This is a genomic window from Ruegeria sp. BJ5 (assembly GCF_056537865.1).
On record NZ_JBQFSH010000002.1, the window covers coordinates 1 to 111,586 of the forward strand.

Annotated in this window: 116 protein-coding genes and 1 tRNA gene (1 of these 117 cut by a window edge); 48 read left to right on the plus strand and 69 right to left on the minus strand. The window is 60.4% G+C overall.

Annotated features, from left to right (window positions below; all coding sequences use genetic code 11):
• Positions 1 to 154: 154 nt before the first annotated feature.
• Positions 155 to 922, minus strand: coding sequence for a helix-turn-helix transcriptional regulator (locus ACR0NY_RS07465; RefSeq protein WP_093962973.1), 768 nt, complete (start codon positions 920 to 922; stop codon positions 155 to 157).
• A gap of 153 nt (positions 923 to 1,075) precedes the next feature.
• Here ACR0NY_RS07465 and ACR0NY_RS07470 point away from each other — a divergent pair, with 153 nt between their 5' ends.
• The 5 genes from ACR0NY_RS07470 to ACR0NY_RS07490 are packed head-to-tail and all read left to right on the plus strand — an operon-like array spanning position 1,076 to position 5,870.
• Positions 1,076 to 2,176 (plus strand): ABC transporter ATP-binding protein, encoded by a 1,101-nt coding sequence (locus ACR0NY_RS07470; protein WP_254432852.1) that lies wholly within the window; start codon positions 1,076 to 1,078, stop codon positions 2,174 to 2,176.
• Between the two features lie 34 nt (positions 2,177 to 2,210).
• The gene (locus tag ACR0NY_RS07475) at positions 2,211 to 3,374 is read left to right on the plus strand and encodes an ABC transporter substrate-binding protein (protein ID WP_170368212.1); all 1,164 of its coding nucleotides are present in this window, start codon (positions 2,211 to 2,213) and stop codon (positions 3,372 to 3,374) included.
• 38 nt (positions 3,375 to 3,412) lie between these two features.
• A complete protein-coding gene (locus tag ACR0NY_RS07480; RefSeq protein ID WP_093962199.1) occupies positions 3,413 to 4,264 on the plus strand; it encodes an ABC transporter permease in 852 nt (283 codons plus the stop codon).
• 7 nt (positions 4,265 to 4,271) lie between these two features.
• On the plus strand, positions 4,272 to 5,093 hold the full coding sequence (locus tag ACR0NY_RS07485) for an ABC transporter permease (RefSeq protein WP_170368211.1): 822 nt from the start codon (positions 4,272 to 4,274) through the stop codon (positions 5,091 to 5,093).
• Positions 5,094 to 5,111: 18 nt separating this feature from the next.
• Positions 5,112 to 5,870: an SDR family NAD(P)-dependent oxidoreductase gene (locus ACR0NY_RS07490; RefSeq protein ID WP_170343055.1), complete on the plus strand. Its 759-nt coding sequence runs from the start codon at positions 5,112 to 5,114 to the stop codon at positions 5,868 to 5,870.
• A 167-nt stretch (positions 5,871 to 6,037) separates the two neighbouring features.
• Here ACR0NY_RS07490 and ACR0NY_RS07495 read toward each other — a convergent pair whose 3' ends face one another.
• Positions 6,038 to 6,454, minus strand: coding sequence for a MerR family transcriptional regulator (locus tag ACR0NY_RS07495; protein WP_170343053.1), 417 nt, complete (start codon positions 6,452 to 6,454; stop codon positions 6,038 to 6,040).
• A 73-nt stretch (positions 6,455 to 6,527) separates the two neighbouring features.
• Between ACR0NY_RS07495 and ACR0NY_RS07500 the strand changes: the two genes are divergently transcribed.
• On the plus strand, positions 6,528 to 7,166 hold the full coding sequence (locus ACR0NY_RS07500) for a cation efflux transmembrane domain-containing protein (RefSeq protein WP_170343051.1): 639 nt from the start codon (positions 6,528 to 6,530) through the stop codon (positions 7,164 to 7,166).
• A 65-nt stretch (positions 7,167 to 7,231) separates the two neighbouring features.
• Positions 7,232 to 7,699, plus strand: a complete 468-nt coding sequence (locus ACR0NY_RS07505) for a DUF411 domain-containing protein (RefSeq protein ID WP_170343049.1) — start codon at positions 7,232 to 7,234, stop codon at positions 7,697 to 7,699.
• A gap of 104 nt (positions 7,700 to 7,803) precedes the next feature.
• On the opposite strand, the gene ACR0NY_RS07510 is transcribed toward ACR0NY_RS07505, so the two are convergent.
• Positions 7,804 to 8,511, minus strand: coding sequence for an IS6 family transposase (locus tag ACR0NY_RS07510; RefSeq protein ID WP_093964971.1), 708 nt, complete (start codon positions 8,509 to 8,511; stop codon positions 7,804 to 7,806).
• Positions 8,512 to 8,649: 138 nt separating this feature from the next.
• Here ACR0NY_RS07510 and ACR0NY_RS07515 point away from each other — a divergent pair, with 138 nt between their 5' ends.
• Entirely contained in the window at positions 8,650 to 9,159 is a 510-nt protein-coding gene (locus ACR0NY_RS07515) for a MaoC family dehydratase (RefSeq protein ID WP_217354834.1), read from the plus strand.
• A gap of 163 nt (positions 9,160 to 9,322) precedes the next feature.
• Here the strand turns inward: ACR0NY_RS07515 and ACR0NY_RS07520 are convergent, their stop codons facing one another.
• Positions 9,323 to 10,336: a LysR family transcriptional regulator gene (locus ACR0NY_RS07520; protein WP_217358614.1), complete on the minus strand. Its 1,014-nt coding sequence runs from the start codon at positions 10,334 to 10,336 to the stop codon at positions 9,323 to 9,325.
• 415 nt (positions 10,337 to 10,751) lie between these two features.
• A complete protein-coding gene (locus tag ACR0NY_RS07525; RefSeq protein WP_170368210.1) occupies positions 10,752 to 11,456 on the minus strand; it encodes an IS6 family transposase in 705 nt (234 codons plus the stop codon).
• 159 nt (positions 11,457 to 11,615) lie between these two features.
• On the opposite strand from ACR0NY_RS07525, the gene gltS reads away from it, so the two are divergent.
• A complete protein-coding gene (gltS, locus tag ACR0NY_RS07530; protein ID WP_170340515.1) occupies positions 11,616 to 12,845 on the plus strand; it encodes a sodium/glutamate symporter in 1,230 nt (409 codons plus the stop codon).
• A gap of 71 nt (positions 12,846 to 12,916) precedes the next feature.
• Here gltS and ACR0NY_RS07535 read toward each other — a convergent pair whose 3' ends face one another.
• The 9 genes from ACR0NY_RS07535 to ACR0NY_RS07575 form a co-directional block, all read right to left on the minus strand.
• Positions 12,917 to 14,584: a complex I subunit 5 family protein gene (locus tag ACR0NY_RS07535; protein ID WP_170368209.1), complete on the minus strand. Its 1,668-nt coding sequence runs from the start codon at positions 14,582 to 14,584 to the stop codon at positions 12,917 to 12,919.
• A gap of 28 nt (positions 14,585 to 14,612) precedes the next feature.
• Positions 14,613 to 16,085 (minus strand): complex I subunit 5 family protein, encoded by a 1,473-nt coding sequence (locus tag ACR0NY_RS07540; RefSeq protein ID WP_170340511.1) that lies wholly within the window; start codon positions 16,083 to 16,085, stop codon positions 14,613 to 14,615.
• 2 nt (positions 16,086 to 16,087) lie between these two features.
• Positions 16,088 to 16,408 carry an NADH-quinone oxidoreductase subunit K gene (locus ACR0NY_RS07545; RefSeq protein ID WP_217355050.1) on the minus strand — a complete coding sequence of 107 codons (321 nt, stop codon included), beginning with the start codon at positions 16,406 to 16,408 and terminating at the stop codon, positions 16,088 to 16,090.
• Positions 16,408 to 17,097 carry an MnhB domain-containing protein gene (locus ACR0NY_RS07550; RefSeq protein WP_170340508.1) on the minus strand — a complete coding sequence of 230 codons (690 nt, stop codon included), beginning with the start codon at positions 17,095 to 17,097 and terminating at the stop codon, positions 16,408 to 16,410. Before ACR0NY_RS07550 ends, ACR0NY_RS07545 begins: the two co-directional genes overlap by 1 nt.
• Positions 17,090 to 17,365, minus strand: coding sequence for a Na(+)/H(+) antiporter subunit B (locus tag ACR0NY_RS07555; protein ID WP_170340506.1), 276 nt, complete (start codon positions 17,363 to 17,365; stop codon positions 17,090 to 17,092). Before ACR0NY_RS07555 ends, ACR0NY_RS07550 begins: the two co-directional genes overlap by 8 nt.
• A complete protein-coding gene (gene mnhG / locus ACR0NY_RS07560) occupies positions 17,353 to 17,652 on the minus strand; it encodes a monovalent cation/H(+) antiporter subunit G (RefSeq protein ID WP_170340504.1) in 300 nt (99 codons plus the stop codon). Before mnhG ends, ACR0NY_RS07555 begins: the two co-directional genes overlap by 13 nt.
• Positions 17,642 to 17,914: an MrpF/PhaF family protein gene (locus ACR0NY_RS07565; RefSeq protein WP_170340502.1), complete on the minus strand. Its 273-nt coding sequence runs from the start codon at positions 17,912 to 17,914 to the stop codon at positions 17,642 to 17,644. Before ACR0NY_RS07565 ends, mnhG begins: the two co-directional genes overlap by 11 nt.
• Before the next feature lie 4 nt (positions 17,915 to 17,918).
• A complete protein-coding gene (locus ACR0NY_RS07570; RefSeq protein WP_170368208.1) occupies positions 17,919 to 18,437 on the minus strand; it encodes a Na+/H+ antiporter subunit E in 519 nt (172 codons plus the stop codon).
• A 298-nt stretch (positions 18,438 to 18,735) separates the two neighbouring features.
• Complete coding sequence (locus ACR0NY_RS07575) at positions 18,736 to 19,158, minus strand: ion channel (RefSeq protein WP_170340499.1); 423 nt, start codon at positions 19,156 to 19,158, stop codon at positions 18,736 to 18,738.
• Between the two features lie 399 nt (positions 19,159 to 19,557).
• Here ACR0NY_RS07575 and ACR0NY_RS07580 point away from each other — a divergent pair, with 399 nt between their 5' ends.
• The 13 genes from ACR0NY_RS07580 to ACR0NY_RS07640 all read left to right on the plus strand — a co-directional run bounded on the left by ACR0NY_RS07580 (position 19,558) and on the right by ACR0NY_RS07640 (position 31,944).
• The gene (locus tag ACR0NY_RS07580; RefSeq protein WP_170340497.1) at positions 19,558 to 20,916 is read left to right on the plus strand and encodes a Na(+)-translocating NADH-quinone reductase subunit A; all 1,359 of its coding nucleotides are present in this window, start codon (positions 19,558 to 19,560) and stop codon (positions 20,914 to 20,916) included.
• 5 nt (positions 20,917 to 20,921) lie between these two features.
• Positions 20,922 to 22,136 carry an RnfABCDGE type electron transport complex subunit D gene (locus tag ACR0NY_RS07585; RefSeq protein WP_170340495.1) on the plus strand — a complete coding sequence of 405 codons (1,215 nt, stop codon included), beginning with the start codon at positions 20,922 to 20,924 and terminating at the stop codon, positions 22,134 to 22,136.
• On the plus strand, positions 22,133 to 22,915 hold the full coding sequence (locus tag ACR0NY_RS07590; protein ID WP_170340493.1) for a Na(+)-translocating NADH-quinone reductase subunit C: 783 nt from the start codon (positions 22,133 to 22,135) through the stop codon (positions 22,913 to 22,915). The genes ACR0NY_RS07585 and ACR0NY_RS07590 overlap by 4 nt, the downstream gene beginning before the upstream one ends.
• Before the next feature lie 25 nt (positions 22,916 to 22,940).
• Complete coding sequence (locus ACR0NY_RS07595; RefSeq protein ID WP_170340491.1) at positions 22,941 to 23,621, plus strand: NADH:ubiquinone reductase (Na(+)-transporting) subunit D; 681 nt, start codon at positions 22,941 to 22,943, stop codon at positions 23,619 to 23,621.
• Positions 23,618 to 24,226: an NADH:ubiquinone reductase (Na(+)-transporting) subunit E gene (gene nqrE, locus ACR0NY_RS07600; protein WP_170340489.1), complete on the plus strand. Its 609-nt coding sequence runs from the start codon at positions 23,618 to 23,620 to the stop codon at positions 24,224 to 24,226. Before ACR0NY_RS07595 ends, nqrE begins: the two co-directional genes overlap by 4 nt.
• Before the next feature lies 1 nt (position 24,227).
• Positions 24,228 to 25,454 carry an NADH:ubiquinone reductase (Na(+)-transporting) subunit F gene (gene nqrF, locus ACR0NY_RS07605; RefSeq protein ID WP_170340487.1) on the plus strand — a complete coding sequence of 409 codons (1,227 nt, stop codon included), beginning with the start codon at positions 24,228 to 24,230 and terminating at the stop codon, positions 25,452 to 25,454.
• A gap of 4 nt (positions 25,455 to 25,458) precedes the next feature.
• On the plus strand, positions 25,459 to 25,641 hold the full coding sequence (locus ACR0NY_RS07610; protein ID WP_170340486.1) for a hypothetical protein: 183 nt from the start codon (positions 25,459 to 25,461) through the stop codon (positions 25,639 to 25,641).
• A 2-nt stretch (positions 25,642 to 25,643) separates the two neighbouring features.
• Complete coding sequence (locus ACR0NY_RS07615; RefSeq protein WP_170340485.1) at positions 25,644 to 26,039, plus strand: CBS domain-containing protein; 396 nt, start codon at positions 25,644 to 25,646, stop codon at positions 26,037 to 26,039.
• Positions 26,040 to 26,049: 10 nt separating this feature from the next.
• Positions 26,050 to 26,700, plus strand: coding sequence for a cytochrome c3 family protein (locus ACR0NY_RS07620; RefSeq protein ID WP_170340483.1), 651 nt, complete (start codon positions 26,050 to 26,052; stop codon positions 26,698 to 26,700).
• A 94-nt stretch (positions 26,701 to 26,794) separates the two neighbouring features.
• Positions 26,795 to 28,594: an ammonia-forming cytochrome c nitrite reductase subunit c552 gene (locus tag ACR0NY_RS07625; RefSeq protein WP_170340481.1), complete on the plus strand. Its 1,800-nt coding sequence runs from the start codon at positions 26,795 to 26,797 to the stop codon at positions 28,592 to 28,594.
• Positions 28,595 to 28,688: 94 nt separating this feature from the next.
• Complete coding sequence (locus ACR0NY_RS07630) at positions 28,689 to 30,017, plus strand: ethylbenzene dehydrogenase-related protein (protein WP_170368207.1); 1,329 nt, start codon at positions 28,689 to 28,691, stop codon at positions 30,015 to 30,017.
• A 43-nt stretch (positions 30,018 to 30,060) separates the two neighbouring features.
• A complete protein-coding gene (locus ACR0NY_RS07635) occupies positions 30,061 to 31,092 on the plus strand; it encodes an FAD:protein FMN transferase (RefSeq protein WP_170404250.1) in 1,032 nt (343 codons plus the stop codon).
• 405 nt (positions 31,093 to 31,497) lie between these two features.
• Positions 31,498 to 31,944, plus strand: a complete 447-nt coding sequence (locus ACR0NY_RS07640) for a hypothetical protein (RefSeq protein WP_170368205.1) — start codon at positions 31,498 to 31,500, stop codon at positions 31,942 to 31,944.
• A 103-nt stretch (positions 31,945 to 32,047) separates the two neighbouring features.
• Here ACR0NY_RS07640 and ACR0NY_RS07645 read toward each other — a convergent pair whose 3' ends face one another.
• Positions 32,048 to 32,908, minus strand: a complete 861-nt coding sequence (locus ACR0NY_RS07645; RefSeq protein WP_170340473.1) for an SDR family NAD(P)-dependent oxidoreductase — start codon at positions 32,906 to 32,908, stop codon at positions 32,048 to 32,050.
• A gap of 69 nt (positions 32,909 to 32,977) precedes the next feature.
• Positions 32,978 to 33,466 (minus strand): hypothetical protein, encoded by a 489-nt coding sequence (locus tag ACR0NY_RS07650; RefSeq protein WP_170368204.1) that lies wholly within the window; start codon positions 33,464 to 33,466, stop codon positions 32,978 to 32,980.
• A 489-nt stretch (positions 33,467 to 33,955) separates the two neighbouring features.
• Between ACR0NY_RS07650 and ACR0NY_RS07655 the strand changes: the two genes are divergently transcribed.
• The 3 genes from ACR0NY_RS07655 to ACR0NY_RS07665 all read left to right on the plus strand — a co-directional run bounded on the left by ACR0NY_RS07655 (position 33,956) and on the right by ACR0NY_RS07665 (position 38,338).
• Positions 33,956 to 35,725: a hypothetical protein gene (locus tag ACR0NY_RS07655; protein ID WP_170368203.1), complete on the plus strand. Its 1,770-nt coding sequence runs from the start codon at positions 33,956 to 33,958 to the stop codon at positions 35,723 to 35,725.
• A gap of 79 nt (positions 35,726 to 35,804) precedes the next feature.
• On the plus strand, positions 35,805 to 36,887 hold the full coding sequence (locus ACR0NY_RS07660; protein ID WP_170368202.1) for a patatin-like phospholipase family protein: 1,083 nt from the start codon (positions 35,805 to 35,807) through the stop codon (positions 36,885 to 36,887).
• Entirely contained in the window at positions 36,884 to 38,338 is a 1,455-nt protein-coding gene (locus tag ACR0NY_RS07665) for a GntP family permease (RefSeq protein ID WP_315901672.1), read from the plus strand. The genes ACR0NY_RS07660 and ACR0NY_RS07665 overlap by 4 nt, the downstream gene beginning before the upstream one ends.
• Before the next feature lies 1 nt (position 38,339).
• On the opposite strand, the gene ACR0NY_RS07670 is transcribed toward ACR0NY_RS07665, so the two are convergent.
• The 5 genes from ACR0NY_RS07670 to ACR0NY_RS07690 all read right to left on the minus strand — a co-directional run bounded on the left by ACR0NY_RS07670 (position 38,340) and on the right by ACR0NY_RS07690 (position 43,967).
• Positions 38,340 to 39,302: an SLC13 family permease gene (locus ACR0NY_RS07670; RefSeq protein WP_170340466.1), complete on the minus strand. Its 963-nt coding sequence runs from the start codon at positions 39,300 to 39,302 to the stop codon at positions 38,340 to 38,342.
• Positions 39,233 to 40,081, minus strand: a complete 849-nt coding sequence (locus ACR0NY_RS07675) for an SLC13 family permease (protein WP_480771284.1) — start codon at positions 40,079 to 40,081, stop codon at positions 39,233 to 39,235. Before ACR0NY_RS07675 ends, ACR0NY_RS07670 begins: the two co-directional genes overlap by 70 nt.
• Before the next feature lie 118 nt (positions 40,082 to 40,199).
• Entirely contained in the window at positions 40,200 to 41,333 is a 1,134-nt protein-coding gene (locus tag ACR0NY_RS07680; protein WP_170340462.1) for a patatin-like phospholipase family protein, read from the minus strand.
• A 40-nt stretch (positions 41,334 to 41,373) separates the two neighbouring features.
• A complete protein-coding gene (locus ACR0NY_RS07685) occupies positions 41,374 to 42,633 on the minus strand; it encodes an MFS transporter (protein WP_170368201.1) in 1,260 nt (419 codons plus the stop codon).
• A gap of 68 nt (positions 42,634 to 42,701) precedes the next feature.
• A complete protein-coding gene (locus tag ACR0NY_RS07690) occupies positions 42,702 to 43,967 on the minus strand; it encodes an adenylate/guanylate cyclase domain-containing protein (RefSeq protein WP_170368200.1) in 1,266 nt (421 codons plus the stop codon).
• Between the two features lie 441 nt (positions 43,968 to 44,408).
• On the opposite strand from ACR0NY_RS07690, the gene ACR0NY_RS07695 reads away from it, so the two are divergent.
• From ACR0NY_RS07695 to ACR0NY_RS07705, 3 genes are all read left to right on the plus strand, one after another.
• Complete coding sequence (locus ACR0NY_RS07695) at positions 44,409 to 45,668, plus strand: efflux RND transporter periplasmic adaptor subunit (protein WP_170368199.1); 1,260 nt, start codon at positions 44,409 to 44,411, stop codon at positions 45,666 to 45,668.
• 3 nt (positions 45,669 to 45,671) lie between these two features.
• Positions 45,672 to 48,722, plus strand: coding sequence for an efflux RND transporter permease subunit (locus tag ACR0NY_RS07700; RefSeq protein WP_170340456.1), 3,051 nt, complete (start codon positions 45,672 to 45,674; stop codon positions 48,720 to 48,722).
• Positions 48,723 to 48,797: 75 nt separating this feature from the next.
• Positions 48,798 to 49,043 (plus strand): HNH endonuclease, encoded by a 246-nt coding sequence (locus ACR0NY_RS07705; protein WP_480722460.1) that lies wholly within the window; start codon positions 48,798 to 48,800, stop codon positions 49,041 to 49,043.
• A 314-nt stretch (positions 49,044 to 49,357) separates the two neighbouring features.
• Here the strand turns inward: ACR0NY_RS07705 and terL are convergent, their stop codons facing one another.
• The 3 genes from terL to ACR0NY_RS07720 are packed head-to-tail and all read right to left on the minus strand — an operon-like array spanning position 49,358 to position 52,638.
• Positions 49,358 to 50,833: a phage terminase large subunit gene (gene terL, locus ACR0NY_RS07710; protein ID WP_170368198.1), complete on the minus strand. Its 1,476-nt coding sequence runs from the start codon at positions 50,831 to 50,833 to the stop codon at positions 49,358 to 49,360.
• Positions 50,820 to 51,251: a DUF5681 domain-containing protein gene (locus tag ACR0NY_RS07715; RefSeq protein WP_170368197.1), complete on the minus strand. Its 432-nt coding sequence runs from the start codon at positions 51,249 to 51,251 to the stop codon at positions 50,820 to 50,822. The genes terL and ACR0NY_RS07715 overlap by 14 nt, the downstream gene beginning before the upstream one ends.
• On the minus strand, positions 51,244 to 52,638 hold the full coding sequence (locus ACR0NY_RS07720; protein ID WP_254432850.1) for a site-specific DNA-methyltransferase: 1,395 nt from the start codon (positions 52,636 to 52,638) through the stop codon (positions 51,244 to 51,246). Before ACR0NY_RS07720 ends, ACR0NY_RS07715 begins: the two co-directional genes overlap by 8 nt.
• 398 nt (positions 52,639 to 53,036) lie before the next feature.
• Here ACR0NY_RS07720 and ACR0NY_RS07725 point away from each other — a divergent pair, with 398 nt between their 5' ends.
• The 3 genes from ACR0NY_RS07725 to ACR0NY_RS07735 are packed head-to-tail and all read left to right on the plus strand — an operon-like array spanning position 53,037 to position 55,356.
• The gene (locus ACR0NY_RS07725) at positions 53,037 to 53,267 is read left to right on the plus strand and encodes a DUF3489 domain-containing protein (protein WP_170368196.1); all 231 of its coding nucleotides are present in this window, start codon (positions 53,037 to 53,039) and stop codon (positions 53,265 to 53,267) included.
• Complete coding sequence (locus tag ACR0NY_RS07730; RefSeq protein WP_170340449.1) at positions 53,264 to 53,680, plus strand: DUF2924 domain-containing protein; 417 nt, start codon at positions 53,264 to 53,266, stop codon at positions 53,678 to 53,680. The genes ACR0NY_RS07725 and ACR0NY_RS07730 overlap by 4 nt, the downstream gene beginning before the upstream one ends.
• A complete protein-coding gene (locus ACR0NY_RS07735; protein ID WP_170368195.1) occupies positions 53,677 to 55,356 on the plus strand; it encodes a recombinase family protein in 1,680 nt (559 codons plus the stop codon). Before ACR0NY_RS07730 ends, ACR0NY_RS07735 begins: the two co-directional genes overlap by 4 nt.
• A 379-nt stretch (positions 55,357 to 55,735) precedes the next feature.
• Here ACR0NY_RS07735 and ACR0NY_RS07740 read toward each other — a convergent pair.
• Positions 55,736 to 55,825: transfer RNA gene (locus ACR0NY_RS07740), tRNA-Ser, on the minus strand.
• Between the two features lie 205 nt (positions 55,826 to 56,030).
• On the opposite strand from ACR0NY_RS07740, the gene ACR0NY_RS07745 reads away from it, so the two are divergent.
• The 8 genes from ACR0NY_RS07745 (at position 56,031) to ACR0NY_RS07780 (ending at position 63,485) form a co-directional block, all read left to right on the plus strand.
• Complete coding sequence (locus ACR0NY_RS07745; RefSeq protein WP_170368194.1) at positions 56,031 to 57,194, plus strand: SPOR domain-containing protein; 1,164 nt, start codon at positions 56,031 to 56,033, stop codon at positions 57,192 to 57,194.
• Between the two features lie 13 nt (positions 57,195 to 57,207).
• A complete protein-coding gene (locus tag ACR0NY_RS07750) occupies positions 57,208 to 58,374 on the plus strand; it encodes a D-alanyl-D-alanine carboxypeptidase family protein (protein ID WP_170368193.1) in 1,167 nt (388 codons plus the stop codon).
• Positions 58,371 to 58,997 (plus strand): dTMP kinase, encoded by a 627-nt coding sequence (tmk, locus tag ACR0NY_RS07755; RefSeq protein ID WP_170368192.1) that lies wholly within the window; start codon positions 58,371 to 58,373, stop codon positions 58,995 to 58,997. The genes ACR0NY_RS07750 and tmk overlap by 4 nt, the downstream gene beginning before the upstream one ends.
• A gap of 7 nt (positions 58,998 to 59,004) precedes the next feature.
• A complete protein-coding gene (locus ACR0NY_RS07760; RefSeq protein WP_170368191.1) occupies positions 59,005 to 60,126 on the plus strand; it encodes a DNA polymerase III subunit delta' in 1,122 nt (373 codons plus the stop codon).
• Positions 60,123 to 60,938, plus strand: a complete 816-nt coding sequence (locus ACR0NY_RS07765; RefSeq protein WP_170368190.1) for a TatD family hydrolase — start codon at positions 60,123 to 60,125, stop codon at positions 60,936 to 60,938. The genes ACR0NY_RS07760 and ACR0NY_RS07765 overlap by 4 nt, the downstream gene beginning before the upstream one ends.
• Entirely contained in the window at positions 60,935 to 61,732 is a 798-nt protein-coding gene (locus ACR0NY_RS07770) for an MBL fold metallo-hydrolase (protein ID WP_170340435.1), read from the plus strand. Before ACR0NY_RS07765 ends, ACR0NY_RS07770 begins: the two co-directional genes overlap by 4 nt.
• Positions 61,733 to 61,793: 61 nt before the next feature.
• Positions 61,794 to 62,726 carry an AEC family transporter gene (locus ACR0NY_RS07775; protein WP_170340433.1) on the plus strand — a complete coding sequence of 311 codons (933 nt, stop codon included), beginning with the start codon at positions 61,794 to 61,796 and terminating at the stop codon, positions 62,724 to 62,726.
• A gap of 63 nt (positions 62,727 to 62,789) precedes the next feature.
• A complete protein-coding gene (locus tag ACR0NY_RS07780) occupies positions 62,790 to 63,485 on the plus strand; it encodes a CbiX/SirB N-terminal domain-containing protein (RefSeq protein WP_170368189.1) in 696 nt (231 codons plus the stop codon).
• A 29-nt stretch (positions 63,486 to 63,514) separates the two neighbouring features.
• Here the strand turns inward: ACR0NY_RS07780 and ACR0NY_RS07785 are convergent, their stop codons facing one another.
• The 5 genes from ACR0NY_RS07785 to ACR0NY_RS07805 all read right to left on the minus strand — a co-directional run bounded on the left by ACR0NY_RS07785 (position 63,515) and on the right by ACR0NY_RS07805 (position 67,919).
• On the minus strand, positions 63,515 to 64,507 hold the full coding sequence (locus tag ACR0NY_RS07785; RefSeq protein ID WP_170368188.1) for a GGDEF domain-containing protein: 993 nt from the start codon (positions 64,505 to 64,507) through the stop codon (positions 63,515 to 63,517).
• Positions 64,507 to 65,091, minus strand: a complete 585-nt coding sequence (locus tag ACR0NY_RS07790; protein ID WP_170368187.1) for a heme NO-binding domain-containing protein — start codon at positions 65,089 to 65,091, stop codon at positions 64,507 to 64,509. Before ACR0NY_RS07790 ends, ACR0NY_RS07785 begins: the two co-directional genes overlap by 1 nt.
• A gap of 145 nt (positions 65,092 to 65,236) precedes the next feature.
• Complete coding sequence (locus tag ACR0NY_RS07795; RefSeq protein WP_170340426.1) at positions 65,237 to 66,796, minus strand: trimethylamine methyltransferase family protein; 1,560 nt, start codon at positions 66,794 to 66,796, stop codon at positions 65,237 to 65,239.
• Positions 66,797 to 66,915: 119 nt separating this feature from the next.
• Entirely contained in the window at positions 66,916 to 67,608 is a 693-nt protein-coding gene (locus ACR0NY_RS07800) for an HAD family hydrolase (RefSeq protein WP_170368186.1), read from the minus strand.
• A 26-nt stretch (positions 67,609 to 67,634) separates the two neighbouring features.
• Entirely contained in the window at positions 67,635 to 67,919 is a 285-nt protein-coding gene (locus ACR0NY_RS07805; protein WP_170368185.1) for a DUF3572 domain-containing protein, read from the minus strand.
• Between the two features lie 88 nt (positions 67,920 to 68,007).
• Here ACR0NY_RS07805 and ACR0NY_RS07810 point away from each other — a divergent pair, with 88 nt between their 5' ends.
• The gene (locus ACR0NY_RS07810) at positions 68,008 to 69,408 is read left to right on the plus strand and encodes a diguanylate cyclase (RefSeq protein WP_170368184.1); all 1,401 of its coding nucleotides are present in this window, start codon (positions 68,008 to 68,010) and stop codon (positions 69,406 to 69,408) included.
• 5 nt (positions 69,409 to 69,413) lie between these two features.
• Here the strand turns inward: ACR0NY_RS07810 and ACR0NY_RS07815 are convergent, their stop codons facing one another.
• From ACR0NY_RS07815 to ACR0NY_RS07830, 4 genes are read right to left on the minus strand one after another with little or no spacing between them, the layout of a single operon-like run.
• On the minus strand, positions 69,414 to 69,884 hold the full coding sequence (locus tag ACR0NY_RS07815) for a periplasmic heavy metal sensor (protein ID WP_170341035.1): 471 nt from the start codon (positions 69,882 to 69,884) through the stop codon (positions 69,414 to 69,416).
• The gene (locus ACR0NY_RS07820) at positions 69,881 to 70,240 is read right to left on the minus strand and encodes a hypothetical protein (RefSeq protein WP_170340415.1); all 360 of its coding nucleotides are present in this window, start codon (positions 70,238 to 70,240) and stop codon (positions 69,881 to 69,883) included. The genes ACR0NY_RS07815 and ACR0NY_RS07820 overlap by 4 nt, the downstream gene beginning before the upstream one ends.
• Positions 70,227 to 70,841, minus strand: coding sequence for an RNA polymerase sigma factor (locus ACR0NY_RS07825; RefSeq protein ID WP_093964927.1), 615 nt, complete (start codon positions 70,839 to 70,841; stop codon positions 70,227 to 70,229). Before ACR0NY_RS07825 ends, ACR0NY_RS07820 begins: the two co-directional genes overlap by 14 nt.
• Positions 70,842 to 70,847: 6 nt before the next feature.
• Positions 70,848 to 71,315, minus strand: coding sequence for an EF-hand domain-containing protein (locus ACR0NY_RS07830; RefSeq protein WP_170368183.1), 468 nt, complete (start codon positions 71,313 to 71,315; stop codon positions 70,848 to 70,850).
• Between the two features lie 218 nt (positions 71,316 to 71,533).
• On the opposite strand from ACR0NY_RS07830, the gene ACR0NY_RS07835 reads away from it, so the two are divergent.
• Both ACR0NY_RS07835 and ACR0NY_RS07840 read left to right on the plus strand, forming a co-directional pair.
• Positions 71,534 to 71,932: a DUF983 domain-containing protein gene (locus tag ACR0NY_RS07835; RefSeq protein WP_170368182.1), complete on the plus strand. Its 399-nt coding sequence runs from the start codon at positions 71,534 to 71,536 to the stop codon at positions 71,930 to 71,932.
• Positions 71,933 to 71,956: 24 nt separating this feature from the next.
• Positions 71,957 to 72,658: an NUDIX hydrolase gene (locus ACR0NY_RS07840; protein WP_170340412.1), complete on the plus strand. Its 702-nt coding sequence runs from the start codon at positions 71,957 to 71,959 to the stop codon at positions 72,656 to 72,658.
• Positions 72,659 to 72,664: 6 nt separating this feature from the next.
• Here the strand turns inward: ACR0NY_RS07840 and ACR0NY_RS07845 are convergent, their stop codons facing one another.
• The 31 genes from ACR0NY_RS07845 to ACR0NY_RS07995 form a co-directional block, all read right to left on the minus strand.
• Positions 72,665 to 74,332, minus strand: a complete 1,668-nt coding sequence (locus tag ACR0NY_RS07845) for a ribonuclease J (RefSeq protein WP_170368181.1) — start codon at positions 74,330 to 74,332, stop codon at positions 72,665 to 72,667.
• The gene (locus ACR0NY_RS07850) at positions 74,329 to 75,108 is read right to left on the minus strand and encodes a type III pantothenate kinase (protein ID WP_093964922.1); all 780 of its coding nucleotides are present in this window, start codon (positions 75,106 to 75,108) and stop codon (positions 74,329 to 74,331) included. The genes ACR0NY_RS07845 and ACR0NY_RS07850 overlap by 4 nt, the downstream gene beginning before the upstream one ends.
• An 11-nt stretch (positions 75,109 to 75,119) precedes the next feature.
• Positions 75,120 to 75,869 (minus strand): biotin--[acetyl-CoA-carboxylase] ligase, encoded by a 750-nt coding sequence (locus tag ACR0NY_RS07855; protein ID WP_170368180.1) that lies wholly within the window; start codon positions 75,867 to 75,869, stop codon positions 75,120 to 75,122.
• 54 nt (positions 75,870 to 75,923) lie between these two features.
• On the minus strand, positions 75,924 to 77,366 hold the full coding sequence (nuoN, locus tag ACR0NY_RS07860) for an NADH-quinone oxidoreductase subunit NuoN (protein WP_170368179.1): 1,443 nt from the start codon (positions 77,364 to 77,366) through the stop codon (positions 75,924 to 75,926).
• Positions 77,367 to 77,381: 15 nt separating this feature from the next.
• Positions 77,382 to 78,923: an NADH-quinone oxidoreductase subunit M gene (locus ACR0NY_RS07865; RefSeq protein ID WP_170340407.1), complete on the minus strand. Its 1,542-nt coding sequence runs from the start codon at positions 78,921 to 78,923 to the stop codon at positions 77,382 to 77,384.
• A complete protein-coding gene (nuoL, locus tag ACR0NY_RS07870) occupies positions 78,923 to 81,049 on the minus strand; it encodes an NADH-quinone oxidoreductase subunit L (RefSeq protein WP_170368178.1) in 2,127 nt (708 codons plus the stop codon). Before nuoL ends, ACR0NY_RS07865 begins: the two co-directional genes overlap by 1 nt.
• A 6-nt stretch (positions 81,050 to 81,055) precedes the next feature.
• Positions 81,056 to 81,361 (minus strand): NADH-quinone oxidoreductase subunit NuoK, encoded by a 306-nt coding sequence (gene nuoK / locus ACR0NY_RS07875; RefSeq protein WP_005984024.1) that lies wholly within the window; start codon positions 81,359 to 81,361, stop codon positions 81,056 to 81,058.
• 4 nt (positions 81,362 to 81,365) lie between these two features.
• The gene (locus tag ACR0NY_RS07880; protein ID WP_093964917.1) at positions 81,366 to 81,968 is read right to left on the minus strand and encodes an NADH-quinone oxidoreductase subunit J; all 603 of its coding nucleotides are present in this window, start codon (positions 81,966 to 81,968) and stop codon (positions 81,366 to 81,368) included.
• The gene (locus tag ACR0NY_RS07885) at positions 81,965 to 82,387 is read right to left on the minus strand and encodes a carboxymuconolactone decarboxylase family protein (protein WP_170340403.1); all 423 of its coding nucleotides are present in this window, start codon (positions 82,385 to 82,387) and stop codon (positions 81,965 to 81,967) included. The genes ACR0NY_RS07880 and ACR0NY_RS07885 overlap by 4 nt, the downstream gene beginning before the upstream one ends.
• Complete coding sequence (nuoI, locus tag ACR0NY_RS07890; RefSeq protein ID WP_093964915.1) at positions 82,384 to 82,878, minus strand: NADH-quinone oxidoreductase subunit NuoI; 495 nt, start codon at positions 82,876 to 82,878, stop codon at positions 82,384 to 82,386. Before nuoI ends, ACR0NY_RS07885 begins: the two co-directional genes overlap by 4 nt.
• A gap of 2 nt (positions 82,879 to 82,880) precedes the next feature.
• Positions 82,881 to 83,918: an NADH-quinone oxidoreductase subunit NuoH gene (nuoH, locus tag ACR0NY_RS07895; protein ID WP_170340401.1), complete on the minus strand. Its 1,038-nt coding sequence runs from the start codon at positions 83,916 to 83,918 to the stop codon at positions 82,881 to 82,883.
• Between the two features lie 240 nt (positions 83,919 to 84,158).
• Positions 84,159 to 86,141 (minus strand): NADH-quinone oxidoreductase subunit NuoG, encoded by a 1,983-nt coding sequence (gene nuoG, locus ACR0NY_RS07900; protein ID WP_170340400.1) that lies wholly within the window; start codon positions 86,139 to 86,141, stop codon positions 84,159 to 84,161.
• 3 nt (positions 86,142 to 86,144) lie between these two features.
• Positions 86,145 to 86,549 carry a DUF5333 domain-containing protein gene (locus tag ACR0NY_RS07905; RefSeq protein WP_093964912.1) on the minus strand — a complete coding sequence of 135 codons (405 nt, stop codon included), beginning with the start codon at positions 86,547 to 86,549 and terminating at the stop codon, positions 86,145 to 86,147.
• 98 nt (positions 86,550 to 86,647) lie between these two features.
• Positions 86,648 to 87,025, minus strand: a complete 378-nt coding sequence (locus ACR0NY_RS07910; protein WP_170340398.1) for a hypothetical protein — start codon at positions 87,023 to 87,025, stop codon at positions 86,648 to 86,650.
• The gene (locus tag ACR0NY_RS07915; RefSeq protein ID WP_170340397.1) at positions 87,025 to 87,441 is read right to left on the minus strand and encodes an MAPEG family protein; all 417 of its coding nucleotides are present in this window, start codon (positions 87,439 to 87,441) and stop codon (positions 87,025 to 87,027) included. The genes ACR0NY_RS07910 and ACR0NY_RS07915 overlap by 1 nt, the downstream gene beginning before the upstream one ends.
• A 5-nt stretch (positions 87,442 to 87,446) precedes the next feature.
• Complete coding sequence (gene nuoF, locus ACR0NY_RS07920) at positions 87,447 to 88,745, minus strand: NADH-quinone oxidoreductase subunit NuoF (RefSeq protein WP_170368177.1); 1,299 nt, start codon at positions 88,743 to 88,745, stop codon at positions 87,447 to 87,449.
• A gap of 12 nt (positions 88,746 to 88,757) precedes the next feature.
• The gene (locus ACR0NY_RS07925; RefSeq protein ID WP_093964908.1) at positions 88,758 to 88,979 is read right to left on the minus strand and encodes a DUF5337 domain-containing protein; all 222 of its coding nucleotides are present in this window, start codon (positions 88,977 to 88,979) and stop codon (positions 88,758 to 88,760) included.
• 32 nt (positions 88,980 to 89,011) lie between these two features.
• A complete protein-coding gene (locus ACR0NY_RS07930) occupies positions 89,012 to 90,160 on the minus strand; it encodes an NADH-quinone oxidoreductase subunit E (protein WP_170368176.1) in 1,149 nt (382 codons plus the stop codon).
• On the minus strand, positions 90,160 to 91,383 hold the full coding sequence (locus tag ACR0NY_RS07935; RefSeq protein WP_170340391.1) for an NADH-quinone oxidoreductase subunit D: 1,224 nt from the start codon (positions 91,381 to 91,383) through the stop codon (positions 90,160 to 90,162). Before ACR0NY_RS07935 ends, ACR0NY_RS07930 begins: the two co-directional genes overlap by 1 nt.
• Positions 91,383 to 91,508 carry a hypothetical protein gene (locus tag ACR0NY_RS07940; RefSeq protein WP_261391884.1) on the minus strand — a complete coding sequence of 42 codons (126 nt, stop codon included), beginning with the start codon at positions 91,506 to 91,508 and terminating at the stop codon, positions 91,383 to 91,385. Before ACR0NY_RS07940 ends, ACR0NY_RS07935 begins: the two co-directional genes overlap by 1 nt.
• Positions 91,509 to 91,515: 7 nt before the next feature.
• A complete protein-coding gene (locus ACR0NY_RS07945; protein ID WP_010442775.1) occupies positions 91,516 to 91,689 on the minus strand; it encodes a hypothetical protein in 174 nt (57 codons plus the stop codon).
• Positions 91,690 to 91,691: 2 nt separating this feature from the next.
• Positions 91,692 to 92,294, minus strand: a complete 603-nt coding sequence (locus ACR0NY_RS07950; protein ID WP_170340389.1) for an NADH-quinone oxidoreductase subunit C — start codon at positions 92,292 to 92,294, stop codon at positions 91,692 to 91,694.
• A 12-nt stretch (positions 92,295 to 92,306) separates the two neighbouring features.
• Positions 92,307 to 92,840 carry a NuoB/complex I 20 kDa subunit family protein gene (locus tag ACR0NY_RS07955; protein ID WP_093964904.1) on the minus strand — a complete coding sequence of 178 codons (534 nt, stop codon included), beginning with the start codon at positions 92,838 to 92,840 and terminating at the stop codon, positions 92,307 to 92,309.
• On the minus strand, positions 92,831 to 93,196 hold the full coding sequence (locus ACR0NY_RS07960) for an NADH-quinone oxidoreductase subunit A (protein ID WP_093964903.1): 366 nt from the start codon (positions 93,194 to 93,196) through the stop codon (positions 92,831 to 92,833). The genes ACR0NY_RS07955 and ACR0NY_RS07960 overlap by 10 nt, the downstream gene beginning before the upstream one ends.
• Positions 93,197 to 93,383: 187 nt before the next feature.
• Positions 93,384 to 94,172, minus strand: a complete 789-nt coding sequence (locus tag ACR0NY_RS07965; protein WP_170368175.1) for a crotonase/enoyl-CoA hydratase family protein — start codon at positions 94,170 to 94,172, stop codon at positions 93,384 to 93,386.
• A 9-nt stretch (positions 94,173 to 94,181) separates the two neighbouring features.
• Positions 94,182 to 95,036, minus strand: a complete 855-nt coding sequence (locus ACR0NY_RS07970; RefSeq protein ID WP_170368174.1) for a hydroxymethylglutaryl-CoA lyase — start codon at positions 95,034 to 95,036, stop codon at positions 94,182 to 94,184.
• Positions 95,037 to 95,093: 57 nt separating this feature from the next.
• Complete coding sequence (locus ACR0NY_RS07975) at positions 95,094 to 97,025, minus strand: acetyl/propionyl/methylcrotonyl-CoA carboxylase subunit alpha (RefSeq protein WP_170368173.1); 1,932 nt, start codon at positions 97,023 to 97,025, stop codon at positions 95,094 to 95,096.
• A 5-nt stretch (positions 97,026 to 97,030) separates the two neighbouring features.
• Positions 97,031 to 97,447: an ASCH domain-containing protein gene (locus ACR0NY_RS07980; protein WP_170368172.1), complete on the minus strand. Its 417-nt coding sequence runs from the start codon at positions 97,445 to 97,447 to the stop codon at positions 97,031 to 97,033.
• A 13-nt stretch (positions 97,448 to 97,460) separates the two neighbouring features.
• On the minus strand, positions 97,461 to 99,065 hold the full coding sequence (locus tag ACR0NY_RS07985; protein WP_170368171.1) for a carboxyl transferase domain-containing protein: 1,605 nt from the start codon (positions 99,063 to 99,065) through the stop codon (positions 97,461 to 97,463).
• Positions 99,062 to 99,862 carry a hypothetical protein gene (locus ACR0NY_RS07990; RefSeq protein ID WP_170340378.1) on the minus strand — a complete coding sequence of 267 codons (801 nt, stop codon included), beginning with the start codon at positions 99,860 to 99,862 and terminating at the stop codon, positions 99,062 to 99,064. The genes ACR0NY_RS07985 and ACR0NY_RS07990 overlap by 4 nt, the downstream gene beginning before the upstream one ends.
• On the minus strand, positions 99,852 to 101,384 hold the full coding sequence (locus ACR0NY_RS07995) for an AMP-binding protein (RefSeq protein WP_170340376.1): 1,533 nt from the start codon (positions 101,382 to 101,384) through the stop codon (positions 99,852 to 99,854). The genes ACR0NY_RS07990 and ACR0NY_RS07995 overlap by 11 nt, the downstream gene beginning before the upstream one ends.
• A gap of 136 nt (positions 101,385 to 101,520) precedes the next feature.
• Here ACR0NY_RS07995 and ACR0NY_RS08000 point away from each other — a divergent pair, with 136 nt between their 5' ends.
• Positions 101,521 to 102,126, plus strand: coding sequence for an OmpW/AlkL family protein (locus tag ACR0NY_RS08000; protein WP_170368170.1), 606 nt, complete (start codon positions 101,521 to 101,523; stop codon positions 102,124 to 102,126).
• Positions 102,127 to 102,177: 51 nt separating this feature from the next.
• Here ACR0NY_RS08000 and ACR0NY_RS08005 read toward each other — a convergent pair whose 3' ends face one another.
• The 3 genes from ACR0NY_RS08005 to ACR0NY_RS08015 all read right to left on the minus strand — a co-directional run bounded on the left by ACR0NY_RS08005 (position 102,178) and on the right by ACR0NY_RS08015 (position 105,401).
• Positions 102,178 to 103,341 (minus strand): isovaleryl-CoA dehydrogenase, encoded by a 1,164-nt coding sequence (locus ACR0NY_RS08005; protein ID WP_093964895.1) that lies wholly within the window; start codon positions 103,339 to 103,341, stop codon positions 102,178 to 102,180.
• A gap of 157 nt (positions 103,342 to 103,498) precedes the next feature.
• Positions 103,499 to 104,689, minus strand: a complete 1,191-nt coding sequence (locus ACR0NY_RS08010; protein WP_170368169.1) for a DegT/DnrJ/EryC1/StrS family aminotransferase — start codon at positions 104,687 to 104,689, stop codon at positions 103,499 to 103,501.
• 40 nt (positions 104,690 to 104,729) lie between these two features.
• Positions 104,730 to 105,401 carry an HAD-IA family hydrolase gene (locus tag ACR0NY_RS08015; RefSeq protein WP_170340370.1) on the minus strand — a complete coding sequence of 224 codons (672 nt, stop codon included), beginning with the start codon at positions 105,399 to 105,401 and terminating at the stop codon, positions 104,730 to 104,732.
• Positions 105,402 to 105,534: 133 nt separating this feature from the next.
• Here ACR0NY_RS08015 and glmU point away from each other — a divergent pair, with 133 nt between their 5' ends.
• From glmU to ACR0NY_RS08030, 3 genes are read left to right on the plus strand one after another with little or no spacing between them, the layout of a single operon-like run.
• Positions 105,535 to 106,887, plus strand: coding sequence for a bifunctional UDP-N-acetylglucosamine diphosphorylase/glucosamine-1-phosphate N-acetyltransferase GlmU (gene glmU, locus ACR0NY_RS08020; RefSeq protein WP_170368168.1), 1,353 nt, complete (start codon positions 105,535 to 105,537; stop codon positions 106,885 to 106,887).
• A 4-nt stretch (positions 106,888 to 106,891) separates the two neighbouring features.
• A complete protein-coding gene (gene glmS, locus ACR0NY_RS08025; protein WP_170368167.1) occupies positions 106,892 to 108,715 on the plus strand; it encodes a glutamine--fructose-6-phosphate transaminase (isomerizing) in 1,824 nt (607 codons plus the stop codon).
• Positions 108,716 to 108,721: 6 nt separating this feature from the next.
• A complete protein-coding gene (locus ACR0NY_RS08030; protein ID WP_170368166.1) occupies positions 108,722 to 109,408 on the plus strand; it encodes a DNA alkylation repair protein in 687 nt (228 codons plus the stop codon).
• Here the strand turns inward: ACR0NY_RS08030 and ACR0NY_RS08035 are convergent.
• A complete protein-coding gene (locus tag ACR0NY_RS08035; protein ID WP_170368165.1) occupies positions 109,396 to 109,800 on the minus strand; it encodes a hypothetical protein in 405 nt (134 codons plus the stop codon). The genes ACR0NY_RS08030 and ACR0NY_RS08035 overlap by 13 nt on opposite strands.
• 91 nt (positions 109,801 to 109,891) lie before the next feature.
• Here ACR0NY_RS08035 and moaA point away from each other — a divergent pair, with 91 nt between their 5' ends.
• Positions 109,892 to 110,899, plus strand: coding sequence for a GTP 3',8-cyclase MoaA (moaA, locus tag ACR0NY_RS08040; protein ID WP_093964889.1), 1,008 nt, complete (start codon positions 109,892 to 109,894; stop codon positions 110,897 to 110,899).
• 1 nt (position 110,900) lies between these two features.
• Positions 110,901 to 111,586, plus strand: partial view of a 3-deoxy-D-manno-octulosonic acid transferase gene (locus ACR0NY_RS08045; RefSeq protein WP_170340362.1) — the 5' portion only. It continues 625 nt past the right edge of the window; only the first 686 of its 1,311 coding nucleotides appear in the window; its start codon is at positions 110,901 to 110,903; its stop codon lies beyond the right edge, outside the window.

Genomic DNA, 111,586 nt, shown 5'->3' on the forward strand with positions numbered 1-111,586 from the left:
CTCGGGACTGGTTTTGAAGTACTTGAAAGAGGCAGGTTTGGTCATGGGCAAAAGCTACGCAACCGTCCTGCCTGCCTCAAGACAAGTTCTTCTGACAAGACCCACAAGGTAGCAAGGTCGGCAAAACGGATAAAGTGGGTGTTCAAGGAACCTTTTAAAGCGCCTTTTCAATGAACTTTGAAAAAAGCTCACCCTGCGAGTTGATCCTAAGTTTCGCGTAAATGTTGCGTCTGTGGATGCGGACTGTGCCTGGAGAGATGCCGAGAATTGTGCCAACAGCTTCTGCCGAATGGCCCTTCAATGTGAACTCAACGACTTCTCGTTCTCGTGGCGTCAGAACGCCATCGCCAAATGCCTGGAATGCTAGATCAACGCGACGACTAACGCCATTCGCTGCGGCGCCGCGGGCCATCGTTGGAAAGTCACTCCAATGTTTGCAACAGGCTGCCCGAACGAGCGGCCATAGAGCGTGCAAATGACGAATTTCCTTGGCGGAAAAAGGCTTCTCTGCTCGCATGAGCGAGACCACAACCATCCCAGCGCCTGGGATATCGATAAAGTAGCCAATCTCCTCTGCTAACCCAGTCCTTTTGTAATAGCTGCGATAGTATTCGCCCTGATAGAACCTGTCCGGTGCGATATCGCGCATGCGGTACAGACCCGGCGTTATTGGTTTTGTCGCGGCCAAAAAAAATGGATCAAGTACGTAGGGCCCGGCTTGGTAATCCTCAACAAAAATACGCCGTTTGCTTTTGGGGAAATCGTCGTGAAGGTCTATTGGTGCTTCGGTTCCAACATGGCCAAACACCACCGTAAAATCAAATGGTGCGACCTGCCGTAAGCCATCTGCCAAAGCACATGGAAATTCTGGGGTTCCGATCTTCTCCACGACCCTGCCGGCCTCTTCCATCCAATCGTACACACGCCGCTCCAGATTTTCGAAAAGCACCTCTGTACCCCAATTGTGGTATATACAGTTATTCCGAGTTATTGTTACTTTTTCCTTGTTTGAGTGGTATGCCAACAAATGCCAAAAAATCAAGCAAAAGGAAAACGGCAGTATATGAGCTTTGACATGAGCGTCACCATGCAGACGATTGCGGAACTCCGAGGAGTGACCAAGACCTTCGGGAATGTGGTCGCCGCCAAAGACCTGAATCTTTCCATTGGGAAAGGAGAGTTCCTGTCGTTCTTAGGCCCATCTGGTTGCGGCAAAACCACTGCGCTTAGAATGTTGGCAGGTTTCGAGAAGCCAACCGAAGGTCAGGTGTTGCTCGATGGAGAAGTCGTCAACGACTTGGATGCGCACCATCGCCCAGTCAACATGGTGTTTCAGCACTATGCTCTTTTTCCTCACCTAAGCGTGTTCGACAACATCGCGTACGGCCTGCGCCAACAACGACCACGCGTAGACAAACAAACAATCGCGACAAAGGTTGAGCAAGCGCTGGAAACTGTCCGTCTTGGTGGGTTTGGCCCACGTCGCATCTGGGAGATGTCTGGTGGTCAGCAGCAACGCGTCGCTTTGGCGCGTGCGATCGTAAACGAGCCCAAGCTTTTGCTGCTTGATGAACCAATGGCTGCTCTGGATCGAAAGCTTCGAAAAGAAATGCAGTTTGAACTGCAGAACCTGCAACGACAACTAGGGATAACTTTTGTCCTCGTCACGCACGACCAAGAAGAAGCGCTTTCAATGTCCGACCGAATTTGTGTGATGGAAGGCGGCAGTATTGTGCAGGTTGGCAGCCCACGCGAACTCTATGACATGCCCCGCAGCCGCTACGTGGCTGGATTTGTAGGCACCTCAAATTTCTTTGATGCAACTGTGACTGACTCAGCAACCGACCAAATCACTGTGCGTTTAGCGAGTGGCCAAAAGGTGCACGGAACTCCGGAGATTCCAATAGATGCAGGGCAGGAAGTGTGCGTTAGTATCCGTCCTGAACAGATCACGCTGACCCGCGCGCTACCCACAGCTGAAATCGCTCTGCCAGTTACCATTCAAAATCGGATCTTCCTTGGGGAGCACACAGAATACCTTGCGCGCAACGAAGCACTGGGTGATTTCCATGTACTTGTGCCAAGGCAAGCGGAATTGAACGAGGGGACGTTCAATGCAGGAGAGCAGGCCTTTGTTTCATGGGGCGAAGGCGCACTGCTGATCCTGGAAAAATAACAAATCCCGCAATCCAACAACAGAGAGGTTCACAATGACCAAGGATAATGGGACTATTTCCAAGCAAAAGTTCATGGAAGAGCTTCGCCGGTACCAAAAGGGTTCGGTTACACGGCGACATTTCTTAGGCGTGACAGGTCTTGGGATGGCAACGGCCGTTCTGGGCACGGCCATTCCTGGGTTGCGTCCACGCCCGGCATTTGCTGCCGGGGACATTGGCGACCGAGTGATCCTCGCCACATGGCCGAACTACCATGACGAGATGAACTTCGAAGCCTTCACGGAAGCCACTGGCGCCCATGTTCAGGTCAATGTTTTTGGCTCGAATGAAGAGATGTTGGCAAAACTACAGGCTGGAGGGTCTGGCTGGGACGTTTTCGTTCCAACCAACTACACGATCACTACGTATGTGGGTGAAGATCTGATCATCCCGCTCGATACGTCCAAACTGCCAAACTACGACGCAGGTTCATTCGAACAGCGCTTTTCCGATGCCGGTTCTGTCGATGGCCAGCTTTACGCGGTCCCAAAAAACTGGGGCACGACTGGCTTTGCAGTGAACACCAGCAAGCTTGACGGCGCTCCGACTCCAACCACATGGAAAGAGTTCTGGGACCTTACTATGGAAGGTTACTCAGGCCGGACAATGGTGCATGATTACCAACTCACCACCATCGGTAATGCCCTGAAATACTTCGGCTACTCCTTCAACTCGGTCGATGAGAAGGAACTGGCGGATGCCGAGAAATTGTTACTGGATGCCAAACCGCATCTGTTTGCAATCTCGTCGGATTATCAGCCACCGATGCGTAACGGTGACGCCTGGATGACGATGTGCTGGACAGGTGACGGCAAGCAGATGAATGTCGACATCCCTGAAATCGCCTACGTTCTGGGAACTGAGGGCGGTGAACTCTGGTCCGACTACTACGCTATTCCTAAGGGCGCACCCCATATGGATGCCGCTTATGCCTTGATCGACTTCCTGCTGAACCCGGAAGTTAATGCGAAAGAAGTCCTCGCCCACGGCTATCCATCGGCTGATGCTCGCACCAATGCGTTGCTGCCGAAGGAACTACTGGAAGATCCGATCCTTTATCCGGCAGCTGACCTTCTGAATGCACTCGAGTTCGGCGCGGCGGCTACACTAACCGATCCAAACCGTGCCGAGTTGCTCGCCCGCTTCAAGTCGGCCTAAGCGGCAAGGCCGCCAATATCGGAAAAGACGAGGACAAAATGACCGAACGAGGCAGAAAAGCACTGTTGCTGGCTCCAGCAGGAATATGGCTTTTGGTAATGCTAGCCCTTCCTCTGCTGGTCGTCTTCGTCTTTTCCTTTGGCGAACGGGGTGCCGCCGGAGGCTACGTTCCAGCGTTCACGTTGGAACAATATGCCAACCTTCCTGCGCGATGGACGGCGTTTAAGAACACTTTGATCCTTGCACCTCTGGGGACTATCGCTGCGTTGGTAATTGCCTACCCGCTCGCCTACTTTCTTGCAGTGCGTTGTTCACCAAAGTGGAGAACTTCGCTGTTGATCCTAGTGATCGTGCCGTTCTGGACATCGATCCTGATCCGGTCATACGCTTGGATTTTCATCCTTGGGGGGCGTGGCTTGCCCGCTTTACTGGAGTCGATCGGCATCGATGATATCCGCCTGATAAATACGCCGTTCGCTGTGCTTGTCGGGATTGTCTATGGGTATCTACCTCTGATGGTTTTCCCGATTTTTGTAAGCTTAGACAAACTGGATAAACGCCTTCTGGAAGCATCGGCTGATCTCGGCTCTACCCCATGGCGTACGTTCCGTCAGGTGACACTTCCTTTGTCGGTACCTGGTATCGCAACTGGCTGCATGCTGGTCTTCATCTTGCTGATGGGCGAGTTTCTGATCCCAGCGATCTTGGGCGGCGGAAAGGTCTTTTTCGTCGGAAATGCGCTGGTGGACCTGTTCCTGCAGTCTCGGAACTGGGCGTACGGATCGGCGGTCGCAATGACTCTGGTTGTCGTAATGCTTGTCACTGTCTCAATTTACATGAAATTCATCTCGCGCCTGGGTGGCCAGCGCGAAGATGTCTCGCTGATGTGAGGGTCCGATGCGCTTATACGCGATTTGCGTCTACCTTTTTCTCTATATTCCAATCGGCATCATCGCGCTTTTCAGCTTTAATGCCGGACGACACGCAAGCCAGTTCATGGGGTTCTCGACCCAATGGTATGGTAGAGCGCTGAACAACCCATTTGTAATGGACGCGCTCGAGACCAGTCTGCTTGCGGCATTAATAACTGCTTGCCTCGCATCCACTCTCGGAACCATGGCGGCCATCGCTTTACAAGGGGTTAAGGGATGGCTCCGAACTTTGTTTGATGCGATGATTTATATTGCGATAATGATACCCGGTATCGTCATCGGCATCGCGACACTCATTGCCCTGGTCACCGTATTCGGCTGGCTAAACCCGCTTCTTGCAAGCCTATGGCCCGATGGAGCAAATCCCCCGCAACTTTCCATGGGGATGCCCACGCTTGTCGCCGCCCACACCATGTTCACAATGGCGCTGGTCATAATCATCGTACGTGCAAGGCTATCGGGTATGGACCGCGCGCTCATGGAAGCTTCGGCTGACCTCTTTGCGACGCCCTGGGGCACCTTTCGACAGGTGACCCTGCCGTTGATAGCACCGGCAATTTTGGCAGGCTTCCTGCTCAGCTTCACTTTCTCATTTGATGATTTCATCATCGCGTTCTTCGTAGCTGGCTCAGAAACAACCCTGCCAATCTACATATTCTCATCCATCCGGCGCGGCGTAACACCCGAGATCAATGCCATCGGCACTATGGTTATGGGCGCGTCGCTCTTGTTGCTCGTAGCAGCGCAGCTGCTTTTGCACCGAGGCGCCTCAAAATCGAAAAATTAAATAAAGGAGCCAAGTGACATGCGGCTTGCAGGTAAGGTCGCGCTCGTGACGGGCGCGGGATCAGGAATTGGTCGGGCGGGTTCAATGGCAATGGCACAAGAGGGTGCGCATGTTGTGGTAACCGATCGCGATGCAACACTTGCTGAAGCCACTGTGGCCGCGATCGTAGCGCAGGGAAATCAAGCATCTGCCATACAGCTTGATGTGACCGATGACGATGCCCTTACCAGAACCATAGACCAAGCAGTTAAAAACTTCGGTCGGCTTGACGTGTTGCACTCTCACGCCGGGTTGCAGATCGAAGGAACGCTGGAAGAAGTGGAACCAGATGGAATGGATGCTTCTTGGGCATTGAATGTCCGCGCTCACTTCATTGCCGCGCGTGCAGCCGTCGCCCATATGAAATCACAAGGTGGAGGCAGCGTGATCGTCACGGCCTCCAATTCTGGGGTTCAATATGACCGGGGTATGATCGCCTATGCGACTACAAAGCACGCTGCTGTTGCGATGGTTCGGCAGATGGCAGCCGACTACGCTGTCCATGCAATCCGTTTCAATGCCCTATGTCCAGGATTTGTAGACACCCCTTTCAATGCAGGCTTCGAAAAGCAGATGGGAGGCCGTGCCAAACTGGAAAGCTACATCGAGCAGGCGATCCCCATGAGTCGATGGGCGACAGTTGAAGAGATTGGCCATGGGATTGTCTATTTAGCTTCAGATGAATCCGCTTTTATGACGGGGCAAGCCCTGGTTATCGATGGCGGTGAATGCATTTAGTGATGGGTTAGACCGCTCAAGAGAATGTCTATCGCCGCAATTCATTTTGGCGAGCACATTTCAGTCCGCTTTGGGCTCGAGGCAGACGTTCGCTCACCTACGCTCAATGACTGCATTGCGGACGAAGCTGCCGATTATGATCACTTAATTGATGTCCGCTTTTGGGATCAGTGATCTTGATCACACAGGTCGTGGTCTGCAAGCGAAGCCAAGACATAACAGTCTTCTACTACGCCACGACCGTCGCATCCTTGAGCAATACGCTTCAGTTCATTCTCCAGCGCCTTTAGCCTTTTGATCTTCGCTCGCACTTCGGACAACTGACCTTCGGCAATCTTGGTGGCGGCTTCGCATGACCGGTCCGGATGATTTTGCAACTCGATCAGCGAAGAAATCGCTTCTATGGAGAAGCCAAGATCACGCGCATGACGGATGAAGCTCAGGCGTTCCAGACCCTCATTTGTGTAACGCCTCTGGTTGCCAGCTGTACGTTCCGGCTCTGCCAGCAGCCCCATTTCTTCGTAGTAGCGGATGGTCGGAACTTTGACTTTCGTGCGCTTTGAAAGCTCTCCGATGGAAAACATGAAAATACCTCTTGAACCTCTAGTCACTAGAGGCACTACACTATGATCAAGACAGATTCAAAAAGGCTTTCCAATGTCAGGATGTTGTGGGCATGACGCCAAGTTCGATGGCGTGTCAGATGATTACAAAAGGCGGCTATGGATCGTCATTGCGTTGAACGCGACGATGTTCGTAGTCGAGATGACCGCTGGTCACTACGCAAAGTCACAGGCGCTTCAGGCTGATGCTCTCGACTTCCTCGGCGACGCACTGACCTATGGTATCTCGCTCGCTGTGATCGGTGCCTCAGTTCGCGCCCGCACCAATGCAGCTTTGGCCAAAGGGGTGAGCTTGCTTTTGATGGGCCTTTGGGTATTCGGATCGACCGTATACCGCGTCTTCTATGTCGGCGTCCCTGAAGCTGAGATCATGGGCATAATCGGAGCTCTTGCACTGGCTACAAACCTTGCCAGTGTGTTGTTGCTTGTCAGCTACAAAGACGGCGATGCCAATGTCCGCTCTGTCTGGCTCTGTTCGCGGAACGATGCCATCGGCAATGTGGCCGTTATGTTTGCGGCCTTGGGCGTCTGGGGAACGGCAAGCGGTTGGCCAGATCTGATTGTCGCAGCGATCATGGCAACGCTGTTTCTTTCTTCTGCTTTCCAGATCGTGCGCCAAGCGCTCGCCGAGCGCCGGGAAGTTGGAGAACATCAGCATGCTTACCGGGGATGAAGACAACCTATCACGAATGATGCGAAATTTGCTCAATTGAGTCGCAAGTAAAGAGGACTCTCACTATGCACCTGAAACGCCGCCAAATACTGACTTACGCCGCAGGCTTCGCCAGCACAGCACCATTTGCCACGTTTGCGCAAAACACACCTTCCATCCATGTTCTCAAGGATCCGAATTGCGGCTGTTGCAGTGCTTGGATCGATATCCTTCGGCAGGAAGGCTTTCGCGTTACCGAGGAGCGCAGCTTTGGAACACTGCTCGTCCGCCACAAATTGGACAACGGCATTCCCGAAAAAATGATCTCCTGCCATACAGGCGAGATCGATGGCTACATGATCGAGGGGCACGTACCGGTTGCCGACATTCGTCGTCTGTTGGAGGAGCGACCTAGCGCCATTGGACTTGCTGTTCCTGGGATGCCTTTCGGTTCGCCTGGGATGGGGCCGGAAGATCGTCGTGAGGCTTACGATGTGTTTTTGTTCCGTCGGGACGGCGCTACCGAGGTATTCACGAGTTACGAAGCGGCCTGAGGCGACAGTCATCGAGCGGAAACAGTACGAAGGAGGAGAAGATGACACGGAGGTGCTGTCAGACGAATTCGAACCAGTCTCAGTTTGCCGCGGAAACCGCGAACCTATCCGGAACAAAGTTGACGCCACTCGCGTAGAGCGGCGGCGCGGGTCAGCTTGAAGGTGTCTCGACTGGCTAACGATCTTTCCTGGTTGAAGTGGTTGTAAACGGAGGAATGGACGGAGGCGAATTTCTGTAGACTTCGCATGCGCTTGAAACGCTGCATCGCGCGTTCGCGTCGTCGAAACGGCAGGTGCGAATTCTCAACACGGTTGTTGAGCCACCTGCCCGTCTGTTGTTTTTCGAGCGCGCCTATTTCTCTGAGCGCAGCCTTGTATGAAGCGAAGCGATCTGTGACGACCTCCTTGGCGCAACCGTGCCGCTTCATCAATTTCTTGAGAAATTTCAGTGCAGCAGCTTTGTTACGGCGCTTTGTTACAACTGCTTCCAGCACCTCGCCTTCGTCATCCACAGCGCGCCAAAGATAATGCCGTTTGCCATTCACTTTCACAAAGACCTCGTCCACGTGCCACTTCCATTTTGAAAAGGTTCGGAGTTGCTGCACACGCTTCCGTCGGATCTCAGCGGCGAACATCGGGCCGAACCTATTCCACCAATAGCGGACTGTCTCATGGCTTACATCGATCCCACGTTCATGCAGGAGATCTTCGACATTTCGAAGCGAGAGCGGGAAACGGATGTACAGCATCACCGCAAGGCGGATGACCTCGGGACTGGTTTTGAAGTACTTGAAAGAGGCAGGTTTGGTCATGGGCAAAAGCTACGCAACCGTCCTGCCTGCCTCAAGACAAGTTCTTCTGACAAGACCGTCGCCGCGGCATAGGTCAACGACCACTGACTTAGTTCTCCATTACGATCTTTGCCATGGTCGAAAGACAATGCGGCATTAGTGGCGGCCGAGCCTGGCTCCGCGTTGACGGTTGAGTCTGCATCAAACTATACTTTTGCCATGCCTAGCGGAAAATACATCGACGATTTGTCGGTTGGCGAAACCTTCGAAACCGGAGGCGTTACGCTGACCGAGGGAGCGATTATTGACTTCGCACTGGTTCATGACCCGCAGCCCTTCCACGTTAACAAAGTGGCTGCCGCAGAGTCGATTTTCGGCGGTCTCATCGCCAGTGGATTTCAGACAATAGCCCTTACTTTCAGGTTGTTCCGCGACACTGGTGTACTTACCGGCACCAATCTGGGTGGACATGGTATGGACGAGGTGCGGTGGCTGGCTCCTGTGTATTCCGGTGACACGATCAGCGTGCGCGTCACGGTTGAGGCAATTACACCATCACGTTCGAAGCCCGACCGGGGAACGGTCAAATTCCGATACCAGACATTTAACCAGAACGATGTTGAAGTTCTTAATCTGATCATGCACCACGTGATGGCATATCGGAGTTAAGGCAGTTTGCAGCGACTTGGGCGCGCCGATCAATTTGAACTCCCATTGTCATCTTCAAGAGTATCCTTGGGCCCGCTACATAAGGCTTCTATTCGCAATTGCGGTCGTGGCGTACATGCAAACTAGCTTGTTCGCGTGTTCTCAATCCTTTTTGCCTAAATAACTACTTGTAGATTGCCGCATAGCGAGGTGCGAAGAACTTAACGAAGGCTCTAACCTCTGGCCGACGATAGGCTTCCGGCGAAATGAGCATTAGGTGCGGCACCGCAAGTTCGGGGATTTCGTCGAAACATCGGATAAAAGACATATCTGTTTCCACCAGCTTGACGTTGCTGATTCCAAGGCCTTGCCCTGACCTGATCGCCGCATGCATTAGCTCGAGTTCAGTGAAAGACATAACGATCTGGTCCGGCTCCACGTGATTGGTCAACCATTCGTGGAATACATTTGGTACATCGTCCCGCTGAAAGGTAACAAACTGATGCCCGGCCAGATCATTCGTTGACCCCGGTAAGCCAAATTTGTCCGCGTAATTTCTGCTGCCGAACAAAGACCAGCGGGCCGTGCTGATCTTCCGGCAAATCAGGTCAGGATCGGGATCGGTTCTTGCAAGGCGCAAAGCAATGTCGGCCTCGCCCGCCATCAGGTCCAGCGCCCGAACGCTGGATAAAAACTCGAATGCGACATCCTGATTGTCGGCGGAAAACTCGTTTACGATTTCAATCATGCGTGCGGAGAAGTTTGCCGAATAAGCGGTGATACGGATGGGTTGTGTCGACGTCAATTCCTTCGCGCAATCGGCAAATTCGAGGACTGAAGCCTCGATTGCCTCGGCTAGGGGAGCGAGGCGAAGCGCTTCTCGGGTCGGCTTAAACCCGTGCGTACCGCGCTCAAACAGCGTCAACCCTGTTTCTCTTTCGAGAACATCAATGCGTCGGGCGACCGTTGGTTGGGAGACCGTTAGCTTTCTAGAGGCCGCAAGCGTCGATCCTTCTCTCAAGACAGAGAGGAACACACGAATATCCGACCAATTTCGGAACCCATTCTTCATTTTTGTAGAACAGCACAATTTTGTGCCGGATACCAGAAAAACAGGTGAACAGTTACCTTTGTTGCGACAGCGCAAGTAACTCGGAAAGGACCATGAGATGGCTTCCCATACAATGTCACCCAGCATCTGGACCGTATTTGGTGGACTGATCGGTTGGACCAAGAGAGCCTGCCCCGAAGCCCGGAAGCCGCGGCCTACAGCTGACGATTTTCACGCTGAACGCGACTATATTAATGACGTGATCTGGAGTAATCCCGATGCGTTTTCGAGTGAGCTTGACGTGCAGAACATGGTGAGTCTTTATCCAGGAAGGTTCTGACGACACTTGGTGACAATCGGCCGAATAAGGCGATTAGATCACGCCAAATGCAGCTGCAAGCTGGAAGTGGCAGCCACGCACCTGTGTTGTAGCCATTGAGTAAGTACCAATACGAGACTTTCATGAAGCCCGCGAAAGAACCCAGGCCGATTTACTTAGCTCAATCACCGGTGCTGTCAGACCAATTCGAACCAGTCTCTGCCAGGACAGGGTCACTGCCTCTTATCCAGCGCAGAGTCCGCGCCATTCGGCGAGAGCGGCGGCGCGGTTCAACTTGAACTGGGGTCTGCTGGAGAGGCTGCGCTCGTGATTGAAATGGTTTGTGACGGAGGCATGGACGGAGGCGAACTTCTGTAGACTTCGCATGCGCCGGAACCTGAGCATCGCTCGCTCCCGTCGTCGGAAAGGCAGGTGTGAGTTCTCCGCTCGGTTGTTGAGCCAGCGACCTGTCTCCTGCCGGTCGCCTGCTCCGAGTTCCTTCAGAGCGGCGCCATAGGACCGGAGCTTGTCCGTCACGATTGCCTCGGGACGACGGTGCTTGCGCATTGCTTTCTTGAGAAATTTGAGCGCCGCCTTCTTGTCTCGTGTCTTCGTCACGAAGCTTTCCAGCACCTCGCCCTCGTGATCAACAGCCCGCCAGAGGTAGTGACGCTCACCGTTGATCTTCACGAACATTTCGTCGAGGTGCCAGCGCCACCGGCTGGATTTTTTCCCTCCGATCCGGCGTTTTCGGATCTCCGAGGCGAACATCGGACCGAACCTGTGCCACCAATATCGGACCGTTTCGTGGCTCACATCGACACCCCTTTCATGAAGGAGATCTTCGACATTCCTGAGCGAGAGCGGAAAACGGACGTAGAGCATCACCGCCAAGCGGATGATCTCCGGGCTAGTTTTGAAGTACTTGAAGGGACGGGATCTGGTCATGCAGGGACGCTAGCCAGCGGCCTGCCCTGCCTCAAGATAAGTTCCTCTGACACTACCTGAATGTGCCCTTCCAACAATACCGTTGCAATGATCCAACCCGCGGCCCTACGGTGGCGGCAACTAATCCGTTCAGCAATTTCGTGCTCGGGGGCACAGCTCATGGTCGAACCGATCGAGGTACACAGTTTCATTGCCATGACGCTCGGCATAGTCGTCTACTTTCTTGGAGCACAGCTGTCCGACCGGTTTCCGATCCTGCGAAAGTACTCTATCCCCGAACCGGTATCTGGCGGATTGCTTGCTGCGATTCTGACGCTTGTCGTTGTGACTGCGACCGGGCGCGAGGTGATTTACGACCTGGATGCGCGTGACTCCTTGCTGGTCTACTTCTTTACCACCATCGGGCTGAACGCGAAGTTTTCGGATCTGGTCAAGGGCGGCCCGCTGCTCGGCATCATGCTTCTTCTGACGATTGGCTACATGGTCGTTCAAAATGGCATCGGCGTTTTGGGCGCGTCGATCTTTGGCCTGCACTCGCAGGCTGGTGTCATGATGGGAACGACATCACTGATAGGCGGCCATGGCACCGCGATCGCGTGGGGCCCAGTGGTAGAGCAGCAATACGCGGTGGCGGGCGCCGCCGAACTGGGCATCGCCGCCGCGACGGTCGGTTTGATTCTGGCAAGCCTGCTCGGCGGCCCCATCGCCAACTACCTGATCAGCCGCGACAAGCTGGAACCGAGCACCGAGGAGCGCGCCGCCGCAGCTGGAGAAGAAAGCGCGGCTGAAAACGCCAGCACTGCCTCCTTCGGTGGCCCTACGAACCCCGGCCTGATGAGAGCCATCCTTTGGTTGCACATCTCCATTGTGATCGGCTTTGTCGCGGATGAAGCGCTGGACGCGGCGGGTTTGAAGCTGCCGTTGTTTGTGCCCTGCCTTCTTTCCGGCATCGTCATCGCCAATCTCGCTCCAAAACTGTTGCCGCGCATCAAGACACCTACCGGAACCGCGTCGCTGCAGCTGTTGCAGGACTTTTCACTGGCTGTCTTCCTGTCCATGTCGCTGATGAGCATGCAACTCTGGACCCTGGCGGGCTCGGCCGGTGTTCTGGCCTTCACGATGCTTCTGCAGACTGCCGCCGCTGCCCTGTTCATCGTTTTCGTTGTCTACCGAATGATGGGACGGAACTACTTTGCCGGCGTCATCTCGGCCGGGTTTGCCGGCTTCGCCCTCGGCGCAACGCCGACGGCGATCGCGAACATGACGGCGGTCACGCAGAAGTATGGCCCCTCGCCTCTGGCCTTCATCGTGCTGCCGCTGGTGTCGGCCTTTTTTGTGGACGTCGCCAATGCCTTCATCATCCAGGGGTTCCTTTCGGTTCTACCCTGATCCTGCGCATCACCGGAACGGTGCAAGAACTGCGGCGGGCGGACTTGCGCGGCGGTATCTGCAAATGACGTTCAGAAAGCGGCGGGCACGTCCGAACGGAACGCCAAGGACAGAAAAAGCACGGCGATGGTCAGAAGAAACACAACCCCGGCAATGGGCCAGTCCCGCAGTCGCAGTTCGCCTTGATGCAGCACCCGGGCAAGCGCAGCGCCAGAGCACCACAGAAAGGTTTCGAACGCGCGCAGGATGTCGCGCGGCTGTCCTCCTTCCGGGGATGAAACGTGGCGCCACACAAGGTTCCAGAGTATCACCGACAAGAGCACGCCCAGAATGGGCGGCCAGACTGACGGCCATACCTTTCCAGGCGACAGCGTCTCGACTCTGGCTTCACCGGCCAGTGGCAACAGCCAGATCAGGGATCCCGCGGCCAATTGTAGAGCTACCCAAGGCACCCACAGCCCCGGCTTTGGGGTATGGTCTTTCTTCAAAGATACTTGCAGATTGACCAGATAGCGCGCCATCAGAACCGTTGTGCCCACTGCGGCAAGCGACATGAGCGGACCAAGCCAAACGTACCACGAGGACACTACAGCTGCCCCTTTGAGGGCCGTTTTTGCCACGGCACCACTGGTCAGGGGCAACCCCGACAAGGCCGCGGCGGGCAACAGCAAGGTCAGGAAAACCGGGCCACGCCATCTGCCGGCATGATGCGCCATGCCGACGCCCAGAAACAGGGTCCCTTTGGCAAGACCGTGGTGGACGGCATACAAAAGCGCCGCCACGATCGCCATCGGCGCAGCGTCCGGAACGGCCAGCGCGATACCGATAGGAATGGTGATCAGCCCCATCTGCGAAATGCTCGAATAGGCCAGAACGGCCTTGGGGTTGTCCTTGGTCGAACCGACCAGGGCGCCGTAGAACGCCGCGGCCAAACCGGCGATGACAACCGCAATCCCCCAGTGCGGCGCGGCAACCGCTCCGATCGGCAGGAACCGCAACCACCCCAGCAATCCCGCCTTGATCATCGCGCCGCTGAGAACGGCGCTGGCGGGTATCGGCGCCGCGGGATGTGCCAGCGGCAACCAGAAATGTAAGGGCAAGGCACCCGCCTTTATCCCGAAACTGACCAGCACAAGTGCGATCACAAGGTTCGAAGCCGCCGGATCGCGGTAAGGCAGTTCCGTGAAGCCGGCGCCCGTGATCTTGATGACCGCAACGAAAAGAAGGGTCTCGCCCAGAATGGCGAGCGCGATGTAGACCCGCGCGGCGCGCCGGGCCTCGGCGCTGCCATCGTGGACAACAAGCCCGAACGAGCTGACCCCCATCACCGCGAACAGGACAAAGAAGCTGGCTGGGTCCAGGCAGATGTTGAGGCCAAGGCTTCCAGACATCGCTGTCAGGTAGAAAGCTGCGAACCGCCCGCGCCGGGGATCGTCGGCCAGGTAACGTGATCCGAACAGGCCTGCCAACAGCCACAGCAAGCTGGTGAACAAAAGGAAGGTTTGGCTGGTCTGGTCCATGCCAAAACGTGCGCCATCGAGCAGCACGGGAACGCTGACGGTAGTGCCCAATGGCACCAGGAATGCCGAGGCAAGCGCCGGAAGCGCGGCCCAGGCGGCCAGTCTTAGGCAAAGCCCGCGACAGGCCGGCAGCGCAAGCCCGGCGGCAAGCAAAAGCGGCAGCAACGGCACAGCAAGCAGAATTGCAGAATGGACCGATACGGGGGCAAGCTGGGTCATCGGCTGCCCCCTGGTTGCCTGCGCCACCTCATGACCCAGCCCCCCCGAACAGCTGTGCGGACAGGTCTGGTCCTTCGCTCACCAAGGCAAGCGGAGCGTTGGGTGTAAGGCCCAGGAGGCAGGCGATCACCGCAAGGACCAGCGCAGACCACTCCAGCCGGCGCAGTGTCGGCGCAAAGCTACGGGCGGTCCCTGGTGCAAACGCACATGACACGACGCGATAGACGTAGACGCCCGCAAGCAGACCACCGATCAGGATCGTTGCAGTCAACCACCACAATCCGCTTTGCAGCGTCGCTTCAAGAAGCATCCACTTGGCAATGAACCCGCCACTGGGCGGCAGGCCCATCAAGCTGAGGCCGGACAGCCCGAAGGCAAGCATCGATACCGGCATGTGCGGTGCGATTTCACTCAGGTCGTCGATCCGGTCATGACCTGCCGCATGCAACATCGTGCCGGCGCTGAAGAACATCGCGGCCTTGGCGAACCCGTGCGACAGCGCAAAGTAAACCGCGCCGCCGTATCCAATGCCCTCTGTCGCGGTGACAAGCGGAAAGGCGACAAAAAGGTAACCGAGTTGGGCAACCGTCGAATAGGCGACAAGAAGCTTCAGCCTGCGCTGATAGCAGGCCAACAATGACCCCCACAGTATTGCGGCTGCCCCCAATGCACCAATCCAATGCAAGGCAGTGCCTGTCACCGCCGGCGCGAAGAGCTCGAACCACAATCGCAGCAGCAGGTAGAACGAAGCCTTGACCACCAAGGCTGACAGAATGGCACTGACCGGTGCGGGTGCATTGGCGTGCGCGGGTGGAAGCCAGAAGTGCAACGGGAAGACCGCCGCCTTCATGAGCAGTCCCGCCGTCATCAATGCTATGGCCAACCAGGTGATCGCGCCCGGTTCCATCACGCTGCCAAGCGCGACCAGGTCCAGCAGCTGGTGTTCGGCATAGAGAAGCGACACCCCAAGCAGGTAGAACAGCGAGCCCAGCAGGCTGACCAGCAGATAGCGCATCGCCGCGTTCAGCGCGGCCGCCGTGCCCGGCAATGACGCCAGCGCGACGGCGGCAAGGCCGACGATCTCTAGGGTGACGTACAAGTTGAACACGTCGGCAGACAGGAAAAGTGCGTTCAGCCCTCCCAGAAGCAGCAGCCAAAGGGGCCAGAAAAACCGTTGCTGCCTGCTTTCGGCGGGGAAATAGCCGGACGCATACACACTGACAGCCATCCCGACAGTTGCCGTCAGGATGAGCATCAGGCAAGCAAGCCCATCTGCCCTCAGTTCGATACCTAGTGGCGTTCCCCAACCGGCCACGTGATGCGTGACGGTCCCTCCGCCCCGGACCTGAACGACAAGCGTCACCGAGACGATGGCATTGATGAAGGCCGCGGAGAGACCGATTTTCGCCCCTAGGCGCCATGTCAAAAACGAGGCGGTTGCCGCTGCAAAGGGAAGCAGCATCACCCAAGCGATCCATGCAGGTTCGGTTGGTCCCGGCATTGCTATGTCCCGGCCTCGTCGTCCGTGCCGACCGACAGGCGCGTTTCACCCGTCACCTGATGCAGGCGGGTCGCCAAGGCAAGCGCCAGCGCCGTTGCACTGACCGCGACGACAACACCTGTAAGCACCATCGCGCGGGGAACCGGATCAGCGACGGAGGCGCTGCTTTCGCCGGATGATGCGATCAGCAGCAGGAACACGCCGGCATTGATGATGTTTAGGGCGATGATTTGCCGAAGCAGTTTGCGATCTGTGAAAAGACCGAAGAGGCCCAGACCCACAAGCATCGCGCCGGCGACGATGTAAGGTGCCAGGGTCGGCATCATTGCCCCTTGTCTCGCAATTTGTAGATTGGCGAGCCACCCAACGAGATCGCGGCCAACGAAAGCCCGATCGAGATGGTTGCAGCCAGTTCGATCGCAAGGATCACACCCTTCGCCAGTTCCGGGTTCAGAAACAGAAGGGTGCCCGAAGACAACAGGCTGATGGTCGCCAAGCAAAGGAACGCGCCGACCCCCATCGTCAACCCGACCTCGAGCCAGGGCCGCATCCGGGCACCGGGCTGCCACCCCATCAGCAGGGCCAGAACGCCACCTGCCGCAAGGATCGCCCCGGCTTGGAATGCCCCGCCGGGCGCTGTCGCGCCGACCCAGAGCAGGTAGCCCGCCGTCAACAGGCACATGGGCTGCAGGATCTTACCGGCCTCGCCCAGGACCGGGCCCGTGGAAACCAGCGTCGCGGGATCTGCACGCGCCGGACCAAGTGACCACATGCTGACAACGGCCAGAAACAAGACACAGGTTTCGAGGAAGGTATCGTAGCTCCGGAAGTTCAGCAGCACCGCCGTTACCGGATGGCTGGCACCGCTGTCGGGCAATCCTTCCATCACACGGTCCGCAAGCTCGCTGTTCCCCACGGGGAGACGCATCAGCGAAATCGCCAGTCCCCAAGAGATCGCGGCCGCCAACGCGCCGATCAACAGGCGCACCACGGGGGATGTGTCGTCATTCATTGTTCTGCCCCCCATCCTGCTGCGGCGGACTGCGCAGGCGCCGCCAGGCTGCAAGCAGAAGAACGCCCGTCAAACCGGCACTGATGGATGCCTCTGCCAAGGCAACGTCCGGTGCGTCGAGCCGCACCCATGCAAGTGCAACAAGCAGACCGAAGGCGATGAACAGCACGATAGCGGTGAACATCTCGTGGCTGGCAAGTGTTCTCCATGCCAACCAGATCAACGCCATCGCCAGAACGAGGTCGAAACTCAAGTTCAACGCTTCCATGGTTTCGCCCCCTTGCGAACCGCTGACTGGGCAATCAGATGGGCGGTCGTTGCTGCGCTCACCAGCACCAGGCCCCATATCAGCACCAGTTTCAGAGCAATCAGAAACTGCCCGGACATCACCGCCAGCCCCGCGACGATGAACCCCAATCCGACGTTGTCCGCTTTGGTCAGCGCGTGCAGCCGCGTGAAGATGTCCGGCAATCGAAGCATCCCCACCGTTCCGGCGAAAAAGAAACAGACCCCGATCAGAAGCAGGGGCAGCGCCAGCATCGAACTAGTTGTCATCGGTCGCTCCGCCGCTTGTCTCGCCGCGCACGAAGGCGATGGTGGTGATCGCAGCAAGCAGAGCCATGACCAGCGCGGCGTCTATCAAGGCGGGCAACCCGGTCGCGAAACTGGTCACCAGCAATACCGCAACCGCTGTCGTGCCGAACAGCTGCGCCGCCATCATCCGGTCTGCATCGCTCGGACCGCGAAACACCCGATACATTCCAGCAAGCAGGAACAGCAAAAGCAACAGGGCAATCAGCAGCAACAACGAACCCATTTCCTCACCCCGTCTCCTGCAGAAAAATGGCGGCTATCCGCCTTTCCAGTTCTCGAAGCTCCGAAGTGACCGGCATGCTGCCGTCCAGCACATGGATATGCAAAAGACGTCCGTTCAGATCCGCCGTCAGTGTCCCCGGAAGCAACCCTATCGTCCCGACGAACAATGCCGTCGCCCTCCCGGGGGGCAAGGTGGTCTGATACTCGACCATCGCGGGTTGGACTTCCCGTCCTCGAAACAGCACCAGCGTAGCGGTTGCAAGACCGCCGCGAAAAGACCCGATCAGAAAATAGGGAAGGAACCGAAGGACCCCGGACAAGCGCGCGCAACGGCCATTCAGCCGTCCAAGCCGATGGTTCGCGACCACAACGAACAGGACAAGCGGGGCACCTATCAGACATGAAGCCAGATCCCCACCTGCTAGCACCGACCAGATCGCCGCAAAGACCATGATCTGAGCCATGAACCCGCGCCACGCCGAAAAGCTCGCCTGTTGCATGCAGATCCCTTCATTCTTCGACATTGGCGCCATCTTGCCCGGACACTGTCGGTTTCGTTCTTCTGGCACCGATCAGCGCGGCAGTTCCGGGCCCTCGGAGGCCGATCGAATTGCGCCCACCCGCTTACTGCGAACTCGTGCGAACCATCCGCCAAGTCGCAAGAAGCCGGTAGCTTTGGCATGCCGATTTCCTTGTCTGCGGTCGGGCTGGCGATGATCCAGTGCGTGAAACGTATTTTTCAGCGAGAACACCGGTCAACTCGGAGGCGAGCCAAAATGGCTCATTAGCGGTTCCCGGACCGGCAATGCGGCGAAACGGCCGTCAGAGTTCGAGGTCCCTAACGTATCGCAAGGAGTCGGTCAAAGCCGCGGTCATCAGCCCGAACATCAGGAAGCCGTTTGCACCCGTCATCCCGCCTAACAGTCGGTATTCAGTCGGGACAAGCACATCGCCCAGTCCAAGCGTCGTGTATGCAATCAACGAATAGTAAAAGGCCTCTTCAAGCGTTCCAAACACGTCCGCCCAAGTGAATACGAAGGCCCAGAGCCATACGCCCAACGTGACCATCGTCATGGCCGAAAGAATGATCAACATGATGGCAAGCAATGGCTTGGCAGGAAAGGTCGGGCGCCTCAGCCATGGCTCCATCGCCGCTATCAGCCTGTCCATCGCCCACCAAACCAGGACACCACAGATCAGCGATGCAAGGGTGATGAAGGAACCAAGTATCAACTGGTAGATCATGTACTGCATCCTCCGGGACCGATGCCTGCCCCCTGCGACGAGATCCGCTCGGCGACCTGTGGGCACTCTCGCACCATCTAGGAAACGGGCGGCCTGGACTTGTCATGTTGAGTGAGCAAGAGCCCGATTCAGGGACGGCGGCCATAGCCGGCCAACCTGCTAGTCGTCGTTTTCGGACCCCATCCTTAACGTTCTTTCCTGCTGGACAAACACCCGAGCCAAATCGGCTCGCCCGCACATTGACCGGTATCGTCACCAAAAATACGCTTTTCAGGAACTCCGGCAGAAGACCGGAGCCATTTAATTGAACTGAAGAACAGCCTTGATGTATCGCGGCGTGACTACCCGCTGCATTGTCAGTTTTGCAGCCCGGCTTGAGTATCGGGCGCGGGGAGAAGAATGCTGCCACATCACGTGAAAAGCACGAAGGGCCTGGATTTGCCGATCGGCGGGGCGCCTCTGCAGTTGATCGAAGATGGGCCAGAAGTTCACTCGGTTGCCATTCTCGGGGCGGATTACAACGGTTTGGAGCCGAAAAAGCTGGTCTCGGAAGGAGATCGGGTCGTGTTGGGCCAACCGCTTTTCCAGCAGAAGAGAGACCCGTCGATCCAGTTCACCGCACCGGCGAGCGGTGTCGTTACCAACATCCACCGTGGTGAAAGGCGCGCCCTCAAATCCTTCGTCATCGCGGTCGACGGGGCCGGCGACCCGGGCGCCGACACCCGCAATGAAACCGGAAGCGATGCATCGCCCGACACGCTGCGGGCGCGGTTGCTGAAGACAGGTCTTTGGGTTGCGTTCCGCACCCGCCCGTTCAGCCGCATTCCCGCGTCCGACGCGGTGCCCCGGTCGATCTTCGTGACCGCCTGCGATACGCGCCCGCTGTCCGCAGACCCACAGGTCGTGGTTGCCGAACACGCTGGTGCTTTCGCGTTGGGGCTCGACCAGCTTGCCAAACTCGCCTCGGGAAACGTCTATCTTTGCACCGGTCCCGGATGGTCCGGTCCGACCGGGACCGCGGCGTCAGTTCGGCATGTCGTGTTCGACGGGCCGCACCCTTCCGGACTGCCGGGAACCCACATTCACAGTCTGGACCCGGTCGGCCCCGAACCCGAGGTCTGGCACATCGGATACCAGGATGTCATCGCGATCGGAAAGCTGATTGGCGAGGGCGTGATCTGGACCGAACGCGTGGTCGCGCTTGGCGGAACCGGCTTCAGCAGGCCCCGTTTGGTGCGCACCCGGCTTGGCGCGGACGTCATCGAGCTGACGGCAGCAGAGTTGGCCCCCGAAGACCCGGGCAACGATGCGGCCCGGCTCGTTTCCGGTTGCGTTCTGAGCGGCCGCCACGCACGCGGCGCCGAAGCCTACCTTGGAAGATACCACCTGCAGGTTTCGGCTGTTCCGCAGATGCGCCCCAGTCGCTGGCGGCCGTGGGCGGAACCGAGCAAGAACCGGTTCTCGTTCGGGAATTTCCTGTCCGGGTTCCTTTCCACCCCTCGGTTCACCACCGACCAGAATGGCCGCGCAACAGCCATGGTGCCCATCGACGCGTTTGAAAGAGTGATCCCCATGGATGTGCTGGTCGCGCCGCTTCTGAAGGCCCTGCTCATCCGGGATACTGACCAGGCGCAGTCTTTGGGCGCCTTGGAGATGGACGAAGAAGACCTGGCTCTGTGCTCCTTCATCTGCCCGGGCAAGAACGACTATGCCGCGGTGCTGCGCCACAACCTCGAAGCGATCGAAAGGGACGGTTGATCGGGATGGCGGAACCGAAATCAAACACAGGCGGCAACGCACGGGCCGGGTCAAGTCGGGAAACGGTCGACCTGATCGACGAGCTGCGCCTTCGGTTGGTGTGGCGTTGGACGATCCCTACGGTTTCGGCACCGCATGTGCGGGATGCCAACAGTATCGACCGACTGCTAAACCGCTTCATAATAGCCACGCTGCCCTGCTGGCTGATCGGAATGTGGAATCTCGGTGAACAAATCGCCGTGGGAATGCACATAGCCGGCATCGACAACTTGCCGGGGTGGCGGGCAGCACTGATCGAAGGGATCGGCCTGTCGATCGACCCCGAGAGCCTGGTGTCGAACTGGCTTCACGGGTTCCTCTATTTCCTTCCTGTATTCCTGACCGCCCTGATCGTCGGCGCGTTCTGGGAGATCGTGTTCGCAGCCCGCCGCGGGCGCCCGCTGGACGAAGGCGTCCTCTGCATCGCCTGGATATTTGCCCTGATTTTGCCTCCAACGGTCACATTCTTTCAGGTCGTCTACGGGATGACCGCCGCAATGATCGTCGGGAAGGCGGTTTTCGGCGGAACCGGGCGGTATCTTGTCAGCCCGGTGATCCTTGGGGTTTGCATCCTGTTTTTTTCCTACTCCAGCGTCCTGCACGGGCCAGATGTCTGGATTCCGCTTCCGGGCTACCAGGAACCGACGACCCTCGAACTGGCCATCCTCGAAGGCGGCGTGCCTGCCCTGACCGCGGTCGACTACAGCTGGTGGCTGTTGTTCGTGGGCAACCAGCCCGGACCGTTCGGCGTTACCTCCGTTCTGGGGTGCCTGCTTGGTGCCGTGTACCTCCTTGCAACCGGCTCGGCCTCGTGGCGGATCATGGCCGGATCGCTGGCCGGGCTGATCATTTCGGTTGTCCTTATCGCCTTGATCGCGCCCGCAGATCAGGCCGCATTGCAGACGCCGTGGTATTGGCACGTGGTTCTGGGCGGTTGGGCTTTTGGTACGGTGTTCCTTGCCACGGACCCGACCGCCGCGGCCACGACACGTCCGGGGCGGTGGGCCTTTGGTTTCCTGATGGGCGTCGTGACCATCATTGTCCGCCTGACCAACCCCGCCTACTTCGAGGGGGTCATTTTCGCCATCCTGCTTGCGAGCACTTTCGCCCCTCTGTGTGATCACTTTGTTGTCGAGCGCAACATCAAGCGGCGCCAGGCCCGGCTGGAGCGGGAACCATGAACCGCGATGCGTTGCGATCCCTTTTGGTCCTGGTCGGCGTCGCGCTGGTCTGTTCGATCCTCGTCAGCGTTTCGACGATCACGTTGCGCCCCATTCAGGAACGCAACGAGGCCGTGCAGAGGTACAGGAACGTTGTGTCGCTGACCGGGCTCGTGGCGCCCGGCGCAGATGACGACACGATCCTCGAGGTGGTTGCACAACTTGACGCGCGGGTGGTGGACTTGGATACGGGCGAGTTCGCTTCGGATTTGGAGCCCGGTGACATCGATGCGCGGTCCGCCGTGAACGATCCCGACCGCAGCACTGCCATTCCGGCCGAAGCAGACACCGCACGGTTGGGACGCCGCCCCAACCACGAGGTGGTCTATCTCGTCTGGCAGGATCAAACCCTGAGCCGGATCATCTTCCCGATCAGCGGTCAGGGGATGTGGTCCACCATTTATGGCTTCATCGCCTTGGAAGATGACCTGAACACCATTGCAGCAGTCAGCTTCTACGAACAGGCGGAGACCGCCGGGCTGGGTGACCAGATCGAGGACCCGGACTGGCAGGACCAATGGCAGGGCCGGAAGATGTACGGCCCGAACGGCGAGGTACGGTTCCGTGTGGCCGGTGGCGTCGTCAGCCCGTCTTCTGCGGCAGCAGCCTACGAAGTCGACGGCTTGACCGGTGCCACGATAACCGGGACCGGCGTGACGAATTTGGCCGATTACTGGTTTGGCCCGCACGGGTACGGGCCATTTCTGAAACAAATCGGCGTGGGCGCGCCAAAACGATGAAGCGTTCGATGTGGGAGATCAGAGAATGACGGTTCGGTCGACACTCTTGGACCCGGTCTTTGAAAACAATCCGGTTCTGCTTCAGGTTCTCGGTGTCTGCTCGGCCCTTGCGATCACCAACTCGCTCTACACGTCTCTGATCATGGGGGTGTCGCTGACGGCGGTTTGCACCTTCTCGAACGGTGTGATCTCGGCGCTGCGCCACTTCATCCCAAGCAACCTGAGGATCATCATTCAGATGACCGTCATCGCCACCGGGGTCGTCGTGGTGGATCAGGTATTGAAGGCCTACGCGCCGGATGCGGCCCGAACGCTTTCGGTCTTCATCGGCCTCATCGTCACCAACTGCATTGTCCTTGGCCGCGCCGAAGCCTTTGCCGCCAAGAACTCTGTCGGCATGAGCGTGCTTGACGGCATCGGCAACGGATTGGGCTACACCGCCGTGCTGGTCGTCGTGGGCACCATCCGCGAGCTGTTCGGTGCCGGCACACTGCTTGGGGTCACGATCTGGCCGGTGGCTGCAGATGGCGGCCTGTTCGTCCCCAACCAGCTCATGCTGTTGCCGCCAAGCGCCTTCTTCATCATCGGCTTCCTGATCTGGGGATTGCGGACGTGGAAACGCGAGCAAAGGGAAGCCCCGGAGTTCGACGAAACCAAGGTCCGGCCCGAGCAGCTTCCCGAACACGCGAGGAGGCACGTATCATGACCAACCTCTTCGACATCTTTCTTCGTGCGGTTCTGATCGAGAACCTTGCGCTTTCGTTCTTCTTAGGCATGTGCACTTTTCTGGCGGTATCCAAGGAAGTGCGCACGACCATCGGTCTCGGGATCGCCGTTGTCGTGGTCGAGACGATCAGCGTCCCCCTCAACAACCTCATCTACAGCCTGTTCCTGAAACCCGGTGCGCTGTCTTGGGCAGGGCTGCCCGAGCTGGACATGAGCTATCTGGGACTGATCAGCTACATAAGCGTCATCGCGGCCATGGTCCAGATCCTCGAGATGGTCCTGAAGAAGTTCGCGCCGCCCCTTTATGCGTCACTGGGGATTTTCCTGCCACTGCTGACGGTCAACTGCGCGATCCTGGGGGCATCGCTGTTCATGGTGCAGCGCGACTACACGTTCGTCGAAAGCACGGTCTACGGGTTCGGCGTCGGAACAGGCTGGGCGATCGCGATCGTCGCGCTTGCCGGGCTGCGCGAGAAGATGCGCTATAGCGAAGCGCCCGAAGGTCTTGAAGGATTGGGGCTGACCTTCATCACCGTTGGGATCATGTCGCTGGCGTTCCTGGGCATTTCAGGGATTGAGTTGTAAGATGGCCGGCACCGAAATCATCGTCTCCGTCCTGCTGTTCATGGTCATCGTGTCGAGCCTCGGGGTCCTTGTGCTCCTTGCCCGGTCGCGCCTTGTTCCCCAGGGCCAGATTACGGTGAACATCAACGACAGCCGTGACATCAAGATGGATCCGGGGGGCAAGCTGTTGGTCGCCCTGGGCGACAGCAACCTGTTTCTCGCGTCTGCATGCGGCGGCGGCGGCACGTGTGGCCAATGCAAGGTGCGGGTGCTCGAGGGCGGCGGCGAATTGCTGGCAACCGAAAAGTCCTTCATCAACAAGAAGGAGGCTGCAACCGGTTTGCGCCTCGCCTGTCAGGTCAGCGTCGACAACGACATGAAGATCGAGGTGCCCGACGACGTCTTTGGGGTGAACCGCTGGACCTGCACGGTTCGCTCGAACGAGAACCTGGCGACCTTCATCAAGGAGTTCGTCCTTGAACTGCCCAAAGGTGAGAAGATCGACTTCCGGGCCGGCGGTTACGTCCAGATCGAAACATCTCCCTACTCCCTTGATTTCAGGCAGATCGATATTCCGGGCGAATACAGGGAAGACTGGGAAAAATACAAGCTTCTCGACCTGAAATCGAATGTGACCGAGTCGACGCTGCGCGCCTATTCGATGGCGAACTACCCTGCCGAAGACGACATCATCATCCTGAACGTCCGCATCGCGACACCGCCGCCACAGGCGCCGGACGCGCCACCGGGAATCGTCTCGTCCTACATCTTCGGCTGCAAGCCCGGGGACAAGGTTGTCGTATCCGGCCCCTATGGCGAGTTCTTTGCAAAAGAGACGGACGCCGAGATGGTCTTCATCGGTGGTGGGGCGGGCATGGCGCCGATGCGGTCCCACATTCTGCACCAGTTGCGCACGCTGAAGACAAAGCGGAAGATCAGTTTCTGGTACGGCGCGCGCAGCCTGCGCGAGGCGTTCTACGTCGAAATGTTCGACAAGTTGGCCCGCGAACATGACAACTTCTCGTGGCATCTTGTGCTGTCCGAACCGCTGCCCGAGGACAACTGGACCGGGCTGACGGGGTTCGTCCACGAAGTGCTCTATCAGGAGTATCTGTCTAAGCATCCCGAGCCCGAGGACTGCGAGTACTACATGTGCGGCCCGCCGGTCATGAACGAAGCGGTGATCGACATGCTCGACTCGCAAGGCGTGGACGCCGAGAACATCATGCTGGACGATTTCGGAGGGTAATCGAATGGAAGTCCTGCTGGCCACATTCATCCTGTTCTTCATCAGCATGCTGATCTTGGTTGGCATCCAGGTGCTTCGAAACGGTGAGCTGCCAACCGGCTGCACCCCCGGCGGGTGCCAGCGTTGCCGCAAGGATTGTCCGAACAAGTCGGCGTCGGCTTCAGGAACCGACGAGGAAAGGGGCTGATCATGCGTGTGCGCGACTACATGACCCGGACCGTCATCTCGGTCAAACCGGACACAGAGATTTTGCGAGCTCTGCACCTAATGCACGCGCACGACATATCCAATGCGCCAGTAGTCGACGACAGGGGCGCGCTTACCGGCATCCTCAGCGACCGGGACTGCATAAGGGGCGTTCTGCAGGCCACCTACCATTCAGAACTTGCGGGGCTCGTCGGCGATTTTATGGCAAGCGATGTCAAGACCGTGGGCCCGGACGAAGGCCTGATCAGCGCCACCCGCAGCCTGCTTCACCTTCCGCACCGGCTTTATCCGGTCGTTGCCGGTGGCGATCTGGTCGGCGTGATCAGCCGGCGGGACATCATCGCCGCATTGACGGATCGCTGGCAGTGGTCGAGTTGATGGGTGACGCATGAAATTCTGGCGCAAAATCTCGAAATTCAACTCGGTCCGAAGCCCGATGGCGGCCGTGATGTTTGCGGTGGTCAGCATCCTTTCGGTGGGTGTCTGGCTGGACGGAACACAGGCTCAAAGCCTTCGGAACCTGCCGGAGGCAAAACACACCGACGGCGGGCCGGAGGCATGCCTGACCTGTCACGGCGGCCCGGAGATGACGCTTATGGCCGAGACACCGCACGGGGACGCGGACAATCCCCATGCGCCCTATGGTCAACAGGGGTGCGAGTCCTGCCACGGCCCGGGCAGCTTTCATGTTTCAAGTGCCCGGGGGGGTGTCGGGTTCCCGCCTCTCAACGATTTCAGCTATGCCGGGCGGCCCAAGGAGGGCCAGTTCGACACCTGCCTGGGTTGCCACGCCAACACGTCCGGGGGGCGCCTGGGCATAGGTTGGTTGGGCAGCTCTCATGATGTCAGCGGCATGACCTGCTCGACCTGTCACGAGGTTCACGCGACCGAGAACCCGTTGGCAGAGCTGGCAGGGCAAAGAGCCCTTTGTGCAAGTTGTCACGGGCTGACAAATTCGAAGCACGAAGACTTCGAAAACAACGGGATACAGATCGAAACGCTGCAATGCGCAACATGCCACGACCCGCATGATCTGTGATCAAGCGTCGGATATCCGCGCAAATGCCGGGTGTACGGAAGCCGTGGAAGAAAGCCACTGAATGCAGTTTTGCAGTTCAAAGGGAGGAGATTTGATGGATTGGAAGACGCCGAGACCAGATTTGATCGCCGCAGCCGGCATTGCCTCGGCGCTTTCCGCGGCGATTGTTTTTGCCTCACCCGATGGGGACGATCCCCGGATTGAAGCCTGGGCCGAGGAATGGCCGGACTACGTTGAAATGTACATGACCACCAAAGAGATGGACAATCCAACCCCCTTTGGCGGCAACTACCCGTACAGCAAGCTGATCCGCTATCCGGGCAAGCAGGCTCTTTGGGCAGGCTATGCCTTTGCCGTCGATTTCAACGAAGATCGCGGTCACTACTATACGCAGATCGACCAGATGGAGACCAAGCGCAACGACAAGGAATATCTCAATGCTCATGGTCTTCCCGCCTTCAACGGCCAGCCCGGCGCATGCATGAACTGCCACAGCGGCTGGTCCCCCATACTCACCGAAGAGATGGGTTGGGCCGAGTTCAACCGCACACCCTATTGGGATACGATCGAAAAACTTCGCGGTGAATACGGGCATGGTGTCGAGGGCGCTCAACTGGGCAGTTCCTGCAACGATTGCCACAACCCGTCTGACATGAGTCTGCGCGTGAACAGGCAGGCATTCATCGACGCCATGGTGATGCGCGGCTACGAAGAAGACCCGGCGAGCGGGCTCAAAGGTTCGCCGCGGGAGATGCGCGACTATGTGTGCGCGCAATGCCACGTCGAATACTACTTTCAGGGTCAGGACGCGATCCTGACCTATCCCTGGACCGAGTGGCCAAAGGATCAGCCCCTGCGCTTCGAGATGGTCGAGGAATACTATGACACCGCGCGCGAATCCGGCGTGTTTGCGCAGGACTGGACCCACGCGGTAACCAAGGCCCCGATGCTCAAGATGCAGCACCCGGAATTCGAAGTGGTGTCGAGCGGGGTTCATTCCAGCATGATCGGATGCGTCGACTGCCACATGCCGAAAACCGAGTGGAACGGGCGACAGGTGACCGATCACACGATGGGTTCACCGCTGAAGAAGATCGAAAACTGCCTGAGCTGCCACAACAGCATGACCGCCGACGAGATGTATCAGCGGGTCTATGACATTCAGGTGGACGTGATCGCGGCCTATCTGACGGCTGAAAAGGCGGTGCTTGCCCTGATCGAAGACGTCGCGACGGTTCGCGAAACCCTCGCCGGACTGGAACCCTTCTCGCAGATTGCGGACGCAGCCGAGCGCGAAGGCGCAATCAGCGAAGAACTGTCACTGGTGCTCGACTATCACCGGCGCGCCAGCATGCGTTGGGACTGGATCGGTGCGTCCAATTCGACAGGTGCACACAGCCCCGGAGAAGCCCTGCGCGTCCTCGATCAAGCTGTCGACATGGCCCAGGATGGTCAGGCGCTGTTGGTCGAAGTCGCGGCCCGGCACGGTATCGAGCTGGTCCCGACGATCAACCCGACCCTGCCGGACGCCCCTGCCCCGATCCGTGGCGACGACATTGTCGGCTCGCTGCCGCCGGCAATCGCCCATGCCGCCGACCGCAGGGTTCAGGACCGGCTGACCCGCGTGGCCGCGGCGGAAACCACGAGCAATGACGCCATGCCATCGGTTGACGGAAAGCAGGCCTTTATCGACGCAAACTGCAGCCAGTGTCATTCCGTCAGCAGCGAGGACATAACAGCGACGATGATGGGGCTAGAGATCGATGGCATCGGCGGCCGCCGCGATGCGGCCAACATCGAGGCCTATCTGCGCGCAGGGCCGCCTCATCCGCTTGCCTGGACTGGAAGCGACGCGGATCTGTCGGCGGTCGCGGAATGGCTGGCGTCAAAGTGATCTGCGCTGATGGCGGCGAACCGTTTGCGGCCATCACCCAACAAGCGACCCGCCCGATCGGGTGCGTCGGCAGAACGTGTCAGGGAGATGTTTCATGAGTAGAGTTACAGGAATTATCGGATCAGCCGTCTTGGCGGCAGGGAGCCTTGCCGTGCCGGCGTCGATATCTGCCGCCCCGCCGGACGATTGGTCGAACATACCCACCACGACGATTAAGCTGTTCTATCCCGGGGTTTCAAGCTCGCAATGGCTTCGCAGCGAAGAACACGGCGTCGGCGCCCTCATGGTGGCGCAGGGGCAGCCCTGCTCGGCTTGCCACACAGACGCCGAGGCGACACTTGGCGACGGCATCGTTGGCGGCGGACGGCTCGAGCCGAACCCCATCGACGGCAAGAACGGGGTGATCGACCTTGCCGTTCAGGCCGCCTATGACGCCGAAAACCTGTATTGGCGTTTTCAGTGGAAAACCAACGCGGATCGCCCCGGGCAGATGCATGACTACATGCGCTTCAACGGCGAGGCGTGGGAATTCTATGGCGGACCGCGTTCCAGCGACCGGGTGCGCAACGGCGACACCCCACCGCTCTACGAAGACCGGATCGCGATGATCATCGATGACGGAACGGTGCCGCTCTACCAGGAGCAGGGTTGCTGGCTGACCTGTCATCTTGGCCAGCGCGACATGCCGGAACGCCCAACAGCGGAACAGGTGCGCGGTCATGACCTGCTTGGCGCGGTTCTGAATGTCGGGGACGTAAGGAAGTACCTGCCCTCCAGCCGCACCGATGACGGTTCGAGCTGGGACCAGACCAAGTCGGCGGATGAAATCGCCCAAATCAAGGATGACGGCGGTTTTCTGGATCTGATGCAGTGGCGTGGTGCGCGAAGCAATGCGGTCGGCATGTCAGACGACGGGTATGTTCTGGAATACCGGTTGTTTGATGAAGGAAAAGGCCCGTTCAGCTGGAATGTCGACCGGTCGACAATGACCCCCATCTACATGTTCGATGAGGGGGTGACGGGTCTTCTGTCGCTGACGACGGACAGCGTGGGCGACCTGTCGAAACCCTTTGCGATCATTCGGGAAGAAAACGCCAAACCCTATGACGCAAGCCATGGTTGGATGACAGACGATGTCTTGCCGGGCCGGCTGCTCAGCCGCGAAGACGCCACCGGTTCAGCCGCCGACAACGCCCGCTCGGAAGGCGTTTGGAAAGACGGAGAATGGACCGTGACCTGGACGCGCCCGTTGGATACCGGCCACCCGCAGGACGACAAGATCCTGCGCGACGGAAACGCCTATACGATCAGTTTCGCAGTGCATGACGACAACGTGACGACGCGCTTTCACCATGTCTCGTTCCCGTTCAGCCTAGGCCTCGGCGTGGCAGCCGACATTCAGCCGGTGAAGCTTGAGCATTAGAATTGGCCCAGTTCGACCACACCAAAGCGGAGCACATAACATGATGAGCAGACGGACGTTTCTAGCAGGAACCGCCGGGGTTCTTTACGGCGTGACTCTCGGCTCCGCCTACCCGGCTTGGGCCAAGGAAGCCGGGTTGGACAGCTTGTCCGGCAGAGTGATGGGCACGTACTACCGGATCGTGTTTCCCCAAGGCCTCGGCTTCGACGACGGTCTTCAACTGAACGTGCTTGGAACCTTGGCCGAAGTCGACCGGCTTATGTCCACCTACAAAGCGAACTCCGAGGTTTCATTGTTCAACGACGCGGCGCCCAACTCGCCGGTGGCATTCTCGGACCTCACCTGCAAGGTCGTCGAAGAAGCACGACGTATCCGTGACCTTACCGAAGGCGCCTTCGATCCGACGATCGGCCCCTTGGTGAACCTTTGGGGTTTTGGCCCCCTTGGTGGATCACACAAGGTACCCAGTGCACGCCAGGTCTCGAAAACGGTGGGTGTCGTCGGCATGGATGGGCTGCACTTGAAGGACGGCAGCTGCTGGAAGACTACCGCCGATCTTGCCATCGACCTCAACGGTATTGCCAAGGGGTTTGCGGTGGACCGGCTTGCGACCATGCTGGATGCGCTGGAAGTTCCCGGCTATCTCATCGACATAGGTGGCGAGCTGCGGGCCAAGGGGCAGAAGCCTGACAAGTCCGGGTGGCGTGTCGGGATCGAACGCCCCGAGCCGGCGGAAAGAAAGGTTCACCGTGTGCTTCAGTTGCAGGATCAGGCGGTAGCGACATCTGGGGACTATCGCGACTTCTTCACGGTGGCGGAACGAAACTACAGCCACGTCATTGATCCCCGCACCGCGCGGCCAGTCGCGCATACTCTGGCCTCTGTCACCGTTGTCGATCGCCAAGCAATGACCGCGGATGCGCTTTCAACGGCCTTGATGGTAATGGGGCCGGACGAAGGGTTCGAGTTTGCACAACGAAATGGCATCGCGGCCAGTTTCATTCTCCGGACCGAGGGAGGATTGGCCGACAGGCACACGGACACCATCCTGCCGTGGCTGGAAAAGCAGTCCTGACCGTGTAGGCCATTCGGCACGACCGAACAAGGACAGGGGTTCGGAAATATCCATGGAATGCTGTCCCTGCATGCCTTTTGCAGTGATGTTCAACCAGCCATCGGCTGCGCGTCGGCAAGACTGACATCCGTCGGCCGCAGCAGATACCAGTATCGGGCCGGCATTGGGTCAACAACTGAACTGCTCTTGATCCTTACTCGCCACCTGCTGTCAAAGATGACAGCATGCAGCTGTCCAAGACTGGCCTGAGAGTGCCATGCGGGGGGCTTTCGTATTCGCATCTCACCAAAATTTCTCCTGCCGGCGCGCCGGCTTGATCCCCGAACTCGCTATGCCAGTTTGACATTTGATGTTTCGGCAATCACTTATTTGCGTATCGCTCTGCTTCAGCTTGGAATGCTCCGGATGGAACTTGACTACACCGACGACGAACGTGACCAGCTGCGCCTCTGGCGAAGGTGGAAAATCACGTTCGACTGGTTCAACTACCCCGAACCCCTGCAACGCGTTCACCAGGCCTTGTTGGTGCATCGTCAGCCATGGAGCACCCGGGCGCTGGCCACCTACACCAACATGCCCCAGACATCTGTCCGCCGTCAGCTGGACCTTCTGGACGCGGGAAACGCGATTGAGCGGACCGAGCACGGTGTGCAGATCAACCAGATGCAGGTTGCGTTCAACTCCAGCTTTCATCGGGCGATCGCCGATTACGTTCACGGCGGGGTCCACCTGAACAAGGAACTGCTCGAGGTGTTCAAACAAGGGTTCGGCCCCGAAGCGGCTAACTTCGAGATGTTGGAGAACCACGTGTGGTGGCCCGTCATCAAGAAAGCAGAGAACGGCATCTTTTGACGCCGCCGGTGTTTTCCGGGGCATGAGCAACCAAGACTGCCGCCCGCCCGCAGGTCCCGAAGCCGCAAGCTTGCTACGGGAGCGGAATCATCAATGCCGGTAGTCAGTCGGTGGTGCCTTCAGGGTCGCCCAACAAGAAGGCATCGCCGATGACCTTCTTCCCGTCCAGGCTGTGAACCTTGCCGCCGACGTAGAAGATGATTTCGCGGCTCGCGATCACCCGACCCGCATGCCTTCCCGTGCACAGCTCCAGCGCGCCTTCGGACATCACCTCGACCGGTTCCAGCATGTCGGGATTGGTCTTCGCGATCATCCGGGTAAAGCCGGCCCCCGAGGTCAGAACGATGGCCGTCGGGCGCATCGAATTGACGAAAATGCCATGTGGTTGAAGCTCGCGGGCAAGGGCCAAAGTCGCGCGGTCCAGCGCGGCCTTGGTCGTTCCGTAACCGCCCATGGAATACGTCGCCTCGATTGGAATGCCCGCCCGACCAGGAAGTTCATCGACCCGGGCCGAACCGCTTCCGATGTTCAGGATCCACCCCGCCCCCCGCTTCTTCATTTCCGGCAGACATTGCCGGGCAAGGTCCACCGGGGCGATGACGTTCAATTCGAACATGAAGGTCATCTCGCTGTTTTCGATCTCGGTGAGCGACTTCATGATTCCGTAGGCGGCGTTGTTCACCAGAATGTCGATGGGTCCGAAGAAGGCGCTTGCCCGATCCATCAACCCGGCACGCGCCTCGGGGTCCGCCAGGTCGCACGCAATCGCGGCCGCCTTGCCGCCCATTGCCTCGATATCCGCCACGGCGGATTCGAGCGTTCCCGGCAGGCCGTCTTCTTCCCCCATCACGGGTGCGTTCAAGACCACCGATGCCCCTTCCGAGGCCAGCCGCATGGCGATTGCCTTGCCGATCCCCCGGCTCGCGCCCGTTACAAAGGCCACCCGGCTATTACAGCGTCCCATTTTTCAAATCCTCCATGTTTTCCGTGCCGATCGAAAACTACCCGTGACCGACCTCACGTGGTTGCAGCCTCAACGTTCCGGTCCCGCGGGGTCAGGTCGCAGCCGTACGACCAACCATGGCAACAACCAGAAGCAAACTGCGCCGAATGCCAGATCCCTCAGGTAGATCAGATGCATGTCCTGCTCCAACAGGACTGGCGCCGTGCCGATGGTCAGGAAGGCGAAAAGCCCGAAATTGCAGACCAGCGGCAGCATGTCCTTGATCTTGCACGCAATGGCCAGAATGATTGCAATCAGCGGGACGATCACCGCGATATCGCCGAAAAGCGCAGGAAACTCCGCAATCGACCAGGAGATCAGAAGCCCAACCGCACCGCCGACGAAGATCCCGGGCGCCTGATCCAATTTCATGCCGGTGGCGCTCCAGACGGTGACCGCAACAAAGGCGATCCAGGGATTTTTGAGACCAAACAACGACGTGACAAAAAAATAGCTTCCGGCCGCGACCAAAACACCAAGCGTGATCAGAACCGCTTTCCAGAATGGTAGATCCTGCACTTTCCCCGCTCCTGAATGCGTCGTCCGAACCTAGGCGCCGATCGGGCCGTCAACCATGTGCGTGGCGTCTGTCCCAGCCGAGCCGGCGCATTGCACTCCGCCATCGGGAAAGTGCTCCACGGCCCCCTTCTGATCGTAGTTTGGCAATTGAACCACCTCTCAAGAACCCGGTGCACAGCACTGGTTTACTAAAAACTGTCGCCCTGATTTGACCTCGCACGCGCTTTGATAATGGGTGGTGGCTTTGATTTGTCCAAATCGAAGTGAGCCAAAATGGCCCAGGACTTTTGCGACAAGGTTTTGTCCCTTAGCAATACTTGCAGTTGAGGAAAGGTCTCTCTTCCAAGGCATGAGTTTTTTGACCCTAGAACCCGGTCGGAACCCGTTGAACCAGAGGACGTCGATAGCAGTGACAATCGGCTTTCAAACGATGTGCGATCCGTTCGACCCCGTCCTTCAAATGCACACACAACCAGGACAACTCCTATGTTGAAGCGCTGGATCTCGAACGTAGCACTTGTGGTCTTTGCCATCGGTGTCGCCGCGATCGCGAATGCCGATCCTCTAACCGACCGCGGGATCGATCCCAAGACACTGGAACTTATGGTTTCCGAATTGTCAACGGATCTGCGCTATACCCGGTTTGCCGAAATCGAGATCCGTACCGCGGAAGAAACCCTTAGCGATCGCGTGTTGATTGAATTCGATCCCAGAACCCCGTCGGGGATCGATCTGGTCCTGAAGTTCGACAAGCCGACCCCGACGACCGCCTCGACCCGCCGGTTTCGCAGTGTCCTGGAAGCCAGGATGCGGCTTCAGCACGAAATCAGATCGCTGGATCTGTCATACGACCCTGAAAGCGTCCGGCTGGAATCCTCCAACGGGTCAACCGCCGTCTACACGTTTCGCTACAGCCCGTTTGCGCTGGCGCAAGACATCGCGTGGATCCGCTTCCTACAGGGGCGGATCTGGGTGGATGGCGACCGCGTAACCCGGATTGTTCTGACGCTAGATGAAGGCCGCACCTTCCTGCACGACGGCACCCGCGTGTCAGACTACACGCTGGATGTCCGTTTCTCTCGGGCGAAGAACGAAACAGATGTTATCCAGGATTCGGTCAACGTGATCGTGGCAAGAGATTTGTTCCTCGGCCTGGTGCCAAATGGCGGGCAGTTTGTCACGACGGTTCGGACAACTGCGATCAGCTATGTCGATGAGGACGGAAACGACGTAACACCCAAAAGTGCCGCAGCTCTGAGACGCGTGGACCTCGCCTCGTTCAACAATCCGGTGCGGGTGAACATTGACCGGACATTCCCGATCTTCGGCAGGCAGGCCAGGGCGGCCGGCTACGAGTTTCCCAAGCCGTTCGGCGTCAGCGTGATGTACAACGACATCACAACAAGGTTCACTTTCTCAAGCTTTGAAATCAATGGGATACGCGAGCCGATCGAGGCAATCTTCAAGCCCAACGGGTCAGGCATCGACATCCACGCGAAATCACCCCAAGTCCGGATCGACTGGTTTCCGTTTCCATTCCTGAACCTAATGGGCCTTTTTGGCAAGCTGGAAGCCACCGGAAGCCTGAAGATCCGGACGACCGGTCTTGGTCAGCTGGTTGGGCTGCCTCCAATCATCGAAGAACAAATCGACATCAATTCCACTGTGGTCGGTGGCGGCGCAACGCTCGCGGGGGGCTGGCGCAACTACTTCGCCTCGGTCACCGGAACAGTGTTGACCACAACAACCGAAGAAGCCGGCACAAAAGCGACATCACACTTGATTGCGCCCCAGATCGGATACTATTTTCCGCGGCATCGCCTGCGCGTGATGATCGGTGCCGACTGGCTCAAGCTCGACAGCCAGATGGCCGGAACCATTCCCATTCCGGGTGGCCCCAACCTGAACTTCAACATCGGTATGGAGCATGAGGAATGGGCCGGTCGGTTTGGCATCTACAAGCAGATCGGAAACAACATGGAGTTTACCCTTACCGGCACCTATGGCGACACCAGAGAAGGTTTGACCGCGATGCTTGGTACCGTTTCTGAGGTAAGCGATCCCATAAAGCAAACCCGGTTCGGGCAAGTCCGAGGTTTTTCCCCGACAGCGGACTGGCCCTTGCCAGAGCGTTGCCAGATGCCGCGCTTTCGGGCATTCAAGCACTTTCCCGGCTGTTTTGGCGCCAGACTGCCAGGCCGCCAGATCTTTTTTTCATCCCATCCTGTAGCCTTGTCACCTATTCTACCCGTTCAATGAAAGCTCCAGGCACAGCAATCATCGCAACGATACTGGCGGCATTGCCGCGTCCACAGCGCAGAAATCAGAGATACAAACCATGGCAAGTGAACAAAGGGCTGCGGTGAAGGTAGACATCGCGTTGCAGGGCGGCGGTTCCCACGGGGCCTTTACCTGGGGCGTGCTGAGCAGGCTTCTGGAAGAGGACTGGCTTGACATCCAGGGCGTCTCGGGGACCAGCGCCGGGGCGATGAATGCCGTCGCTTTGGTTCAAGGGCTCCTCGAGGGTGGAAACCCGCGCGCGCAGGAACTGCTTGAGAAATACTGGATGGACGTAAGCCGGGCTGCACGGCTCAGCCCGATCCGACGCGGTCCGCTGGACAGGTTTTTGGGTCGCTGGTCGCTGGACTATTCTCCGACCTATCTTGCTTCCGAGATTTTCGGGCGGTTGCTTTCGCCCTATCAACTGAACCCGGCCAACGTGAACCCGCTGCGGGACATCGTGGCAAAGTGCTTTGACTTCGACCTAGTCAACGGATCCGAGGACATCAAGCTTTTCTTGTGCGCAACGAATGTGCGGACCGGGCGCCCCAAGATTTTTCGGCAACCGGACATCAGCGTCGACACGGTCATGGCATCGGCCTGCCTTCCAAAACTGTTCAAGGCTGTGGAGATCGACGGCGAAGCCTATTGGGATGGCGGATACATGGGCAACCCGCCGCTTTTTCCCCTCATTGACGAAACCACGGCCCGCGACGTCATTCTTGTCCAAATCAATCCGTTCGAGCGGGACGAGATTCCTACGACGGCCGCCGAGATTGACAACCGACTCAACGAAATCACGTTCAACAGCAGCCTTGTCAAAGAGCTGCGGGCGCTCGGTTTCCTATGGGAGATCATCCACCATGAGAACCTCGACCGCGAGGCCTACAGGGATTCGCGACTTCACGTCATCGGCGCCGAACGCGATCTCTGTGGCCTTGGCGCATCCAGCAAGCTGAACGCCGAGGAGGCGTTTCTGCGCCACCTGTTCGACATTGGGCACAAGGCTGCGTCGGATTGGCTGGACGAGAATGCCGCCCATATCGGCGTACAATCGACATGGACGCCACAGCCGCTGTGGGAAGAAAGCCTTGAACCGGCGCACCTTGAACCGGGGACCAAACGAAAGCTGCCGTTGTGAGTTACGAATTGCTGGGCATCCTGCTGCCCCTGATCCTTCTGATGTACCTTGCCTTCAAAGGCATCACGTTGCTCATCCTGGCGCCTTTGATGGCCTTGCTTGCGGCGATCCTGACCGGTGGGTTACCGCCCATCGCGGCCTATACCCAGGTTTTCATGATGAACGCGGCCGACTTCATCTTTGCCTTCTTTCCCCTGTTCTTTCTGGGGGCCATCTTCGGCAAGCTCATGGACGACAGCGGGTCCGCAAACGCGATTGCGCGATGGATCGTCGCAAAGCTTGGCAAGGGCAACGCGATCCTGTCCGTGGTCATCTGCTGTGCGGTTCTGACGTATGGCGGGGTGTCGCTTTTCGTGGTGGCCTTTGCCATCTTTCCCATCGCCGCAGCGTTGTTTCGTGATGCGGACGTGCCCAAACGGTTGATTCCAGGCGCGATCGCCTTGGGGGCATTCACTTTCACCATGTCAGCGATGCCGGGCACGCCCGCCATCCAGAATGCCATTCCGATGCCGTACTTCGGCACCACTGCCTTTGCCGCGCCCGGGTTGGGCATCTTCGCCGCGATCATCATGTTCGGCCTGGGTATTGCCTGGCTCAATTTCCGCGAGCGGTCGGCGAGAACAAGCGCAGAAGGATACGGCGCCCACGAGGACGCCGTGCCCGAGCCTGACAGCATCATGCGGGCGCAAACGTCAAACGAAGGGTTTGATGTAAACGAGATTGACCCCGCCGATCCTGACCTGACCCCACCGGGGATCATCCTCGCCACGGCGCCCATCGTGATCGTGGTGGCGGTGAACCTGCTCTTCGTGTCCTTTCTGCTTCCCCATCTCGACACCGACTATCTGGCCAAGCCACTTTTTGGGGAAACCTCGGTCGAAGCCGTGGGTGGTGTCTGGGCAATCGTGGTTGCGCTGACCACATCCATCCTGTTCTTGATTGCGGTGAACTGGCGGCAATACCGGGACCTGCGCGAAACGCTCAACAAGGGGGCGGATGCGTCAGTGCTGCCGATCTTTAACACGGCCAGCCTGGTGGGTTTCGGTGGTGTGGTCGCCGCCCTGCCCGCTTTCGCCCTGGTAACCGAAGCCCTGATGTCTGCCAGCGGGGGAAACCCGCTGGTTTCGGTTGCGATGTCGGTCACGACCCTGTCGGCCATGACGGGGTCCGCCTCGGGCGGGATGAGCATAGCGCTGGACGCGCTCGGCGACACTTTCCGTACCATGGCGGACAGCTCGGGCACCTCGTTGGAGGCCATGCACCGTGTGACTTCGGTCTCTTCCGGCGCCTTGGACGCGCTGCCCCATAACGGGGCCGTCATCACGGTTCTCGCGATCGCGAAACTGACTCACAAGGACAGCTACTTCGATATCTTTGTGACTGCGGTCGTCATTCCGTTCCTCGCGCTGGTCGCCATCATTCTTCTTGCCGGCGCGTTCGGAGGGTTCTGACCTACAGCGGGAAGAACACTGGTGTGATCGCGACAGCAATCACACCCACAAGAACGGTCAGCGGCAAACCGATTTTCAGGAAGTCGGCAAACCTGTAGCCGCCCGGTGCCACGACCAGTGTGATCACCGGCGTCGACACCGGGGTGGAAAAGGCCGAAGACGCTGCCAGCAGGACACATATGACGAATGGATACGGCGACACTCCCATGGTCTCGGCGGCGGTCACGGAAATCGGTGCGACCAGAACTGAGGTCGCGGTATTGGACAGGACCAGCCCCTGGGCCGCTGTCAGGAAGAACAGCATTCCCATCATTGCCCTTGGCGAACCGTCCCCCACGAAAGAAATCAGCGCGTCTGCAACAAGGTCCGCGCCACCGGTGACCTGCAAGGCATCGGCAAGGGGCAGCATGCCTGCGATCAGAACGATGCTGCTCCAGTGGATCGCCCCGTAGGCACGTTCGGGCGAAATGGTGCGAAACAGAACTGCTGCGATGGCCGCCAGCAAGACGGCCACAACCACCGGCACCAGGCCAGAGACGCTGAGGACAACCATCATGACCAGAATGGCCAGGGAACTCAGGTATTTGTCCGGGACCAGCGGGACATATTCGCGCTCGGTTGGCAAGTGCAACAGCACGAAATCATGGTTCAATTCGGCGAAGGCGTCGATGTTACTCACCGGTCCGGCGATCAGGATCCGGTCACCGGCCTTGAGTTCGGTACGAAACGGGTCGTCCAGACGGTCTTCGCCCCGAAGCACACCAATGACATCGACACCGTGGATATCGCGAAATGCGTATTCCGAGACCGTGCGCCCAATGATCCGGGCCTCCGGATGGACAAGCATGTCGGCCAATGCCACGCCTGTGCCCCATTCCGTGGTCTCTTCCTCGATCACGCCGACAACGCGAAATGCGGATTGATCCGACAGTATGGCAAGCTCTGCCGGTTCCCCGACAACCAACAGGCGTCCCTCGTCATCAGTTCCATTTCTGGAACGAAGGCGTCCGCCTTGCGTTTCGGCGGTCGCTTGCGCGCCAGAACGCGCGCGATTATCCCACTGAAGATCGAGCGGAGGTCGGATTGAGGTTTGTGAACCACCGAAACGAGGTAAAACTTGTCGAGTAGCGCGAAAGTCTCGAGCAGTTTCAGGGACGACGCCCGCCGTGACGCCGTGCCTTCGCTCGGTCGTTCAGCCTCGACCGCCGCGTCGTCTCCGGCCAGCATGGGCCGCGCAATCGTAAGGCTGTAAAGGATCGCGACCACTAGAACAAACAGCCCGATCGGGAAAAAGCTGAAGAAGCCGAGCGGCTCGTATCCACCCTCCTGCAAGGTATCACTGACGACGAGGTTGGGTGCCGTCGCGATCAAGGTCAGCATTCCACTGATCAAAGCTGCATATGACATCGGAAGCAGCAGGCGCGACTGATGGAGACCGGTTTTGGCGGCAATGCGCAGGATGATAGGGACGAAAATCGCCACGATGGCCGTAGAACTCATGACAGATCCCAGAATGCCGGCACCGACCATGAGGAAAACAAGCAATCGAGTCTCGCTGTTACCCCCGTAGCGCAGGATCAGGTTTCCGATGCTGTGCGCAATACCGGTGCGATCCAGCATTTCACCAATGATCAGAAGCGCGGCCACCATGATCACGACCGGGCTGCCAAATCCCGACATCGCCTGGCCAGACGCCAATATGCCGGAAAGGATAAGCGCGATCACGACGATCAGGGCGACCAGATCTTACCTGACCCGGTTGCTGGCCACCATCGCACCGGCAACCGCGATCAGAACGAAGACCAAGGTGGCTTCGGGATTCACGGTGCTTCGGCCCAACATTATCTAAGGTTCACTGGCGTCATCCAGGTGGCTTTCTGTTCCAAACCGTTCCAGACTTGAAACGCATGTAGCCATAGTCAAACAAGGCCTGCATGTATTCCGGATCGAAGGGTTCATTCAAAGGCGCGTTGAAATCCGGGCCGATCCACGTGGCATTGTACCTGACGCCCTGGCGCTGCCCGATGGCGTAGGCCACGCCCAGATCGACCGCGCCTTGATACTTGATGAGAGTGGCGAGCGAGCGTTTCGAGATATCGGCGATACCGGGCTTTGTGATCTCGGCCTCGGGATCAATCTTGCCGTTTCTGATTGCATACAAAGTGGTCCCTTCGGTAAACCGGCTTGGAATGCGCCATCCGGGAACAAACATGGATTGCGAAACTACGCCACCATCGACATGAAGCTCGTCACGAATTCCCAACGGTGTTTCGACATCGATCAATACCGGAGGAAACACGCCGGGCATCGCTGCGGATGCCATCAACGCATCCTGAAATACCTTCCGCGCGTTCGGAGCGCCACTGGCAGCAATTCGACCAAGATCCCATAGCACCGGGCGTTGGGCGTCCAGGCTGACCGTCTGGATCACCAAGCGGCGACCCCGGCGGTGCTGCACGGCGATTTTTTCCAGGAATTCGTCGGTGACATAGTCTTCCAGCAACCGACGGAGAGGTCCCGAGCTTTTTACGGACGCCTTCGAAAAAATCTGGGTGATCGGGCGGCGCTCAAAGATCTGTTCCGGCGGCAGGCCGCCGTAAAGTCGTTTGAGTTCGTCATCGTAGTCAGACCCCAAAAAGGCGAATGGGGCGGCCAGGGCGCCCGTAGACACCCCGGTCACGTTCATGAAAACCGGGCGGGTTCCGGATTCGCTCCACGCCGTCAGGATACCCGCAGCATAGGCGCCGTTTTCTGCCCCGCCGGACAGTGTAAGGTCGGCATGCCGGTCCGGCAGTCCGGCCGCTCGCGCTTGCTGCTGCCGTTCGGTCAGAAGCTCGTTGATGTTGGGTGGCGTGTCGTCGGCCCAGAAGCGGGCATTTTTGATACCTGGAACCTGCGGGGCTTCAAGCTCTCTGATGCTGACAGGATCTCGAGATATAGTGGTTCCGCACGCGGACAGTATCAGGGAAACAAGAACGATGACAAGAATTCTCATCTATGCCTCCGGTGGAGTTTCCGGGTTTCGGGGTGCATTCTCATCTCTTCTTTGACGGCACCATCTCGGTGCTCGACGGCACGAGATCGGTGTGGGAGGTCTGCTCGGCATGGGACACCGGTTCGGAGGACCGGATGTGGAACCCGAGGTAGACGACGAAACTGGACATGACCGCGAAGTTCACCCAGTGCATTGCATTGTCGCCAAAAAAACCCGTGAAGACGCTTGTGATTATGGGCCCCGCGATCGATCCCAAGGTCCAGACAAACAGCATGGTCACCGCCGCGGCCGAAACATAGACCGGGACCGTTCTGTCCATCGCGTGTGCTGTCAGCAGAGAATACATGGTCAAAAGGCTGCCACCGAGAAGAACCATCAGGATCATCAGAACAAGGTAGCCCGGCGAAAGATAGTCGAACTCGATTTCAACGGGCTGCGCGTCGGCCAGGAGAGCCATGGCCAACAGCACCGCTGCGCATATGGATGACGTGATGAAGATCACCACACGCCGGTCCACTTTGTCAGACAGGCTGCCAAGCGGGTACTGGAACAGGACCCTCCCCAGGTAGATCGCGCCGATAATGTAGGCAATGTCGTGGACATTGATGCCCAGTTGAGAGGCGCTGTAAGGCGCCACACTCAGGATCGTGGTGGACACCATTCCCATGGCGATCACCCCGAAGACAGCTGCAGGCGCGTCCTGTAACAGCCCTCTGACACGAACCTTGGCCTTGGATCCGGGGTCTGGCGGGTTCGTTCGGGTGGAGGCAATGACCACGGTCGAGAAGCAGTAGATCAAGGCCACGAGAACGAAGGCATCGTCGCTTTCTTCCGGGACGAGAATGACAACGGCCTGGCTGAGAACCGAAACAATGCCGACAACAATTGCGTAGATGGCCAGCACCCTGCCCCGCGAGGACTTCTCGGCCGTTTCGTTGATCCAGGCATCCCCGATGGAAAACAGGCCCGCCGTGGCGAGCCCCATCAGGAAACGCAGAAGAATGAGAAACGAAACACTGTCGACCTGCGAAAACAACAGGATAGCGGCGGTTGTTATCGCTGCGCCCGCCGCAAATGCGCGAATGTGCCCGATATCCGCGATCGACTTGGCGACGACAAAACACCCGACCAGAAAACCGGCCGAGTAGGCCGACGCGGCAAACGAAGCTGCTTCCTGCGACGCGCCGGACTGGGCAAAAGCAAGAGGCACAAGCGTGCCTGCGGCTGCCGTCGCCAGCTGAATGGACGCCATCGCGACAAAAACCGACCGCAGGGTCACAAGTTGTTTGTTCAGGGACATTTGCGCATCTTTTCTAGTCCTGTATTCGTCTACGGTAGCTTGCAGACTATGGCCATTCCGAAAGCCGATCAAATTTCGGGCCCGGACGCCTTTGCCCGATCCCGTTTCTGCATTTCTGCATTCGACAACCCAAAAAGCCTGATCGGCTCGCTTCGGCCTCGCAGCTTCTTCGGAGGAAACTCCACCCAGTCTGCGGCGTCCGCTCCTGCCGCAGACAAAACCGCATCTGACACGGCCACTTGCAGGTTTCGCTGCTTGGCAAAGGTCTCGATCCGTGAAGCCTCGTTCACGACGCTGCCAAAGACCCCGAACTCCAAGTAGTGCGCGTCGCCAATCGCGCCTGCGACAGCGGTTCCGGCATGAAGCGACATGACAACGTTGATCCTGGTTCGCCCGGCGCCTTCGCGTTCTTCCGACCATCGTGACACCGTGGCGGATATGCCTTCTGCGGCTTTCAACGCGTGTTGCGCTGCCCGCTCCATTGACTCGTTCAGGCCGAACACGATCATCGCGCCGTCGCCGATGAACTTGTCGATGACGCCGTCGTGCTCGGTAACTTCCCTCTCGATACGGGACCTGAATTCGGTCAGCAGTTCAGTAGTCGCATGGGCGCCGATGGCCTCGGATATCTCGGTGAACCCCCGGATGTCGACAAACATGACCACGATCCAGACTACCCTTCCCTGGCGCAGTTCGTCCAGTTTTCTGTCGCTGAGGTTTCCTGCAAGTTCAGGGGAGAGAAACCGCGTCGCGTTGCGCTCCCGCTCTTTTTGTTGGGCCACCTCATAGGCCAGCCTGCGGGCGCGCCACACGACAAGGATACAGATGATCCCGATCAGAACGACCAAAAGGAACCGGACCGCATTGCTCATGGGAGAGTGGTTCTTGGTGAGGTAGACGATGTCCGCGTCAGACAGACTGTCTTCCATTCCAACCAAAGTGACGAAGAACAGACCAGACACGAGGCAAAGCGTCAATGTCACCTGCAACACCGGTCGAATCCGGATCAACTGCGAGACCAGCACGACAAACAGGAAGAACGTCGCTGGCGCCGCGAAGGCCACGACCGATCCGGCATAGTGAATCCGGGCGCCGAAATGCAGGTTGCACAGCACGATGCTTATGTCCGCGATACCGAACGCCCAAGACATCCAAAGCCTGTAGTAGCCGAGTTGCACGACCGAGATAGACGCAACACCGATCAGAAAATACGAAAACACGATCCACGCGGCCAGCAGCACATCGCCCGCTTCACCCTCGGAAAGGATGTTAGCCGAAACCGTCAGGACAACAATCGTAAGCCCAATGATCAGCGCGGCGGAAAGCCTGATCACTCCGATCAGCTTTTCCGCACTCGCGTCTGCACGCGCTATTGCCGCGTCAGCAAAAGAACTGGACTGCGCGGCGCCAAGTTCGATTTTATCGACCGGTTTCCAAGGCAGGGGCTCTACTCCAAAGGCCAAAACACAACAAAAAAGCTTGCGATCCCGAGGTCTAAGCCCCGCAGCACACCCAAGCCTTGAGGCCTCCCTGCCCCCAGTTTGGTGGCTCTTCCCCCAGGCCTTTGGACTGGTCTTGCAGTTCGGATCGCGTCGCCTCGGCGGACATGAGTATGTTTGGTACTATGTCCGGTCACAAGGTGCGCGAGACACTGAGCCATTTTGGCTCAGCGTCGCTTGTCAAGTATGGTCTGCGCGGGCAGATTGGGATGGAAAACGTTGGTCTAAACGGAAATGCAGCTTGCGGTTCCGCCGATGTCTTATCGAGGGATTGCGATGCATATCAAAAGCTTAAGCCTCTTCTCTGCACTGGTTTTCTTCGCACAGGGCTCAGTGCTTGAAGCACAGGAAAGCACCGGTTCGGCACGTCCGGCAAAGGTGTACACGGTTGTTGAAACCGACACGTTGTATCAACGTTCCTATCCCGCGATAGTGTACCCCTCTCAGGAGGTGGAGCTGTCCTTTCGGGTCAGCGGGCGGATCGTGGAATTGCCGATCAGGGCCTCCATGAGCATAGCGCAAGGTGACGTCGTCGCAAAGTTGGATACCCGCGATTTCGAGGCCGAGGTGCGGCGGCTGGAAAGCCAGATGGACCAGGCAAAGGCACAACTCATCGTGCTTCGCGTCGGTGCCCGACCCGAAGAGATCGCCGCCCTCGAAGCCGCCGTTGCAGCGGCACAAGCTCAGCTTGATCAGGCTCGGGATGATTTTGAAAGGACTCAGCGACTGGTCGAACGCGGCGTCGCGCCGGCCTCGCAGTTCGAACAGCGGTTGGCGGCCTATCGCGTGGCTCAGGCGGAACTCAGATCACAGCAGGAACAGTTGGCCATTGGCCGCAGCGGTGGACGCCCCGAAGAAATTCTTGCTGCCGAAGCCCAGTTGCGCGGGCTCGAAGCCCAGGTTCAAAGCGCTCGTGACAACCTGTCCGACACCACGTTGCGGGCACCGTTCAGCGGCACCATTTCCAGCCGGTTTGTCGAGAACTTCCGCAACGTTCAGGCAGGCGAGGCGATCGCCCTGCTTCAGAACCTTTCGACCGTGGAAGTCGGCTTCGATCTTCCGGGCGCGGACATCATTGCCATGTCGGGTCTCGACATAGAGAACGTCACCAGCGTCGTCATCTTCGAGTCGATGCCCGACGTCGAAGTCCCTGCAGAACTGGTCGAGTTCACAACTCAGGCAGACGCCGCGACCCAAACCTACCGGGGTCGATTGTCCGTCACGCCACCTGACGGGATGATCGTCCTACCGGGGATGGTCGCGCGGGTCATTTCGCGCGCCAACCGTCAGCAGGCGCCTCAAATGACTGTCCCGCTCTCCGCCCTGGCTTCCAGCCCGGACGGATCCACGTTCGTGTGGCGCGTCGACACCAGCGACAACACGGTGTCACGCCAGCCTGTCGAGCTTGGCGACGTGTCGGAAGGCGGCGTCGTCATCAATACCGGGCTCGAGGCCGGGGCCGTGGTTGTGACCGCAGGACTGAGTGGTCTTCAGGAAGGCATGGCGATCCGCCCCATTTCGAAGATCGGCGACTAAGCCATGGATCTTGCCCGTTTCGCAGTCGAAAAGCGCGTTATCTCGGCGCTGTCCACAATCCTTATCCTGATCGCCGGTTACTTCGCGTACATGACCCTACCTCGGTTCGAGGACCCCGAGTTCATCATCCGGCAGGCGCAGATCATCACCCCGTATCCCGGTGCAACCGCCGAGGAAGTGGCGGAAGAGGTCACCGAAGTTGTCGAAAACGCATTGCAGGAACTGCAGGGCGTGAAAGAAGTGCGCTCGGTGTCGTCGCCGGGGGTCAGTACCGTTACGGTCGAATTCACGATCCCGACCACACCGGACTTCCCCACGCTCTACGAACGGTTCGCGCAGATGCGCGCAAAAATCTTGGACGTGCAGCCAGATCTGCCGCCCAACGCCCTTCCGACTCAGGTCTACGACGACTTCGGCGATGTGTTCGCGCTGTATTTCGCAATTGTCGGTGATGGCTACACCATTGCCGAACTGCGCGACTACGCAAAGGACCTTCAGCGGGAACTGGTCGCCGTCGAGGGCGTGTCCAAGGTCGTGCTGAGCGGGACACAGGATGAGGTCATCTATGTAGAATACTCACCGGCCCGGCTGGTCGAACTCGGGTTGACACCACAGCAGATCCAGCAGGTTCTGGAGGGGCAGAACCTAGTCATTCCCGGTGGCTCCATCGAGTCGGATTCCCGCAGGATCGAGATCCGCCCCACGGCGGCCGTGGAGTCGATCCAGTCGATCGAGGATCTTGTCATCACGGCGCCGGGTACAGGGGCGTCTTTCCGGCTTTCGGACATCGCCGTGGTGTCGCGCGGCTATGTTGATCCGCCCCGTCGACAGCTTTTTCGCGACGCTCAGCCTGCCATCGGAATCGGCATCTCGAACACGCTTGGCGGCAATGTCGTGAACATGGGCGACGCCGTGAAGGCACGTATTGCCGAGCTTGAATCCGCCCGTCCGGTCGGCATCGAAATTCTTCCGATCTCGGACCAGTCCGCTTCGGTCAAGGATTCCGTCGACGACTTCGTGATGAACGTGGTTCTGGCACTTGTCATCGTCGTCGGTACGCTGCTCGTCTTCATGGGGTTGCGGTCGGGGATCCTGATGGGGGGCATCCTGCTTGTTACCGTCGCAGGCACCTTGGCAGGCATGTACCTGTACGGCCTGGACATGCAGCGGATTTCCCTTGGCGCGCTGATCATTGCGCTTGGCATGCTGGTCGACAACGCAATTGTCGTCGTCGAAGGTACCCTGGTCCGCGTGCAGCGAGGCGAAGACACGAAAGATGCGGCGATTGCGGTGGTCAACCAGACGAAATGGCCGCTGCTTGGCGGAACCGTCGTGGGACTTCTGGCGTTTTCGCCCATCGGCTTTTCACCGGACAACACCGGTGAGTATGCAGGCAGCCTGTTCTGGACGATATCGATCTCGTTGTTGTTCTCATGGCTGGTCGCGATCTGGCTGACCCCGTATTTCTGCACGCTTCTGCTGAAGCCCAGCGAAACCGCGGCACCGAAGGAGAACGCCATCCTGCGCGGATACCGGACAGTTCTGGCCCTGGCGATCCGGGCCCGCTACATCACGGTCGTGCTGGTTGTCGCGCTGTTCGCCTCTGCCGTGGTCGGTATAGCCCTCGTACCGCCGGGTTTCTTCCCCAACAGCACCCGGGCGCAGTTCGTCGTGGACTACAACCTGCCTGAAGGGACGGACATCACCAGAACCAGCCAGGATCTGAAGGAAATCGACCAGCACATCCGCAGCCTGGATGGCGTGACCTCTACCAACCTGTCGGTCGGAGGCGGCCATCTACGGTTCATGCTGGTCTACACCAGCGAGGATGCGAATACGGCATACGGCCAGATTCTGGTCGACGTCGAAGACTACCGGCAGATCGACGACCTCCAGCCCCAGATACAGGCGTGGATCGATCATACCTATCCCGAGGCCTACTCGAAGGTCTGGAAGTTCGTGCTTGGACCCGGCGGAGGTTCAAAGATCGAAGCCCGGTTCACCGGAACCGATCCGGTCGTGCTGCGGTCGCTCGCTGAAGAAGCCAAAAAGGTCTTCTCCGAGCAGGGCGGCATCGCGATCAAGGACGACTGGCGCGAACAGGTGCAGGTCATCCGCCCGATCATCAACACGGAAAACGCCCGACGCCTTGGGCTGACCCAGGGCGAGATTTCCCGGGCGATCTATGCGCATCTGAACGGGGCCGATATCGGCATCTACAGGGAAGGCGATGACCTGCTGGCCATTGTCATGCGCCCGTTTGAAGACGCCCGCGATGATATCGGCGATTTGCGCAACATCCAGGTCTTCAGCCAGGTAGCCGGTGGCTACATCCCGATCTCTCAGGTCGTGACCCGTTTCGAGTTGGTCTTCGAATCCGGAAATCTGCGCCGCATCGACCGGCGGCTCTCTATCACCGCCCAGGCGGACAACGCCCCTGACGAACTGTCGGGCGATCTTTTCGCCAAGGTCCGGCCTCTGGTCGAGGACATCGAGATGCCAAGCGGATATTCCCTTGAGTGGCGCGGCGAGTACGGTGACTCGCAGGACGCCAACGATGGGTTGGCATCGACGATGCCGTTGGGGTTTGGCGCCATGATCATCGTCGTGGTCATACTGTTCAACGCCTTCCGCCAACCCCTGATCATCTGGCTGACCGTACCGCTGGCCCTGATCGGGGTGGTCTGGGGGCTGGCGCTTACAAGGACGCCGCTGGAGTTCATGGCCATATTGGGCGTGCTGTCGTTGACGGGTATGTTGATTAAGAATGCCATCGTTCTGATCGACGAGACCGACACCCAGATAGGAGACGGCAAACCCAGACTTCAGGCAGTCGTGGATTCCGCCGTTTCGCGTGTGCGCCCGGTGTCTCTTGGCGTACTGACGACGGTTCTGGGCGTCATGCCTCTGCTCTGGGATCCGTTTTTCGAGTCTCTGGCAGTCGTCATCATTTGTGGCCTGAGCTTTGCAACCATCCTGACGTTGATCGTCGTACCCACGCTTTACGCGATCTTCTTCCGGGTTCGCGATGACGAGATATCGCAGACCTCCTGACGGACGGAAGCCATCCCGCTGCCGTGGCGTAGGCGCAACCGAGCTGCTGCGCTTGCGATACGCGGTAATGCGTGCCTGGCGTGCGGCATATATTTCGGAAGAACATACGGCCCTCAAGTGGATGGGTACATCGAGGTTCATCACGTCGTGCCGGTCAGCCAGTTGGGTAGAGATTACGTGATCAATCCGAAAGAGGACCTCGTTCCGCTCTGTCCAAATTGCCATTCCGTCGCCCATCGAAGAAACCCGCCCTTCACTGTCGATGATATCAAACGCCTTTTTCTTGAGGCCGGAGAGTCCTCAGGCGGGAGCAAAGCATGATAGCATGCGAAGGTTCGGGTTCCGTTCCATCTCGCCAAATGCATCCGACATCGAAGTGTTTAGGTTGCGTTACCAAATAATGGCTTGATTTCAGTGCTTTGCAAAAAATTCACCAAATCGGCGCAGTCAATTGGTTCAGAGAATATCGGCCCTGAGAGACCGATCTCGGCCGCCTCACGCCGGGCAAAGTGAACAGCCCCATCCGCATAACCCTCTAAAACAACGGAAAAATCCGGCCGCAACCGGATGGGGAGAACGCTTTCTCGGGGGCAAGTGGCGGAACGGAAGGGATTCGAATTGTCGGGACGGCGGCGTTACCGCCGCCTCACGCGCGTTTGGTTCTGTTCACGCCGCGCGACGTTGATCGGGTGTTCCCGACCGAGGGCGCGATAGAAGCCGTTGCCCTTTGACCAGTTCAGGAACTGGCTGAAGCTGTCGACCTGGTCATCGTTCCGTCCGCGTGGGAAGGACTGAAGCTCGCGCTTGAAGGTTGCCAGCCAAGGGGAGTCGGCCGGCAGACACACCTTGCCCGCCTCCACCGGGGCACAGGCCGCGTTGAAGCGGATCTCCTTGTCCTTGTCGGGGGTCACCCGGTTGAAGCGCTTGTCATCCTGGAATAACTCCTGGAACAACGGCCGACCGGTCGCGGCATCCTCGATCAGAACCGTCTCGGGATCCCATTGCCCAACCAAGGTCAGCACCTTCGATTTCAGTTCGAGGTAGTCCAGTTGCCCGCGCCAGAGATCGAGCAGATGCCAGTGGGGCGGCAGGAACCCCCAGGTCGTGCCGACGGAATAGTCCGACCGCGGATCTGACGAGGTGCCGGTATCCCAACTCTGGACGACCAGGTGATAGTGGTGCCGCGGCAGGACCTCGTCAAAGGTGCCAAACCACTCCCAGCGCAGCGGAGATCCGTCTGGTGCGATCGGGTTCTGCTGGTACTGGCAGTTGAAGATCGCCGTGCCCATTTCACGGCGCATGCGATCGAGCGTCTCCCGGTCGAGCTTCGCCGGGAACAGCAGGTCCCCCGGCCTGCGCCGATGCACTTGCCCGCGCCCGATCGGTATGACCTCGTTCTCCTCCGCGATGGCCGGCAGGTTCAGGTGCCGGTAGGTGCCCTTGTCAAGGAGGTAGCCCGGTGGGTCCATCTCGTGCAGCCGCTGGGCGATCATCACCACCCTGCCCTCCGCTGGATTGTCGAAGCGAGACAGCAACGTGCCTTCGATGAACTCCTGCGCCCGGATCAGTTCCGCCTCGGAATTGGCGTCCCCGGCCTTCATCAGGTCGTCGATGATGATGTAGTCGGCGTCATGGCCGGTCACCGAACTGCCGATGGACACCGCCTTGCGACGGCCGCCCGCGGTGGTGCGGATTTCTTCCACGGTATTGCCCTTTTTCGCCAGCCGAGTCCCGGGGAACATCTCGCGGTACCAGCGCGACGACATGACCCGCCGGCAATCCTCGGAATGCTTGCGGGCGAGATCAAGGCCATAGCTGGCCACGATGATCTTGGCGCCCGGATGGTGTCCCAGCAGAAAGGCCACGTAGGAAACTGCCACGGTTACGGATTTCAGGCAGCGGGGCGGAATGTTGATCACCAGCCGCTTGTTCTCGCCACTGCGCACTTCGTCCAGAGCATGGCACATCGCGCGCACATGCCAAGCCGGCTCAAACGTACCATTGGGCCCGTGATGGAGGGTGTCGAACACCCTCCACACGAACGGGAAGAAGTTGTCCCGGCAGAGATTGATGGCGGCCTGCCGAACCGTGCGCGGTTCAGGTACCGTCATAATCATCCTCCTGGTCCTCGACATCCTCTTGACCCGCTTGCGGGGAGGAGAAGAAATCCCGTAGGATGTCATAGTCTACCGGCTCGGGCCTGCCCGAGAGACCAGCCTCAGTATCGTGAGCCTCGCTGTCGCCAAACAGGTCCGCATCAAGCTTCAGAAGGGCCAACAGCGCCTTCGAATCTCCCTTCAAGGCACTGGCCGCCAGCCGCTTGGCCATGGCTTCCGCCTTGGTGATCCGGATCTCGCGGTTGCCCTCGCGGACCGTGATTTTCGACTCAAGCTCCCGCTTGAGGCTGGCACTCAACCCCCTGGCACCTTTCGGCCGCCCTTTCGGATTGCCCGACTGGCCTTTCTTGAACCGCGTTTGTTTCGGCGGCTTGCCATATCCCACCTCGTAGTCCTTTTCGTCATCAGACATGGCGGACCTCCTTTTTCGCGACGGCATTTGCCTGAGCAGCCCGGCCGTCAAAGGTCTCGCCGGTGACCGCATGCACGACCTGTTCACCCGTCATCTCCTGCCAGCGACGGATGGCGACATCGACGTAAGCCGGGTCCAACTCGATCAGCCGCGCCCGGCGCCCGGTCTTCTCGGCCGCCAGCAGCGTGGCGCCGGAGCCGCCGAAGGCATCGAGCACTACGTCGCCACGATGGCTCACATCCATGATCGCGTCCGCCACCAGCGCCGTCGGCTTGACCGTGGGGTGATCGGCCAAATCGGCCTCGCGCCCCTTGCCGAAGCTGTTGACCCCGGCATAGTCCCAGACATTGGTGCGGTTGCGGCCATGCTTGCCCAGCTCCACGTTGTTGATGTGCCGCGCACCCGGCTTCTTGAAGATGCAAACCATCTCGTGCTTGGAGCGGTAGAGGCTGCCCATGCCGCCATTGGTCTTGTTCCAGACGCAGAGATTGATGAGGTCGAGACCGCCGGCCTTACCCATTGCGATCAGGTCCTCGATGTGGCGCCAGTCCATGCAGACCATGGCGATGCCGCCTGCAGGCAGATTGGCCACGACATGGGTCAGGAACGTCTGGAGAAAGCTGCGGAACTCCGTGTCGGTCATCTCGCCCGAGGCCATGGCGAACTCGCGGTGGCTGCCATCCTTGCCCAAGCGCACATGCCCCTGCACCGGCACATTGTAGGGCGGGTCGGTGAAGACCATGCGCGGCACATCACCATCCAGCACAGAGGCATAGCCGTCCGCTTCCAATGCATTGCCGCAGAGGATGCGGTGATCCCCGAGCAGCCAGATGTCGCCGGGCCGGGTGATGGCGACTTGTGCCGGGTTCGGCTCTTCAACGGTTTCCGGCTGACGCGCATCCGTGTCACCGGCACCGCTGATGAGGAGGTCGATCTCCGCCACCTCGAAGCCGGTGATGTCGAGACCGAACTCCAGCTCGCCATCCAGGCTCAGGTCCATCAGCTCGGCAAACTCGATCTGCAGCGCCGCCTGGTTCCAGTCGGACAGTTCCGCGAGCCTATTGTCGGCGATGCGCAGGGCGCGCACCTCGGCCGGGCTCAGGTGACCGGCCACCACGGTCGGTACCGTGGTGAGGCCAAGCGCCTTCGCTGCCTCGAACCGGCCATGACCGGCAATGATCACGCCGTCGCCGTCGACCAGGATCGGGGTGACGAAGCCGAACTGTCGTACCGAGGCTTTCAGCTTGTCGATGCTCTTTACCGTGTGAACGCGATTGTTCTTGGCGTAAGGCTTGAGGTCTGCAATCGGCGTCTGCACAACCTTTTCGGCCATCCAGACAGGGGCGGTCGATGCTGCGGCATCGCGGGGTTGGGATTGGGTACGCATGCGCGCCTCCATTCATCTAGGCTGTCGCAACAGCCGGGGATCGAATGGACCGCTTCGGGGAATTCGGAGAGAGCACGAACAGCAACTCCCCGGATCCAGCGATCCGGTTCATTGCCTCTTTCGATGCTCCCTTTGGGCGCTCGGGCCCGGTGAGTGCTTCTGGCAGGATTTGAAGGTCCTGCGTGAGGCACACCGAATATAACCACCCAACCAGAAAGAATCAAGTTTTTGTTTTTTTCCAGTGCGTTACGACACCTACGATTCTTCGTTAGCGCCAGCGGATTCAGGCTGGACTACCGGTGCGAACCACGCATCACTGGTCCCACGCCCGACATGTTCGGGCTCACCTCGGTACCGGGGCACGGCATCCCGCCCCTCTGAACACGAGGAGACCAGACATGCCCAAAACCAACCACACCAAGACCGATAGGGTACAAACCCTGCTTCGCCACCCCGCAGGTGCCAGCCTCGCGGACATCTGCAAGGCCACCGGCTGGCAGCAACACTCGGACCGGGCCGCCCTCAGCATGTTGCGCAAGAAAGGCGCAACGATCGAACGCAGAGCATCGGATAAACCGGGCGCGCCGGCCACCTACCACCTCGTTGCCGAGGCGGAGGCGCAGGCATGACCTTCCCAGCGGAAATCGCCGAGCTGGAAGCGATGGATCGGAAGGGCTTGTTGTTGCTCTGGCAGCAGCTGTTCGACCGCCCTGCCCCGGCAATGCTGAGCCAGCCCTTCCTGCGCCGCTTCCTCGCCTTCGAACTGCAGGCCCGCCGTCATGGCGGGCTCTCCCGGAAGGTGACGGCTGCGCTGGACAAGGGGGCGGACCAAAAGCCACGGCCGACGCCCCCTGCCCTCAAACCCGGGGGACGCCTGCTGCGCGAATGGAACGGGGTGACCCATGTGGTCGATGTCACCGAGGACGGTTTTGCCTGGAACGGTCGCGCCTACCGCTCGCTTTCGGCCATCGCCCGCGAGATCACCGGGGCGCACTGGTCCGGCCCCCGTTTTTTCGGTCTCACTGGAAAGGGCGCCAGATGAGCCCGCGTCGCAAAGTCCGCTGCGCCATCTACACCCGCAAGTCCTCCGAGGACGGGCTGGACCAGGACTTCAACTCGCTGGATGCGCAACACGAGGCCTGCGCCGCCTATGTCGCTAGCCAGCGTCACGAGGGCTGGTCACTGCTGCCACAGCGATACGACGACGGCGGCCTCTCCGGCGGCACGCTCGAACGCCCTGCCCTGCAGCGGCTTCTGGAAGAGATCGATGCCGGGCGCATCGACATGGTGGTGGTCTACAAGATCGACCGGTTGACCCGCTCACTCACCGACTTCGCCAAGCTCGTCGAGCGGCTCGAACAGGCCAACTGCTCCTTCGTCTCGGTGACGCAGTCCTTCAACACCTCGTCATCCATGGGTCGACTGACCCTGAACGTGCTGCTGTCCTTTGCCCAGTTCGAACGCGAGGTGACGGCCGAGCGCATCCGCGACAAGATCGCCGCCTCCAAGAAGAAAGGCCTCTGGATGGGCGGCAACCTGCCCTTGGGTTTCGACCGCCACCCTGATCCCAAAGCCCGCACGCTGGTGGTGAACCAGGAAGAGGCCAGCACCGTCCGGCGCCTCTTTGATCTCTACGCGGAACTGCGCTGCCTGCGCCGGGTGGCGGAGCGGGCCGCTGCCGAGGGGTTGTGCTCGAAACGGGTTGTCCGAGCTGATGGCACCGTTAGGGGCAATCGCCTGCTGTCGCGCGGCCAGATCTACTACCTGCTGCGCAACCCGGTCTATCGCGGCCAGATCCGCCACAAGGACAAGCTCTGGCCCGGCCAGCACCCGGCGATCGTCGACGAGGACCTGTGGGAACGGGTGCAGGAGAGGATGCGGCAAGCCTCACAACGGTCCCGCGCGCAACCCTCACCCGATACTCCATCCAGAGGGACGGCCCCCGGCGCCTGGCTGACCGGCAAGCTGCGAGATGACACCGGCGATTGGCTCACCCCGACCCACACCACCCGCAAGGGCCGACGGCTACGCTACTACGTCTCCAACAGGCTGATCTCCGGGGGCACGGATCCCACCGGTTGGCGATTGTCAGGACCAGCATTGGAGACGGCGGTTAGCAACATCGTGATCACACATCTGCAGGAGGCATCCGCATCGCACCGGATCCTCGCGCGGCCCGAGGCCGGGTCCGCATCTGTAATCAAGTCCGCGGTCGCAGAACTGGCCACCCGGCTCCGCGACACCGGCGGAACGATTTGCGCCGGCCTGCTTGCCTCTGGCACGCTCAAGCGCGGGCGGATCTGCCTCGACCTGGACGGCAAGGCCCTGGCAAGCGCGCTTGGCCATTCGCCAGACGATCTGAACCCGGACCTGCTCAGAATCGAAGCGCCTTTCGACCTGCGACGCCGCGGCGTCGAAGCCAAGATCATCGCCGGCGATGTGCAGCCTCACCCGGATCCGCATCTCCGCTCCATGCTGGTCCGCGCCCATGGCTGGGTCCGCAATCTGAAAAGTGGCGTCCAGCTGGTCAACATTGCGCGCGAGGAACAGGTGCCCGCCTCCTTCATCCGCACCCGCGCCCAACTCGCCTTCATGTCGCCGAAGATCCAGGCCGCGATTCTCGACGGCAGCCAGCCGCCGGAGCTTACCCTCAAGCGCCTGGTCAGCGTCACCCACCCGCTGGATTGGGCGGAGCAGGAGCGCATCTTCGGCTTCTGAAACTCTCCAAAATTCCGGCTTCCCTGATACCCGGTGTGACGTCCCTGTTCCGGCGCAGAACTTCCCTGTTACCGTGAAAAAATTTCCCTGTTCCACAGTTTAGGGAATTTGGGGCGTAAATCATTGATATCACGCCATTATCACAAAGACAAAATCAGGAAATTCCGCCAAAAATGCCGAAATTCGCTGTAAACTCCCTGTTATCAGGGAAAATCCGCCCAAAGCGACCCCGCGAAAATACGGAACTGAGACTGGCGTTAGAACCGTGGCCTAGTTGTGCTTGCTAGATCGTCTCTGATAGAAAACGGGTATGGTAAACCGCTGATGTCGCGGCAGAAATCCGGGGCAGAAAGTATCAATAGAGTGAGACGGGAATGGGTGGCGGGGAGACAGGGATTCGAACCCTGGGGACGCTCTCACGCCCAACGGTTTTCAAGACCGCCGCATTCGACCACTCTGCCACCTCCCCGGCGCAGGCAGCGGTCTAGGACGAACATCGGTTGGTGGCAAGTCCAAAAGAGGGATTTCTTGCCGAAGCCGGACCCGCGGTCTTTCCTTGAAACAACCCGCAGGTTATGATTTGCGCAAGGACTGCAGGAGGCCGGCAAAAGAACCGGTCGAACCGCGGTTGGGGCCAGCCACGCAAAGGCCCTACAGGCAAGGGATAACACAATATGAAGCGAGCGACAGAGACACGCTTTGGACCGCGGCCGTTGGCGGTGCTGGTTGTTGCATTGACTGCGCTGACGGGATGCGACGAAGCTTTGAACACAGGCAAGTCTTCCTCTAAGGCAGCCAGTGACGATGGGCAGACCCAAAGCAACACCACGGAACTGTTCCCCGAAGTCGCCAGCGGCTCTCAGCGCGATATTGAAGCGCCGGACGTCTTCGAAGTGACCGAGGCCGGGCTATGGGATGGGCGTCCCTCGTTGGGTGGCATCTGGGTGGCGCACCCCAGCGCATCTCAGCCCGAGCGGGTCGCCATCAAGAACACAAGCAACAACAAGACCGTGACGGGCGCCTTGTTCCGCCGGGAACGAAACCTGCCCGGGCCAGCCCTTCAGGTGTCCTCGGCAGCGGCTGAAAAACTGGGAATGCTTGCCGGCGCTCCTGCCCGTCTGCAGGTGGTTGCACTCCGTCGCGAAACGATCGAGCCGGAGCCTGCACCGGAACCCGAAGCAGCCCCGACCGAAGAAACTGCAGACGCCGCCGAAGCAACCGCAGCCGAAGAAATCACAACGGCCGGGCCCGACGAAAAGGTCGAAGAAAAGCCGGCCAAGCGGAAATGGTGGCAGAAAAAGACACCTGAAAACACCGGTGCCGTGGTCGCCGGTGCTGCCGCGGCCGGAGCGGCCGCAAGCGCCGCCGCCGAAGAAACTGCGCCCGCGATTGAGGAAGCGGCAGATGCGTCCGCGACCGCTGCATTGACGGATCCGGTCGTCGCACCTCCACCCGCCCAGAAAAAACGCAAGTGGTGGCAGAAGAAAGATCCCAATGAAATTACCGAGACGCCGCTGGACCCGATCGCAGGTGCTGCGGCCGCCATAGACGCATCCGAGCCGACGCCGGCTGCGGCGGCCAGTGCCACAGCCGCATCGTCGAACCTGACCAAACCCTATGTTCAGATCGGAACGTTCGGAGTTGAAGCGAACGCGAAAGCCGCCGCCGAAAAGGTCCGCACGAACGGATTGGCGGCCGAAGTTCTGGAACTGGAGTCGGCAGGCAAGTCGGTCTGGCGTGTACTGGTCGGCCCTGCCACAACGCGCGCCGAACGCAAAGCGATCCTCGGAGATATGAAAGACCTGGGCTTTACCGATGCCTTTATCGTGAAGAACTGAACAGGAGGGTCCAATGCTGACCTCACTCAAATCGGCTGTTCTGGCCGCGGGCCTTGCCCTGCTTGCCCTGCCGGTTCACGCCTTCGACACGTCCGCGCGCGCGGCTTATGTGATCGACCAGACGACAGGCACTGTGCTGTTGTCGAAGAATGCCGATGAACCGCTTCCACCGGCATCGATGTCCAAGCTGATGACGCTCTACGTGGCATTCGAAGCCCTGCGCGACGGTCGACTGACGCTGGATGAAACGCTTCCGGTCTCGGAACACGCCATGAGCTATGGCGGCTCGACCATGTTCCTGAACACGCAGGACCGGGTCCGGGTCGAGGACCTGCTGCGCGGCATCATCGTCCTGTCCGGCAATGACGCCTGTGTTGTGATCGCCGAAGCGCTCAGCCCGGACGGCACCGAGGCCGGCTTTGCGCGCTACATGACCCAACGCGCCAGGCAGATGGGCATGAACCACTCGAACTTCACCAACTCGAACGGCTGGCCTGCTGCAGGTCACATGATGTCGGTGCATGATCTGGCCGTGCTGGCCGACAGGCTGATCACCGATTTTCCCGAATACTATCCGCTGTTTGCCGAGGAAACCTTCGAATTCGACGGCCGTGCCCCGTCGAACGTGAACAACCGCAACCCGTTGCTGAAACTGGATATCGGTGCCGATGGCCTGAAGACCGGCCACACGCAAGAGGCGGGCTATGGCCTTGTCGGATCGGCCAAGCAAGGCGATCGCCGGGTGGTCTTCGTTCTTTCCGGGCTCGACAGCATCTCTCGCCGGGCAGAGGAGGCTGAGGCCGTGGTTAACTGGTCGTTTCGAAATTTTATCGAGAGGACAGTTGCCAACGCCGAGACGCCGATAGCACAGGCCAAAGTGTGGATGGGCGCGCAAAAGACGGTTGGGCTTGTGCCCGACGGTGACCTCACCCTTCTGTTCCCCGTTCTGGGCGATCAGAACGTCCAGGCCGAAGTTGTGTATCAAGGCCCGATCAACGCTCCGATCGCCAAGGGCCAACAACTGGCCGAACTTGTGATCCAGCCCGAAGGTTTGCCCGAAATCCGGCGGCCCCTGGTCGCAGCCGAGGATGTGGCGATGGGCGGGTTCCTGGTGCGGCTGATGACCGTGGGCGGCATCGTCCTGAAAGACATGATCAACACCCCGCTGGAGTCGATGTGAGCCCGCGCGGTCTGTTCCTGACATTCGAGGGGATCGACGGTTCGGGCAAGTCCACGCAGGCCCGCAGGCTGGCAGAAAGCCTCGCGGCGGCCGGGCATGACGTTGTTCTGACGCGTGAGCCGGGCGGTTCGCCCGGGGCCGAGGAAATTCGCCGGTTGGTCCTCGAAGGCGACCCCGACAGGTGGTCGGCGGAAACCGAAATTCTTCTGTTCACGGCCGCACGACGCGATCATTTGGAGCGCACGATCGAACCGGCCTTGAATGCGGGTAAGATCGTGATTTGCGATAGGTTCGCCGACAGCACCCGAATGTATCAGGGCCTGTCGCGCGGAGATCTGCGCGCGTTGGTGGACCAACTCCACGGCCTGATGATCGGCCGCGAGCCAGATCTGACCTTGCTGATCGATATGGATCCGGAAATCGGGCTATCCCGCGCCAAAGGCCGGCAAGGCACCGAAGAGCGGTTCGAGGATTTTGGCCCGGCCCTTCAGAAACGTATGCGCTCGGGTTTCCTTGCGCTGGCGGACGAGTTCAAGGACCGGTTCCGTGTAATCGATGGCAATCGCGACGTGGACAGCGTGGCCGTGGATGTGAGAGAAACCGTCCTGAAGGTTCTGCGGTAATTCACGAATGAGCGACGACACACCCACACCGGACCAGGCGCCCGGCGCGCTTCACCCGCGCGAGACACGCAGGCTGTTTGGACAGGATGCGGCCGAGCAAGCTTTCCTGACGGCCTTTGCGTCTGACCGGCTGCATCACGCCTGGCTTCTGACCGGCCCTCGTGGCGTGGGCAAAGCGACCCTGGCATGGCGCATCGCGCGGTTTCTGCTGGCCACGCCGCCGCAACAGGATGACGGGCTGTTCGGTGCGCCCGAGGATCCGACGACACTCGACATCGCGCCGGACCACCCGGTTGCAGCAAGGATGCTGGCCGGGGCCGAACCCGGTCTGGCCGCGATCAACAGATCCCTGAATGATCAGGGCCGCCTGCGCAACGAGATCGTTGTCGATGACATCCGAAAATTGGGGCGCTTCTTCGGCCTCAGTTCAGCGGACGGAGGGCGCCGCGTGGTTATCGTGGATGCGGCGGACGAAATGAATGTCAGCGCCGCAAACGCGTTGTTGAAAATGCTCGAAGAGCCCCCGGCCCGCACGACACTGCTGCTGGTTTCGCATCAGCCGTCACGGCTGTTGCCGACGATCCGCTCGCGGTGCCGTACCCTGCGCCTGTCACCGCTGTCGCCGGAGGACATGAAATCGGCGCTGGCACAGACCGGGGCCGAGTTGCCTCCGCAATCCGATCACCTCGCGGCTTTGGCCGCCGGTTCCGTAGGCGACGCGGTACGGCTGATCAATCTGGGCGGAATGGAGATCTATGCCGAGCTGATCCAGATACTGGGCACCCTGCCCCGCCTCGACCGCCAGCGCGCGCTGGCTTTGGCCGAAGCGGCCGCGCAGCGCGGAGCAGCCGAGCGCTATGACCTGCTTTTGAATCTGATTGACATCGCTCTGTCTCGCCTTGCTCTGACAGGTGCGACCGGCGCGCCTCCGCAGCCCGAAGCTGCGCCAAACGAAGCCGAAGTGCTATTGCGCCTGTCATCCTCGCGCCCACAAGCCTTGGGCTGGGCCGAGGCCGCATCCATCATCACGGCCCGTGCGCGGCACGGGAAGGCGGTGAACCTTGACCCTGTCGCCGTCGTCCTAGATACGGTGTTCAAGATTCAGGAAACCGCCGGTCCGAGCAGATGAGCGACACGCCCCAACCTCCCGCAATCACTGACAGCCATTGCCATCTGGATTTCCCGGATTTCGAGGGCCAGTTGGACGCAATCATCGCTCGTGCGGTCGAAGCGGGCGTGACACGCATGGTGACGATCTGCACACGTCTGCGCAATGAGCCGACCGTGCGCGCGATCGCCGAAACACATGCCCCGGTTTTCTACGCTGCGGGCACCCATCCCATGAGCGCGTCCGAAGAGCCACTGGCGAGCGTCGACGAACTCGTCGCATTGTCCCGACATCCGAAATTTGTCGGCATCGGCGAAACCGGGCTGGACTATCACTACACCGCCGACAGCGCCGAAATACAAAAACGCTCGTTGAGGGTTCACATTCAGGCCGCCCAAAGTACAGGCCTGCCGCTGATCATTCACGCCCGTGCAGCCGACGAGGACATGGCGGCGATCCTGCAGGACGAGTTTCGGAACGCACCTTACTCCTGTGTGATGCATTGCTTCTCGTCTTCGGCCGAACTGGCACGGGCAGCGTTGGATTTGGGGTTCTACCTCTCCATGTCCGGCATCGCGGCCTTTCCAAAAAGCCAAGAGCTGAGGGATATCTTTGCGGCAGCGCCTGTCGATCGAATTCTGATAGAGACCGACGCACCATACCTAGCCCCGCCGCCGCACCGGGGCAAGCGGAACGAGCCCGGCTATACCGCTTTCACCGCCCGGGTCGGCGCCGAACTGTTTGGCATGGACTACCCGGATTTCGCCGCGCAGACCCAAGCGAATTTTGATCGACTGTTTGCGAAGGCGGCCGCCTACCCGGTTGCCGCATGAGCATGCTGCGGTTCACGATCCTGGGCTGTGGCTCCTCTGGCGGTGTCCCCCGGTTGGGTGGGCATTGGGGAGATTGTGACCCGCAAAATCCGCGCAATATCCGCCGCCGGTGCTCGATGCTGGTTGAACGGGACGGGCCGGACGGCACGACCTCGGTTCTGATCGACACGACCCCGGACATGCGCAGCCAACTGCTGGACACCAGAACCGGACGCCTCGACGCCGTTGTCTACACACACTCGCATGCCGATCATGTCCACGGCATCGACGACCTGCGCATGATCGTTTTCAACATGCGCGCGCGGGTGCCCGTTTGGGCGGATGGCGACACGCAAAACGCATTGCTGGGGCGGTTCGGCTACGCGTTCATTCAACCCGAAGGCTCACCCTATCCACCGATCCTCGACCTGAAGACAATTGACGGTCCGTTCGAGATAGACGGTCCGGGAGGATCAATCCCGTTTCGCCCGTTCAAGGTGAACCACGGATCGATCGATGCGCTTGGTTTTCGTATGAACAACCTGGCCTATCTGCCTGATGTTGCGGAAATCTACGATGATGCCTGGCCCGAGCTTCAGGGATTGGACTGCCTCGTGATTGACGCGCTGCGCCGGAACCCGCATCCGACCCATGCCCACCTGGAAAAGACCCTTGGCTGGATCGAACAGCTAAAGCCGGCTCGGGCGGTTCTGACCAATATGCACATCGATCTGGACTATGCAGCCGTCGATGCCGAGACCCCGGACTATGTCGAGCCTGCCTATGACGGCTTGGTGATCCGGCAACCATTGTAGGACATCGGATTGCACGCGCTTCCCCCAGCTCTGACCGAACTGCCTGGATTGAGGTCGTGACATGTTGCAAAGCCTGATCGACGTCATCCTTCCGGTTTTTCTTGTGATTGGGGCCGGCTATGTCTCGACGCTGACGGGTTACTTCAAAGAAGTGCATATCGACGGGCTGATGAAGTTCACGCAGGGGTTCGCAATCCCCTGCCTGCTGTTTCTGGCCATCGCCCATCTGGACCTGAGCGCCAGCTTTGACCCGCGCCTTCTGGGCAGTTTCTATACCGCCGCAGCTCTGTGTTTCCTTGCGGGGGCTTTCGGCGCTCGCCTGATATTCAAGCGCGAATGGGAAGATTGCGTCGCGATCGGGTTCTGCTGCCTGTTTTCGAACTCGGTCCTGCTGGGCCTGCCAATCACCGAACGCGCCTATGGTCCCGACAACCTGACCGGAAACTATGCGATCATCGCGTTCCACTCGCCGTTCTGCTACTGCGTCGGTATTACCGTGATGGAGGTCATCCGCAACCGAGGCAATGGCGGTATGCGCATGGCCCGGTCGGTGCTTTCGGCAATGTTCAAGAACGCGCTGATCCTGGGTATTGCTCTGGGCTTCATCGTCAATCTCACGGGTGTCGGTATTCCGGCTGTGGCAGACGAGGCCCTGAGCCTGGTGACCCGCGCAGCATTGCCCGGTGCCCTATTCGCCCTGGGCGGAGTTCTGGTCAAATACAAGCCCGAAGGTGACCTGCGGACAATCGGCTATGTTTGCTGCGTTTCACTTGTTCTGCATCCAAGCCTGGTTTGGTTGTTCGGTACAGCGACCGCCCTGCCGCAAGATCTTTTCCGCTCGGGCGTTCTGAACGCGGCGATGGCGCCCGGTTTCAACGCCTACATTTTCGCCAATATGTACGGCCGGGCCAAACGAGTTGCCGCCTCTTCGGTATTGATCGGCACAGGCGTGTCCATTCTTACGGTATGGATGTGGTTGACGTTACTCGGGTAAAGACGAATTGACTTTGCGGGAGGGCGCCACACCTATCCCGAAACAGAACAAGGAAGCCCCAGCATGGCGACTGCCGTCATCGTAGCGCATGGCCAACCGTCCGACCCAGACCCGGCCGAGGCATCTCTGGCCAGACTGGCCGCTCGGATCGATCAACTGACGGATAGAGTCACAGTCAGGTCGGCGACCCTCGCCGCGCCGGGCGCGTTGGAAAAGGTCCTTGATGAGATTCCGGACGGCAGCGCGATTTATCCATTGTTCATGGCGAAAGGGTGGTTCGTGACTTCTGCGCTTCCCAAACGCCTTGAAGGGCGTGCAGTACGCCAACTCGACCCACTGGGCGTTGACCCGCAGCTACCCAACCTGGTGGCGCGCGCCCTGCAACCTTTGATCGACGAGCATGGTTGGAGCACCACGTCCACGGATCTGCTGATTGCCGCACACGGCTCAGGACGCAGCCGCAACCCGGCAGCTGTCACCCACGAATTCGCTGACCGTTTGGCCGGGTTGATATCACTGAAATCAATCCGCTGTGGATTTGTCGAAGAACCCCCATCGATCAGTGACGCCGCCCAAATGACCGGGGATCATGCGATCTGCCTGCCGTTCTTTGCCTGCACCGGGGGCCACGTGTTGGATGATATTCCCGCCGAGCTGGGCAAGGCCGCATTTCGTGGCCCGGTGCTGCCTGTGGTCGGCGAGTTGGATGAAATCCAGTCGCACATCGCGCGGACATTGGACGGGGCTTTCGCTGAGTAGTCAAGCAACCAGCCTACCGACGCACCGGTCTACTCCGGTGCCCGCGCCTCTTCGGAATAGAAGCGATGGCACGACCGACCGTTTCGCTTGGCCTCGTAAAGGGCCAAATCCGCCGCGTGCAGAATCTCAGCCGGTTTCGGGGACAGAAACTGTGACGTAAGTGCGGTCCCTATGCTCGCCGAAATCGCGCAGGTCTCGCCCTCGAAAACCATCGGTTTCTGAAGGCGGCCAATCAGGCGATTGGCGATCCGTTCAAGCTGAGCCCTGCTCGACAGGCTTTTGAATATCAGAACAAATTCATCGCCGCCGATCCGGGCGACCGTGTCGTCGCTGCGGGTTTCTTCCAGCATGATCCGGGCGGCCTGGGACAGCACATAGTCGCCCGCGGCATGCCCCAATTCGTCGTTCACGGCTTTGAAGAAATCCAGGTCCAGATGCATCAACGCAAAAGTGGATTTCGTTGAAACCAAATGCTCGAGAATGTGGTCCATCGCGCGCCGGTTCTTGAGTCCGGTCAGAGTATCCGTATAGGCCTCTTCCTCGGCCGCAAGCATTGCCCCCTGAAGCCGCAGGTTCAACGATCTCGAAGCCTCCATCGCCGCAGACTTGGCCTCGACCAGGTAGAGCAATTCAATTGCGAGGTCGGTTCCCGAAAAATCCGCACTTGTCAGGGCATAATCCCGTACAGCGTCCAGGATCGAGATCCCGAAGGACAGGTTGATAACCGCGCCTGCATCGTCAGGCAGCGGTGCCACCAAACCCTTCAATGCTGTGCGCGGTTCATCGTGAAGCTTGAGATGAAGCTTGGTACCTGCCGTCGCCATCAACGCCGGCATAGTCGTCACGGTTCTGGGCCTTACCAGTTCAAATATTTCCAGAAATTCGCTGCCAACCAACGGCTGGTCGGGGCGCAGTTTTTGCAGTGTCGGCCCGACCTGAAGGATACGCCCATCCCGATCCACCAAGGTGAACATCGGGCACAACGTCTCCAACATCCTGCCCAGTTGATCCAGATCCATCATCAGTTCCGCGCCCCCAGATCAAAGTGACGACCCTCGGCAAAGGCGCTTTCGACCAGAACCATCGAGATGACGTCCACCCCGCCCCTCTGCCCGGCATGCGTCAGAATCACGAGCGCGCCATAGTCGTCCGCCATTGCTCGCAAGATCCCGATCATGACATTGGCATACCCATCCAGCCCGGGATGGCAGCGCAGTTCGAATTCTGTGGGCGAACGCTCCAGCAGTTCCAGGGCAGGCAATTCAAGGTCAGAGACCGCCAGTTTGACCCGATCGGCCAGATCATCCAAAGACTGCAGAAACTCGACATAGGTGACGCCGCCAAAGCGCAGAAGGCGCCGCAACCCTTCCATGTTGGGGTGTGAGACCAGATAGGTTCCGAGATCCTCCAGGAACTCGTCCCGCGAACGGTTCAGTTGATCGCAGACCACGTCCAGCAGGCGATATGACTTTTCCCGGTCGTATACGAGCATCGCTTCGAACTCGGCGAACCCAAGTTCAGCGGCCTCGGTCGCCCGAAGCCAGCGCTCACGCCCATACGTCGCGCATACAAACGATTGAACTGCCTTGTTGATCAATCCGTGCATGAATGCCCTCAAAAAGGTTTCATGCCCGATCCCACCTCAAAGATCTTAACAAAGGCCAAATGCGGAAGTTCAAGATGGGGAAAATTAACCAAAATCTCAGACTGAGACATCCTGCCGTTCCAGCTGCCTGCCCGGTGGGGCGCTATCAGAAATCGGTCGGCGCGCCCCCTTCGGCTTTGCGCCGTGCGACGAAGTCAGCCAGTTCCTCTCGGATGGCTTCATCCATCGGCGGAGCCTCAAAACTGTTGATGATCTCCTTGAACATCAGATGCGCCCGTTCGGCTGTCCAGATCCCACCCGCGACTTCCCAGCCCTCGTAGTTTTTCCAATCGCTCAGGAAGGGTTGATAGAACGCGGTGGTATAGCGATCCTGGGTGTGTTGGATGCCAAAGAAGTGCCCATCGTTCCCGACCGCGCGGATGGCTTCCAGTGCGATTTCGTCTGGGCCTGTGGCGCAGATCTCAGGCTGCATATACCTTTGAATTTGCTGCAATATCTCGCAGTCCATGATGAACTTCTCCGGACTCGCGATCAGACCGCCCTCCAGCCATCCGGCTGCGTGATAAACCATATTGGTCCCCGACTGCACCGCCGCCCAGAGTGAATTCGACGTCTCCCAGACGGCCTGGCCGTCCGGCACATTGGCCGCGCAGACACCGGACGAGCGCAAGGGCAGCCCATAGAACCGCGCCATCTGGCCGGTCATCTGGGTCGACCGGATGTATTCAGGCGTGCCAAACGCGGGCGCACCGGACTTCATGTCGACATTCGAGGTGAATGTCCCGATGACACAGGGGATGCCGGGCCGGACGTACTGGAACAAGGCAATCGCACACAGCGCCTCGGCCAGCGACTGCGCAACTGCCCCAGACATCGTAACCGGGGCCATCGCCCCCGCCAACGTGAAAGGCGTGACGACGATCGCCTGCCCCCGCCGGGCCAGACGCAGGCACCCGTCGATCATCGGGTGGTCGTGTTTCAGAGGCGAGGTCGAGTTGATGTTGGTGTACATGCGCGGTGACGCCTCGAATTCCTCGTGGCTGAGACCGCCTGCGATGCGCACCATTTCCATGACATCCTCGACGCGCTCTTTGCCCAGCGAATAGGCATGCATCGCCTTGTCCGTCAGCGTCAGCTTGTCATATAGGACATCCAGGTGCCGGACGCTGGCGTGCAGGTCAACCGGCTCGACCGGGTAGCCCCCGGCAAAATGGATGCAGTTGAAATACTGCGTCAGCTTCAACAGGTTCCGGCACATTTCACGGTTGCCGGGTACCTTCTTGCCGATCTCCATGTCCCAGTAGTTCGGCGGTGACGAGACATTTCCGAACAACATCGTCTTGCCGCCGATCTCGATCGTGTGGTTCGGGTTGCGCGGCGTGATTGTAAAGGTCGAAGGCGCCTTGGCGACCATTTCCATGACGAAGTCACGGCCCATGCGCACGTTGTCGCCATTGATGATACATCCAGCTTCACGCAGGATCTCCAAGGCTTCTTGGTTGTAGAACTCGATGCCGATTTCCTCGAGAATACGCATGGCACCGTCATGAATGGCTTCGACGCCCTCCGGGCCCAACGGTTCGGTTGGCCGGTCGATGTTGATCGGCGGATTCCAAGGCATCTGGTCGATGACTGCCGCACCTCGGCGCGCTGCAGCGCCTGCGCGTCCACCACCCCTGCGCTTGCGAGTATTCGTGTCGGCCATCTGTTCCTCCGGCGTTTGTTACTCTCAAACAAGACCCGAAGTCCGGCCTCTGGCCGCTCTGTCTGCGACAGCCAAGGTCGGTTTCAACTCATGAACCGCCGATTTTCAGGCAAGGCGCTTTAACGAAGGTTCAGCCAGCCGGGGATGTGGCTGATATCGGGAAGAACGACATCTGCCATCGGTGCAAGATCCTCAACCCTGGCCAGTCCGGTCAGAACACCGATCGTGGTCATGCCGGCGGCGCGACCGGCCTCCAGATCGTGCAGACTGTCGCCGACCATGGCGATCCGGTCCGGTGGGACGCCAACATGTTGGGCAAAAGCCAACAACTGGCCGGGCCCAGGCTTGAACCCGTGGCCACTGTCATACCCCGCGATGAAATCGAAATAGGCCTCGATTCCGACCGAGGCCAGGTGCCGTTTCGCCGGCATCTCGCCGTCATTGGTCGCAACACCCAGCTTCTTGCCGGCGTCTTTCAAGGATTGCAGAAACGGTTCAAGCGCAACGGCCTCGACCTGAGGCGCATGAGCAGACGCCGCATTCAGAGTCTGGATCAGATCCTCGCGGGACCAGCCGTCGAGGTCGGGACACAACGCGTCGGCGACCTCGTCGACGGTGCCAGCGATCACGATACTGTCCTCGGAATAGGTCTCTGTCGCGAAGTCAAAGCCAATGCTTTTTCCAAGCACGGACGCACGCGCATTGTCGCCTTCGCTCAGACGCAGCAACACCGCCTTGCCGAACGCCCCCCAGGTGGCGGCGAAATCAAACAGGGTTCCGTCCTTGTCAAAAACCAGCGCATCAATCGACATGCATTCTTGCTCCTGCGCGGACCCGTTCAGGTCCAATGAACATCCGCGCCGCCTGACAGGATGCTTCGGGCCTGGGCCGGTTGATCGTAGGGGACAGCGTTTGCGTCACAAAAGGCCAACACCCACGAATCGTCAAGCATCAGAAATTCCAGCACCGAAGCAAGAAACTCGGGCTCTGTGGCGCGGTCCCTCAGGTCATCCGTCGACGCGCCGGTCGAACCAAGGAAAACAGGCAACAATTCATCGTTCCCAACAAGCCACCCAAGCGCTTTCAAGGCCAGAGTTTCGGCGAATTCGGCAGAGATCGGCATGATCAGGCCCCGGTTCGAAGATTTGGAAAGGGTTTGTTAACCAGACTCATAAACACTTTGGCAAGGCATGCAATCTACGGTGAAAACAATGTCCGTGCAGGGAACCATCCTTGTCCTCGACGGGGTCTCGACCAATCGCATCATGCTGAAGGTGCAGCTGACGGCGGCGTGGTATCATGTCGTGCAGGGCGAGAAGCTGGCTGGTCTTGGGGCGTTGCTGCGGCGGACCCGGCCGGATCTGGTGCTGACGGCCCAGACACTACCCGACGGAGACGCGGGCGACGTCAAAAGACTGATGCTTTCCGTTCCGGCCCTGCAGGATGTCCCTGTGGTCGCGATTGCGCCTCAGAACGACCGGACCGCCCGGCTGCGGAACCTGTCCGAGGGGCTGGATGACGTTCTGGCCTATCCGTTCAAAGATACGCTGTTGCTGGCGCGTGTGCGAAGCCTGCTGCGCGCCCGTGCGGAAACTCAGGATCTGAAGAACAGTGGCAACCCTCAATCCGTGGGATTTGCCGAAGCCCCCGCAGCAATGATCACGCCCGCGCGGCATGGTCAGATCGCTGTCTTGGCCCACACCGCACGTACTCGCACGCTGTGGCACAAGGCCCTGAACGGACGAACGCAGCATTCGGTGTGCAGCCATACCCTGCCCAACCTCAGCGGAGTCTTGTCCGGCACCATACCTGACGCGATTGTTGTCGAATTGAACAGCGATCCATCCGGCCTGAACATGTTGGCCGACCTCAAATCCCGCACCGGCACTCGGCGGACCGCTCTGATCGGAATCATTCCCGATGACAACGCCACTCTTGCCGCCGAGGCCCTGGATCGCGGCGCCGATGCGATTTGCCTCGGAGGGTTCTGCCCTGACGAAGTATCGCTTCGGGTCGAGGCGTTGATTGCACGCAAGGCGCATGACGAGCAAATGCGCGACTCGTTGCGCCGTGGGCTTGAGGAATCGTGGATCGACACGCTGACGGGCCTGAACAACCGTCGTTTCGCACAGACCGCGATGGACCAATTGCTGCACAGTTCGGTGCACAAACAGCGGGGTTTTGCGATCATGCTGGCCGACCTGGACCACTTCAAATCCATCAATGACCGTTACGGCCACAGTGCCGGTGACAGGGTTTTGGTCGAGGCCGGAAAACGGATGAAGCGCGCTTTCGGACCTGACGGCTTCCTCGCCCGCATCGGAGGAGAGGAATTCCTGTTCGGACTGCCAAACGCGACCCGCGAAAAGGCGCTCAGGAAGGCGGCCGATATCTGCAGCGGCGTCAGCAGCGTACCGATCGTCCTGCCGGACATTCCTGCCCGGCTTGCGGTGACGGTCAGCATCGGGCTGAAGGTATGCGAGCCACCCTTCTCCCCACTTCCAGACGGCTCACTGTCGGCCGACAGCCTGATCAAATGCGCGGACAAGGCGCTTTATGCGGCAAAACAGGCAGGCCGGAACCAGGTGTGGATGAAACAGAACGCGGCCTAAGCGGGTCAGTCCTTGCGTTTCTTGGGATCCGGGCGCCGCTTCAACACGTCTTCCAAGCGGTCGGCATAAGCTTTTCGTTCTTCGTCGGACATGGCCGAAACCCGAGCCAGCCACTGCTCTTGCAGAGCCGCCTGGATTTCGTCATTCGCCCGGGCTTGTTCTTCCAGCAGGTTCTGGACTTCATCGCGGTCGAACGGAATGGCCCGCAGCGCCTTGCCAAGCGCCTTGAAATCACGAGACCTTTTCTCGGCCCCGCGCCGATGCTTGTCGGCCAGATCGCCTCTCAACGCCTTGCGTTCCGGATCAGGAAGAGCGCGGTACAGGGCAGGTCCAAATCCGGGAGGAACATCGTCCCGCACACCATGAAACCGCAGCGCAGTCCCGATGATCACCCCGGCGACCAGCAGGTTCAGACCAAGGGATACCACCAGCAGCACAGGCACCCAGCGCCGTGGGGGTTTGACGTCTTCATTCATTCCGCTTCCTCCAGAAACGCGGCCTCGAGACCGAGATTGGCGACCATGTAGGATGCATCCTGGGTCATTATGTAATTTGCCGGGTCCGGCAGAAAGGACGGCGCGGCAAAGCCGACCCATGCGCCAACCACGCTGGCCGCCGCAAGCCCACTGAGCGCCTGCCAGCCCCCGAGACCGGCAACGAGATTGCCCAGAAACCCTTGTGACTTGGGTTTCGCTGTTTTTGTCGCCGCAAGCCGGATGGCCTCGGCATCCGTCAGGATACGAACCGCCAAATCGTCGGGCAGATCAACATGTGCCTGCCGTGCCTCGGCAAACAAGAGATCCAGTTCTGTATCTTGGTCAGACATGGTCATACCCCAACTCTTCCTGACGGCCTGACAGTATGGCCGTCAACGACCGCTTTCCGCGGGCAACAAGACTTTCTACCGCTTCTACGGAAATCCTCATGATTCCCGCGATTTCCGGATTGGACAACTCCTCGATATGCCTGAGAATGACAGCTTCGCGCTGCCGTTCGGGCAATTGTGCCAAGGCCGCTTGCAACGCATCCACGCGGGCGTTTTGCTGCATTCGGTCCACGACACTGGGCTGGTCGTCCTCAGGCTCTGGCACATCGTCCAATGTGCCTGCCGTTTTCTTCCGCCGCAGATCGACACACAGGTTCAAGACCACGCGGTACAACCAGGTCGAGATCTTGGCCTGCCCCGGAACCCAGTCCGCCGCCACTTTCCACAGCCGAAGCATCGCTTCCTGGGTTACGTCTTCGGCCTCTGCCCTGTTGTTCAACATGCGCAGAGCAACCGAATAGCACCGCGGCCCCAACCGATCGGTCAACAGGCGTGCTGCCTGGGCGTCGCCTTCGGCAAACCGCTTCAGCAACACGTCGTCGCTGCAGGCATCCGCGGCGACCGTGTCGCCGCGGACAGTATGCGCAGAGGACGGCACGTCCTTCATCCTGCGTCAGTTGTTGTCTGGGTCCGGGCGGCCACCCTTCTTGTGGTGCCGACCCATTCCATCCCGTGCATTGGCGAACTCCTGCTCGGACAGCGAACCGTTTCCATCCGCATCAAGGCGGTCAAACATCTTGTCAGCCCGGCGCGGTTTCGGCAACTCGTCCGCAGTCAGAAAGCTGTCTTTGTCGGCATCATGACGCTCGAACATGTCGGAAACGCGGTCGTTTGCCTTCTTCTGGGCCTCGGCCTGCATTTCTTCGACGCTGATCTTTCCGTCACCGTCGGTATCGGCCGAGGTGAACTTCTGCAGGCGATGGGCCTCCATCTCGGCCTTGGTCACCTGGCCGTCACCGTTCGCATCCAGCTCCTGAAAGCTGACCGGTTCACGGTCGCGGGGTCCTTTGGCCAGCGCAGCCGTCCCGGTGACGGCAACTGCAGACAGAATGATGGCCGAGATAAATTTTGCGCTCTTCATTGCTCGTTTCCTTTGTTGTCGCGGCCCTGTGCCGCTGCTTACATTCATTCAAACGCGGACCGGCAAAGTTTCCGTCGCTGTCCGCAAATTTTTTTCCGGCATTGAAACCTGCATTTCCGGTCAATATTTTTGAGAGGGTCGGTGCAAAGCGACGCACCCCCCTTTTCTGCGGGATGAAACAAGCGCAATATCTCCGAAATCCGAGCGCGAGTATCAAGATGACAGATCAAACCATCGACACCCTCCCTCAGGAGGAACGCCCCACGTGGCCCGCCATCGTGAAAGGGTTCCGGTGCAAATGCCCCAACTGCGGCAAAGGCAAGCTGTTGCATTGCTACCTGAAGGTGAATGATACCTGCGCAAACTGCGGTCAGGAATTGTTTCACCACAGGGCAGATGACGGGCCGGCCTACTTGACCATTTTGCTGGTCGGACATCTTCTGGCTCCGGCGCTGCATGTCACTTACGTCGGCCTGCGCCCGTCTCCGTGGGCCATGGCAATCGGCTTTTCGATCGCGTGCGTTGCGCTGTCGCTGTTCCTTCTGCCCAGGCTCAAAGGAGCGGTCGTCGGCTTTCAATGGGCCCGGAAGATGCACGGGTTCGACGACAGCAAGTGACCCGTCAATGCAGCTGAGCTTCTCATGACCGTGGACAAATCCGCAATTCGCGACGCCGCGACGATCATAGTTTTGCGCGACCGTTTTCGAACCCCGTCGATCCTGATGGGCCAACGTGGTGCCGCGGCGGCCTTCATGCCGAACAAGTTCGTGTTTCCGGGGGGTGCCGTGGATGCCGAGGACGCGCAAGTTCCGCTGGCCACTCCGGTACCCGAGATTTGCCGGCAACGGCTGAGCGATCAGGCCCCTGCCGGGTTGCATGTGCCACTGGCGGCGGCGGCAATTCGCGAGTTGTGGGAGGAGACCGGCCTTATCCTCGGTGCCCGGGATACCTGGCCGGGTCCGGTTCCACATGCCTGGACCGGCTTCGCGGAAAGAGGCTACATTCCGTCGGCTGAAGCGCTGCAGTTCGTGTTCCGCGCGGTTACCCCGCCCGGACGCCCACGACGGTTCGACGCCCGGTTTTTTCTTTTGGACGCAGATGCCATCGACGGTGATCTGGACGACTTCAGCCAGGCTTCGGATGAGCTGTCACATCTACAGTGGATTCCGTTGGAACAGGCGCGGGAGTTCGACTTGCCGTTCATCACCGAGGTTGTTCTGTCGGAAGTCGAGGCGCGCGTATCAGATACAACGCCCCCCGACTCTGTGCCGTTCTTTCTGAACAACGAAGAAGCCAGCCTGTTCCAGCGCCTCAAGGGCCACCCGATGCCCGAAGCAGACTGAGCCACCTTATTTCATTCGGCTTACCACAACTGTGACTTCGGGCTTTTTGCCGATTTCGATCTGCGAACTTTGGCGAACGATGCGACGCATGGCTTCTTCCAGCTTGTCATCGTCCCGCAGCGTTTTGACATCAGCCCGCATCAGGAACTGGTTCAGGTCCTCTTCCAGCACCTCGATCAATCCGGCCCGCGACACGCCGGTTTCCGGCAGGCCCATGGTATCGCACCAAGGCTCGCCCAGTGGCTCGTCGTCTTCGTCCAGGATGACAGTTACGGTCACGTGCCCGTTCAGAGCCATGCGGATACGGTCCCGCACCACACCGTCCAGCGCGCCAATCTTGACGGATCCGTCCAGGTAGGTCCGGCCGGTCTCGACATAATCCACGACCTCGGGCGCGTTCCCGGACAGATCCAGCATCGTTCCATTGACCGCCAGAACTCCGGCACGCCCCCCGGCCTCGGCCAGCTTGGCGTGTTCCCGCAGATGCCTGTGTTCACCGTGCATTGGAACGACGATCTGAGGATCGACCAAGGCATGCATCTGCTCGAGATCGGGGCGGTTGGCGTGGCCGGAAACGTGATACAAGCCAGCGCTGTCATCGACCACGTCGACGCCTTTTTCGCTCAGTTGGTTCATGATGCGGATCACACCGCGTTCATTCCCCGGAATGGTCTTCGAGGAGAACAGGAACAGGTCGCCATCTTTCAGCTCGATCCCCCGGTACTTGCCACGCGCCAGCTGCGCGCTGGCCGCGCGGCGCTCACCCTGGCTGCCGGTGACGATCAGCATCAGGTTCTGGCGGGGCAGATCCAAGGCTTCCTCAGCGCTGATCACGCGGGGAAAATCAGACAGGATACCGGTTTCGGTCGCAGCCTCGATCATGCGGCGCATGGCCCGGCCCAACAGAACCACCGACCGACCCGCCCGCTGCCCGGCCTCGGCCAGCGTTTTGACCCGCGCGACATTCGACGCAAAGGTCGTTGCAACCACCATACCGGTCGCGTCTTCGACCAATTGAGTGATGGCCGGCCCGACCTCCGACTCCGAACGGCCGGGATGCGAGGAAAACACGTTGGTGCTGTCACAAACCAACGCCTTGACCCCGGGCTTGGCCACTTCGGCCCAAAGATCGGGATCAAACGGTTCGCCCACAACCGGATTGGTGTCCAGTTTGAAATCACCGGTATGCACGACACGGCCGGCCGGTGTATCGATCACCAGCGCCGCGCTCTCGGGGATCGAATGCGAAACGGGCAGGAACCCGACCGTAAACGGACCAGCCTTGATCTGCTCGGGCCAGGCGGACACGATGCGCACAGCTTCGGGGGGATGTCCGGCATCTTCCATTTTGCGGCGCGCGATATTTGCGGTGAAGGCACGCGCGTAGACCGGCGCGCCAAGGGCCTCATGGCAATGGGCCACGGCGCCAACGTGATCCTCGTGCGCATGGGTGACGAAGATCGCCTCAAGCCGATCCGCACGTTCCTTCAACCACGAAATGTCGGCGTAGATCAGATCGACGCCCGGCGTTGTATCCATGTCGGGAAAGGTCACGCCCAGATCGACCAGGATTAGTCGTTCCTGACCGGGTTTGCCATAGCCGTAGACATAGGCGTTCATACCGATTTCGCCCGCGCCGCCGAGCGGCAAGTAGATCAGTCTTTCGCTGCTCATGCCGAGCCAGTATCCTTGTTGTAGCGATGGATCACGGTAAGCCCGTGCATCGTCAGATCGTCTTCAATTGCATCAAAGCCCACATCGGCCTGATCGAACAGCGGTGCAAGACCGCCAGTCCCTATGACCTTCATGGGCATTCCGTATTCCGCCTTGATCCTGTCGATCAAGCCCTCGATGAGGCCGGAATACCCCCAATACACGCCTGACTGGATACATCCAACAGTGTTTGTGCCGATGACTTTCTCGGGTCGCGTCACGTCGATATGCGGCAGAGCTGCAGCGCCCTGGTGCAATGCCTCGAGACTGAGGTTCACGCCGGGGGCGATTACCCCCCCGACATAGGCGCCATCAGCAGCGACCACATCGAAATTCGTGGCAGTTCCGAAATCCACCACCACGACATTCCCGCCGTGCCGATCAAATGCACCGGCCGCATTCGCCAGACGGTCAGGACCGGGAATCGTCCCTTCATCAACGCGCGGCGCCACCGGCAACTCGCAATCGGGCTTGCCCACCACAAGCGGCCGGCATCCAAAGAACCGGTCGGCAAAGACGCGCAGGTTGAACACCACCCGCGGCACGGTCGAGGCGATGATGACGTCGGTGATGTCAGCCTCGATCCCGTAGTGTTTCACGAGGGTCGAGTACCAGGTGAAATAGGCATCGGCCGTGCGGGCATGGTGGGTCGAGGTGCGCAGCGTACACAGGAATTTCTCGCCATCCCAGATCGAGAAAACGGTGTTCGTGTTGCCGCAGTCAATGGCCAGAAGCATATGCGCCCCTTTCAGAAATACACGTCTGCCGCCGGAATGCTGACGCGGCCCTTGGCGGTGTTTAGGACAAGGTTACCGCCCGCGTCCACCGTTTCAAAGGTCCCGACGGTTTCCGAAGCACCTGTGCGCGCGGTGATCACCTCGCCCAGCTTCGCCGCCCGAGCCAGCCACGCTTTGCGGATCGGTTCAAACCCGTAGGTGACAAACTGGTTTTCGAGCTTCGCGTAGGCATCGGCGAGTTCGGTCAGAAAATCCTCGGCGGACACCTGAGCACCGGTTTCCGACAGCAACGAAACTGGCCGCAGAGCCCCCTGCTCGACTGTCTCCGGAGCGGGCGCGTCCGCGAGGTTCACCCCGATACCGATCGCAAGATGGGATACGCCCCGACCCTGCCCCGTGCTTTCCAGCAGGATGCCAGCCAGTTTCCCGCCGTTCAACAGAACGTCATTCGGCCATTTCAGTGCGAACCCCTGCGCGCGACCGGTGACCGAGACACAGGCATCAAAAAGCGCCAGTGCCGCCACAAAGCTGCGCAGGGCCGCCTGCTCTGGGTTGCCCTCGGGCCGAAGCAACAAGGTCGCTGCCAGGTTGCCCTGGGGGTTGGACCACGCCCGGCCGCGCCTGCCACGCGCAGCGGTTTGATGATGCGCCATGATCCAGACCGGACCCGCAGCAGTGGGTGCGATCCGAGCAGCCTCGTTCAGGGTGCTGTCAACTTCCTGCAGGATATGCAGACCGTATCCTTGGGGCCAGGTGCTCATGCCAAAAAGGCCCGGCCTGATGGCCGAGCCCCTTTCCAAGCTTTATTGAACGGATCAGTTGACAAGTGTCGTCGCCGCGGCTGCCGCTGCGCCCTCGATCCCGAACTGGTAGACCACACCGATCAACATCAATGCGGCCGACCCCATCAGAGCAACCCACAATACCGGGGTCGACCGGGTTTCGATCGGATCTTCATTTTCGTCGCCAAAATACATGTAGAAGACGATCCGCAGATAGTAGAAGGCACCGATCACCGAGGCGATTGCCGATACGATGACCAACCCAATCAGGTCAGCTTGCACACCGGCCTGCCAGACGCCGAACTTGGCGAAGAACCCCAGCATTGGCGGCACGCCCGCAAGGCTGAACATCAGGATCAGCACGGCCAGCGCCTTGCCCGGATCCCGCTTGGAATACTGGCGCAGGGCGTCGATGTCCGTCACCGGCTTGCCGTCGCGCTCCATCATCAGGATGAAGGCGAAGGTGCCGATATTCATGGTCACATAGATCGCCAGGTACATCAGCATCGCCTTGACACCCAATTCGGTGCCTGCGGCCAGGCCGATCAGCGCGTACCCCATATGTGCGATTGACGAATAGGCCATCAGCCGTTTGATGTCGCGCTGCCCGATGGCGGCCACAGCCCCCAGCAACATCGACAGGACCGAAAGCAGCACGATCACCTGCTGCCAGTCCGCGATGGCACCGCCGAACGCGTCATGCAGAACGCGCGCGAACAAGGCCATCGCCGCAACTTTGGGTGCGGTTGCAAAGAAAGCTGTCACCGGAGTGGGCGAGCCCTCGTAAACGTCCGGTGTCCACATGTGGAACGGAACCGCCGAAATCTTGAATGCCAGACCCGAGATCAGCAGAACAAGCCCAAAGAGAAGGCCAACCGAGACATCCCCGTGATGCACCGTGTTGATGATGCCCGAGAACAGCGTCGTACCGGTGAAGCCATAGACCAGAGATGCACCGAACAACAGCAATCCCGAACTGAGCGCACCCAGAACGAAATACTTCAGCCCTGCTTCGGTCGATTTGGCGCTGTCACGGCGCAGGGCCGCCACGACATACAGAGACAGCGACTGCAGCTCGAGCCCCATATAAAGCGACATAAGATCGCCGGCGCTGACCATCATCATCATGCCGACCGCAGCCAAAGCCACCAGCAACGGATACTCGAAACGCAACAGGTTCCGGCGCGCCATGTATTCCTGGCTCATGACCAGAACCGCTGCGGCAGATAGCAGAATTGCGACCTTTGCAAATCGGGCGAACCCGTCGTCGATGAACATGCCGTTGAAGGCCACGTTGGTCCCCGAGCCGTTCGACGCGATCCAGAACGACAGCGCCGCCATCAGTCCGGCCGTCGTCCAGACCAGAACCGGAGCCAGCGCATCCTTGCTGGTATAGACAGCTCCGATCAGCGCCGCCATCGCATAGATCGCCAGAATGATTTCCGGCAGAATTACAGTGAGATCAGCCTGGATCATGTCTCCAAAGCTCCCTTAGTGCGAAGCGACCTGGGTCGCGGCCTCGGCCGCGGCCAGAGCCGTGTCATAGTTCGAAATCAGCGCGGCGGTCGAATTGCCGATCACGTCGGTGACCAGCGACGGATAGACCCCCAGCAGGATGGTCATGACGATCAGCGGCGCAAAGATCAGGCGTTCGCGTGTGCTCATGTCGGTGATCGACTTGAGGCTTTCCTTGATCAGGTCGCCAAAGACCACGCGGCGATACAGCCACAGCGCATAAGCTGCCGAGAAGATCACACCGCTGGCCGCCACTGCGGTCACCCAGGTGTTGACCTGGAAGGTGCCCATCAGCGTCAGGAATTCGCCGATGAACCCGCTGGTGCCCGGCAGCCCCACATTGGCCATCGTGAACAGCATGAACACCAGCGCATAGGCCGGCATTCGGATCACCAGCCCGCCATAGGCCTCGATGTCGCGAGTGTGCATCCGGTCGTAGATCACGCCGACGCAAAGGAACAGCGCGGCCGAGATGAACCCGTGGCTGAGCATCTGGAAGATCGCCCCATCGATGCCCTGCTGGTTCGCCGCAAAGATGCCCATGGTCACAAAACCCATATGCGCGACCGAGGAATAGGCGATCAGCTTTTTCATGTCCTCCTGCACCAGCGCCACCAACGAGGTGTAGACCACGGCGATGGCCGACAGCCACAGCACCAGATCGGTCATCACGGCCGACCCAACCGGGAACATGGGCAAGCTGAAGCGCAGGAAGCCATAGCCACCCATCTTCAGCAGGATTGCCGCCAGCACGACCGAACCCGCCGTCGGTGCCTGAACGTGCGCGTCAGGCAGCCAGGTGTGCACGGGCCACATCGGCATCTTCACCGCGAAGGACGCGAAGAACGCGAGGAACATCAGGGTCTGCATGCCGCCGACAATGTGGACACCCAGCACGCTGAAGCTCTCGGACGAGAACTGGTGCGTCATGAGCGCGGCAATGTCCGTGGTGCCTGCATCCGCATACATCGCCACCATCGCCACCAGCATCAGAACCGAGCCGAGGAAGGTGTAGAGGAAGAACTTGAAGCTGGCATAAATCCGGTCCTTGCCGCCCCAGATCCCGATGATCAGGAACATCGGGATCAGCCCGGCCTCGAAGAACAGGTAGAACAGCACCAGGTCCAGCGCCATGAATACGCCCAGCATCAGCGTTTCCAGCAGCAGGAAGGCGATCATGTATTCCTTGACCCGGTCGGTCACGTTCCAGCTGGCCAAGATGGTCAGCGGCATGATGAAGGTGGTCAGCAGCACGAACAGAACGCTGATGCCATCCACGCCCATCTTGTACTTCAGGCCCAGCAGCCATTGACCCTCTTCCACCATCTGGAAGCCGGTGTTCGAGGGGTCGAACTCGGTATAGATCCCGATCGAAACAAGGAAGGTCACTGTGGTCGCAACCAGCGCGATCCACTTGGCATTGCGCTGTGCGGCCACATCGTTCCCGTGCAGGAACAGCGCCATCAGACCGGCAGAAATGGCCGGAATGAACGTTACAATGGATAGGATATTGTCCATCAGTTTGCGCCTCCGCCGATCGACATCCAGGTGACCAGGGCGGCGATCCCCAGAACCATCCAGAAGGCGTAAGTGAAGATGTAGCCCGTCTGCGCCTTGCCTGCGAGGCGGGTAAAGAAGGGAACGACGCCCATTGCTACTCCGTTCAGGAAACCGTCGATCGTCTTGCCGTCACCGCCCTTCCACAGGAACCGGCCCAGGGCCACGGTCGGTTTGACAAGGATCGCGTCGTAGATTTCGTCAAAGTACCACTTGTTCTTGAGGAACAGGTACAGCGGACGCTGGTTCTCGGCCAGGCGGCCCGGCAGCGCCGGGTTCACGATGTAGAACAGGTAAGCCAGTCCAAAGCCCAGAACCATTGCGATGAACGGCGAGACCTTGACCCATTTCGGCGCCGCATGCGCGTCGTCCAGAACATGGTTGTCCGGCGCGATGTACAGCGCGCCCTCGCCCGGTTTGCCGACAAAGGCATAGTGGTGATCTCCGCCCTTGGCCTTATCGTCGTGCGCAGCTTCGTCGCTATGGGATTCGGTGGCATGCGTGTCGTCGCCATGGTCATCGGCCTTGGCATGGTCACCGGCCTCGGCATGCGCCTCGGCAACCGGAATGCCGTAGAACTTACCCACCTGATCGGCGTGACCGAAGAAGTTGTTGTACCAGATCATACCCGCGAACACGGCACCCAGCGACAGAACACCCAGCGGCACCAGCATGACCATCGGGCTTTCATGCGCGTGCTCATGCGTGTGCTTGTCGCCCCGTTCCTCGCCATAGAAGGTCAGGAAGATCAGGCGCCAGCTGTAAAACGAGGTCATCGCGGCGGCGATCACCAGCGCCCAGAAGCCGAAGGCCGACCCGCTGGCATAGGCGCTTTCGATGATAGCGTCCTTGGACAAGAAGCCGGCAAAGCCGATCGTGGTCAGCGGGATGCCGACACCGGTGATGGCCAGCGTGCCGATCATCATCGCCCAGAAGGTATAGGGGATCTTCTTGCGCAGGTTGCCATAGTTCATCATGTCCTGTTCGTGGTGCATGGCGTGGATCACCGAGCCCGCGCCAAGGAACAAGAGCGCCTTGAAGAAGGCATGCGTGAAGAGGTGGAACATCGCCGCCGAATACATGCCCACGCCCGCGGCCACGAACATGTAGCCCAGCTGCGAACAAGTCGAATAGGCGATCACGCGCTTGATGTCCGTCTGCACCAAGCCCACAGTCGCGGCAAAGAACGCGGTGGCAGCCCCCAGCACGGTGACGAACCCGGTTGCACCCGGTGCGAACTCCATCAACGGCGACATGCGGCAAACCAGGAACACGCCGGCCGTCACCATGGTGGCCGCGTGGATCAGCGCCGACACGGGCGTTGGGCCCTCCATCGCGTCCGGCAACCAGGTGTGCAGGATCAGCTGCGCCGATTTGCCCATCGCACCGATGAACAGCAGTACGCAGATGACCTCGATCGCGGTCCATTCGCCCCACAGGAAGGTCAGTTGCGCTTCCGCCAGTTGGGGTGCCGCAGCAAAGATATCCGAGAAGTTGATGCTGTCGGTCAGGAAGAACAGCGCAAAAATCCCAAGCGCAAAGCCGAAGTCGCCCACACGGTTCACGATGAACGCTTTCATCGCCGCCGCATTGGCCGAAGGTTTGCGATAGTAAAAACCGATCAGCAGGTACGATGCGACGCCCACGCCTTCCCAACCGAAGAACATCTGTACGAGGTTGTCGGCCGTCACCAGCATCAGCATGGCGAAGGTGAAGAAGGACAGATAGGCAAAGAAGCGCGGCTTGTAGCTTTCGCCCTCGCGCCACTGCGGGTCGTGATCCATGTAGCCGAACGAATAAAGGTGCACGAGCGCCGAAACCGTGGTGACGACGATCAACATGATGGCGGTCAGCCGGTCCAGACGAACGGCCCACGAGGTCGAGAGCGAGCCGCTTTCGATCCAGCGCATGATCTCGATCTGCTGGGTCTGCCCGTCAAAGCTGAAGAAGACGATCCACGACAGCAAACAGGCCAGGAACAACAGGCCCGTCGCCGTCCACAGCGCGGCCTTTTCGCCGATGAATTTCCAGCCAAAGCCGCAGATCAGCGCGCCCACGAGCGGGGCAAAGAGGATTGTGGTTTCCATGATCCCTTACCCCTTCATCATGTTGACGTCTTCAACCGCGATGGTACCGCGGTTGCGGAAGAAGCAGACCAGAATGGCCAGCCCGATCGCAGCCTCGGCCGCGGCCACAGTCAGCACGAACAGCGTGAAAACCTGCCCGACCAGATCGCCGAGAAAGCTGGAAAACGCCACGAGGTTGATGTTCACCGCCAACAGCATCAGTTCGATGCTCATTAGCAGGATGATGACGTTCTTGCGGTTCAGGAAGAGACCGAAGATGCCGATGACGAACAGCGTCGCCGCGACGGTAAGATAGTGTTCAAGTCCGATCATCGTCTCAAAGTCCCTGCCCCGGTTTCACGTCCTTCAACTCCATCGCCTTGGCCGGGTCACGCATCATCTGACCGACGATGTCCTGACGCTTGATGTCCTTGCGGTGGCGCAGTGTCAGCACGATGGCGCCGATCATGGCCACCAGCAGGATCAGGCCCGCCAGTTGGAACAGAAGGAAGTATTGATCGTAAAGGATGACACCCAGTGCCTCCGTGTTGTGGCGGTCGGCCGGGATCGGCTGGGCCAGATTGGCGGCCGCGCCTTGTGCGCTTTCCCAGGCGCCAAAGGCCATGACGAACTGCATAAGGATGACCAGCCCGATCAGCAGGGCCAAAGGCATGTAGCGCGCCATCTCAGCCTTGAGCTCGGCAAAGTCCACGTCCAGCATCATCACCACGAACAGGAACAGCACCGCCACCGCGCCGACATAGACGATGATCAGCAGCATGGCGACGAATTCCGCCCCCAGCAGCACGAACAGCCCCGCCGACGACAGGAAGGCCAGGATCAGCCACAGCACCGAATGCACCGGCTGCCGGCTGATCACGGTAAACAGCCCGCCGGTGATGGCGCTGATGGCAAAGAGGTAAAAGGCAAATACGCTCATTGGTCATCTTCCTCGTTTTCGCCCATGGCCTCCTGCGCCAATTCCAGCGCCCGGGTCATGGCCGGGATGCCGGCAAAGACCGACATCTGACCGATCGTTTCCACGATCTCTTGTTTCTTGGCCCCCGCCTCGATGGCATGGCGCACCGTCTGGCGCAGGGCCGTGTCGGCCTGCGCGCCCTGGCAAGTCAGACCGGCCAGCGTCAGCAACAGGCGGGTCTTGGCATCCAGTCCGCCCGGATTGACGGTGTTGCCGAACATCATTTCCATGACCTCTTTGGGCATGGTCGGCCACAGCGCCTCGAAGCCGCGCATCGCGTCGACGGGCGAATAGCTCTCCAGCGCCGGGTTGAACGCCTTGGCCATGTCATGGGCCTGTCTGAGCATCTGCTCGAATGGGTTTTTTGCCGGATCGCTCATCGGTAGGGCGCGTCCAGTTCCAGGTTGCGGGCGATCTCGGCTTCCCAGCGTTCACCGTTGTCCAGCAGCTTCTGCTTGTCATAGAACAGCTCTTCGCGGGTTTCGGTGGCGAATTCGAAATTCGGCCCTTCCACGATGGCATCGACCGGGCAGGCCTCTTGGCAGAAGCCGCAGTAGATGCACTTGGTCATGTCGATGTCATAGCGCGTGGTACGGCGGCTGCCGTCTTCGCGCGGCTCAGCGTCGATTGTGATGGCTTGAGCGGGACACACAGCTTCGCACAGTTTGCAGGCGATGCAGCGCTCCTCGCCGTTGGGATAACGGCGCAGGGCGTGTTCACCGCGGAACCGGGGCGACAGCGGACCCTTTTCGTGCGGGTAGTTCACGGTGGCTTTGGGGGCGAAGAAATACTTCAGCCCCAGCTTCATGCCGACCCAGAAATCCTGCAGAAGGAAGTATTTGGCCGCGCGGGTATAGTCGATATTTGCCATTGTCAGCCTCCTACGCTCCAACGGGCGAATGCACCCCAGAACCAGTCGAACTTCGCCGCAAAGGCCACGAAGACCACCCACACCAGGCTGAACGGCAGGAACACTTTCCAGCCCAGCCGCATCAGCTGGTCGTAGCGGTAGCGGGGCGTGATTGCCTTGACCATCGCGAACAGGAAGAAGAAGAACGCCATCTTGGCGACCATCCACAGCACACCATCGGGCAGGCCCGGGATCGGCGACAACCAGCCGCCGAAGAACAGCAGCGTGGTCAGGGCGCACATCAGGAAGATGGCGATGTATTCGCCCGCCATGAACAGCAGGAAGGGCGTTGCCGAGTATTCAACCTGATAGCCTGCAACCAGCTCAGACTCCGCCTCGGGCAGGTCGAACGGCGGGCGGTTGGTCTCGGCCAGGGCCGAGATGAAGAACAGGAAGACCATCGGGAAATGCGGCAACCAGTACCAGCTGAAGAACCCGAACGAGCCATCCTGCGCCCGCACGATGTCACCAAAATTCATCGACCCGGTCGAAATGATCACCCCGATGATGATCAGGCCGATCGAAACCTCATACGAAATCATCTGCGCGGCCGAGCGCAACGAGCCCAGGAACGGGTATTTCGAGTTCGACGCCCATCCGCCCATGATCACGCCGTACACCTCGAGCGAGGACACCGCGAACACATAGAGGATAGCCACGTTGATGTCAGACAGGACCCAGCCGTCATTGAACGGAATGACCGCCCAGGCGATCATGGCCAGGACGAACGACGTCAGCGGCGCCAGGATGAAAACAGTCCTGTCCGCGCCGGCAGGGATCACCACCTCTTTGACGACGTATTTCAGCGCGTCCGCCACCGATTGCAGCAGGCCGTAAACGCCAACCACGTTGGGGCCGCGACGCATCTGGACCGCGGCCCAGATCTTGCGGTCGCCATAGACCAGAAACAGCAGCGAGATCATCACGAAGGCCACGACGGCCAGCACCTGCGCCAATATGATCAGGGCTATTCCGCCTGGGGTGTCAAAGAATTCAGCCATTGGTCCTCACACCGTGGGTATTCCGTTTTCCGCCGCCCTCGCGAGGCCCGACCGGCCGGTCGGAGACTCGCGTCGCCTGCGATTGGTTTGGCGAGTTGGTGTAAACAGCATCCGCTGCCTGCACGCCACCTTTTTCCTTCATTTCATTCGGCAAAACACACGACCACGCCCCTCGCATCTCCTCTCGGAAAAACGAGCTCGGGTTTCCGCCCGCTTTGCGGTTTATAGTCGTCGCAAGCCTCATTCCGCGGCAATCTTTTGGTCACCGCGCGCCTTGGCCAGCGCCGAAAGCTCGGCCATCAACTGCGAGGCACGTGCGATCGGGTTGGTCAGATAGAAATCCTTGATCACGGTCCGGAAATCGGCCTGCCCCAAAGGTCCGGCCTCGATTGCCTGTTCTTCGTTCTCGGGCACTTGGTCGATCCCGGCCAGATGCGGCACTGCTTCGATCAGCTTTTGCCGCAGCTGGGCCAAAGTGTCATAAGGAAGTTTCTCGCCCAACTCTGCCGAAAGCGCCCTTAAGATCGCCCAGTTTTCCTTGGCTTCGCCCGGCGCAAATCCGGCCCGCATCGCCAATTGAGGGCGACCCTCAGTGTTGACGAAGAGACCGTTTTCCTCGGTATAGGCCGCACTTGGCAGGATGACGTCGGCGCGATGTGCACCGCGGTCACCGTGGCTGCCCTGATAGATGACGAACGGACCGGTATCGATATCGACCTCGTCCGCGCCCAGATTGAAGATCACCTCGCCGTCGATTGCAGCCTCAAGGCCACCTTCCGTAACTGCCCCCACATCCATCGCACCGACGCGGGCCGCCGCTGTGTGCAGAACCAGCATCCGACCCGACAGCGCGCGCGCAGCGGCCAAAACGGCCAGACCGTCGGCCTCAGAAACGGCGCCTTGTCCGACGATCACAACGGCTTCGTTGCTTGCCTTGGCCTTGGCCAGTGCATCGCGGTCGGTGCCAAGATGTTCGTAGTCATAAGTCAGATCAACGGCCGGGCCGATCAATTTGACATCGGCGCCCGCCAGCCACGCCTTGCGGATGCGCGCATTCAGCACCGGAGCCTCGTCGCGCGGGTTGGTGCCGATCAGAATGATCTCTTTCGCTGTGTCGATCTCCTCGATCGTCACATTGCCGACATAGCCCGAACGGTTACCGATAGGCAGGCGGGCATTGTCGGTTCGGCATTCGACCTTGCCACCCAGCCCCTCAATCAACTGCTTCAACGCAAAGGCGGCTTCGACAGGAACCAGATCGCCGATCAGACCTGCAACCTTCTTGCCCTTCATCGCCGCTGCGGCGGTGGCCAAAGCCTCGGGCCAGCTGGCGGCGCGCAGGCGACCGTTTTCGCGGATATAAGGCGTGTCCAGACGTTGACGGCGCAAACCGTCCCAGACAAAACGCGTCTTGTCCGAGATCCACTCTTCATTCACGCCATCATGGTTGCGCGGCAGAATGCGCATCACTTCGCGGCCCTTGGTATCGACACGAATGTTCGATCCCAAGGCGTCCATCACGTCGATGGTTTCGGTCTTGGTCAGTTCCCACGGGCGTGCGGTAAAGGCATAAGGCTTGGAAGTCAGCGCCCCCACCGGGCACAGGTCAATGATGTTGCCTTGCAGGTTCGAATCCAGCGTTTGGTTCAGGTAGGAGGTAATTTCCGCATCCTCGCCCCGGCCTGTCTGGCCCATTTGGTCGATACCCGCGATCTCGGTCGTGAAACGCACACAGCGGGTGCAGCTGATGCAGCGGGTCATGGCCGTACCAACCAGCGGACCCAGATCCAGATCATCCACGGCCCGCTTGGCTTCTTTGAACCGGCTGGCCGACATACCGTAGGCCATTGCCTGGTCTTGCAGATCGCATTCACCGCCTTGGTCGCAGATCGGGCAATCCAAGGGGTGGTTGATCAGCAGAAATTCCATGACCCCTTCCCGGGCCTTCTTGACCATGGGCGAGTTGGTCTTGACCACCGGCGGCTGGCCTTCCGGTCCAGGGCGCAGATCGCGCACCTGCATCGCGCACGAAGCGGCCGGCTTGGGCGGCCCGCCCACGACCTCGACCAGGCACATGCGGCAGTTGCCGGCAATCGACAGGCGCTCATGATAGCAGAACCGCGGCACCTCGACCCCGGCCTGCTCGCAGGCCTGAATCAGGGTCATCGCGCCATCGACTTCGATTTCCTTGTCGTCGATTACGATCTTGCGGAGGTCAGACATGGTCTAGTTCGCCCTCAAATACACGCCAATGGCGCTGTTTCGTTCGATTTCCTTGCGCCCCAGGGCACAGAATGTTTCAGCTTTTCCGTAGCTCACGCCGTTCTGCGCGAGATACTTCTCGCCCTTGGCCCGCATCCGCGCTTTTTCAGAGTCCGACTCGACATAGGCCCGGATCTCTCCGTCCGAATAACCCAGGCTGTTGGCCTTGGACCGCAGGCTCCACATCACACCGATTGCCTTCATTCGCCGCCCACTGATCGACGGGCAGTATTCCGAGATCTCATTTGCGATGGCGATGTAGTAAAGCTCGTTGTCGATTTCCTTGACTTCGCGCAAGGGCGGCTTTGCGTCCGCCGAGACGGGCAACGCCGTCGCACAGGCAAATGCGGCAAGTTTCACAAATTTCATGACATATCCTTTCGTCTTGGGTTCCCCAAGACGTCCCGCGGCACGGCTGTTATGCAATAACGGCCGCCCGATCAGCGCAGGATATGCAAAAGCGCAGCTCATGGTCGTTGACAGGCTCCGGCAAATGTCAGGCTGTCGTTTTCGATGCGCAGGTTCTGCGGTTCGGTGTCAGGACCAACCTTCCACGCAATGCGGGAGGAACCGAAATTCTGAATGCAGAACCGGGTGCCCTCGTACCGACCAGCTTCGCGCGCGCCATCCAGCGAGGCTGACACACCTTTGATCGTCACGGTGAAATCCGCAGGCGACCGTTTCTTGTCGACCGGCTTTGCCTTGGCCCGAAACGACTTGCCGTCAAACAGGATCCGGTCGCTTGTTGGAGCCGTCCCGCAGGCCGAAAGCAGCGTCAGCAGAACAAGCACACCGACAGCCGGGCGACGCAGGTTCGCGGTGATATCAACAAGTGTGACGGCCATCAGAACGCAGCCACCAATGCAAGGATCCCAAGCACAAACATGCAGGCCCAAGCCACCACATACAGGACTGAACGAATACCGCTATGCGGTTTGCCAACGCCCTGAATGTGTACGACAAGCATCACCAGTCGCGCGACCAAGGCAATCGCGGCCAGCCAGTTCACCCAGACCGGGCTGGCGCCCAACAGAATGGCTGCCACAGTAACGGTCAGAAACGCGGGCAAAGTCTCGGTCCCGTTCAGATAGGCACGGTTCAGGCGATAAGCCTTGTCGGCATAGTCCTGGTCGGGGGTCGCGCCAGGAGCCAGCCCTTTGCCCTGTTTCGCCAGTGCCGAAAACGGCGATAGGAACAAAACGACCAGTGTGAAAATCACCAAAGACGCAATCGCGTGGGAATACTCTGCATAGGCTTCCATCGTTGTCACTCCGCCGCCAGCGCACCCATACGGCCCGATTTCTGAGCCTTGATGCGGTCTTCGATTTCTTCGCGGAAGTTGCGGATCAGGCCCTGGATCGGCCATGCGGCCGCGTCACCCAGCGCACAGATCGTATGGCCTTCGACCTGCTTGGTCACCTCGAACAGCATGTCGATCTCTTCCGGTTCGGCCTCGCCGCGCACCAGGCGGTCCATCACCCGCATCATCCAGCCCGTACCCTCGCGGCAGGGGGTACACTGGCCGCAGCTTTCGTGCTTGTAGAATTTCGACAGGCGCCAGATGGCCTTGATGATGTCGGTGGACTTGTCCATTACGATCACCGCCGCCGTGCCAAGCCCCGAGCCCAAATCGTTGCGCAGATAGTCGAAATCCATGATCGCGTCGCGCATGTTCTCGCCGCGCACGCAAGGCACGGACGAGCCACCGGGGATCACGGCCAACAGGTTGTCCCACCCGCCGCGGATGCCACCGCAATGGGTCTCGATCAATTCTTCAAAGCTGATCGACATCGCCTCTTCGACCACACAGGGGGTATTGACGTGACCCGAGACGGCAAAAAGCTTGGTGCCCGCGTTGTTCTGGCGGCCGAAACCGGCGAACCAGTCGGCGCCACGCCGCAGGATCGTGGGGACAACCGCGATGGATTCCACGTTGTTCACCGTGGTCGGGCAGCCATACAGACCCGCCCCCGCCGGGAAAGGCGGCTTCATGCGCGGCATGCCCTTCTTGCCTTCCAGGCTTTCGATCAGCGCGGTTTCCTCGCCACAGATATAGGCGCCTGCCCCGTGGTGCAGGAACAGGTCGAAATCCCATCCCGATCCGGCGGCGTTCTTGCCCAGCAGGCCCGCATCATAGGCCTCGTCGATTGCAGCCTGCAGTGCCTCGCGCTCACGAATGTACTCGCCGCGCAGGTAGATGTAGCAGGTGTGCGCATTCATCGCGAAAGACGCAATCAGGCAGCCTTCGATCAGCGTGTGCGGATCGTGGCGCATGATCTCGCGGTCCTTGCAGGTGCCCGGTTCGGATTCGTCGGCGTTGACCACCAGATAGGACGGGCGGCCATCGCTTTCCTTCGGCATAAACGACCATTTCAGGCCGGTCGGGAAGCCCGCACCGCCACGCCCGCGCAGGCCTGAGTCTTTCATCGTCTGGATGATCCAGTCGCGACCCTTTTCCATCAGGCCAGCAGTGCCGTCCCAATGCCCCCGGGCCTGGGCGCCCTTCAAGGTGCGCTCGTGCATCCCGTAGATGTTGGTAAAGATCCGGTCCTGATCCTTCAGCATCGCGTGTTACCTTCAGCTGTCCTGACGCATGCGCCAGAGTTGAAATATGTTGACGCCCGCATAGATGAACGCCGCGATCGCGGCGAAATCGAACAGCAGCGCAAAGCGTCCCGGCAGCTCCAGGGCCGGGCCGATGAACAGGGTCATGGCAAGCCACAACAGCATGGTCACCGCGATGACCACGCCGATATGTCGGCCCTTGCGGGCGATGGCCTGTTCCTTGTCCTTGTCCATCACACTCCGATGCCCGTATCGGGCACCGTCTCTCAGTCTTCGTAGGTGCCGTCTTGCTTGGCACGTTTGGAAAATTCGGTTTCCTCACCAGCAGCCAGCTTGGCCGCCTGCTCGATCCAGCCGTCGCGTTCGATCCGGCCCTTGAACTTCAGCCGGGCATCAACCCAGGCCACATGTTCGGGCGTCCAGGCCGCGATCTGATCGAAGTGGTAGAACCCGAGCTCGTTCAGCGTCTGCTCGAGCTTCGGCCCCACACCTTTCAGCAGCTTGAGGTCGTCGGGCTTGCCGTCGCGCGCACCGCTCAGCGTTTCGGGCTGAGCCTCAGCCGTTTCCGGCTTGGCCGCGGCGCCCTCGGGCGAAGATGGCTCGGCCATGGCGGATTTCTTGGGTGCGGCCTGGCGGGCGGCTGGTTTGCCCTGCTCTGGCACCTTCGGCGGCTTGGGCGCGGCTTTCGCGCCGGCGACCTTGCCATCCTTGCCCAACCAAGGCGTCAAAATCGGAACCTCGGTTCCGTCGATGCGCTTGACGGTATCGCCCAGTTCCGTGGCCAGTTGCACACTGGCATTGTGCTTTGCCTTGCCACCCTCGTAGTCCTTCAGGCTGGTCACCCCGCCCAGAGGCTCGGCCGCATAGCGCCCATTCTGGGGACCCGGCACCGGAACCTTGCCAGCGACCACTTCATCAATGATCCGACCAAAACTCTCGGCGGTCAGGTCCTCGTAATAGTCTTTACCGATCTGTGCCATCGGGGCGTTGGTGCAGGAGCCCAGGCACTCGACCTCTTCCCAGCTCAGCTTGCCGTCCGCCGACAGCTGGTGCGGCTTGGGCGCGATCTTTTCGCGGCAGACCGCGATCAGGTCTTCGGCCCCGCAGATCATGCAGGACGTGGTGCCACAGACCTGAATATGCGCAACGGACCCAACCGGTTGCAGCTGGAACATGAAGTAGAAGGACGCAACTTCGAGCACCCGGATGTACGACATGCCCAGCATGTCAGCGACGGTTTCAATCGCCGGACGGCTCAGCCAGCCCTCCTGCTCTTGTGCGCGCCACAGCAGCGGGATGACCGCGCTGGCCTGACGGCCCTCGGGGTACTTGGTGATCTGCGCCTTGGCCCAATCCATATTGGCGGGAGTGAAGGCAAAGCTATCAGGTTGTTCGGGATGAAGACGGCGGAGCATTAGCGGTCAATCTCTCCAAATACGACGTCCATGGTGCCAATGATGGCGGCGACGTCGGCCAGTTGGTGGCCCTTGGCGACGTGGTCCATGGCTTGCAGGTGCAGGAAACCGGGCGCACGCAGCTTGGCGCGGTACGGCTTGTTGGTGCCGTCGGCGACGAGATAGACGCCGAACTCGCCCTTGGGCGCTTCGACGGCGGCATAGACTTCACCCGCCGGAACGTGGAACCCTTCGGTGTACAGTTTGAAGTGATGGATCAGGCTCTCCATCGAGGTCTTCATGTCCGAGCGTTTCGGCGGCGTGATCTTGCCGCGGGCCAGAATGTCGCCCGGGCAGTCGCGCAGCTTGGCGATGGCCTGACGGATGATCGACACCGACTGGCGCATCTCTTCCATCCGCACCAGGTAGCGGTCATAGCAGTCCCCATTCTTGCCGACGGGGATTTGGAACTCGAACTCGTCGTAGCATTCATAGGGTTGCGCGCGACGCAAGTCCCAGGCGAGGCCCGATCCGCGCACCATCACGCCCGAGAAGCCGTATTGCTGGATATCCTCCTCGGTCACCACGCCGATGTCGCAGTTGCGCTGTTTGAAGATGCGGTTCTCGGTCAGCAGCCCGTCAATGTCGTCCAGAACGGCGGGGAATTCGTGGCTCCAGGTCTCGATGTCATCCAGCAGTTCGGGCGGAAGATCCTGATGTACACCGCCGGGGCGGAAATAGGCCGCGTGCAGGCGCGCACCGCAGGCACGCTCGTAGAACACCATCAGCTTTTCGCGCTCTTCAAAACCCCACAGCGGCGGGGTCAGCGCGCCCACATCCATCGCCTGCGTGGTCACGTTGAGCAGATGGTTCAAAACGCGCCCAATCTCGGAATAGAGGACCCGGATCAACGAGGCCCGGCGCGGAACTTCGACGCCGGTCAGCTTTTCGATGGCAAGGCACCAGGCATGTTCCTGGTTCATCGGCGCCACGTAATCCAGACGGTCGAAATACGGCAGGTTCTGCAGATACGTCCGGCTTTCCATCAGCTTTTCGGTACCGCGGTGCAGCAGGCCGATATGCGGGTCGCAACGTTCGACGATCTCGCCGTCCAGCTCAAGCACAAGACGCAAAACTCCGTGCGCCGCAGGGTGCTGCGGGCCAAAGTTGATGTTGAAGTTGCGGATCTTCTGTTCTCCGCTCAGCGCGTCCGTGCTGCCGTCATCGTATCTTGAGCCGTCCATCAACGCCCTCGTTTCTTTTTCGCTTCGGCCCGAACCCGGACCTTTTCCGCCTCAAGCGCCTTGGCCGCGGCCCCCGCCAGCAGGACCCCCAGCGCACCCAACGCAATCAGTTCCCCCAGCAGCATGACCATCTCAGCGGCGCTCCAGTTCCTGCAGTTTCAAACCGACCCACCACAGCAACGCGATCGTGCCGAATGGGACCAGGCAGAGAAGGCACCAGTATTTGTTGATCCCGAAAAACGGCAAAATCTTCACCATCGGAATGATGGTCAGTGCAGAAAGGATCAGCCACCAGATGCCACCCATTGTCAGGTCTCCTGTTTTTCATCCCCCGGCAGAACATAGTTCGCACCTTCCCACGGGCTCATGAAATCGAACTGGCGATATTCCTGAACCAGCGAGACCGGTTCGTACACGACCCGTTTCTGCGCTTCGTCATAGCGGACTTCGATATACCCGGTGGTCGGAAAATCCTTGCGCAACGGATAGCCGCGAAAGCCATAGTCGGTCAGAATGCGACGCAGGTCCGGGTGGCCCGAGAACAGGATGCCGAACATGTCGAACACTTCACGCTCGAACCAGTTGGCCGAGGGGTGCACATCGACGATCGACGGAACCATGTCTTCCTCGCGCACCGAGATCCGGATCCGGATGCGCTGGTTCTGGTACATCGAAAGAAAGTGGTAAACCACGTCGAACCGTTTGGCGCGTTCGGGGTAGTCAACTCCGGTAATGTCGACCAAGGTAGAAAACTTGCAGTTCTGATCCGTTTTCAGAAACTCGACAAATTCCACCAGGCTCGAGGGCGCAACATCAACCGTCAGCTCGTCATGGGCTACGCTCCATGACAGAACACAGTCCGTGCGCTTCAGCTCGATATGCGTGCCGAGTTCCTTGAGTGCTTCGCTCATCTCGGTCCCTCCTCAGCGGACGATGGTGCCGGTGCGGCGGATCTTGCGCTGCAGCTGCAGCAGACCGTACAGCAGCGCCTCGGCCGTCGGCGGGCAGCCGGGCACATAGATGTCCACCGGAACGATGCGGTCGCAACCACGCACGACGGAATAGGAATAGTGGTAATAGCCACCACCATTGGCGCAGGATCCCATCGAGATCACATAGCGCGGCTCGGGCATCTGGTCATAGACCTTGCGCAGCGCCGGGGCCATCTTGTTGGTCAGCGTACCGGCCACGATCATCACGTCCGACTGGCGCGGGGATGCGCGCGGCGCGATGCCGAAGCGTTCGGCGTCGTAGCGCGGCATCGAGGTGTGCATCATCTCGACCGCGCAGCAGGCCAGACCAAAGGTCATCCAGTGCAGCGAGCCGGTGCGCGCCCAGTTGATGATGTCCTCGGACGAGGTCAGCAGGAACCCTTTGTCCTGCAGCTCGGCGTTCAGGGCCTGAGTGGCGACTTCCTTGTCGACGCCCGCGGTGTTTGCACCCGTCATCACTCCCATTCCAGGGCCCCCTTCTTCCATTCATAGGCAAAGCCGATGGTCAGAACGCCCAGGAACACCATCATCGACCAGAAGCCGACATCGCTGATGTCCTTGAAGCCCACGGCCCAGGGAAACAGGAACGCAATCTCGAGGTCGAAGATGATGAACAGGATCGACACCAGATAGAATCGGACATCGAACTTCATCCGCGCATCGTCGAACGCGTTGAACCCGCACTCATAGGCGCTGACCTTTTCGGGGTCGGGATTGCGGACAGCCAGAACGACGGCGGCCAGAATCAGGACGATTCCAAGGCCCACGGCGACGGCCAGAAACACCAGGATCGGGAGATATTCCCGCAACAGCTCTTCCACGAGTGGCTCCTTTCCTGCGCATCCCGAACGAGACGCGCCGTCAATTGGCGTGTTGACTGGACATTCTCTATCCGCGCGGGGTCAGAGGGTCAACCGAGCACAAGCGCGCATGGCACCGAATATTCGGCTTGCCAACGCCCAGCGCTGCACCAGGCGCAAGCCCTTGGCTTCAAATGGTCGCGGGCGGTCAAACCTTACTATTCCATGAAGGTTTTCGCTTGTCGAAGAAAGCGCTGATTCCCTCATGCGCCTCGTCCGTTTCCCAGCGGTCGACCAGCGCCCGGATCGTGTGGTCGATCACCGCGGCGTCGATGCGCGGCCCGAGGTCCCGAACCAACGCCTTTGCCGAGGCCACGGCGCCCGGCGCACAGGACAGATAAGGCTGCACTTCGGCTTCGATCGCGGCATCCAACTCATCTGCCGGAACGGCCCGCGCCAACAGGCCAAGTTCTACCGCCTCGGCCGCATCAAAAAGACGGGCCGACATGAACACGCGCCGCGCGCGGGCCTCGCCCATGCGGGCGATGACATAGGGCCCGATAGTGGCCGGGATCAGCCCCAGCCGGGTTTCGGTCAGACCCATTTTCAGGCTGTCCACGCCGATGGCCACGTCGCAGACCGACGCCATCCCGACACCCCCGCCAAAGGCGTTGCCCTGAAGCGCGCCGATCAAGGGTTTTGGCAGGGTGTTCAGGGCGTTCAGCATCTCGGCCAGCTTGCGCGCCTCGACAAAGCGGGTCTCGGGGTCGGCGGCCATCTGGGCCTGCATCCAGCCCAGGTCACCCCCGGCGCAGAAGCTCTTGCCCGCGCCGGTCAGAACTACGACACGCACGTCGTTGGTTTCCCCCAGTTGCGCGGCGGCCCGGGTCAGCTCGGCGATCATCTGCGCCGACATCGCGTTGTGTTTTTCCGGCCGGTTCAGCGTCAGCGTGGCAACGCCGCGCAAATCGGTGGAGATCGAGATGGTCTCAAACATGTCAGCCTCTTATCCCGCCCGCATCGCGCGGGCCATTTCCGCCGCTTGGTTCAGCACGGCAACGTCCAGCCCGGTATCATAGCCCAGCCGTTCGAGATGCGCGGCAACGGCTTCGGTGGCCACATTCCCGGCCGCGCCAGGCGCGTAGGGGCAGCCGCCCAATCCGCCCACGGCTGCGTCGAACACCCGGACGCCCAGCGCAAGAGACGCGTCGATATTGTCGATCGCCCGCCCGTTGGTGTCGTGGAAATGCCCGGCCAGACGGGTCGCGGGCACGTATTCACGCACCGCCAGCAGCATTCGTGCGATGCTGTCGGGTGTCCCCTGCCCGATCGTGTCGCCCAGCGAGATCTCGTAACAGCCGTGCGCGAACAGCAGGTCGGCCACCTCGGCCACCTTGGCGGGTGGCGTCGGCCCGTCATAGGGGCAGTCGGTCACGCAAGAGACGTATCCCCGCACCGGCAGGTCGATATGGCGCGCCGCCTCAAGGATCGGGACGAACCGCTCGATGGATTCGGCGATGGTCGCGTTGATGTTGGCCTTGGAAAACCCCTCCGACGCCGAGGCAAACACCGCGATCTCATCCGCCCCGGCGGCCAGCGCGTCCTTATAGCCACGCATGTTCGGGGTCAGCGCGGCGTAGCGCACGCCGGGGGCGCGGGTGATCCCGGCCAGCACCTCGGCGCTGCCGGCCATTTGCGGCACCCATTTGGGCGATACGAAACTGGCCACCTCGATCCGGCTGAACCCCGCCCGGTTGAGACAGTCGACCAGCGCGATCTTCTCGGAAACCGGGATTTCACGCTTTTCGTTCTGCAGCCCGTCGCGCGGCCCCACTTCGAAAATCTCGACACGTTCCGCCATGGCGGTGCCCTCCTGTACAGTCCCGGCCCGCCCCGTTCAGGGCGGGCGTTCAGGGTTTCAGTCGTCTTCCAGCCGGACCAGCGCCGCACCGGCCTCGACCTGCGATCCGGCCTCGGCCAGAACCTCGGCCACGACACCGTCGCGGGCGGCCAGCAGCGAATGCTCCATTTTCATGGCCTCGAGGATGGCCAGCCGGTCGCCTTCCTTCACCGCCTGCCCCGGCGCGGCAAATACCGCCTTGACCAGCCCGGGCATCGGCGCTTCGACCACGTTGGTGTCACCGGCGGCGCTGACATCCCGGTCCAGCGGGTCCAGCATCTCGAAGTTCACGCCATAGGCGTCGAACACGGTGACATCGTGGCCCGCAATCGCAACCGGAGGCATCGGCTGGCCGTCGATGATCCAGCGGCCGTTGACCCGTTCGGCGATCACGCTGGCCCCGCCAACCTGCCAGTCCTGCCGGTCCGGCCCTGCGACCTGGACGTCCAGATCCAGAACCTCGCCGTCGCGCTTCAGCTGAAGCGCCCGGTGCAGCGGGGCCCAGAGGGTAAATCCGGTATCCTGGGCGGGTTTGTCCAGCCCGGTCGCGGCCATCGCCGCCGCAACGGTCATTGCCGGGGTGACGGCGGGTTCGCGCACCAGATCGTCCAGATCGCGGCCGATCAACCCGGTATCGACATCGCCCGCCGCAAACCCGGCGTGCCGGGTCAGTGCGCCCAGGAAAGACAGGTTGGTGACGGTTCCCGCCACCTGCGTCCGGCGCAGCGCGCGGTGCAGTTGTTCCAGCGCCACCGCGCGGGTCCGGCCGTGCACAATCACCTTGGCGATCATCGGGTCATACCATGGGCTGATCGTGTCACCCGCCCGCACGCCGCTGTCGGCGCGGCAGCCGTGCGGAAACTCCAGATGGGTCAGAGTGCCCGTCGCGGGCAGGAACCCTTTGGGCACGTCCTCGGCATAGAGCCGGGCCTCGAAGGCATGACCGTTGATCGACAGCTCTGCCTGCCGCTTGGGCAGGCTTTCCCCGGCTGCAACCCGCAACTGCCATTCGACCAGGTCGATTCCGGTGATGGCCTCGGTCACCGGGTGTTCGACCTGCAGGCGGGTGTTCATCTCCATGAACCAGAAGCGGTCGGGGCGCAGCCCGTCCGAGGCATCGACGATGAACTCCACGGTGCCTGCGCCCTTGTAGCCGATGGCCTCGGCCGCGCGCACGCCCGCCTGGCCCATCGCTTCGCGCATCTCGGGCGTCATTCCGGGCGCCGGTGCTTCCTCGATCACCTTCTGGTGGCGGCGCTGCAGCGAGCAGTCGCGTTCGAACAGATGCACGGCATGGGTGCCGTCACCAAAAACCTGAACCTCGATATGACGGGGCTTGGCCACGAATTTCTCGACCAGAACGGCATCATTGCCAAAAGCAGTCTTGGCCTCACCCCGGGCGCTGTCCAGAGCAGCGGCGAAATCCGCCGGCCTCTCGACCAGCCGCATCCCCTTGCCACCACCGCCGGCCACCGCCTTGATCAGAACCGGATAGCCGATGGTGTCGGCCGCTCCGGCCAGATGCTCAGGGTCCTGGTTGTCGCCGTGATAGCCGGGCACGACCGGGACGCCAGCCTGCTCCATCAGCGCCTTGGCGGCATCCTTCAGGCCCATCTTGCGGATCGCATCCGCCGAGGGGCCGATGAAGGTCAGGCCCGCGGCCTGCACGGCATCCACGAAATCGGGGTTCTCGGACAGAAAACCATACCCTGGGTGGATCGCCTGCGCGCCGGTATCCAGCGCGGCCTGAATGATCACATCCCCCTTAAGATAGCTGTCGGCCGGAGCCGCCCCGCCGATATGTACGGCCTCATCCGCCATCTGCACATGCTTGGCGGCCGCGTCCGCATCCGAGTACACGGCAACGCAGGTCACGCCCATCTTGTGCGCGGTTTCGATGACCCGACAGGCAATCTCGCCCCGGTTGGCGATCAGGATCTTGTCAAACATGGCCGTTACCCTTTCCCTGCCAGATCTTCCACAAGGCGAAACCGCTCGCAGACCAACTCCATCTTTGGGTCGAAGCCGCCGTTTCTTTCGAAATATCTGCGATGATCCTCGCGCCAGCCTTCCAGGCTGTCGTTTTCGCCCTCGGCCAAGGCAAATGCCTCGTCCACATCGCAATAGCGCCGGACCGTCACATCGACCGTTTCGATGACCAGCGCGGGCTGCCCGTCCCAGTCCAAAGCGATGTCGCGGCGGCCAACTTGCGGCATTGCCTCGCCACCCGCCGTAAAGTCACGCAACGCGCCACATGTCGCGGTCTTGCGGCCCGAGCGGACAAGAGCCAGCAATTCGTCGCACAATGCACGGTTGTCGCCGAACTGAAAGGTCTCGGCCCCCGGATATCTTTCTTTCAGGTTTTCCAGCATCAAACCGCCCCTTCTACATCCGAAACACGCCAAAGCGCGTGTCCTCGATGGGCGCGTTCAACGCGGCGCTCAGCGACAGGGCCAGCACGTCACGGCTTTTGCGCGGGTCGATGATGCCGTCATCCCACAGCCGGGCAGAGGCATAAAGCGGGTGCGACTGCTCCTCGAACATCTCGAGCGTTGGGCGTTTGAATTCGGCCTCTTCTTCGGCCGACCATGTGCCGCCCTGCCGTTCGATCCCGTCGCGCTTGACCGTTGCCAGAACACCGGCGGCCTGCTCGCCGCCCATGACCGAGATACGGCTGTTTGGCCACGTCCACAGGAAGCGGGGCTGATAGGCGCGCCCGGCCATGCCATAGTTCCCGGCCCCGAACGAGCCGCCCACCAGCATTGTGATCTTGGGCACGCTTGTGGTGGCCACGGCGGTCACCATCTTGGCGCCATGGCGCGCGATGCCTTCGTTCTCGTACTTGCGGCCCACCATGAAGCCGGTGATGTTCTGCAGGAAGACCAGCGGGATCTTGCGCTGGCTGCACAGTTCGACGAAATGCGCGCCCTTCTGCGCGGCCTCGGAGAACAGCACGCCATTGTTGGCGATGATGCCGATGGGGCAACCTTTGACATGAGCAAAGCCTGTCACCAACGTTTCACCGAACCGAGGCTTGAACTCGTCAAAGCGCGAGCCATCGACCAGACGTGCGATCACCTCGCGAATGTCATACGGGGTGCGCAGATCGGCCGGGACGACGCCCAGGATTTCCTCGGGGTCATAGGCCGGGTTTTCGGGGCTGACCCAATCCACCGTCTGCGGCTTGTTCCGGTTCAACGAGCCAACGGCCCGGCGGGCCAGAGCCAGCGCGTGGGCGTCATCCTCGGCCAGATAGTCCGCGACGCCGGACAGGCGGGTGTGCACGTCGCCGCCGCCCAGGTCTTCTGCACTGACAACCTCGCCCGTTGCCGCCTTGACCAGCGGCGGACCGGCCAGAAAGATCGTGCCCTGTTCCTTGACGATGATCGTCACGTCGGACATGGCCGGCACATAGGCGCCGCCAGCGGTGCACGAGCCCATGACCACGGCGATCTGCGGAATGCCCTTGGCGCTCATCCGGGCCTGGTTGTAGAAGATGCGGCCGAAATGGTCGCGGTCGGGAAAGACCTCATCCTGGTTGGGCAGGTTCGCGCCGCCGCTGTCGACCAGATAGATGCAGGGCAGATGGTTTTCCTCGGCGATCTCTTGCGCGCGCAGGTGCTTTTTGACCGTCATCGGATAGTAGGTGCCGCCCTTCACGGTGGCGTCGTTGCAGACCACCATGACCTCTTGCCCCTGCACCCGGCCGATCCCTGCGATGACACCGGCACAGGGGGCCGCACCACTATACATGCCATGCGCCGCCGTCGCGCCGATTTCGAGGAACGGAGACCCCGGATCCAGCAGGTTGGCCACCCGCCGGCGCGGCAGCATCTTGCCCCGCGACACATGGCGGTCGCGCGATTTCTCGCCCCCGCCCATACGCGCGGCCTCGGCGGCGTCCGAGATCTGCGCCAGCGCCTCAAGGTGCGCGGCACGGTTTTGCTTGAAGCCATCGGACGAGGGCAAAGCGGAAGATCGCAGCTTCATCTGGTATACTCTCTCAGAAATTCGCGAACGGGGTTTTCGCTGACGCCAAAGCTCTGCATGATGCGCGCATAGCCCTGCGACACGTTGCTGGAACAGACGGTGTCCAGCTTCTTGATTTCCGGCTCTTCGAGGAAATCCTCAAGGTCCCACATCGGAACCATGAAATAGTATTCGAACGGCTGCATCTCGGCCGCCATTTCCATCGCCTCGACGGCCTGGTCCTGTTCACCCCGGCACAGATAGGCCAGCGACAGGTTACGATAGGCGCTCCCGAGGCTCTCATAGTCGTCGTCTGCCTCGTATTGGCTGACCGCAAGCTTGAGCCGCCCCACGACCTGACGGTCGAAATACCCGTCATCCGCCTGTGCCTCGGGCAGGAACATTGCGACATAGGCCAGCTTCTCGTCGTGCCAGCCGTCGGTCTGCATCTCGTTGCTGAAGACGCTGTGCAGCATCCGGATTTCCGGTTCGAATTTCAGGGTGCCGTCGGAATCGGCCACCGCATCCAGATAGTTGTCGTAGAACGCGATCCTGCGTTTGTCTTCAGCGTCCAGCCTCGCGACCCGATCGGCGATCTTGCGCAATTCCGAGATGGCCTCATCCGGGTAGCCGTATAAAACCAGAAGGTCGGCCAATTGCAGTTTTTCGATGACGGCGATCTTTTCTTCGACAGCCTTGTCGATCGTGTCGTGCATCCACGTTTCGAAATAGGTCTTTCCGGCCCACACAGCCCCGATGACCGCGATGACGGTCGCGCTGAACTCGATTCCGGTCCGGACGCTGGATTTATCTGCCATGGCATATCTCCTCGGACGCGCGACGTTTCAATTCCTTGCGAATGACTTTTCCCGTCACGGTCAAAGGCAAGTCTTGCACAAAAGCCACCTCACGCGGGTAGGAATAATGCGCCAGACGGTCCTTGACCCAATCCTGCAACTCGGCCTCCGAGGCCTCAGACCCCGGTTTCAGCACCACATAGGCCTTCACGATCTCGGTCCGCAGCGGATCGGGTTTGCCGACCACGCCCACGGTGGCCACCGCCGGATGGGTCAGCAGGCAATCCTCGATCTCGGCCGGGCCGATGCGGTATCCGGCCGAGGTGATCACGTCATCCTCGCGGCCGACAAAGCGCAGATAGTCGCCCTCCCACAAGCCGCGGTCACCGGTGATCAGCCAATCGCCGCGAAACTTCTCGGCCGTGGCCTGCGGGTTGTTCCAGTATTCCAGCAGCATCGAGGCCGAGCCGCGCCGGATGGCCACGTCGCCCTCGGCGTCGGTCGGGTTGCCTGTGGCGTCGATCACCGCGACCTCGTGGCCCGGCACTGGCTTGCCGATGCAACCGGGGCGCGCGGGGAAATCCTCGGCACAAGACGAGACAACCATATTGCATTCGGTCTGGCCGTAGAATTCGTTGATCGTCAGGCCAAAGGCCCGCTCTCCCCACGCCAGCATTTCCGCGCCCAGCGGCTCGCCGCCCGAGGCCACGGACCGCAGACCGGGGATCGTCATGTCCGCGGCCTTCAGCATCCGCAGCGCCGTGGGGGGAAAGAACACGTTGCGCACGCCGCCGCGAGCGATCAAATCCGCGCAGGCCTCGGGAGTGAACTTGTCGAGCCGCGCGGCAACGACCGGGATGCCCAGCGCCAGCCCAGGCATCAGCACGTCGAACAACCCGCCGATCCAGGCCCAGTCGGCCGGCGTCCACAGGCAGTCGCCCGCGCGCAGATGGTTGTGGCTGATCGAAACGCCCGGCAGATGCCCGGTCAGCACCCGGTGCCCATGCAGCGCGCCTTTGGGTTTGCCCGTCGTGCCCGAGGTATAGATCAGCACCGCCGGATCCTCGGGGCCGGTGTCAGCAAAATCCACGGCGGGCCCGTCCGCCCCCAGCTCGGACACGATCAGCGGCTGCGCCAAATTGCCCAACATATCGGCGCCCTCGCCGTCGGTCAGCACATACCCGGCCCCCGCATCGCCGATGCGCGAGGCCAGGGCATCGCGCTTGAACAGCTTGAACAACGGCACCGAGATTGCCCCGATCTTCCAGATGGCCAGATGCGCCGCCGCGCACCACGGCGACTGGCTGAGCAGCACGCCGACCCGGTCGCCGGGTTGCACGCGGCCCAGCAACCCGCGCGCCAGCCGGTCGGTCATTAGGTCAAGTTCACCATAAGTGATCTCGGTCGTAGCCGCGGAAGACAGATCGAGTATCGCCACCTGCTCAGCGGGCCGCGAGAGACACTGGTGCGCCATGTTCAGCCTGGGCGGTATGTCCCAGCTGCCACCAGACCGCAAACCCGGTATGAGCTCAGCGGGACACATGGCGTTTTTCCCTTATATTTATACAGGTTGCTGCGCCAAGTTGAATATCGAACATCGTCGAAACTTGATGCAGATCAGAGTGGGCGCCCCATCCTGCGGGCATGGTCGGCTTGCACACAAAACCAAAGGCAAGAACATGACCAGCAAACTCGCCATCCTCACCCTTTCCACCGCGTTGGCCGCTGTTTCGGCCCCCGCATTCGCCCAGTCTCAGGGGGACTGGACCGTTGGTGTCGGTATCGGCTACCTCGACCCGAAATCCGACAACGGGTCCCTCGCCGGCTTCAGCGCCGACGTCGACTCGGACACCCGCCCGATCTTCACCGCCGAGTATTTCATCCGCGATAATCTGGGCATCGAACTTTTGGCCGCAACGCCGTTCAGCCATGACATCACGTTGGGCGGAAGCGTCGACGCAGGCAGCGTCAAGCACCTGCCGCCCACACTGTCGCTGAACTACCACTTTGCAACCAACAGCTCTTGGAAACCCTATGTCGGCGCCGGTTTGAACTACACCGTGTTCTTTGACGAGGAATCGCCGCTGGGCGATCTGAAGGTCGACGACTCGTTCGGCGTGTCGCTGCAGGCCGGTCTGGACTACATGGTCACGGACAAGGGCGCGGTTCGCCTGAACGTCCGCTGGTTCGACATCGACTCGGACGTCACCCTCAACGGAGCAGACATCGGCAAGGCCGAGATCGATCCGTGGCTGGTTGGCGTGTCCTACGTCCATCGCTTCTGATCCCTTGATCGGAAACGCCTCGCCGTGACCTCGTCGGCGAGGCGTTTTTCTTCAAAGCATTTTGTTCATCAATTCGCGGCCGATCAGCATTCGGCGGATCTCGCTGGTGCCCGCTCCGATCTCCATCAGCTTGGCGTCGCGGAAGATCCGGCTGACCGGCGCATCCGCCAGGAACCCGGCCCCGCCCATGGCCTGAACGGCCTGATGCGCCTGCACCATCGCCTGCTCGGAGGCGTAAAGGCAGCACGCCGCCGCATCCTGCCGGGTTACATCGCCCCGATCACAGGCCTTGGCAACCTCGTAGACATAGGCACGGGCCGAGTTCATCGCCGTGTACATGTCGGCGATCTTGCCTTGCATCAGCTGGAAGGTTCCGATCGGTTTGCCGAACTGCTTGCGCTCGGCCAGATAGGGCATGATCTCGTCCAGGCAGGCAGCCATGATGCCGGTGCCGATCCCGGCCAGCACCACACGCTCATAGTCGAGGCCCGACATCAGCACCGCAACGCCCTTGCCCTCTTCGCCCAGCACGTTCTCGAACGGCACCTCGACATCTTCAAACACCAGCTCGGCCGTGTTCGAACCGCGCATGCCCAGCTTGTCGAAATGGGGCGAGGTCGAGAATCCCTTCATGTCCTTCTCGATCAGGAAGGCGGTGATGCCCTTGGAGCCAGCCTCCGGGTCGGTCTTGGCATAGACAACCAGCGTATCGGCATCCGGACCGTTGGTGATCCAGTATTTGTTGCCGTTCAGGCGGTAGTGGTCATTGCGCTTTTCGGCGCGCAGCTTCATCGACACAACATCAGACCCCGCCCCGGGTTCCGACATTGCCAGGGCACCTACGTGTTCGCCTGAAATCAGGCGCGGCAAATATTTCTGCTTCTGCTCTTCAGTGCCGTTCAGCTTGATCTGGTTGACGCAGAGGTTGGAATGCGCCCCGTAGGACAGCGCCACCGATGCCGAAGCGCGTGCGATTTCTTCAACCGCGATCGTATGCGCCAGATAGGTCATTTCGGCGCCTCCATACTGTTCGGGAACGGTTACGCCCAGCAGACCGAGTTCACCCATTTCCTTCCACAGCTCGTTAGGAAACGCGTTCGTCTTGTCGATCTCGGCCGCCATCGGCTTGACCCGCTCCTGCGCCCAGCGGTGCACCATCTCGCGCAGCGCGTTCACATCTTCACCCAGATCGAATTGCATTGTCGCCGTGAACATCCGCGCTCTCCTCTTTCGCGTTAATGAACAGGTGTTCAATAAACTGATACAGACCTTTCCCCGCGCGGTCAATCATCGCGTGACCCAAATGAAAAAGCCGCCCCTTGAGCGGCTTTTGCAGGGTTCGAGCATGCGCCGCATGGCGCACTCGATTGATTTACTGTTGGAAAACAGCGCCGACCTCGGCGCGGATGATGTCGGAAATCAGACGGCAATCGTCCAGCGAGAAGGTCAGCGGAACGCGCATGTCGATGATCCCGCGCAGAATCCGGTCGGTCTCGGGCATCCGCTCCGACTCGGCATAGCGCCAACTGTCATAGCGCGAGGTGAACCCGGTCGGCTCGGCCCCACCGAACCATTTCAGCTCGACCCCGCGATCTGCGCAGCGCCGCAAAACCTCGGCGATTTGCTCAGGCGCCCAATCCAGCAGCAGGAACTGGATCGACGAGCCGACATAGCTCTCCTCGGCGGGCCGCTCGACGATGGTCAGGCCGGGCGTGCCGCGCAGGCCCGACTCGATCTCGGCATAACGTTCGTTCCAGCGCCACACCTGCCGATCCAGATCGCGCAATTGGGGCCGCAGGATCGCCGCGCGCAGATTATCCATCCGCCCCGACACGTTCGGCGTGGTGTACTTGATCCGCTCGAACACCTCGGGACCCGGCGCCGCAAGGTGGCGTTCATACAGCATGTACGAGCCCGAAAGCATTGTGGCCTTGGCCGCCAGGATCTCGTCATCTGTAACCAGCAGACCACCCTCGCCCGAGTTCACATGTTTGTAGGTCTGGCAGGAATAGCAGCCGATCGCCCCCTGACGGCCGGACAGTTGCCCGCGCCAGGCGGCGCCCATCGTGTGGGCGCAGTCCTCGATCACCGTCACTCCGGCGGCGTCGCACATCTGCATCAACCGGTCCATGTCACACAGATGCCCGCGCATGTGGCTGAGCATCAGAACCTTGGCGCGGTCCAGCTTGGCTTCCAGATCGTCCAGATCGATGGTCAGCCCCTCGGTCACGCCCACGAAAACCGGGCGCGCATTGACCGAGGCGATCGCCCCCGGCACCGGGGCCAGCGTGAAAGCGTTGGTCAGAACCGCATCCCCCGGCTGGACCCCCACGGCACGCAGGGCCGTGGCCAACGCATAGCCGCCCGAGGACACGGCCAGACAGTATTTCGCGCCCATCTGCGCGGCAAATTCCTGTTCCAACAGGGCGGTTTCGCTCAACTCTCCGGGGGCCACGTTGTAGCGGTGCAACCGCCCGTGACGCAGAACAGCCAGCGCAGCCTCGATCGCCTCGTCGGGGATCGGCTCTTGCTGGGTGAAACTGCCAGAAAATCGCTCGGTCATGGCGTCGTTTGTGGGGCCAGTCGCAGCGCGGGTCAAGAGATCAGACCGCCGCGCCCACAAGCTCGGCAACGATTGCGGGCAGATCGTCGAAACGGTGCAGCAGCGCCTCGGGCTGCAGCGCGGCCATGTCATCGCCGGACGGGCCGAAGGTCACAAGGATCGAAGGCACCCCGGCGGCGCGGGCCGTGTTCCGGTCGGTATCCGAGTCGCCCACCAGAATGCAGTGGTCGGGATGCCCACCGGCCCGGCGCGCCGCTTCGCGCAGCGGCGCGGGGTCGGGCTTGCGCACCGGCAGCGTATCCGCCCCCACCAGCGAGCCGAACAGTGCCCGCGCGCCCAGACGCGTCATCAGCAGCTCGGCCAGCGTCTCGGGTTTGTTGGTGCAGATGCCGACACCGTACCCGGCGGCTTTCAGCGCTTCGACCGCCTGCAGCGCTCCGGGATAGAAGGTGGTGTGGGTGTCAATCGCCTGCGCATAAGCGTCCAGAAGGACCGGGTAATAGGCATTCACGGTCTCTTCGTCGTAGGCGCCCACGCGTTTCAACCCGTGGGTCAACATCATCCGTCCCCCACGCAAAGCCACCGCCGCATCCTGCCCGTGCACCAGCACATCGCCATGCCCCATCTGCCGGAAACAGTGGTTCGCCGCCGCCAGCAGATCGCCCGACGTATCGGCCAAAGTCCCGTCCAGATCGAAGATGACCGTGCGCATTCTGTCTCCTTGCTCGGCAGTTTTCCGCCATGTCGTGTTGCAAACGGCAATCTTGTTTGATGGCCGAACGGCTTGCGCCCCTGCCCCCAGCGGATAAAACGGACCGCGACAAAACAAAAGAGAAAACGCATTCATGAGCACTGCCCTTGTCATCCTTGCCGCCGGAAAAGGCACCCGGATGAATTCGGATATCCCAAAGGTTCTGCACCCGATCGCCCAGGTTCCGATGCTGGTGCACGCCATGCGCGCCGGGTCGGTTCTGGCACCCGAACGCACGGTCATCGTCACCGGCCACGGCGCTGAGGCGGTGGCCAAGGTCGCGCGGGCCGAGGATGAAGACGCCCGCATCGTCGTGCAGGACCAACAGTTGGGCACCGCCCATGCCGTCGCCCAGGCGCGCGCGGCTTTGGACGGGTTCACCGGCGACGTGGTCGTTTTGTACGGCGACACCCCGTTTCTGCAGCCCGACACGCTGGAGCGCATGATCGCCGCGCGGGCTGACAACGATCTGGTTATCCTGGGCTTCGAGGCCGCCGACCCGGCCCGGTATGGCCGCTTGGTGATGAACGGCGACGCCTTGGAGCGGATCGTCGAGTTCAAGGACGCGTCAGATGAAGAACGCGCCATAACCTTCTGCAACTCGGGCCTTCTGGCGTGTGACGCGGGCACTCTGTTCGACCTGATCGACGCGGTCGGAAACGACAACGCGTCGGGCGAATACTATCTGACCGACGTGGTCGAGATCGCGCGCGACCGCGGTCTGAAGGTCACCGCCGTTTCGTGCGACGAGGCGCAGACGCTGGGCGTGAACTCCCGCGCCGATCTGGCCGCTGCCGACGCCGTGTTCCAGGCCCGCGCCCGGGCCGAGCTGCTGGATCTGGGCGTCACCTTGATGGCCCCCGAGACGGTCTATCTGGCCGCCGACACGGTGATCGGCCGCGACACGGTGATCGAACCCAACGTGGTCTTCGGCCCCGGCGTCACGGTCGAAAGCGGCGCGACGATCCGGGCGTTTTCGCACCTGGAAGGCTGCCATGTCAGCCGCGGCGCAGTGGTCGGCCCCTATGCCCGGCTGCGCCCGGGGGCGGAACTGGCCGAGAACACCCGTATCGGCAATTTCGTCGAGATCAAGAATGCCGAGATCGCCGAGGGCGCCAAGGTCAATCACCTCAGCTATGTCGGCGATGCGTCGGTCGGCACCGGTACGAATATCGGCGCGGGCACCATCACCTGCAACTATGATGGCGTGATGAAACACCGCACGGTGATCGGCGAGAATGTCTTTGTCGGCTCGAACACCATGCTGGTGGCCCCGGTCACCGTGGGCAGCGGCGCGATGACGGCCACCGGCACCATCGTGACCCGCGACGTCGAACCCGACGCCCTGGCGGTGGGCCGCGCCAAACAGGAAAACAAGCCGGGCTATGCCCGCAAGCTGTTCGAGATGCTGAAGGCGAAAAAGGCACGCCGGGACAAGGGAGCCTGAGTAAATGTGTGGAATTGTTGGCGTATTGGGCAAGCACGAGGCGGCGCCCATCCTGGTCGAAGCACTGAAACGACTGGAATACCGCGGCTATGACAGTGCGGGCATCGCAACCGTAAACGGCGGCAAGCTGGGCCGTCGGCGCGCGGTGGGCAAGCTGGTCAATCTCAGTGACCTGCTGGTGCATGACCCCCTGCCTGGCAAGTCCGGCATCGGGCACACGCGTTGGGCGACCCATGGCGCACCCTCTGTCAGCAACGCGCACCCGCATCAGGCCGGGCCGGTCGCCGTGGTCCACAACGGCATCGTCGAAAACTATCGCGAGTTGCGGGCCGAACTGGCTGAGAACGGCATCGATTTCCAGACCGAGACCGACACCGAAACCGTCGCGTTGATGACGGAATTCAACATGAAATCGGGGCTGAGCCCGGTCGAGGCCGCCTTCAAGACCATCGACCGGCTGCAAGGCGCCTTTGCGCTGGCCTTCCTGTTCGACGGCGAAGATGACCTGATCGTCGCCGCCCGCAAAGGCTCGCCGCTGGCCATCGGGCACGGGGATGGCGAGATGTTCGTCGGCTCGGACGCCATCGCGCTGGCGCCGCTGACCGACCGGATCACCTATCTGGAGGAAGGCGACCGCGCCGTGGTCACCCGCACTTCGGTCGAGATCCGCAACGAGGCCGGTGAGATCGCAAATCGCGAGATCCGCAAGATCCAGCTGGATCAGACCCGGACCGACAAGGGCGGGCACAAGCACTTCATGGCCAAAGAAATCGCCGAACAGCCGGTGGTGGTGGCCGAAGCGATCCGCTCGTACCTGCCCACCGGCGGCGACCGGGTGGTTCTGCCGGACACTGATCTTGATTTCTCCAAGCTGGACCGCCTGACCATGGTGGCCTGCGGCACGGCCTTCTATGCCTGTCTGACCGCCAAATACTGGTTCGAGCAACTGGCCCGGATGCCGGTCGAGGTCGATATCGCCAGCGAGTTCCGCTATCGCGAGCCGCCGGTGACCGACCGCACGCTGGCCCTGTTCGTCAGCCAGTCGGGCGAAACCGCCGACACCTTGGCCGCGCTGCGCTATTGCGAGGGCAAGGCTGACAAGATCGTGTCGGTGGTCAATGTCCCCGAAAGCTCGATCGCGCGGGAAAGCGACGTGGCGCTGCCTATCCATGCCGGGGTCGAGATCGGCGTGGCCTCGACCAAGGCCTTCACCTGCCAGCTGAGCGTTCTGCTGATGCTGGCGCTCAAGGCCGCGGCCGACCGGGGCACGCTGGACGACGATGCGCTGGCCGATCACGCCGCCGCGCTGCGCGGCCTGCCGACACTGCTGAATGCCGCGCTGGACCAGGAGGAGGCGATCCGGAAATCCGCCCAGCGCCTGTCCGAGGCGCGCGACGTTCTGTTCCTGGGACGCGGCCTGATGTACCCGCTGGCCCTCGAAGGCGCGCTGAAACTCAAGGAAATCAGCTATATCCACGCCGAAGGTTATGCCTCGGGCGAGCTGAAGCACGGCCCCATCGCCCTTATCGACAAGCACATGCCCGTGGTGGTGATGGCACCGCGCGATGCGGTGTTCGACAAGACCGTGTCGAACATGCAAGAGGTCATGGCGCGCAAGGGCAAGGTCATTTTGGTCTCGGACGACGACGGGATCGCAGATGCCAAGGACGGAGTCTGGAGCACGATCCGCATGCCACATGCCCACGGCTCGGTCGCGCCGATCCTGTATTCGGTGCCCGCGCAACTGCTGGCCTATCACACGGCGGTCGCCAAGGGCACCGATGTGGACCAACCCCGCAACCTGGCGAAATCCGTCACGGTCGAGTAAGCCGCCATGCCGGACAGCCCTCTGGACCAGATCAAGGCTCATGCCGACCCGGACCGGGCCGCCCAGATGGCGGCCTATCACAAGGTCGATCGCCCCTATCTTGGTGTACCGAACCCGGTGCTGAATGATCTGACCAAAAGCTGGCGGCAGCAGATGGACGTGGACGCCCGTGTCGCGCTGGCCGATCAGCTGTGGCAGACCAACATTCACGAGGCGCGGCTGGCCGCCGCCAAGCTACTGACGCAGGCGCGCATCCGCCCCGATCAGGCGGTTTGGGACCTGCTGCAAAGCTGGCTGTCCGATTTCGACGCTTGGGCGGTGGCCGACCATGCCAGCATGGCCATGCAAAAGCGCCTGTGGGCCGATCCGTCGCGGCTGGATCAGGTCGAAGGCTGGACGACCTCGGATCACATGTGGACCCGACGCGCGGCACTGGTCGCCACCCTGCCCTGGACCAAGCAAAACCACCCCAAGCCCGAGGACCTACAGCGCCGCGACCGCATCCTGGGTTGGGCCGCCAAGTATGTCCCCGATCGCGACTGGTTCATCCAGAAGGCGGTGGCCTGGTGGCTGCGCGACCTGTCCAAACACGATCCCAATCGGGTCCGGGCGTTTCTGGCCACGTACGGTGACGCGATGAAGCCCTTTGCCCGCAAAGAGGCCGGCAAGTACCTGAAAGATCAATTGGAATAAACGTCCAGTTCGACCAGTTCGTCAAACGGCACCAGCAGCGCACGCATCGCCTCAACCGACAGGCGGCTGCCGCCCGAGGGTGCTGGCACAAGGGTGATGTAAGCCTGCGCGCCCGTCTTGGGTACGACCACCCGGCCATTGATCTCAGTTTCGACCAACGGCGTTTCAAGCCAGCGTCCGGGCTTGTTCGGATCGCCCAGTCCGGCAATCGTTGTCTTGGCGCCGGCCCATCCGGTGTTCACGGCCGCAACAGGCGTTGCTTCCACCTCTGCGGTCGCAGCGGCGGCTTCTGTCGCTTGCGCAGGTTCCGCATCCGGGGCGCGATCAAGGCCTTGCCGCACCGCATCACAGCCGGTCAGAAACGCAGGAAGAAGGACAAACAGGTATCGCATGCGACCAGCCTACCCCTGCCCGCGCCCGCGTTCCACCCCTCAAGCGCAGTTCTGACTTGTCGCAAGGCACCGTGCGCTTTACCTATTGAGCATGACTGCTCCGCTGATCGACCCGTTTGCCCGCGCAATCACCTATCTCCGCGTCTCCGTCACGGACCGCTGCGATTTCCGCTGTGTCTACTGCATGTCGGAGAACATGACCTTTCTGCCCAAGAAAGAGCTGCTGACGCTAGAAGAACTGGACCGGATGTGCTCGACCTTCATCCGGCTGGGCGTGGAAAAGCTGCGGATCACCGGCGGTGAGCCGCTGGTGCGCCGTGGGATCATGGGCTTCTTCGACTCGATGACCCGGCATCTGGACAGCGGCGCACTGAAAGAGCTGACGCTAACCACCAATGGCTCGCAACTGGCCCGGTTCGCCGACGACCTGTATGCCGCCGGGGTGCGGCGGGTGAATGTTTCGCTCGACACGCTGGACGAGGATAAGTTCGCCAAGATCACCCGTTGGGGTCGCTTGAAACAGGTCTTGGGCGGGATCGATGCCGCACAGAAGGCCGGGTTGCGCGTCAAGATCAACGCGGTGGCCCTGAAAGGGTTCAACGAGGAAGAACTGCCCAAGATCACACGATGGTGCGCCGAGCGCGACATGGACCTGACCTGGATCGAGGTCATGCCGATGGGTGACATCGGCAACGAGGATCGGCTGGACCAGTACTGGTCACTGAAAGACGTGCGGGCCGAGTACGAAAACCACTATACCGTCACTGATCTGGCCGAGCGCACCGGCGGCCCGGCGCGCTATGTCCGGTTGGAGGAAACCGGGCAAAAGATCGGTTTCATCACACCGCTCAGCCATAATTTCTGCGAAAGCTGCAACCGCGTACGCCTAACCTGTACGGGCGAGTTGTACATGTGCCTGGGGCAAGAGGACATGGCCGACCTGCGCGCGCCCCTACGCGACCACACCAACAGCGAAGAGCCGCTGGAACAGGCGATCCGCGCGGCGATTACCCTCAAGCCCAAGGGCCATGATTTTGACTATTCCCGCCAGAAGATCGACGGCCAGATGAGCCGTCACATGAGCCATACGGGCGGCTGACATGTCAGACTTGTCGGGGCGACCCACGGCGCTGTACCGTGTGTACTGCGCGTTGACGTCCATCGCCATGCCGTTGGCCTGGCGCACCGTTCGCGCCAAGCTGCAATCGGCGGGTGTTTCCGAAATCCGTCAGCGCGAGCGGCTGGGCCATGCGAGTCTGCCCCGCCCTAACGGTCGGCTGATCTGGTTCCATGCGGCCAGCGTTGGCGAAAGCCTGTCGGTTCTGAGCCTTATCAGGCGCATGAGCGAACGGATCGAGGATGCACAGTTCCTGATCACCTCTGGCACCCCGACCTCGGCGGCGCTGGTGGAAAAACGTCTGCCGCCGCGCACCCGCCACCAATACCCCCCTCTGGACAGCGCCGGCCCGGTGGCGCGGTTCCTGGATCACTGGCGGCCCGATGCCGGCGTCTTTGTCGAAAGCGAGATCTGGCCACGACTGATCGTCGAGACCGCCCAGCGTGGGACACCACTGGCCCTGCTGAACGCGCGCCTGTCCGAGAAATCGGTGGCCGGGTGGAAGAAGCGCCCCGACACCGCCCGCTTTGTCCTTAGCCAGTTCCGCCTGTTCCTGACGCAAAACGACCGCACGGCCGCAAACCTGATCGCCATGGGCGCGCCCGCCGATCTGGTGCAGCCCGGAACCAACCTCAAGGCCATGTCCGATCCGCTGCCGGTGGATCAAGA

Coding starts and splice junctions, on each gene's coding strand:
- ACR0NY_RS07470 (WP_254432852.1), top strand. CDS start 1,076: ATGAGCGTCACCATGCAGACGATTGCGGAACTCCGAGGAGTGACCAAG.
- ACR0NY_RS07475 (WP_170368212.1), top strand. CDS start 2,211: ATGACCAAGGATAATGGGACTATTTCCAAGCAAAAGTTCATGGAAGAG.
- ACR0NY_RS07480 (WP_093962199.1), top strand. CDS start 3,413: ATGACCGAACGAGGCAGAAAAGCACTGTTGCTGGCTCCAGCAGGAATA.
- ACR0NY_RS07485 (WP_170368211.1), top strand. CDS start 4,272: ATGCGCTTATACGCGATTTGCGTCTACCTTTTTCTCTATATTCCAATC.
- ACR0NY_RS07490 (WP_170343055.1), top strand. CDS start 5,112: ATGCGGCTTGCAGGTAAGGTCGCGCTCGTGACGGGCGCGGGATCAGGA.
- ACR0NY_RS07495 (WP_170343053.1), bottom strand. CDS start 6,454: ATGTTTTCCATCGGAGAGCTTTCAAAGCGCACGAAAGTCAAAGTTCCG.
- ACR0NY_RS07500 (WP_170343051.1), top strand. CDS start 6,528: ATGTCAGGATGTTGTGGGCATGACGCCAAGTTCGATGGCGTGTCAGAT.
- ACR0NY_RS07505 (WP_170343049.1), top strand. CDS start 7,232: ATGCACCTGAAACGCCGCCAAATACTGACTTACGCCGCAGGCTTCGCC.
- ACR0NY_RS07510 (WP_093964971.1), bottom strand. CDS start 8,511: ATGACCAAACCTGCCTCTTTCAAGTACTTCAAAACCAGTCCCGAGGTC.
- ACR0NY_RS07520 (WP_217358614.1), bottom strand. CDS start 10,336: ATGCTGGGTGACATTGTATGGGAAGCCATCTCATGGTCCTTTCCGAGT.
- ACR0NY_RS07525 (WP_170368210.1), bottom strand. CDS start 11,456: ATGACCAGATCCCGTCCCTTCAAGTACTTCAAAACTAGCCCGGAGATC.
- gltS (WP_170340515.1), top strand. CDS start 11,616: ATGGTCGAACCGATCGAGGTACACAGTTTCATTGCCATGACGCTCGGC.
- ACR0NY_RS07535 (WP_170368209.1), bottom strand. CDS start 14,584: ATGACCCAGCTTGCCCCCGTATCGGTCCATTCTGCAATTCTGCTTGCT.
- ACR0NY_RS07540 (WP_170340511.1), bottom strand. CDS start 16,085: ATGCCGGGACCAACCGAACCTGCATGGATCGCTTGGGTGATGCTGCTT.
- ACR0NY_RS07545 (WP_217355050.1), bottom strand. CDS start 16,408: ATGCCGACCCTGGCACCTTACATCGTCGCCGGCGCGATGCTTGTGGGT.
- ACR0NY_RS07550 (WP_170340508.1), bottom strand. CDS start 17,097: ATGAATGACGACACATCCCCCGTGGTGCGCCTGTTGATCGGCGCGTTG.
- ACR0NY_RS07555 (WP_170340506.1), bottom strand. CDS start 17,365: ATGGAAGCGTTGAACTTGAGTTTCGACCTCGTTCTGGCGATGGCGTTG.
- mnhG (WP_170340504.1), bottom strand. CDS start 17,652: ATGACAACTAGTTCGATGCTGGCGCTGCCCCTGCTTCTGATCGGGGTC.
- ACR0NY_RS07565 (WP_170340502.1), bottom strand. CDS start 17,914: ATGGGTTCGTTGTTGCTGCTGATTGCCCTGTTGCTTTTGCTGTTCCTG.
- ACR0NY_RS07570 (WP_170368208.1), bottom strand. CDS start 18,437: ATGTCGAAGAATGAAGGGATCTGCATGCAACAGGCGAGCTTTTCGGCG.
- ACR0NY_RS07575 (WP_170340499.1), bottom strand. CDS start 19,158: ATGATCTACCAGTTGATACTTGGTTCCTTCATCACCCTTGCATCGCTG.
- ACR0NY_RS07580 (WP_170340497.1), top strand. CDS start 19,558: ATGCTGCCACATCACGTGAAAAGCACGAAGGGCCTGGATTTGCCGATC.
- ACR0NY_RS07585 (WP_170340495.1), top strand. CDS start 20,922: ATGGCGGAACCGAAATCAAACACAGGCGGCAACGCACGGGCCGGGTCA.
- ACR0NY_RS07590 (WP_170340493.1), top strand. CDS start 22,133: ATGAACCGCGATGCGTTGCGATCCCTTTTGGTCCTGGTCGGCGTCGCG.
- ACR0NY_RS07595 (WP_170340491.1), top strand. CDS start 22,941: ATGACGGTTCGGTCGACACTCTTGGACCCGGTCTTTGAAAACAATCCG.
- nqrE (WP_170340489.1), top strand. CDS start 23,618: ATGACCAACCTCTTCGACATCTTTCTTCGTGCGGTTCTGATCGAGAAC.
- nqrF (WP_170340487.1), top strand. CDS start 24,228: ATGGCCGGCACCGAAATCATCGTCTCCGTCCTGCTGTTCATGGTCATC.
- ACR0NY_RS07610 (WP_170340486.1), top strand. CDS start 25,459: ATGGAAGTCCTGCTGGCCACATTCATCCTGTTCTTCATCAGCATGCTG.
- ACR0NY_RS07615 (WP_170340485.1), top strand. CDS start 25,644: ATGCGTGTGCGCGACTACATGACCCGGACCGTCATCTCGGTCAAACCG.
- ACR0NY_RS07620 (WP_170340483.1), top strand. CDS start 26,050: ATGAAATTCTGGCGCAAAATCTCGAAATTCAACTCGGTCCGAAGCCCG.
- ACR0NY_RS07625 (WP_170340481.1), top strand. CDS start 26,795: ATGGATTGGAAGACGCCGAGACCAGATTTGATCGCCGCAGCCGGCATT.
- ACR0NY_RS07630 (WP_170368207.1), top strand. CDS start 28,689: ATGAGTAGAGTTACAGGAATTATCGGATCAGCCGTCTTGGCGGCAGGG.
- ACR0NY_RS07635 (WP_170404250.1), top strand. CDS start 30,061: ATGAGCAGACGGACGTTTCTAGCAGGAACCGCCGGGGTTCTTTACGGC.
- ACR0NY_RS07640 (WP_170368205.1), top strand. CDS start 31,498: ATGGAACTTGACTACACCGACGACGAACGTGACCAGCTGCGCCTCTGG.
- ACR0NY_RS07645 (WP_170340473.1), bottom strand. CDS start 32,908: ATGGGACGCTGTAATAGCCGGGTGGCCTTTGTAACGGGCGCGAGCCGG.
- ACR0NY_RS07660 (WP_170368202.1), top strand. CDS start 35,805: ATGGCAAGTGAACAAAGGGCTGCGGTGAAGGTAGACATCGCGTTGCAG.
- ACR0NY_RS07680 (WP_170340462.1), bottom strand. CDS start 41,333: ATGAGAATTCTTGTCATCGTTCTTGTTTCCCTGATACTGTCCGCGTGC.
- ACR0NY_RS07685 (WP_170368201.1), bottom strand. CDS start 42,633: ATGTCCCTGAACAAACAACTTGTGACCCTGCGGTCGGTTTTTGTCGCG.
- ACR0NY_RS07695 (WP_170368199.1), top strand. CDS start 44,409: ATGCATATCAAAAGCTTAAGCCTCTTCTCTGCACTGGTTTTCTTCGCA.
- ACR0NY_RS07700 (WP_170340456.1), top strand. CDS start 45,672: ATGGATCTTGCCCGTTTCGCAGTCGAAAAGCGCGTTATCTCGGCGCTG.
- terL (WP_170368198.1), bottom strand. CDS start 50,833: ATGACGGTACCTGAACCGCGCACGGTTCGGCAGGCCGCCATCAATCTC.
- ACR0NY_RS07715 (WP_170368197.1), bottom strand. CDS start 51,251: ATGTCTGATGACGAAAAGGACTACGAGGTGGGATATGGCAAGCCGCCG.
- ACR0NY_RS07720 (WP_254432850.1), bottom strand. CDS start 52,638: ATGCGTACCCAATCCCAACCCCGCGATGCCGCAGCATCGACCGCCCCT.
- ACR0NY_RS07725 (WP_170368196.1), top strand. CDS start 53,037: ATGCCCAAAACCAACCACACCAAGACCGATAGGGTACAAACCCTGCTT.
- ACR0NY_RS07730 (WP_170340449.1), top strand. CDS start 53,264: ATGACCTTCCCAGCGGAAATCGCCGAGCTGGAAGCGATGGATCGGAAG.
- ACR0NY_RS07735 (WP_170368195.1), top strand. CDS start 53,677: ATGAGCCCGCGTCGCAAAGTCCGCTGCGCCATCTACACCCGCAAGTCC.
- ACR0NY_RS07745 (WP_170368194.1), top strand. CDS start 56,031: ATGAAGCGAGCGACAGAGACACGCTTTGGACCGCGGCCGTTGGCGGTG.
- ACR0NY_RS07750 (WP_170368193.1), top strand. CDS start 57,208: ATGCTGACCTCACTCAAATCGGCTGTTCTGGCCGCGGGCCTTGCCCTG.
- ACR0NY_RS07760 (WP_170368191.1), top strand. CDS start 59,005: ATGAGCGACGACACACCCACACCGGACCAGGCGCCCGGCGCGCTTCAC.
- ACR0NY_RS07765 (WP_170368190.1), top strand. CDS start 60,123: ATGAGCGACACGCCCCAACCTCCCGCAATCACTGACAGCCATTGCCAT.
- ACR0NY_RS07770 (WP_170340435.1), top strand. CDS start 60,935: ATGAGCATGCTGCGGTTCACGATCCTGGGCTGTGGCTCCTCTGGCGGT.
- ACR0NY_RS07775 (WP_170340433.1), top strand. CDS start 61,794: ATGTTGCAAAGCCTGATCGACGTCATCCTTCCGGTTTTTCTTGTGATT.
- ACR0NY_RS07780 (WP_170368189.1), top strand. CDS start 62,790: ATGGCGACTGCCGTCATCGTAGCGCATGGCCAACCGTCCGACCCAGAC.
- ACR0NY_RS07785 (WP_170368188.1), bottom strand. CDS start 64,507: ATGATGGATCTGGATCAACTGGGCAGGATGTTGGAGACGTTGTGCCCG.
- ACR0NY_RS07790 (WP_170368187.1), bottom strand. CDS start 65,091: ATGCACGGATTGATCAACAAGGCAGTTCAATCGTTTGTATGCGCGACG.
- ACR0NY_RS07795 (WP_170340426.1), bottom strand. CDS start 66,796: ATGGCCGACACGAATACTCGCAAGCGCAGGGGTGGTGGACGCGCAGGC.
- ACR0NY_RS07800 (WP_170368186.1), bottom strand. CDS start 67,608: ATGTCGATTGATGCGCTGGTTTTTGACAAGGACGGAACCCTGTTTGAT.
- ACR0NY_RS07805 (WP_170368185.1), bottom strand. CDS start 67,919: ATGCCGATCTCTGCCGAATTCGCCGAAACTCTGGCCTTGAAAGCGCTT.
- ACR0NY_RS07810 (WP_170368184.1), top strand. CDS start 68,008: ATGTCCGTGCAGGGAACCATCCTTGTCCTCGACGGGGTCTCGACCAAT.
- ACR0NY_RS07815 (WP_170341035.1), bottom strand. CDS start 69,884: ATGAATGAAGACGTCAAACCCCCACGGCGCTGGGTGCCTGTGCTGCTG.
- ACR0NY_RS07820 (WP_170340415.1), bottom strand. CDS start 70,240: ATGACCATGTCTGACCAAGATACAGAACTGGATCTCTTGTTTGCCGAG.
- ACR0NY_RS07825 (WP_093964927.1), bottom strand. CDS start 70,841: ATGAAGGACGTGCCGTCCTCTGCGCATACTGTCCGCGGCGACACGGTC.
- ACR0NY_RS07830 (WP_170368183.1), bottom strand. CDS start 71,315: ATGAAGAGCGCAAAATTTATCTCGGCCATCATTCTGTCTGCAGTTGCC.
- ACR0NY_RS07835 (WP_170368182.1), top strand. CDS start 71,534: ATGACAGATCAAACCATCGACACCCTCCCTCAGGAGGAACGCCCCACG.
- ACR0NY_RS07840 (WP_170340412.1), top strand. CDS start 71,957: ATGACCGTGGACAAATCCGCAATTCGCGACGCCGCGACGATCATAGTT.
- ACR0NY_RS07845 (WP_170368181.1), bottom strand. CDS start 74,332: ATGAGCAGCGAAAGACTGATCTACTTGCCGCTCGGCGGCGCGGGCGAA.
- ACR0NY_RS07850 (WP_093964922.1), bottom strand. CDS start 75,108: ATGCTTCTGGCCATTGACTGCGGCAACACGAACACCGTTTTCTCGATC.
- ACR0NY_RS07855 (WP_170368180.1), bottom strand. CDS start 75,869: ATGAGCACCTGGCCCCAAGGATACGGTCTGCATATCCTGCAGGAAGTT.
- nuoN (WP_170368179.1), bottom strand. CDS start 77,366: ATGATCCAGGCTGATCTCACTGTAATTCTGCCGGAAATCATTCTGGCG.
- ACR0NY_RS07865 (WP_170340407.1), bottom strand. CDS start 78,923: ATGGACAATATCCTATCCATTGTAACGTTCATTCCGGCCATTTCTGCC.
- nuoL (WP_170368178.1), bottom strand. CDS start 81,049: ATGGAAACCACAATCCTCTTTGCCCCGCTCGTGGGCGCGCTGATCTGC.
- nuoK (WP_005984024.1), bottom strand. CDS start 81,361: ATGATCGGACTTGAACACTATCTTACCGTCGCGGCGACGCTGTTCGTC.
- ACR0NY_RS07880 (WP_093964917.1), bottom strand. CDS start 81,968: ATGAGCGTATTTGCCTTTTACCTCTTTGCCATCAGCGCCATCACCGGC.
- ACR0NY_RS07885 (WP_170340403.1), bottom strand. CDS start 82,387: ATGAGCGATCCGGCAAAAAACCCATTCGAGCAGATGCTCAGACAGGCC.
- nuoI (WP_093964915.1), bottom strand. CDS start 82,878: ATGGCAAATATCGACTATACCCGCGCGGCCAAATACTTCCTTCTGCAG.
- nuoH (WP_170340401.1), bottom strand. CDS start 83,918: ATGGCTGAATTCTTTGACACCCCAGGCGGAATAGCCCTGATCATATTG.
- nuoG (WP_170340400.1), bottom strand. CDS start 86,141: ATGTCTGACCTCCGCAAGATCGTAATCGACGACAAGGAAATCGAAGTC.
- ACR0NY_RS07905 (WP_093964912.1), bottom strand. CDS start 86,549: ATGAAATTTGTGAAACTTGCCGCATTTGCCTGTGCGACGGCGTTGCCC.
- ACR0NY_RS07910 (WP_170340398.1), bottom strand. CDS start 87,025: ATGGCCGTCACACTTGTTGATATCACCGCGAACCTGCGTCGCCCGGCT.
- ACR0NY_RS07915 (WP_170340397.1), bottom strand. CDS start 87,441: ATGGAAGCCTATGCAGAGTATTCCCACGCGATTGCGTCTTTGGTGATT.
- nuoF (WP_170368177.1), bottom strand. CDS start 88,745: ATGCTGAAGGATCAGGACCGGATCTTTACCAACATCTACGGGATGCAC.
- ACR0NY_RS07925 (WP_093964908.1), bottom strand. CDS start 88,979: ATGGACAAGGACAAGGAACAGGCCATCGCCCGCAAGGGCCGACATATC.
- ACR0NY_RS07930 (WP_170368176.1), bottom strand. CDS start 90,160: ATGCTCCGCCGTCTTCATCCCGAACAACCTGATAGCTTTGCCTTCACT.
- ACR0NY_RS07935 (WP_170340391.1), bottom strand. CDS start 91,383: ATGGACGGCTCAAGATACGATGACGGCAGCACGGACGCGCTGAGCGGA.
- ACR0NY_RS07940 (WP_261391884.1), bottom strand. CDS start 91,508: ATGCTGCTGGGGGAACTGATTGCGTTGGGTGCGCTGGGGGTCCTGCTG.
- ACR0NY_RS07945 (WP_010442775.1), bottom strand. CDS start 91,689: ATGGGTGGCATCTGGTGGCTGATCCTTTCTGCACTGACCATCATTCCG.
- ACR0NY_RS07950 (WP_170340389.1), bottom strand. CDS start 92,294: ATGAGCGAAGCACTCAAGGAACTCGGCACGCATATCGAGCTGAAGCGC.
- ACR0NY_RS07955 (WP_093964904.1), bottom strand. CDS start 92,840: ATGGGAGTGATGACGGGTGCAAACACCGCGGGCGTCGACAAGGAAGTC.
- ACR0NY_RS07965 (WP_170368175.1), bottom strand. CDS start 94,172: ATGTTTGAGACCATCTCGATCTCCACCGATTTGCGCGGCGTTGCCACG.
- ACR0NY_RS07970 (WP_170368174.1), bottom strand. CDS start 95,036: ATGGCGGAACGTGTCGAGATTTTCGAAGTGGGGCCGCGCGACGGGCTG.
- ACR0NY_RS07975 (WP_170368173.1), bottom strand. CDS start 97,025: ATGTTTGACAAGATCCTGATCGCCAACCGGGGCGAGATTGCCTGTCGG.
- ACR0NY_RS07980 (WP_170368172.1), bottom strand. CDS start 97,447: ATGCTGGAAAACCTGAAAGAAAGATATCCGGGGGCCGAGACCTTTCAG.
- ACR0NY_RS07985 (WP_170368171.1), bottom strand. CDS start 99,065: ATGAAGCTGCGATCTTCCGCTTTGCCCTCGTCCGATGGCTTCAAGCAA.
- ACR0NY_RS07990 (WP_170340378.1), bottom strand. CDS start 99,862: ATGGCAGATAAATCCAGCGTCCGGACCGGAATCGAGTTCAGCGCGACC.
- ACR0NY_RS07995 (WP_170340376.1), bottom strand. CDS start 101,384: ATGTGTCCCGCTGAGCTCATACCGGGTTTGCGGTCTGGTGGCAGCTGG.
- ACR0NY_RS08000 (WP_170368170.1), top strand. CDS start 101,521: ATGACCAGCAAACTCGCCATCCTCACCCTTTCCACCGCGTTGGCCGCT.
- ACR0NY_RS08005 (WP_093964895.1), bottom strand. CDS start 103,341: ATGTTCACGGCGACAATGCAATTCGATCTGGGTGAAGATGTGAACGCG.
- ACR0NY_RS08010 (WP_170368169.1), bottom strand. CDS start 104,689: ATGACCGAGCGATTTTCTGGCAGTTTCACCCAGCAAGAGCCGATCCCC.
- ACR0NY_RS08015 (WP_170340370.1), bottom strand. CDS start 105,401: ATGCGCACGGTCATCTTCGATCTGGACGGGACTTTGGCCGATACGTCG.
- glmU (WP_170368168.1), top strand. CDS start 105,535: ATGAGCACTGCCCTTGTCATCCTTGCCGCCGGAAAAGGCACCCGGATG.
- glmS (WP_170368167.1), top strand. CDS start 106,892: ATGTGTGGAATTGTTGGCGTATTGGGCAAGCACGAGGCGGCGCCCATC.
- ACR0NY_RS08030 (WP_170368166.1), top strand. CDS start 108,722: ATGCCGGACAGCCCTCTGGACCAGATCAAGGCTCATGCCGACCCGGAC.
- ACR0NY_RS08035 (WP_170368165.1), bottom strand. CDS start 109,800: ATGCGATACCTGTTTGTCCTTCTTCCTGCGTTTCTGACCGGCTGTGAT.
- moaA (WP_093964889.1), top strand. CDS start 109,892: ATGACTGCTCCGCTGATCGACCCGTTTGCCCGCGCAATCACCTATCTC.